This is a genomic window from Kineococcus endophyticus (assembly GCF_040796495.1).
Taxonomy (GTDB): Bacteria; Actinomycetota; Actinomycetes; order Actinomycetales; family Kineococcaceae; genus Kineococcus; species Kineococcus endophyticus.
In genome coordinates, this window is the sequence record NZ_JBFNQN010000009.1 from 114,191 (window position 1) to 229,533 (window position 115,343).

At 74.4% G+C, this 115,343-nt stretch carries 98 protein-coding genes, 4 tRNA genes, 1 pseudogene and 2 riboswitches (1 of these 105 cut by a window edge); of the genes and pseudogenes, 47 read left to right on the top strand and 56 right to left on the bottom strand.

All coding sequences use genetic code 11. The annotated features are described in order from the left end of the window. Both rsmI and AB1207_RS14135 read right to left on the bottom strand, forming a co-directional pair. On the bottom strand, nucleotides 1-258 hold the 5' portion of the coding sequence (rsmI, locus tag AB1207_RS14130) for a 16S rRNA (cytidine(1402)-2'-O)-methyltransferase (RefSeq protein WP_437178943.1). The gene continues 606 nt to the left of window position 1, outside the view; the window shows 258 of its 864 coding nt (coding positions 1-258); it begins with the start codon at nucleotides 256-258; its stop codon lies beyond the left edge, outside the window. Nucleotides 259-287: 29 nt separating this feature from the next. Further along, complete coding sequence (locus AB1207_RS14135) at nucleotides 288-2,474, bottom strand: acyltransferase family protein (RefSeq protein WP_367639022.1); 2,187 nt, start codon at nucleotides 2,472-2,474, stop codon at nucleotides 288-290. 317 nt (nucleotides 2,475-2,791) lie between these two features. Here AB1207_RS14135 and AB1207_RS14140 point away from each other — a divergent pair, with 317 nt between their 5' ends. Next, on the top strand, nucleotides 2,792-4,342 hold the full coding sequence (locus AB1207_RS14140; protein WP_367639023.1) for an NPCBM/NEW2 domain-containing protein: 1,551 nt from the start codon (nucleotides 2,792-2,794) through the stop codon (nucleotides 4,340-4,342). Nucleotides 4,343-4,358: 16 nt separating this feature from the next. Here the strand turns inward: AB1207_RS14140 and AB1207_RS14145 are convergent, their stop codons facing one another. After that, a complete protein-coding gene (locus AB1207_RS14145; protein WP_367639024.1) occupies nucleotides 4,359-5,456 on the bottom strand; it encodes an acyltransferase family protein in 1,098 nt (365 codons plus the stop codon). 162 nt (nucleotides 5,457-5,618) lie between these two features. Between AB1207_RS14145 and AB1207_RS14150 the strand changes: the two genes are divergently transcribed. Next, nucleotides 5,619-7,076 (top strand): asparagine synthetase B family protein, encoded by a 1,458-nt coding sequence (locus AB1207_RS14150; RefSeq protein ID WP_367639025.1) that lies wholly within the window; start codon nucleotides 5,619-5,621, stop codon nucleotides 7,074-7,076. 16 nt (nucleotides 7,077-7,092) lie between these two features. On the opposite strand, the gene AB1207_RS14155 is transcribed toward AB1207_RS14150, so the two are convergent. Next, nucleotides 7,093-8,379, bottom strand: coding sequence for a hypothetical protein (locus AB1207_RS14155; protein ID WP_367639026.1), 1,287 nt, complete (start codon nucleotides 8,377-8,379; stop codon nucleotides 7,093-7,095). Nucleotides 8,380-8,612: 233 nt separating this feature from the next. On the opposite strand from AB1207_RS14155, the gene AB1207_RS14160 reads away from it, so the two are divergent. From AB1207_RS14160 to AB1207_RS14170, 3 genes are all read left to right on the top strand, one after another. Beyond that, nucleotides 8,613-9,713, top strand: a complete 1,101-nt coding sequence (locus tag AB1207_RS14160; RefSeq protein WP_367639027.1) for a DUF4124 domain-containing protein — start codon at nucleotides 8,613-8,615, stop codon at nucleotides 9,711-9,713. 93 nt (nucleotides 9,714-9,806) lie between these two features. After that, a complete protein-coding gene (locus tag AB1207_RS14165) occupies nucleotides 9,807-10,346 on the top strand; it encodes a serine acetyltransferase (RefSeq protein WP_367639028.1) in 540 nt (179 codons plus the stop codon). Nucleotides 10,347-10,444: 98 nt separating this feature from the next. Next, nucleotides 10,445-11,512: an acyltransferase family protein gene (locus AB1207_RS14170; protein ID WP_367639029.1), complete on the top strand. Its 1,068-nt coding sequence runs from the start codon at nucleotides 10,445-10,447 to the stop codon at nucleotides 11,510-11,512. A 591-nt stretch (nucleotides 11,513-12,103) separates the two neighbouring features. Here AB1207_RS14170 and AB1207_RS14175 read toward each other — a convergent pair. Further along, nucleotides 12,104-13,666, bottom strand: coding sequence for an MOP flippase family protein (locus AB1207_RS14175; protein WP_367639030.1), 1,563 nt, complete (start codon nucleotides 13,664-13,666; stop codon nucleotides 12,104-12,106). 226 nt (nucleotides 13,667-13,892) lie between these two features. On the opposite strand from AB1207_RS14175, the gene AB1207_RS14180 reads away from it, so the two are divergent. From AB1207_RS14180 to AB1207_RS14205, 6 genes are all read left to right on the top strand, one after another. Continuing rightward, nucleotides 13,893-15,527, top strand: a complete 1,635-nt coding sequence (locus AB1207_RS14180) for a dolichyl-phosphate-mannose--protein mannosyltransferase (protein ID WP_367639031.1) — start codon at nucleotides 13,893-13,895, stop codon at nucleotides 15,525-15,527. A 55-nt stretch (nucleotides 15,528-15,582) separates the two neighbouring features. Further along, the gene (locus AB1207_RS14185) at nucleotides 15,583-16,443 is read left to right on the top strand and encodes a beta-1,6-N-acetylglucosaminyltransferase (RefSeq protein WP_367639032.1); all 861 of its coding nucleotides are present in this window, start codon (nucleotides 15,583-15,585) and stop codon (nucleotides 16,441-16,443) included. 271 nt (nucleotides 16,444-16,714) lie between these two features. Then, entirely contained in the window at nucleotides 16,715-19,438 is a 2,724-nt protein-coding gene (locus AB1207_RS14190; RefSeq protein WP_367639033.1) for an NPCBM/NEW2 domain-containing protein, read from the top strand. Between the two features lie 237 nt (nucleotides 19,439-19,675). After that, the gene (locus AB1207_RS14195) at nucleotides 19,676-20,596 is read left to right on the top strand and encodes a YveK family protein (RefSeq protein WP_367639034.1); all 921 of its coding nucleotides are present in this window, start codon (nucleotides 19,676-19,678) and stop codon (nucleotides 20,594-20,596) included. Nucleotides 20,597-20,608: 12 nt separating this feature from the next. Beyond that, nucleotides 20,609-21,949: an O-antigen ligase family protein gene (locus tag AB1207_RS14200; protein ID WP_367639035.1), complete on the top strand. Its 1,341-nt coding sequence runs from the start codon at nucleotides 20,609-20,611 to the stop codon at nucleotides 21,947-21,949. A 26-nt stretch (nucleotides 21,950-21,975) separates the two neighbouring features. Beyond that, the gene (locus AB1207_RS14205) at nucleotides 21,976-22,647 is read left to right on the top strand and encodes an acyltransferase (protein ID WP_367639036.1); all 672 of its coding nucleotides are present in this window, start codon (nucleotides 21,976-21,978) and stop codon (nucleotides 22,645-22,647) included. A 22-nt stretch (nucleotides 22,648-22,669) separates the two neighbouring features. Here AB1207_RS14205 and AB1207_RS14210 read toward each other — a convergent pair whose 3' ends face one another. Together AB1207_RS14210 and AB1207_RS14215 are read right to left on the bottom strand one after the other, a co-directional pair. Further along, on the bottom strand, nucleotides 22,670-23,608 hold the full coding sequence (locus tag AB1207_RS14210; protein ID WP_367639037.1) for a glycosyltransferase: 939 nt from the start codon (nucleotides 23,606-23,608) through the stop codon (nucleotides 22,670-22,672). Beyond that, complete coding sequence (locus tag AB1207_RS14215; protein ID WP_367639038.1) at nucleotides 23,601-24,479, bottom strand: glycosyltransferase family 2 protein; 879 nt, start codon at nucleotides 24,477-24,479, stop codon at nucleotides 23,601-23,603. Before AB1207_RS14215 ends, AB1207_RS14210 begins: the two co-directional genes overlap by 8 nt. Nucleotides 24,480-24,604: 125 nt before the next feature. On the opposite strand from AB1207_RS14215, the gene AB1207_RS14220 reads away from it, so the two are divergent. Then, nucleotides 24,605-25,879, top strand: a complete 1,275-nt coding sequence (locus tag AB1207_RS14220) for a glycosyltransferase (RefSeq protein WP_367639039.1) — start codon at nucleotides 24,605-24,607, stop codon at nucleotides 25,877-25,879. A 54-nt stretch (nucleotides 25,880-25,933) separates the two neighbouring features. Here AB1207_RS14220 and AB1207_RS14225 read toward each other — a convergent pair whose 3' ends face one another. The 13 genes from AB1207_RS14225 to galU all read right to left on the bottom strand — a co-directional run bounded on the left by AB1207_RS14225 (nucleotide 25,934) and on the right by galU (nucleotide 37,666). Further along, complete coding sequence (locus AB1207_RS14225) at nucleotides 25,934-27,088, bottom strand: glycosyltransferase (protein ID WP_367639134.1); 1,155 nt, start codon at nucleotides 27,086-27,088, stop codon at nucleotides 25,934-25,936. Further along, nucleotides 27,085-28,017, bottom strand: a complete 933-nt coding sequence (locus AB1207_RS14230; RefSeq protein ID WP_367639040.1) for a glycosyltransferase — start codon at nucleotides 28,015-28,017, stop codon at nucleotides 27,085-27,087. Before AB1207_RS14230 ends, AB1207_RS14225 begins: the two co-directional genes overlap by 4 nt. Nucleotides 28,018-28,031: 14 nt before the next feature. Further along, nucleotides 28,032-28,979, bottom strand: coding sequence for a glycosyltransferase family 2 protein (locus tag AB1207_RS14235; RefSeq protein WP_367639041.1), 948 nt, complete (start codon nucleotides 28,977-28,979; stop codon nucleotides 28,032-28,034). Continuing rightward, the gene (locus tag AB1207_RS14240) at nucleotides 28,976-29,797 is read right to left on the bottom strand and encodes a WecB/TagA/CpsF family glycosyltransferase (RefSeq protein ID WP_367639042.1); all 822 of its coding nucleotides are present in this window, start codon (nucleotides 29,795-29,797) and stop codon (nucleotides 28,976-28,978) included. The genes AB1207_RS14235 and AB1207_RS14240 overlap by 4 nt, the downstream gene beginning before the upstream one ends. A 68-nt stretch (nucleotides 29,798-29,865) precedes the next feature. Beyond that, nucleotides 29,866-30,831: a glycosyltransferase family 2 protein gene (locus AB1207_RS14245; RefSeq protein ID WP_367639043.1), complete on the bottom strand. Its 966-nt coding sequence runs from the start codon at nucleotides 30,829-30,831 to the stop codon at nucleotides 29,866-29,868. Nucleotides 30,832-31,021: 190 nt separating this feature from the next. Then, the gene (locus tag AB1207_RS14250; RefSeq protein WP_367639044.1) at nucleotides 31,022-32,575 is read right to left on the bottom strand and encodes a sugar transferase; all 1,554 of its coding nucleotides are present in this window, start codon (nucleotides 32,573-32,575) and stop codon (nucleotides 31,022-31,024) included. A 242-nt stretch (nucleotides 32,576-32,817) separates the two neighbouring features. Next, nucleotides 32,818-32,890 (bottom strand) — tRNA-Ala (locus tag AB1207_RS14255). A gap of 84 nt (nucleotides 32,891-32,974) precedes the next feature. Next, nucleotides 32,975-33,754 (bottom strand): SepX/GlpR family protein, encoded by a 780-nt coding sequence (locus tag AB1207_RS14260; protein ID WP_367639045.1) that lies wholly within the window; start codon nucleotides 33,752-33,754, stop codon nucleotides 32,975-32,977. Nucleotides 33,755-33,832: 78 nt separating this feature from the next. Then, entirely contained in the window at nucleotides 33,833-34,432 is a 600-nt protein-coding gene (locus tag AB1207_RS14265; protein WP_367639046.1) for a GNAT family N-acetyltransferase, read from the bottom strand. Then, nucleotides 34,429-34,938: a MogA/MoaB family molybdenum cofactor biosynthesis protein gene (locus AB1207_RS14270; RefSeq protein ID WP_367639047.1), complete on the bottom strand. Its 510-nt coding sequence runs from the start codon at nucleotides 34,936-34,938 to the stop codon at nucleotides 34,429-34,431. The genes AB1207_RS14265 and AB1207_RS14270 overlap by 4 nt, the downstream gene beginning before the upstream one ends. Next, a complete protein-coding gene (moaC, locus tag AB1207_RS14275) occupies nucleotides 34,931-35,374 on the bottom strand; it encodes a cyclic pyranopterin monophosphate synthase MoaC (protein ID WP_367639135.1) in 444 nt (147 codons plus the stop codon). The genes AB1207_RS14270 and moaC overlap by 8 nt, the downstream gene beginning before the upstream one ends. 59 nt (nucleotides 35,375-35,433) lie before the next feature. Continuing rightward, complete coding sequence (gene glp / locus AB1207_RS14280) at nucleotides 35,434-36,720, bottom strand: molybdotransferase-like divisome protein Glp (RefSeq protein ID WP_367639048.1); 1,287 nt, start codon at nucleotides 36,718-36,720, stop codon at nucleotides 35,434-35,436. Nucleotides 36,721-36,739: 19 nt separating this feature from the next. Next, nucleotides 36,740-37,666 carry a UTP--glucose-1-phosphate uridylyltransferase GalU gene (galU, locus tag AB1207_RS14285; RefSeq protein ID WP_367639049.1) on the bottom strand — a complete coding sequence of 309 codons (927 nt, stop codon included), beginning with the start codon at nucleotides 37,664-37,666 and terminating at the stop codon, nucleotides 36,740-36,742. Nucleotides 37,667-37,832: 166 nt separating this feature from the next. Between galU and AB1207_RS14290 the strand changes: the two genes are divergently transcribed. Continuing rightward, nucleotides 37,833-38,495, top strand: a complete 663-nt coding sequence (locus AB1207_RS14290; RefSeq protein ID WP_367639050.1) for a 5-formyltetrahydrofolate cyclo-ligase — start codon at nucleotides 37,833-37,835, stop codon at nucleotides 38,493-38,495. Between the two features lie 48 nt (nucleotides 38,496-38,543). On the opposite strand, the gene AB1207_RS14295 is transcribed toward AB1207_RS14290, so the two are convergent. Next, complete coding sequence (locus tag AB1207_RS14295; RefSeq protein WP_367639051.1) at nucleotides 38,544-40,028, bottom strand: phytoene desaturase family protein; 1,485 nt, start codon at nucleotides 40,026-40,028, stop codon at nucleotides 38,544-38,546. A gap of 44 nt (nucleotides 40,029-40,072) precedes the next feature. On the opposite strand from AB1207_RS14295, the gene AB1207_RS14300 reads away from it, so the two are divergent. From AB1207_RS14300 to AB1207_RS14310, 3 genes and pseudogenes are all read left to right on the top strand, one after another. After that, complete coding sequence (locus AB1207_RS14300; protein ID WP_367639052.1) at nucleotides 40,073-41,596, top strand: potassium/proton antiporter; 1,524 nt, start codon at nucleotides 40,073-40,075, stop codon at nucleotides 41,594-41,596. A gap of 23 nt (nucleotides 41,597-41,619) precedes the next feature. After that, nucleotides 41,620-43,803: a phosphodiester glycosidase family protein gene (locus tag AB1207_RS14305; protein WP_367639053.1), complete on the top strand. Its 2,184-nt coding sequence runs from the start codon at nucleotides 41,620-41,622 to the stop codon at nucleotides 43,801-43,803. Nucleotides 43,804-43,887: 84 nt separating this feature from the next. Beyond that, a pseudogene (locus AB1207_RS14310) lies at nucleotides 43,888-44,028 on the top strand (FmdB family zinc ribbon protein); the annotation flags it as partial. Between the two features lie 14 nt (nucleotides 44,029-44,042). Here the strand turns inward: AB1207_RS14310 and AB1207_RS14315 are convergent. Continuing rightward, nucleotides 44,043-44,231, bottom strand: a complete 189-nt coding sequence (locus AB1207_RS14315) for a hypothetical protein (RefSeq protein ID WP_367639141.1) — start codon at nucleotides 44,229-44,231, stop codon at nucleotides 44,043-44,045. Between the two features lie 111 nt (nucleotides 44,232-44,342). Here AB1207_RS14315 and AB1207_RS14320 point away from each other — a divergent pair, with 111 nt between their 5' ends. Further along, complete coding sequence (locus AB1207_RS14320) at nucleotides 44,343-45,050, top strand: SAF domain-containing protein (protein WP_367639054.1); 708 nt, start codon at nucleotides 44,343-44,345, stop codon at nucleotides 45,048-45,050. A 2-nt stretch (nucleotides 45,051-45,052) separates the two neighbouring features. Here AB1207_RS14320 and AB1207_RS14325 read toward each other — a convergent pair whose 3' ends face one another. The 4 genes from AB1207_RS14325 to AB1207_RS14340 all read right to left on the bottom strand — a co-directional run bounded on the left by AB1207_RS14325 (nucleotide 45,053) and on the right by AB1207_RS14340 (nucleotide 53,005). Then, nucleotides 45,053-47,110: a putative bifunctional diguanylate cyclase/phosphodiesterase gene (locus AB1207_RS14325; RefSeq protein WP_367639055.1), complete on the bottom strand. Its 2,058-nt coding sequence runs from the start codon at nucleotides 47,108-47,110 to the stop codon at nucleotides 45,053-45,055. 262 nt (nucleotides 47,111-47,372) lie between these two features. Further along, nucleotides 47,373-47,531 (bottom strand): hypothetical protein, encoded by a 159-nt coding sequence (locus AB1207_RS14330; RefSeq protein ID WP_367639056.1) that lies wholly within the window; start codon nucleotides 47,529-47,531, stop codon nucleotides 47,373-47,375. Next, entirely contained in the window at nucleotides 47,528-51,316 is a 3,789-nt protein-coding gene (locus tag AB1207_RS14335) for a hypothetical protein (RefSeq protein WP_367639057.1), read from the bottom strand. Before AB1207_RS14335 ends, AB1207_RS14330 begins: the two co-directional genes overlap by 4 nt. Before the next feature lie 36 nt (nucleotides 51,317-51,352). After that, nucleotides 51,353-53,005, bottom strand: coding sequence for a PP2C family protein-serine/threonine phosphatase (locus AB1207_RS14340; RefSeq protein ID WP_367639058.1), 1,653 nt, complete (start codon nucleotides 53,003-53,005; stop codon nucleotides 51,353-51,355). Between the two features lie 207 nt (nucleotides 53,006-53,212). Between AB1207_RS14340 and AB1207_RS14345 the strand changes: the two genes are divergently transcribed. Both AB1207_RS14345 and AB1207_RS14350 read left to right on the top strand, forming a co-directional pair. Next, on the top strand, nucleotides 53,213-53,980 hold the full coding sequence (locus AB1207_RS14345) for a histidine phosphatase family protein (protein WP_367639059.1): 768 nt from the start codon (nucleotides 53,213-53,215) through the stop codon (nucleotides 53,978-53,980). Between the two features lie 9 nt (nucleotides 53,981-53,989). After that, nucleotides 53,990-54,904: an NAD(P)H-hydrate dehydratase gene (locus tag AB1207_RS14350; protein ID WP_367639060.1), complete on the top strand. Its 915-nt coding sequence runs from the start codon at nucleotides 53,990-53,992 to the stop codon at nucleotides 54,902-54,904. A 13-nt stretch (nucleotides 54,905-54,917) separates the two neighbouring features. Here the strand turns inward: AB1207_RS14350 and AB1207_RS14355 are convergent, their stop codons facing one another. After that, nucleotides 54,918-55,331: a hypothetical protein gene (locus AB1207_RS14355; protein ID WP_367639061.1), complete on the bottom strand. Its 414-nt coding sequence runs from the start codon at nucleotides 55,329-55,331 to the stop codon at nucleotides 54,918-54,920. Between the two features lie 262 nt (nucleotides 55,332-55,593). On the opposite strand from AB1207_RS14355, the gene AB1207_RS14360 reads away from it, so the two are divergent. After that, nucleotides 55,594-55,666 (top strand) — tRNA-Arg (locus AB1207_RS14360). 45 nt (nucleotides 55,667-55,711) lie between these two features. Here the strand turns inward: AB1207_RS14360 and AB1207_RS14365 are convergent. Then, nucleotides 55,712-56,176, bottom strand: coding sequence for a hypothetical protein (locus AB1207_RS14365; protein WP_367639062.1), 465 nt, complete (start codon nucleotides 56,174-56,176; stop codon nucleotides 55,712-55,714). Nucleotides 56,177-56,430: 254 nt separating this feature from the next. On the opposite strand from AB1207_RS14365, the gene AB1207_RS14370 reads away from it, so the two are divergent. From AB1207_RS14370 to AB1207_RS14380, 3 genes are all read left to right on the top strand, one after another. After that, nucleotides 56,431-57,129 (top strand): response regulator, encoded by a 699-nt coding sequence (locus tag AB1207_RS14370; protein WP_367639063.1) that lies wholly within the window; start codon nucleotides 56,431-56,433, stop codon nucleotides 57,127-57,129. Further along, the gene (locus AB1207_RS14375) at nucleotides 57,126-58,376 is read left to right on the top strand and encodes a sensor histidine kinase (RefSeq protein ID WP_367639064.1); all 1,251 of its coding nucleotides are present in this window, start codon (nucleotides 57,126-57,128) and stop codon (nucleotides 58,374-58,376) included. Before AB1207_RS14370 ends, AB1207_RS14375 begins: the two co-directional genes overlap by 4 nt. A 144-nt stretch (nucleotides 58,377-58,520) precedes the next feature. After that, the gene (locus tag AB1207_RS14380) at nucleotides 58,521-58,838 is read left to right on the top strand and encodes a hypothetical protein (RefSeq protein ID WP_367639065.1); all 318 of its coding nucleotides are present in this window, start codon (nucleotides 58,521-58,523) and stop codon (nucleotides 58,836-58,838) included. A gap of 24 nt (nucleotides 58,839-58,862) precedes the next feature. On the opposite strand, the gene AB1207_RS14385 is transcribed toward AB1207_RS14380, so the two are convergent. The 5 genes from AB1207_RS14385 to AB1207_RS14405 form a co-directional block, all read right to left on the bottom strand. Further along, complete coding sequence (locus AB1207_RS14385) at nucleotides 58,863-59,792, bottom strand: sugar-binding transcriptional regulator (protein ID WP_367639066.1); 930 nt, start codon at nucleotides 59,790-59,792, stop codon at nucleotides 58,863-58,865. A 28-nt stretch (nucleotides 59,793-59,820) separates the two neighbouring features. Next, entirely contained in the window at nucleotides 59,821-60,603 is a 783-nt protein-coding gene (locus AB1207_RS14390) for a GolD/DthD family dehydrogenase (protein WP_367639067.1), read from the bottom strand. A 1-nt stretch (nucleotide 60,604) separates the two neighbouring features. Further along, on the bottom strand, nucleotides 60,605-61,684 hold the full coding sequence (locus AB1207_RS14395) for a substrate-binding domain-containing protein (protein WP_367639136.1): 1,080 nt from the start codon (nucleotides 61,682-61,684) through the stop codon (nucleotides 60,605-60,607). Nucleotides 61,685-61,774: 90 nt separating this feature from the next. Continuing rightward, a complete protein-coding gene (locus AB1207_RS14400) occupies nucleotides 61,775-62,773 on the bottom strand; it encodes an ABC transporter permease (protein ID WP_367639068.1) in 999 nt (332 codons plus the stop codon). After that, the gene (locus tag AB1207_RS14405; RefSeq protein ID WP_367639069.1) at nucleotides 62,773-64,320 is read right to left on the bottom strand and encodes a sugar ABC transporter ATP-binding protein; all 1,548 of its coding nucleotides are present in this window, start codon (nucleotides 64,318-64,320) and stop codon (nucleotides 62,773-62,775) included. Before AB1207_RS14405 ends, AB1207_RS14400 begins: the two co-directional genes overlap by 1 nt. 181 nt (nucleotides 64,321-64,501) lie before the next feature. Between AB1207_RS14405 and AB1207_RS14410 the strand changes: the two genes are divergently transcribed. Together AB1207_RS14410 and AB1207_RS14415 are read left to right on the top strand one after the other, a co-directional pair. After that, nucleotides 64,502-66,211, top strand: coding sequence for a dihydroxyacetone kinase family protein (locus AB1207_RS14410; RefSeq protein ID WP_367639070.1), 1,710 nt, complete (start codon nucleotides 64,502-64,504; stop codon nucleotides 66,209-66,211). Nucleotides 66,212-66,423: 212 nt separating this feature from the next. Then, nucleotides 66,424-67,455, top strand: coding sequence for a cell wall-binding repeat-containing protein (locus tag AB1207_RS14415; protein WP_367639071.1), 1,032 nt, complete (start codon nucleotides 66,424-66,426; stop codon nucleotides 67,453-67,455). A gap of 84 nt (nucleotides 67,456-67,539) precedes the next feature. Here AB1207_RS14415 and AB1207_RS14420 read toward each other — a convergent pair whose 3' ends face one another. Then, a complete protein-coding gene (locus AB1207_RS14420) occupies nucleotides 67,540-67,737 on the bottom strand; it encodes a hypothetical protein (RefSeq protein WP_367639072.1) in 198 nt (65 codons plus the stop codon). A gap of 131 nt (nucleotides 67,738-67,868) precedes the next feature. Between AB1207_RS14420 and AB1207_RS14425 the strand changes: the two genes are divergently transcribed. From AB1207_RS14425 to AB1207_RS14455, 7 genes are all read left to right on the top strand, one after another. Beyond that, a complete protein-coding gene (locus AB1207_RS14425) occupies nucleotides 67,869-69,083 on the top strand; it encodes a sensor histidine kinase (RefSeq protein WP_367639073.1) in 1,215 nt (404 codons plus the stop codon). Next, nucleotides 69,071-69,718 carry a response regulator gene (locus AB1207_RS14430; protein WP_367639074.1) on the top strand — a complete coding sequence of 216 codons (648 nt, stop codon included), beginning with the start codon at nucleotides 69,071-69,073 and terminating at the stop codon, nucleotides 69,716-69,718. Before AB1207_RS14425 ends, AB1207_RS14430 begins: the two co-directional genes overlap by 13 nt. Nucleotides 69,719-69,741: 23 nt before the next feature. Further along, nucleotides 69,742-72,054: a hypothetical protein gene (locus AB1207_RS14435; protein WP_367639075.1), complete on the top strand. Its 2,313-nt coding sequence runs from the start codon at nucleotides 69,742-69,744 to the stop codon at nucleotides 72,052-72,054. Nucleotides 72,055-72,257: 203 nt separating this feature from the next. Continuing rightward, complete coding sequence (locus AB1207_RS14440) at nucleotides 72,258-73,802, top strand: glucoamylase family protein (RefSeq protein WP_367639076.1); 1,545 nt, start codon at nucleotides 72,258-72,260, stop codon at nucleotides 73,800-73,802. A gap of 298 nt (nucleotides 73,803-74,100) precedes the next feature. Then, the gene (locus tag AB1207_RS14445) at nucleotides 74,101-75,414 is read left to right on the top strand and encodes a methyl-accepting chemotaxis protein (RefSeq protein WP_367639077.1); all 1,314 of its coding nucleotides are present in this window, start codon (nucleotides 74,101-74,103) and stop codon (nucleotides 75,412-75,414) included. A gap of 134 nt (nucleotides 75,415-75,548) precedes the next feature. Then, complete coding sequence (locus AB1207_RS14450) at nucleotides 75,549-75,848, top strand: hypothetical protein (RefSeq protein WP_367639078.1); 300 nt, start codon at nucleotides 75,549-75,551, stop codon at nucleotides 75,846-75,848. Next, a complete protein-coding gene (locus tag AB1207_RS14455; protein WP_367639079.1) occupies nucleotides 75,845-77,542 on the top strand; it encodes a sodium:solute symporter family protein in 1,698 nt (565 codons plus the stop codon). Before AB1207_RS14450 ends, AB1207_RS14455 begins: the two co-directional genes overlap by 4 nt. 58 nt (nucleotides 77,543-77,600) lie before the next feature. Here the strand turns inward: AB1207_RS14455 and AB1207_RS14460 are convergent, their stop codons facing one another. After that, the gene (locus AB1207_RS14460) at nucleotides 77,601-79,847 is read right to left on the bottom strand and encodes a peptidase M6 (RefSeq protein WP_367639080.1); all 2,247 of its coding nucleotides are present in this window, start codon (nucleotides 79,845-79,847) and stop codon (nucleotides 77,601-77,603) included. A 143-nt stretch (nucleotides 79,848-79,990) separates the two neighbouring features. Here AB1207_RS14460 and AB1207_RS14465 point away from each other — a divergent pair, with 143 nt between their 5' ends. Then, nucleotides 79,991-80,479, top strand: a complete 489-nt coding sequence (locus tag AB1207_RS14465; RefSeq protein ID WP_367639137.1) for a low molecular weight protein-tyrosine-phosphatase — start codon at nucleotides 79,991-79,993, stop codon at nucleotides 80,477-80,479. A gap of 5 nt (nucleotides 80,480-80,484) precedes the next feature. On the opposite strand, the gene AB1207_RS14470 is transcribed toward AB1207_RS14465, so the two are convergent. From AB1207_RS14470 to AB1207_RS14480, 3 genes are read right to left on the bottom strand one after another with little or no spacing between them, the layout of a single operon-like run. After that, nucleotides 80,485-81,483 carry a GNAT family N-acetyltransferase gene (locus AB1207_RS14470; RefSeq protein WP_367639081.1) on the bottom strand — a complete coding sequence of 333 codons (999 nt, stop codon included), beginning with the start codon at nucleotides 81,481-81,483 and terminating at the stop codon, nucleotides 80,485-80,487. Between the two features lie 25 nt (nucleotides 81,484-81,508). Continuing rightward, nucleotides 81,509-81,997 carry a methylated-DNA--[protein]-cysteine S-methyltransferase gene (locus AB1207_RS14475; protein WP_367639082.1) on the bottom strand — a complete coding sequence of 163 codons (489 nt, stop codon included), beginning with the start codon at nucleotides 81,995-81,997 and terminating at the stop codon, nucleotides 81,509-81,511. An 11-nt stretch (nucleotides 81,998-82,008) separates the two neighbouring features. Next, nucleotides 82,009-82,446 carry a YdeI/OmpD-associated family protein gene (locus AB1207_RS14480; RefSeq protein WP_367639083.1) on the bottom strand — a complete coding sequence of 146 codons (438 nt, stop codon included), beginning with the start codon at nucleotides 82,444-82,446 and terminating at the stop codon, nucleotides 82,009-82,011. A 113-nt stretch (nucleotides 82,447-82,559) separates the two neighbouring features. On the opposite strand from AB1207_RS14480, the gene AB1207_RS14485 reads away from it, so the two are divergent. Beyond that, the gene (locus AB1207_RS14485) at nucleotides 82,560-83,465 is read left to right on the top strand and encodes a hypothetical protein (protein WP_367639084.1); all 906 of its coding nucleotides are present in this window, start codon (nucleotides 82,560-82,562) and stop codon (nucleotides 83,463-83,465) included. On the opposite strand, the gene AB1207_RS14490 is transcribed toward AB1207_RS14485, so the two are convergent. From AB1207_RS14490 to AB1207_RS14500, 3 genes are all read right to left on the bottom strand, one after another. Beyond that, nucleotides 83,449-84,921, bottom strand: a complete 1,473-nt coding sequence (locus AB1207_RS14490) for a malate:quinone oxidoreductase (protein ID WP_437178944.1) — start codon at nucleotides 84,919-84,921, stop codon at nucleotides 83,449-83,451. The two genes, AB1207_RS14485 and AB1207_RS14490, sit on opposite strands and share 17 nt — an antisense overlap. A gap of 115 nt (nucleotides 84,922-85,036) precedes the next feature. Then, nucleotides 85,037-87,151 (bottom strand): ArnT family glycosyltransferase, encoded by a 2,115-nt coding sequence (locus AB1207_RS14495; protein ID WP_367639086.1) that lies wholly within the window; start codon nucleotides 87,149-87,151, stop codon nucleotides 85,037-85,039. A 160-nt stretch (nucleotides 87,152-87,311) separates the two neighbouring features. Then, nucleotides 87,312-88,406 carry a PrsW family intramembrane metalloprotease gene (locus AB1207_RS14500; RefSeq protein WP_367639087.1) on the bottom strand — a complete coding sequence of 365 codons (1,095 nt, stop codon included), beginning with the start codon at nucleotides 88,404-88,406 and terminating at the stop codon, nucleotides 87,312-87,314. A gap of 91 nt (nucleotides 88,407-88,497) precedes the next feature. On the opposite strand from AB1207_RS14500, the gene orn reads away from it, so the two are divergent. Continuing rightward, nucleotides 88,498-89,151, top strand: a complete 654-nt coding sequence (gene orn / locus AB1207_RS14505; RefSeq protein ID WP_367639088.1) for an oligoribonuclease — start codon at nucleotides 88,498-88,500, stop codon at nucleotides 89,149-89,151. 100 nt (nucleotides 89,152-89,251) lie between these two features. Beyond that, a tRNA-His gene (locus AB1207_RS14510) sits at nucleotides 89,252-89,327 on the top strand. Nucleotides 89,328-89,375: 48 nt separating this feature from the next. On the opposite strand, the gene AB1207_RS14515 is transcribed toward AB1207_RS14510, so the two are convergent. Continuing rightward, the gene (locus AB1207_RS14515; protein ID WP_367639089.1) at nucleotides 89,376-89,996 is read right to left on the bottom strand and encodes a hypothetical protein; all 621 of its coding nucleotides are present in this window, start codon (nucleotides 89,994-89,996) and stop codon (nucleotides 89,376-89,378) included. 141 nt (nucleotides 89,997-90,137) lie between these two features. Here AB1207_RS14515 and AB1207_RS14520 point away from each other — a divergent pair, with 141 nt between their 5' ends. From AB1207_RS14520 to AB1207_RS14535, 4 genes are all read left to right on the top strand, one after another. After that, nucleotides 90,138-90,320 carry a hypothetical protein gene (locus AB1207_RS14520; protein WP_367639090.1) on the top strand — a complete coding sequence of 61 codons (183 nt, stop codon included), beginning with the start codon at nucleotides 90,138-90,140 and terminating at the stop codon, nucleotides 90,318-90,320. Between the two features lie 127 nt (nucleotides 90,321-90,447). After that, nucleotides 90,448-90,624 carry a hypothetical protein gene (locus AB1207_RS14525; protein WP_367639091.1) on the top strand — a complete coding sequence of 59 codons (177 nt, stop codon included), beginning with the start codon at nucleotides 90,448-90,450 and terminating at the stop codon, nucleotides 90,622-90,624. Between the two features lie 117 nt (nucleotides 90,625-90,741). Beyond that, a tRNA-Lys gene (locus AB1207_RS14530) sits at nucleotides 90,742-90,814 on the top strand. Between the two features lie 113 nt (nucleotides 90,815-90,927). Then, on the top strand, nucleotides 90,928-91,512 hold the full coding sequence (locus AB1207_RS14535) for a phosphatase PAP2 family protein (protein ID WP_367639092.1): 585 nt from the start codon (nucleotides 90,928-90,930) through the stop codon (nucleotides 91,510-91,512). An 18-nt stretch (nucleotides 91,513-91,530) separates the two neighbouring features. Here AB1207_RS14535 and AB1207_RS14540 read toward each other — a convergent pair whose 3' ends face one another. The 3 genes from AB1207_RS14540 to AB1207_RS14550 form a co-directional block, all read right to left on the bottom strand. After that, on the bottom strand, nucleotides 91,531-94,212 hold the full coding sequence (locus AB1207_RS14540; protein WP_367639093.1) for a SpoIIE family protein phosphatase: 2,682 nt from the start codon (nucleotides 94,210-94,212) through the stop codon (nucleotides 91,531-91,533). A 202-nt stretch (nucleotides 94,213-94,414) separates the two neighbouring features. Next, entirely contained in the window at nucleotides 94,415-94,645 is a 231-nt protein-coding gene (locus tag AB1207_RS14545) for a hypothetical protein (protein ID WP_367639094.1), read from the bottom strand. A 29-nt stretch (nucleotides 94,646-94,674) separates the two neighbouring features. Next, nucleotides 94,675-95,097 (bottom strand): hypothetical protein, encoded by a 423-nt coding sequence (locus AB1207_RS14550; RefSeq protein WP_367639095.1) that lies wholly within the window; start codon nucleotides 95,095-95,097, stop codon nucleotides 94,675-94,677. 206 nt (nucleotides 95,098-95,303) lie between these two features. Here AB1207_RS14550 and AB1207_RS14555 point away from each other — a divergent pair, with 206 nt between their 5' ends. Then, complete coding sequence (locus AB1207_RS14555) at nucleotides 95,304-95,768, top strand: hypothetical protein (protein WP_367639096.1); 465 nt, start codon at nucleotides 95,304-95,306, stop codon at nucleotides 95,766-95,768. A 17-nt stretch (nucleotides 95,769-95,785) separates the two neighbouring features. On the opposite strand, the gene AB1207_RS14560 is transcribed toward AB1207_RS14555, so the two are convergent. Beyond that, nucleotides 95,786-95,962 carry a hypothetical protein gene (locus tag AB1207_RS14560; RefSeq protein WP_367639097.1) on the bottom strand — a complete coding sequence of 59 codons (177 nt, stop codon included), beginning with the start codon at nucleotides 95,960-95,962 and terminating at the stop codon, nucleotides 95,786-95,788. A 261-nt stretch (nucleotides 95,963-96,223) separates the two neighbouring features. Between AB1207_RS14560 and AB1207_RS14565 the strand changes: the two genes are divergently transcribed. Further along, nucleotides 96,224-96,700 carry a hypothetical protein gene (locus AB1207_RS14565; protein WP_367639098.1) on the top strand — a complete coding sequence of 159 codons (477 nt, stop codon included), beginning with the start codon at nucleotides 96,224-96,226 and terminating at the stop codon, nucleotides 96,698-96,700. Nucleotides 96,701-96,801: 101 nt separating this feature from the next. After that, complete coding sequence (locus tag AB1207_RS14570) at nucleotides 96,802-98,079, top strand: APC family permease (RefSeq protein WP_367639099.1); 1,278 nt, start codon at nucleotides 96,802-96,804, stop codon at nucleotides 98,077-98,079. On the opposite strand, the gene AB1207_RS14575 is transcribed toward AB1207_RS14570, so the two are convergent. After that, nucleotides 98,024-98,218: a hypothetical protein gene (locus AB1207_RS14575; protein ID WP_367639100.1), complete on the bottom strand. Its 195-nt coding sequence runs from the start codon at nucleotides 98,216-98,218 to the stop codon at nucleotides 98,024-98,026. The genes AB1207_RS14570 and AB1207_RS14575 overlap by 56 nt on opposite strands. A gap of 165 nt (nucleotides 98,219-98,383) precedes the next feature. Between AB1207_RS14575 and AB1207_RS14580 the strand changes: the two genes are divergently transcribed. Then, the gene (locus AB1207_RS14580) at nucleotides 98,384-99,370 is read left to right on the top strand and encodes a glycoside hydrolase family 43 protein (RefSeq protein ID WP_367639101.1); all 987 of its coding nucleotides are present in this window, start codon (nucleotides 98,384-98,386) and stop codon (nucleotides 99,368-99,370) included. Between the two features lie 6 nt (nucleotides 99,371-99,376). On the opposite strand, the gene AB1207_RS14585 is transcribed toward AB1207_RS14580, so the two are convergent. Beyond that, nucleotides 99,377-101,188, bottom strand: a complete 1,812-nt coding sequence (locus AB1207_RS14585; protein ID WP_367639102.1) for a glycoside hydrolase family 35 protein — start codon at nucleotides 101,186-101,188, stop codon at nucleotides 99,377-99,379. A 63-nt stretch (nucleotides 101,189-101,251) separates the two neighbouring features. After that, nucleotides 101,252-102,292: a LacI family DNA-binding transcriptional regulator gene (locus AB1207_RS14590; protein ID WP_367639103.1), complete on the bottom strand. Its 1,041-nt coding sequence runs from the start codon at nucleotides 102,290-102,292 to the stop codon at nucleotides 101,252-101,254. 247 nt (nucleotides 102,293-102,539) lie between these two features. Here AB1207_RS14590 and AB1207_RS14595 point away from each other — a divergent pair, with 247 nt between their 5' ends. Genes AB1207_RS14595 through AB1207_RS14605 form a run of 3 tightly spaced genes read left to right on the top strand, consistent with a single transcriptional unit; the run spans nucleotide 102,540 to nucleotide 105,711 of the window. Continuing rightward, nucleotides 102,540-103,817 (top strand): ABC transporter substrate-binding protein, encoded by a 1,278-nt coding sequence (locus AB1207_RS14595; RefSeq protein ID WP_367639104.1) that lies wholly within the window; start codon nucleotides 102,540-102,542, stop codon nucleotides 103,815-103,817. Beyond that, the gene (locus AB1207_RS14600) at nucleotides 103,814-104,827 is read left to right on the top strand and encodes a carbohydrate ABC transporter permease (protein WP_367639105.1); all 1,014 of its coding nucleotides are present in this window, start codon (nucleotides 103,814-103,816) and stop codon (nucleotides 104,825-104,827) included. Before AB1207_RS14595 ends, AB1207_RS14600 begins: the two co-directional genes overlap by 4 nt. Then, nucleotides 104,824-105,711 carry a carbohydrate ABC transporter permease gene (locus tag AB1207_RS14605; RefSeq protein WP_367639106.1) on the top strand — a complete coding sequence of 296 codons (888 nt, stop codon included), beginning with the start codon at nucleotides 104,824-104,826 and terminating at the stop codon, nucleotides 105,709-105,711. Before AB1207_RS14600 ends, AB1207_RS14605 begins: the two co-directional genes overlap by 4 nt. A 16-nt stretch (nucleotides 105,712-105,727) precedes the next feature. On the opposite strand, the gene AB1207_RS14610 is transcribed toward AB1207_RS14605, so the two are convergent. From AB1207_RS14610 to AB1207_RS14640, 7 genes are all read right to left on the bottom strand, one after another. Continuing rightward, on the bottom strand, nucleotides 105,728-106,228 hold the full coding sequence (locus AB1207_RS14610; RefSeq protein ID WP_367639107.1) for a GNAT family N-acetyltransferase: 501 nt from the start codon (nucleotides 106,226-106,228) through the stop codon (nucleotides 105,728-105,730). Then, on the bottom strand, nucleotides 106,225-107,871 hold the full coding sequence (locus AB1207_RS14615) for a dipeptide ABC transporter ATP-binding protein (protein WP_367639108.1): 1,647 nt from the start codon (nucleotides 107,869-107,871) through the stop codon (nucleotides 106,225-106,227). Before AB1207_RS14615 ends, AB1207_RS14610 begins: the two co-directional genes overlap by 4 nt. Next, on the bottom strand, nucleotides 107,868-108,767 hold the full coding sequence (locus AB1207_RS14620; protein ID WP_437178945.1) for an ABC transporter permease: 900 nt from the start codon (nucleotides 108,765-108,767) through the stop codon (nucleotides 107,868-107,870). The genes AB1207_RS14615 and AB1207_RS14620 overlap by 4 nt, the downstream gene beginning before the upstream one ends. Continuing rightward, nucleotides 108,764-109,792: an ABC transporter permease gene (locus AB1207_RS14625; protein ID WP_367639109.1), complete on the bottom strand. Its 1,029-nt coding sequence runs from the start codon at nucleotides 109,790-109,792 to the stop codon at nucleotides 108,764-108,766. The genes AB1207_RS14620 and AB1207_RS14625 overlap by 4 nt, the downstream gene beginning before the upstream one ends. Then, nucleotides 109,789-111,384, bottom strand: coding sequence for an ABC transporter substrate-binding protein (locus tag AB1207_RS14630; protein ID WP_367639110.1), 1,596 nt, complete (start codon nucleotides 111,382-111,384; stop codon nucleotides 109,789-109,791). Before AB1207_RS14630 ends, AB1207_RS14625 begins: the two co-directional genes overlap by 4 nt. Nucleotides 111,385-111,546: 162 nt before the next feature. Next, nucleotides 111,547-111,639: riboswitch (SAM riboswitch) on the bottom strand. Nucleotides 111,640-111,791: 152 nt separating this feature from the next. Next, a complete protein-coding gene (gene metE / locus AB1207_RS14635; RefSeq protein ID WP_367639111.1) occupies nucleotides 111,792-114,140 on the bottom strand; it encodes a 5-methyltetrahydropteroyltriglutamate--homocysteine S-methyltransferase in 2,349 nt (782 codons plus the stop codon). Beyond that, nucleotides 114,137-115,099, bottom strand: coding sequence for a methylenetetrahydrofolate reductase (locus AB1207_RS14640; RefSeq protein WP_367639112.1), 963 nt, complete (start codon nucleotides 115,097-115,099; stop codon nucleotides 114,137-114,139). Before AB1207_RS14640 ends, metE begins: the two co-directional genes overlap by 4 nt. Nucleotides 115,100-115,157: 58 nt before the next feature. Then, a riboswitch (SAM riboswitch) is annotated at nucleotides 115,158-115,249 on the bottom strand. Between the last annotated feature and the right edge of the window lie 94 nt (nucleotides 115,250-115,343).

Genomic DNA, 115,343 nt, shown 5'->3' on the forward strand with positions numbered 1-115,343 from the left:
CGCCCCCGAGCGCACGAGGTCCACCAGCTCCGGGGTCCGCTCGACCTCGTTGTGCTCGTGGTAGCTCAGGACCTTGCCCTGCGGGGCGATCCCGAGCGTCGATGCGAGCCGGCGCAGGCGGCGGGTGTCCTCGGCCGCGACGACGTCGGCGGTGGTCAGCAGGTCCACCAGGCGCGTCGTCGCGTCGCCGGCGTTGCCGATGGGCGTCCCCGCGAGCACGAGACGACCCGGGGTCCGCTGCGCATCCACCCGCGCCATCGTGCCGCACGGGGTCGCCCCCGCCCGCCTCAGGTCCGCGGCAGGTAGGGCACGAAGGCGTCGGCGAGGCGCCGCGCCGCGGTCGCGCTGAGGTGGCTGTGGTCGCGGTAGACGAGTGTGTCCCCCAGGACGACGGGGCAGCTCCCCTCGCTGCACAGCCAGCTCGTGGAGTCGGCGTAGGCCGCCCCGAGGTCGGCTGCGGCGCGTTCCACCGCCTCCCGGCGACGCGGGTGGTTGAGCGCACGGGCCTCCTCGACGGCGCAGGCCGAGGCGTCGTCGAGGTGCCGTGCGACGCAGCGCGGCACGTCGTCACCGGGGTAGGGGGTGTCGCCCAGGACGAGGACGGCGCTGCCGCTCGAGCGCAGGTCCTCCACCGTGCTGCGGACACCGCGGTCCCAGGCCGCCACCGCCGCGTCCTCGTCGCCGGTCGCGTCCGAGGAGACGATGCCGGACGTGACGACGAGGTCGGGACGGAGGACGCCCACCTCGGCCACGACGGCGTCCCGCCAGGCGTAGCACTCGTGGTAGTCGCGGCCGAGGCTGGACTGCACGACGTCGAGGTCGTAGACGGGGCACCCCGACTTGGTGAAGCTCAGGACCCGGTACCCCTGCGAACGGCCGACCTCGTCGAGGGCCGGCAGCCACTGGTAGGCGTGGGAGTCGCCGACGAGGACGAGGGTGCGCGAGGCGGTGACGTCGCCGAAGGCGCAGGCCGCCCCCGGCGTCGGCCGCGGTGCGGTCTCCTCGAACCCGACGTGGCAGCTGACGCCGTCGACGGGACTGGCAGACGGCTTGTCCTCCGACGCACCGTCGAGACCGGGGGCGAGGTTGGCCGGGACGGCGCGTGCGACGAGCCCGGCGTTCAGGGTGGCGACGCTCCCGTCACCCGCCAGGACAGGGGCCGCCGCGGCCGGTCCGTCACCACGGGTGGTGGTGGACGTGGCCGAGGCCAGACCCGTGACGGCCAGCAGGAGGACCGAGGCGACGGCGGCCGCAGCCAGGGGGCGCACCCGCCCGCGCAACCGGGGGCTGCGCCGGGACGGGTCCTCCACCAGCACGAGGGTCGCCTGCGCCAGGGCGAGCGTGGCGGCCGCGACGACCAGCCCGACGACGAGGGAGGGCTCGAGGTCCAGGACCGCGGGGACCAGCAGCAGCGCCGGCCAGTGCCAGAGGTACCAGCCGTAGGAGACCCGGCCGATGCGCTGCGCTGCAGGGCGTCCGAGGAGGTGCCGCTCGACCGGGGTGGCCCCGGGACTCCCGGCGAGGATCACCAGCGCCGTCCCGAGCACGGGCAGCAGCGCCGTGGGACCGGGGAAGCGGGTGCCGTCGTCGTAGAGGACCGCGGAGGCCACGACGCAGGCGAGGCCGACGGCCGCGGCCCCGGAGAGGACGAGGCCCACCACCGGCAGGTCCCGGACGGCGCGGACGCGACGGACGAGCGCCGGGCCGGCGAAGGCGACGACGGCGCCCGCCCCCAGTTCCCAGGCGCGAGCGGGCAGCAGGAAGTACGCGTAGGGCTGGGCGACGTCGAGGAGCCAGGCGCTGCAGAGGAAGGAGAGCAGGCTCAGGACGCCGGTGGCGACGGCCGCCACGAGTCGGGGCCGCGCGGTCCCGCGCGCCACCGAGCGTGTCACGCGTGCCCCGAGCCACCACACCAGCAGCAGGACCACCGGCCACAGGGCGTAGAACTGCTCCTCCACGCCGAGCGACCAGTAGTGCTGCAGCACGGACGGTTCCGCGTTGGCCTGGTAGTCCACCCCCTGGAGGGCGAGCCGGACGTTCATGGCGAAGAGGGCCGTCCACCGGGCGTCGGCGAAGGTCGCGCGCGTCTCCACGGGCGGCAGCAGCAGCCAGCTCACCACGACGGTGACCAGCAGCACGAGCAGTGAGAGCGGCAGGAGGCGCCGGACACGACGGCCGTAGAAGGCGGCCAGGGACAGCCGCCCGGTCCGTTCCAGCTCCGACACCAGGTGGGTCGTGATGAGGAAGCCCGAGATGACGAAGAAGACGTCGACGCCGACGAAACCGCCGGTCAGCCCGGGGACGCCTGCGTGGTACAAGACGACCAGGAGCACGGCGACGGCACGCAGGCCCTCGATGTCGGGCCGGAACTTCCGCCCCGCGGCGGCCTCGGGGACGCCGCCCACGGTCACGCCCAGTCCCGACGTCGACGTCGCCTGGGCGGTCCCGCCAGGTCGGCGCACCAGGTCAGCCACGGGCCGGCCCCTGCTGTGCGGGCACCCGGACGCCACTGGACGCGGGCAGCAGGCAACCCCTCAAGACCATCCGCATGGGACGCAGAGTAGCGACTTCTAGACGCCCCGTGGCGCCGTGTGAGCTACCGCACCTCCCCGGGGCCGCCGGGCGTCGCGGCGACACGGCAGGGCGCCGTCGTGTCCCGTCACCTGGCGTCACGGGGGCAGGCGCGCCTGGTGCACACGAGTGCTCTGCGCGGAGGGCGACTGAAGGTCCGGCCCGGGTGTCCCGATGGGTTCAGTGCTGCCCGAACCCTGTCGTCACTGGAGGCCTGCTCATGCTCCGCCGTCTGCCCGTCGCGCTCACGCTCGCCACGTCCGCCGTCGTCGCCCTCTCCGCGAGCGCCGCCACCAGTGCCATCGCCGCCCCCGCCGCATCCGTTACAAGCACCACGGAGAGCGCGGTCCTGGCCCGCACGATGCCGGCCGGCGGGGTGTTCTCGCAGGGCACCGCGTGGCGTCTGGACGTCAGCAAGGCCCCCAAGAACGCCAACTCCGCCGCCATGGTCAAGAACGTGGCGGCGCAGACCGCGGCGCAGTACGGCGGCGTCGCGGCCTTCAACGCCTACCAGTACTCCACGAGCGTGTACACGGTCTCGTCGAGCACCCCCAAGGTGGACGTCAAGTGGAACAACTGCCAGGGCAAGTCGTGGACCCCGGCTGGACTGCTGGGTCCCGGTGGGCAGTTCACGCAGGTGCCGATCCCGGTCGACGCCGTGCCCGCCAAGGGCAGCGACAGCCAGCTGACCATCTACTCCCCCAGCACCGACCAGCTGTGGGAGTTCTGGGTGACCAAGAAGGTCGACGGTGTCTGGAGCGCCTGCTGGGGCGGGCGCATCGACGGGGTCTCCTACAGCCAGGGGTACTTCCAGGACGGATTCGGGGCCAGCGCGAGCGGGCTCGCCGTGGCGGGCGGGACCGTCGGCATCAAGGACGTGCAGTCCGGCGCGATCGACCACGCCCTCGCGCTGCACATCCCCACCCCCGGGACGTGGAAGGAGTTCAGCTACCCCGCGCAGCGCAGTGACGGCTACGACACGTCGGCGGCGCGCGTCCCGGAGGGAACGCGTCTGCGTCTCGACCCGAGCATCGACGTCGACTCCCTCGCCCTGCACCCCGTCGCGAAGATGATCGCCAAGGCGGCGCAGAAGTACGGCTTCATCGTGACCGACAAGGCCGGCTGCACCGCTGTCGTCGCCGAGAGCCCTGCCGCGGCGATCGCGGCGACCGGCGTGGACCCGTGGAAGGCCCTGCTGGGCAGCACCCCCAGCTACTCGGTGATGAAGAACTTCCCCTGGGACAAGCTCCAGGCGCTGCCGAAGGACTACGGCAAGCCGTCTGCGCCCACCGGTGCCGGTGACGGCGCCACGCCCACCCCGACGACCACCGTCGGCCCGATCAGCAAGTACGCCTCGGACACCGCCTACCGCGTGCTGCGCAACGGGTGGGGGCCGGTCGAGAAGGACCGCAGCAACGGCGAGCAGGCCGCCGGGGACGGCAAGGCGCTGAAGGTCGGCGGGACCACCTACGCCAAGGGTTTCGGGGTCCACGCCTCCTCCGAGATCGTCGTGCCGGTCAACGGCGCCAAGACCTTCTCCTCGAAGGTCGGGCTCGACGCCGAGGTCGGGACGCGCGGCAGCGTGCAGTTCCAGGTGTGGAACGGCGGCAAGAAGCTCGCGGACAGCGGACTCGTCCGCGGCGGAGAGGCCGCTCGCACGATCGTGGCCGACGTGAGCGGGGTGTCCGAGATCCGCCTCGTGGTCACCGACGGCGGCAACGGCGTCTCGGGCGACCACGCCGACTGGGCGAACGCGGGCTTCTCGTCCTGAGCTGGAGCGGGTGGGGTCAGGCGGGCGAGGAGGCGGTGTCCCCGTCCCCGGGTGACCGCAGCCGCGGCCAGCGCGCGCCGAGCACGAGGGCTCGCCCCCAGGCCGACCGGCGCGCGAGCAGTTCCACGAGGATCCCCACGGCGATGCCCGCGCACAGGCCGAGCAGCACGTTCACCGTGACGCTCGTGATGCCGAGGCGCTCGAGGACCATCCGCGCGGCGGACGTCCCGAAGACGTGGCAGGTGTAGATGGAGAACGAGAACCCACCGATGACCGCGAGGGGTTTGACGGTCCGCCGCACGAGGAGCAGCGACAGGCAGGCGGTCACCCCGAGGGCGGAACTCAGGAGCGCGTGCCGTTCAGGCAGGCGGTCGACCCAGCCCTGCAGCCCGAACTGCGACCAGACGCCGAGTGCGACGGCGAGCGCGACGACACCGCCGCGCACGGGCAGCGGCGCACTGCGGAAGGAGAAACGCCGCGCCGCGACGCCGGCCAGCACGAAGGGCAGGAGGAACAGGGCGTCGCGCAGTCCGAGGAGGTTCGTCGGCGTGGGCACCACGGCATCGGCGACCACCGCCGCGACCACCGCGGCCACCATCGGCAGACGCCTGTCGAGGAGGCCGAAGCGGTCCGCGAGGCCGAGCAGGACGAAGACCCAGAAGATCGCCTCGAGGAACCAGAAGTGGGCCACGGGCAGGACGTGCCAGAGGTACCAGGGAGTTTGGCCGACGCCGTTCACCCCGCCGTCGGTCGCCTCCCCGGCCGAACCGCGCACGAGGGCGAAGACGGTTCCGACGACCAGCATGGGCACGAGGAGACGGCGGGCCTTGCCCTGGACGAACTGCGGCCAGCCGTCCCGCAGGGGTCGCATGGCGTAGACGTAGCCCGACAGGAAGCTGAACAGGGGCATGCGCACGTACACGACCGAGTCGACCAGGTAGGACCATGGGTTGTCCGGCGGGAGGCGGAGTCCGTCCCCCGGCCCGCCACCACGGACGTGGTAGAGGACGACGAGGAGGCAGGCGAGGCCGCGCAGGGTGTCGACGGACGCGTCGCGCCCCGGCGGGACGACGAGCAGGCGCCCGGTGGCGCGCATCTTCTCGGCAACGGTCACGGGGGCCTCCGGGTCGGGTCGATGTCGACGTCATTCCGGGCACCGTCGCCTCCGGGCGCGAAGCTACACCACCCTGACGGCGCACAACCAGCGCCGAGAGTGACGACGCATCACGGACCGCTTCGCCCGACACGCCGTGAAACACGCTGTTAACGTGCGCCCATGGAGCTCAACGACCAGTTCCTCGTCTCGGCAGGTGCACGGCCGCACCCCGACGGGTGGCTGGTGGCGCAGGCCGGCCGGTGGACCCTCGCGAGCAGCCCCACCCTCCCGGTCACCCCCCTCCTCGACGAGCACGGGGCGACGGCGGGCTGGCTGCTGGGGTGGGTCGTGGCGCCGGACGGGGAGTTCCTGCACCAGCGCCCCACCCTCCCCCTGGGCGAGGTCGTGGCCCCCGACGGTGACGTCGAGGAACGTCTGTACCGCTTCGCGGGTCGCTGGGCGTGCGTGCTGCTGTCGGGCCGCCCGCGGGTCCACCTGGACCCGGCCGGGTCGCTGGCTGCGGTGTACTCCGAGCAGGAGGAAGCGGTCGCGTCCACCACGACGGTCCTCCACCACGGCGACCGCGCACTCGGCGAGCGGTTCGGGCGTCGGACGTTGCCGCCGGGCCAGTTCTTCCCCGCCGGCCTGACCAACGAGCCCAAGGTGCACCGGGTCCTGCCGAACCACCTGCTCGACCTCGAGACCTGGCAGACGCGGCGGCACTGGCCGCCGGCCCCCGTCGAGCGGGTCGACGACCGCGACACCGAGGCGGTGGCCGACCGGCAGCGCGCCATCGCCGACGGCGTGCGGCTCACCATCGAGTCGATCGCCGCGCACCACCGCGTCCTGCTCCCGCTCACGGCCGGTCGCGACAGCCGACTGCTCGCCGCTGCGGCTCACCGCGTGCTGGACCGGTGCACCTTCGTCGTGTTCGCCTACGACGACCAGCGCGCCTCGGACCTGGCCTTCGCGCGCGGGGCCGCGCGCAGGTTCGACCTCGACCTGCGGGTCCTGCCGCCCGAACCCGTCGACGAGCGGGCGGCGCGCACCTACCTCGACCGGGTCGGGTACGACGCCAACGAGGGGAAGGCCGGCGACTTCATGCTCGCCGCCGGACGACTCCCCCTCGACCACGCGTGGCTGACCGGTTTCGCCGCAGAGGTGGGTCGCGGCGAGTACTGGAAGGCGAGCGACCTGCCGCGCAACCCCTCGGCGGACGAACTCGTGCAGCTGGTGCGGTTGCGCCCCGAGCCCGCGTACCGCGACGCGCTGGAGACGTGGCGAGCCGGGACCCCGCACCAGGACGTCGAGGAGCTGCTCGACCTCGCCTACCTCGAGATGCGGGTGGGGTGCTGGGCCAGCCCGCAGCTGTACGGCGCCGCGCCCTTCACCCTGAGCACGATCCCGGTCAACCGACGGGACGTCTTCAGCGCGATGCTGCAGCTGCCGACCGCCCTGCGCGCCGCCCAGCGGACGGCGCCGGCTGCGACGGCTCTGAACTGGCCCGAGCTCGCGCGGCTGCCGTACGGCCGGGCTCCGGGCCTGCGCGGTGCGCCGGACGCCCTGGCCCGCGGAGCCCAGCGGGTGCGCGACGGGGCCGCGCTGGGCACCCGGCTGCGCAGGGCGCTGCGGCGCTGACCGGTGCCCTGGGCTCTCAGCCGGCGGTGGCGCTGGAGCCGCTCGGCGACGGGCTCGGACGGGGTTTGCCCCAGTCCTGCGGCAGGACTTCGAGCTGGTCCCACGGGAACCCCTTGAGCACCTCGTAGGGCGGTACCCCCCGCATGGTCCGCTGCCAGAAGTCCGGGTCGTCCGCCACGGGCTGACCGATCTGGCCGCCGACGTTCACCGCCCCGGCCTGGTCGGTGACGATGAACCCGTACTGCTGGGCGGCGCGGGCGACCATCTCGCCCAGGGGCGTCAGGCCGAGCGAGTCGACGTCCACGTCCGCCGGCAGCCGCAGTCGGATGCCCTCCGGGAGGGCGTGCTCGGCGTCGTTGTGCCCGTCGCTGCGCTGCGCCGGCCAGCTCACGTCGTCCCACTTCGCGGGGGACACGATGGCGAGGCCGAGCGCGTGGTCGATGCGGCCGCGCCGCACGTCGTCGACCCACACCGTGCCGGCCGACATGGCCAGCCCACTGCCGCTGGCTCCGAACCCGTTGCGGAAGTAGCCCCGGCTCTTGGACACGTCGTCGATGCGTCCGCCCCAGCACGCGGCCCACCCCGTGTCGGTCTTCTTGACGCGCCACAGCTCCCACAACTGGTCGGTGCTGGGCGAGTAGATCGTGAGCTGCCCGTCGCTGCCGGGGGACGGGCGGGCGTCCGGGGGGATGGGCACGTCGGTGAACTGGCCGTCCTCGCCGAGCAGCCCGTCGGGGGTCCACGTCTTCTTCTGGCAGTTGTCCCACGTGACGTCCACCGTCGGCTGGCCGGCCGGGACGGTGTACCAGGAGGCCGTGAAGCGGTCCACGTTGAAGGCCGCCACGCCGCCCCAGTGCGCGTCGACCTGCTCGACCAGGCCCCGGACCATGGCTGCGGAGTCACGGTTGACGGGCGCGTCGGTCACCGGGGTGCGCCACACGCTGCGCGGACCGAACGGGTAGTCCGCCGCGACCTGCGGTGTCCCGGTCGGGGGCGCTCCCCCCTCGTCGCGGCTGCCGCGCTGCACCCAGGCGAGCACGGCCAGCACCAGCACCAGGGCCGCGGCGACGAGGACGAGCCATGCGCGTCGGCGTCGGTTCCACCGGGAGGCCGGACGCGGGGCGTCGGGCGCTTGGGCGTCCAGGGCGATCTCCTCGTCTCGGCGGCGGTGAGGGTCCCGGTGGCGGTCGGGCCCGCAGCGGTGGCCGGGTCCCGCCTCGGCACCGAGGGTCTCGTCGTCACGTGACGTGCCGACACTGGGCCGACCGGGCACCGGACGGACCAGCGAGCGCCAGTACACCACGCTCGGTGAAGGTCACCCGCTGGTCGAGGTGGGTGCCCCCGTCCGCGCCGGCTGCGGGCGCTGTGTCACGCAGGGTCGCGACAGCCGGTCCAGGGCCCTTCCGACCGGGTGAAGGCGCCGCCCGATCAGGCGCCGACCTCTTGCAGGGCAGCACGGGACGACCGATGCCTGGTGTGCGGTCCAGACGAACGGGACCGCGTCCCGCAGTCCCGTCGACGCTCCGAGGAGTCCCGATGACCCGCACGCCCCGCCGCCTGGCCGCGGCGATCGCCGCCACGGCCGTCCTGGCCGGAGGCGTCGTCACCGCGACGAGCGCGAGCGCCGCCGACGGCCGCGTCTCCCTCGGCCGTCGCGCGCTGTCGCCCAACGCTGCCCAGAACCTGCTCGCGGACTTCCGCGGTCCCGTGGGTACTCCGTTCGGCGCCACGAGCGCCTGGAAGCAGGACGTCACCGGCGCTCCGCTGCACCAGAACTCGGCGGCGATGGTGGCGAACGTGGCCGACCAGGCCGCGAAGTACTACGGCGGGGTCGCGGCGTTCAACGCCTACCGCTACAGCACGAGCGTCTACACGGTTCCCGCCGGAACCCCCAAGGTGGACGTCCGCTGGCACAACTGCCAGAAGAAGAACTACACCCCTGGCGGCCTGACGGGAGCGGGCGGGCAGTTCACCCAGGTCCCCATCCCGGCGGACGCCGTGCCGGCTCCCGGCACCGACGGCGAACTGACCGTCTACTCCCCCGGGACCGACCAGCTGTGGGAGTTCTGGCAGGCGAAGAAGGTGGACGGCACCTGGCAGGCGTGCTGGGGCGGACGCATCGACAAGGTCTCCAGCGACCCGGGCTACTTCTCGGGCGGCTTCGGCGCCAGTGCCAGCGGGATGGCCATCGTCGGCGGGACCATCGGCATCAAGGAGGCGCAGGCCGGCAGCATCGAGCACGCCCTCGCCCTGGCGATCCCCGCACCGGGCAACTGGAACGAGACCAGCTGGCCCGCTCAGCGCAGCGACGGGTACGACAAGTCCGCCGGACGCGTCCCCGAGGGCACGCGCCTGCGGTTGGACCCCAGCATCGACGTCGACAAGCTCAAGCTGACGCCGATCGCGAAGATGGTCGCCAAGGCCGCCCAGAAGTACGGGTTCATCGTCACCGACAAGGCCGGCTGCGTCGCCGTCACCGCCGAGAGCCCCGCCGCCACCATCGCCGCCACGGGGGTCGACCCGTGGAAGGCCCTGATGCAGGGGAAGCCGGACTACCTGATCATGAAGGACTTCCCCTGGGACAAGTTGCAGGCCCTGCCCAAGGACTACGGCAAGCCCGCCAACCCCAAGCGGTGACCGCGCCGGTCACCGACGATCTGTGACCCTCTGACGTACTCGCGGTAGCCTCCCGCTCGGAACGAAGCACGACCCCGAGCGGGAGGACCCCCGGTGAGCAGATCGTGGTGGCGCGAGTGGCTCGACCTGACCCGCAGCGACCTGCCCCTGAACCGGCCCTCCCGTGAGTCGATCGCCACGATGGCCATCTGGCGCTTCGGGCAGGTCCTGCACGACCGCCCCGGCGCGGCCGCCTTCGCCCTGCGCCGCGTGCACGGCGTGGTCGACCAGCTGTGGACGCGGAACACCATCGGGGCCGAACTGCCGCGCAGCGTCGTCGTCGGTCCCGGGATGAAGCTCCCCCACGCGGGACGGGGCGTCATCGTGCACCCCGACGCCCGCATCGGCGCGAACGTCACGCTCCACCACCGCGTGACGATCGGCGTGCGGAACAACGCGCGACCGCCCCACATCGGAGACGGCGTCTACCTCGGTGCCGGCGCTGCGGTCCTCGGCCCCGTCGACCTCGGGCCCGGCTGCAAGGTGGGGGCCAACGCGGTCGTCGTCAAGGACGTCGAGGCCGGGGCGACGGTCGTCGCCCCTCCGGTGCGGGTCCTGTCCGGGGCGCAGAGCACCCCCTCCCGACCCGCCTGACGACGCGCGCCCGGTCGGGCGTGACGACAGTCACTCGTTGTTGTTCACCCGTGAGCCGACTGTGTACCTTCTCAGCAGCCTCACGACAAGGAGAACCGGTGACCCGTCACGCCCAGCAGGTTAGGTACGACTGGGTCGACACCGCCCGCGGAGCGAGCATCCTGCTCGTCATCACCTACCACGCGGCACTCTTCGCCGCCTCGGTCGGCTTGGAGTCGAACGCCTGGAACGTCGTCAACGGCGCTACGCGGGTGATCCGGATGCCGCTCTTCTTCTTCATCAGCGGCCTCCTCGCGAGCAGCGCACTGGCCCGCCCCTGGATGCCGACCCTTCGGCGCAGGGTGGCAGGCAACCTGTACCTGTACGTCCTGTGGGCCACACTGGCGTTCGTCCTCTTCAGCCTCGTGCCCTACGAACGGCAGGGCGCCCCGCGGGGGGCCTGGCACTGGGTGGAGTCCACCTTCACCCAGCCGCAAAACGGCCTGTGGTACCTCCTGGCCCTGGCTCTCTTCACCCTGGCGGCAAAGGCGCTCAATCGGTTCTCGACCTTGGCGGTGCTCGTGCCGGCCGCGCTGTTGTCCGCGGTGGCCGGGACCGACCTGGTCCCCAGCAGCTTCGTGTGGAACAACTGCCTCGTCCTCTTCGTGTTCTTCCTGGCGGGCAGCAGGCTCAGGTCCCAGACGCTGGGCCGGATTCCCCGCCTTGGGCGACTCTCGATCGCCCTCCCCCTCGCTTCGGTGGTGGGTGTCGTCGCACTCGTCGCGGCAAAGCTCGACGTTCTGGACGTGGCCGGGGTTCGGTTCGCCCTGGGCGCAGCGGCAGTTCTTGCGGGACTGAGTTTCTCAGCGTCGATCGCTTCGAGCCGCTTCGGCCGGTTCCTCGCGACGGTGGGCCGCGACACGCTCGGTGTCTACGTAACCCACGAGATGTTGCTCGCGTTGTTGGTGCTCCCCATGGCGGGCCTCGCCAGCAGCCCTTGGGTCGACGCGGCTCGATGGTTCGCTCCTCCCGTCCTCGTGGTGGTGGGAACTGCCGCCGCCCTGGCCCTGCGCAAGCCGTTGTCCAAGGTGCCAGGTCTTCTGGCCGCGCCGACCTTCCTGACGGGACCTCAGCGTCCCGGCGGAGAGACGGTGGGACGGAAGACGGACCTGCAGCCGGTGCGTTGACGAGGACACCCGCCCCGAAGGCGAGCCGCCCGTCTCGGGTCGTCGATTGCGTGTGCACTGACCTCGACATCGTCTGCCAACACCTGACGACGGTGCCGGCTCTGGATTGATTGCAAGACCGCTGTCCCAGGGGCGGCTCCGGGCATGCTGGTGACGACGCCACGTTCGCAGGAACAGCCGAGACGATCGCGGTCGTCGGAGGTGCGCCACCACTCAGGTCGACCGGTGACGACCGGCATGAGAGCTCGCGTCCGGCACCGACGGCCACCGGGGCGAGCAGGTGGCCAGTCGCTGCGTCCATGGTCATCAGCAGTGCGCGGACGGGTCGGGACCGGACGGTGTGGCAGCCAGATCGGTCGCCACCGGGGACGTGTCGGGCAGTGGATTGTCGGCGGGGTACCCACGAAAGTTCTTGGGCAACAGTTCAAAGGCTGATGCCCCAGCACGGAAACGCGGGCCACCTCGTCCGTCGAGCTCTCGTCGTGCTGGACGGAGCGTTCCGGGTGAGGCTCAACCGTCTGCTCCCGTGGAGCACCCTTCGTCGACTCGGATGGCGTGAGGGGGCCTTGGAGACCCAACCCCCCTACCGCTTCAGCTGCGTCTGAACCGTGCTGGAAGGCGCCGGAGAAGCCTCGACGGCATCAGCGAAACGATCTCGCCGAGCACCCGCCGGCCGAATAAGGCGAGGCACCCAACGTAGAGCCCCGCCCCGACAGCCACTCGGACGAGCAGCCAGAAGACGTCTTGGCGCGGGACGTCCAACGCCCAGGGGATGGCCCAAGCGACTCCGCCCATGACGGCGCTTGCCGCCAGCGGCGGGACGATGTCGAGGAACACGCGTCGAGCTTTCAGCCCGATCGTGGAGCAGGCGATGTGAAAGCCCACGGGTTGCCACAACCAGAATTTCGCGAGCAGTGCGACTGCCACACCAAGAGCACCCCACCGCAACCCGATGACGATGGCGATGACCGTGAGGAGGGTGCTGACGAGCCCCACCCTGAACATCGTCTGGGTACGTCCTTGCGACTGGTAAAGCCAGCCCTCACTGTTGCTGAGGCACTGCGGGAGACCCGCGAGGCAGAGGACCTGGAGCAGCGGGATGGCGAGCAGCCACTGGTCACCCCACAGCAGGGGGACGAGACCGTCCGCGACGGCCGCCATGCCGACGAGAACAGGCATGATGACCGCCGTCATCACCAGGATGACCCGGCGGTAGGCGCCCTGCAGTCGTTCACGATCTCCCTGCATGGCTGCCAGCGCGGGGAACATCACTCGACCTAGCACCTGGCTGATCTGCTGCAAAGGCAGCAACATGAGGGTGTAGGCCCGGTTGTAGTACCCCAAAGCCGTGGCGCCCAAGAGACGTCCGATCAGCAAGTTGTCGCTGTTGCGACCGGCGTAGTTCACGACACTGAAGCCGAGCATGCCGCCGGAGAAGGACCACAGACGCCGAACCGATGGGCGCGAGATGAAGCCCCGCGGCCGCCACCTGACGAGAGTCCAGGTGATGATGGTCCCGGCCAGCCCCTGAACAGCGGGGCCCAGGACCAGGGCGAACGCCCCCATCCCCGACAGTGCGCCGATCAGCGTCGCCGCGTTCGCCAACACCGCGCACGACAGCTCGATCGCGGCGACCTTCTTGAACTGCATCGACCTCTGCAAGAGAGCCGCGTGGCTGACGTTGAGGGCCAGCGCGAACCCCAGCCCGGCCAGCGGGGTGATCCACGTGAGCCTGTCGTCGCCGTAGAAATCGGCGACGAAGGGGCCGAGCGCGGCGAGCACCCCGATGAACACCAGGCCACCGAGCGCGTTGAGCCAGAAGGCCGTGTCGTAGTCGGCCTGCCGTACCTCGCGCTGGTGGACGAGTGCGGCGCTGAGACCCATGTCGAAGAGCAGCACGGTGAAACCGGTGATCACGTAGACGCTCGCCAACAGGCCGAAGTCGGCCGGGGCGAGGATGCGTGCGAGCGCCAGCCCAGCAAGGAACTGCAGGGCCTGTGCGCCTGTCCTGCCCATGGCCGACCACCCAGCGCTGGCGACCACCGTCTTGCGCGATACAGCCACCGACTCGCGGCCGGCCTCCGCGATGGGTGGAGTGGAGACTCCGGCGTCGTCCAGTTCTCCTGCCGCCCCTCGGTGGTCAGGCACAGTCATCCGGACTCCCAATCGTCTGCCGAGCTCGTCAGGGCTCTACTTCGCGTGGTCGTGCTTGCGCAGGCGTCATCGGCTCGACGGCCGGACACGCAAGGTACCTTGCGCGTCTCGGAGCGTGACTCAGGAGCGTAGCCCCTCGCACGGGCGGCCCGCGACGACGAGCACTCGAAGGACGATCCTTCCCAACTAGAGTGACCGACATGATCGCGAGGCTCGAGGACCGCCCATGAGCGCTGGAGCCGTCGCCGGATCCTCCCGCCACCAACGCAGGAGCCAAGAGCCCCTGGCTGAGAAGCTTCTCGGGGGCCCCTCCGAGATCGACGGGGAGTCCTGGAAGCGCGCCTGGCTGCCCCTGTTGGCGGTGACGGCGGTCGCCGGCTTCCTGCGCTTCTTCCAGCTCGGGCGGCCGCACCAGCTCGTCTTCGACGAGACGTACTACGTCAAGCAGGCTTACTCCCTCCTGAAGTACGGCGTGGAGCTGCGCAACGACGGCAGCATCGCCAAGCCGGACGAGCTCTTCACGGCCGGGACGCCGGACGTCTTCGGGACCACGGGCGACTTCGTTGTCCACCCACCGGTCGGCAAGTGGATGATCGCCGTCGGCGAGTGGATCTTCGGGATCGACTCCTCGTTCGGCTGGCGCTTCTCAGCCGCCCTCGTCGGGACGCTGTCGATCCTCCTCATCGGCCGCATCGCTCGCCGCCTCTTCCGCTCGACCCTGCTCGGCGTCACGGCGGCCGTGCTCCTCACCTTCGAGGGGGAGCACTTCGTCGAGAGCCGCACCAGCCTGCTCGACATCTTCCTCATGTGGTGGGTGCTGGTCGCCTTCGCGCTCCTGCTGGTCGACCGCGACCACGCACGCGAGCGGCTGGCCCGCGCCGTGGCGGAGCACGGGGCCGACGGTCTGGGGCCACGGATCGGCTTCCGCGGGTACCGCCTCGCGGCCGGGGTGAGCCTCGGCCTGGCCTGCGGGGTCAAGTGGTCCGGCATCTACGTCCTGGCCGTCTTCGGGCTGATGACCGTCCTGTGGGACGCGGGCGCCCGGCGGGCCGTGGGCGTGCGGCCGTGGTTCGCGGCCGCGGTGTGGCGCGACGGCCTCGGCGCCTTCCTCGTGCTGGTGCCGGTGGCCGTCCTCACCTACCTCGCGGGGTGGATCGGCTGGTTCCGCAGCGACCTCGGCTGGGACCGCGACTGGGGGGCCACGCACCCCTCCCGCGGCATCGGCGCCGTCGTGCCCGACGCGCTGCGCAGCCTGTGGCACTACCACCAGCAGGCGTACACGTTCCACGTCGGCCTGGACAGCCCGCACCCCTACTCGGCGAACCCGTGGTCCTGGCTCGTGCAGGGCCGGCCGACGTCCTTCTTCTACGAGAGCAAGGCGAACGGCGTCGAGGGCTGCACCGTCGACAACTGCTCCAAGGCGATCACGAGCCTGGGCACCCCGGTCCTGTGGTGGGTGGGGCTCGTCGCCCTCGCCGTCCTGCTGTTCCGGTGGGCCTTCGCCCGCGACTGGCGTGCGGGCGCGATCCTCGCCGGGTACGCCGGGGCGTACCTGCCCTGGTTCCAGTACCAGCACCGGACGATCTTCACCTTCTACGCGGTCGTCTTCGTCCCGTTCGTCGTGCTGGCGGTGGTCTACCTCCTGGGGCTGGTCCTGGGACCCGATCCGAGCACGGCGGTGCTGCGCAAGGGCGTCAGCGTCGAGTCCGCCCTGCTGCGGCGCAGGGTGGGCGCCGCGGTCGCCGGCACGGTGGTGGTGCTGTGCGTGGCCTGCTTCGCGTTCTTCTGGCCGGTCTACACCGCCCAGGTCATCCCCTACGAGAGCTGGGCGCGACGGATGTGGTTGCCCAGCTGGATCTGACCGCCGTCGCGGCGCCCTCCGGAGGTGGTGCGGCCGCTCGTGCCAGGATCACCGCATGCAGCTGACGTACCTGGTCCTGGCCCACCAGAACCCGCAGCAGCTCTCGAGCCAGCTCGACCTCCTGCTCGACGGAGGCGCGCGAGCGGTCGTGCACGTGGACGCGAAGGTCGACGCCGCCCCCTTCCACGACGCGCTCCGGTCGCACGGACCCGCGGTCCGCGAGACCGGCCGACGCCACGAGGTGCGGTGGGGCGGGTTCGGCGTGGTCGCCGCCACGGTGACGGCTCTGCGGGACGCCCTGCAGCACGCGCCCGCCGACCACTACGTGCTGCTCAGCGGAGCGGACCTCCCCGTGCGCCCCCTCGCCGACCTCCGCGCCGAACTGCGACCGGGGCACGTGCGCATGAACAGCTGGCCCATGCCGGACGAGGCGCGCGGCAAACCGATGTCGCGGATCGACCGCTGGCACCACGCGCCGAAGGACCGTCACGACCCCTGGGCCTCACGGGTCGGCCGACTGCTGGCCCGGCTGCCCGCACGCAGCCTGGCTCCCCTCGGCGGCGCGGCTCCGCACGCGGGATCACAGTGGTGGACCATGCCCCACGAGTGCGCCCGTGACGTCGTCGAGTTCGTCGACTCCTCACCGCGGTTCGTCAAGTTCTTCCGGCACGTCCAGGTCCCGGACGAGATGTTCTTCCAGACAGTGGTCCACGCGCTGCCCAGGAGCTACGAGGTCCGCCCCAACCTCACGTACACGCGCTGGACGAGCTCGGACCGCCTCAGCCCCGACGTCCTGTCCAGGACCGACCTCCCGGCGGCGGCCTCGTCCGGCGCGTTCTTCGCCCGGAAGTTCGACCTGCGGCGCGATCCTGACGTCCTCGACGGAGTGCGCGAACTCCTGGCGGGGCGGGCCTGAACCGCACCTCACCGATCGCCCCGGTGACGGTGAGCGAACACCGACGGGGCCCGCCGGGAACTTCGGGCCAACCGGTCACGGAGCGCGACGAACACGGCTGACCCGAACGAGCGACACGGGTTCCCAGAACTTCGGCACCCGGTGGACGACTCCCGGTGACGACGTCGAGCAGCCCGCTGCACAGGGGTGAAACTCCGCCAGCCGAGTGAAGTCCGGTGCCGGGTGGGCCCGATCAGCAGGTGTCGATGAACACTCGCCACCTGGAGCCCACGTGAACCGCTCGCGCCTCGCGGCCGCCGTCCTGCTCGCCACCGCCCTCGTCGTTCCCAACGCCACCGTCGCCGTGGCCACCACCTCGGGGTCCACGGGTGTGGTCGCCCCGACCTCCGTGGAACCCGGGATGCCCAGCGGCGGCGTCTTCAGCGCGGGCACGGCGTGGAAGCTCGACGTGACCGGGGCACCCCTCGGCCCGAACAGTGCAGGGATGGTGCAGAACGTCGCAGCGCAGACCGCGCAGTTCTACGGCGGGGTGGCGGCGTTCAATGCCTACCAGTACAGCACCAGCTTCTACACCGTCCCCGCGACCCAGCCCCGCGTCGACGTCCAGTGGAACAACTGCCAGGGCAAGGCCTCCACGCCCCCGGGCCTCCTCGGCGAGGGTGGGCAGTTCTCGCAGGTCCCGATCCCGGCCGACGCGGTCCCGGCCAAGGGCAGCGACAGCCAGCTCACCGTCTACTCCCCCAGCACCGACCAGTTGTGGGAGTTCTGGGTCGCGAAGAAGGTCGACGGCACCTGGAGCGCGTGCTGGGGCGGCCGCATCGACGACGTGTCCAAGAGCCACGGGTACTTCCCGGCGAGTTTCGGAGCCAGCGCGAGCGGCCTCGCCGTCGCCGGCGGGACGATCGGCATCGCCGACATCGAGTCCGGCAGCATCGACCACGCGCTCGCCCTGCACCTGCCGGCGCCCGGCCAGTCCAGTGAGTTCAGCTACCCCGCCCAGCGCAGCGACGGCACCGACACCTCGGTCGACCGCGTCCCCGAGGGAACCCGCCTGCGTCTCGACCCCAGCATCGACGTGGATGCCCTGAAGATCCACCCCATCGCGAAGATGGTGGCCAAGGCCGCGCAGAAGTACGGGTTCATCGTCACCGACAAGGCCGGTTGCACCGCCGTCGTCGCCGAGAGCCCCGCAGCGGCCATCGCCGCCACGGGTGTCGACCCGTGGAAGGCGCTCATGGGCAGCACGCCGAGCTACAACATCATGAAGAACTTCCCCTGGGCGTCCTTGCAGGCGCTGCCCAAGGACTACGGCAAGCCCGACGTCCTCGAGGGCACCGACGGCGGGGTCTGGACCGACCACGACCCCGACGGCATGGACGTCAGCTACGTCTCCGACACGGCGTTCCGCACCGTCAAGAACGGGTGGGGACCCGTGGAGAAGGACCGCAGCAACGGTGACATCGCGGCCGGCGACGGCCGCCGGCTGAAGATCGGCGCGATCACGTACGCCAAGGGCCTCGGGGTCCACGCCGGCTCCGAGGTCGTCGTCCCGACGCACGGCGCCACCACCTTCACCGCCAAGGTCGGTGTCGACAGCGAGGTGGGCACCAGCGGCTCGGTCGTGTTCCAGGTGTGGAACGGCACCACGAAGCTGGCCGACAGCGGCGTCCTGCGGGGCGGGCAGGCGGCCAAGGCGTTGTCCGTCGACGTGCGCGGCGCCACCGAACTGCGCCTTGTCGTGACCAACGCCGGGAACGGCAACTCCGGCGACCACGCCGACTGGGCCGACGCCCGCCTGCTGCGACCCACGGGTACGAACCCGACCCCCACCCCGACCCCCACCCCGACCAGCCCGGCGGCGAGCACCGTCTTCGCCTCGGACACGGCGTACCGGGTGGTGCGCAACGGGTGGGGCCCCGCCGAAGCCGACCGCAGCAACGGTGAGCTCAGCGGCACCGACGGCGGGACGCTGACGGTGGCGGGGCAGGCGTTCGCCAAGGGCTTCGGGGTGCACGCCGACTCCGAGATCGTCGTGCCGACCGGGGGCGCGACGACGTTCGTCGCCGACGTCGGCATCGACGACGAGGTGCTGCCGAGGGGGACCGCCGCTTTCCAGGTGTGGAACGGCGACACCCTCCTGGCCGAGACCTCCGTGCTGCGGGCCGGATCGACCGCCCGGCGCCTGTCGGTCGACGTCTCAGGCGCCTCGGAGATCCGGCTGGTCGTGACCGACGGCGGCGACGGGACCCCCGGCGACCACGCCGACTGGGGTGACGCGCGTCTCCTCGGCGCTGCTGCCGCCTCGCCCACCACCGCACCCACCAGCACCGCCACCCCTGAGCCCACCACCGCAGCCAGCAGCACTCCCACCAGCACCCCCACCACCGCACCCGGCAACACCGCCACACCTGAGCCCACCACCGCACCCAGCACCGCCCCCACCAGCACCCCCACGAGCACTGCTCCGACCACGGCCCCCACGCCGAGCAGCGCACCGACCACGGCGCCGACGAGCCCGGCGCCGACAAGCCCGGCGCCGACGAGCCCCGCGCCCACGACGAGCCGGGCGGCGGTCCCCGTCTCCACCACGGCGTTCCGCACCGTGCGCAACGGGTGGGGGCCGGTGGAGAAGGACCGCAGCAACGGCGAGCTGAAGGCCGGCGACGGGCGGACGCTGAAGATCGGGGGCCGCTCCTACGCGACCGGGCTGGGGGTCCACGCGGCGTCCGAGGTCGTCGTCCCGGTCGCGGGCTTCTCGACCTTCTCGGCGGAGGTGGGCGTTGATTCCGAGGTCGGGGCCGGCGGCTCGGTCGTCTTCCAGGTCTGGAACGGCACCACGAAGCTCGCCGACAGCGGCGTGCTGCGCGGCGGGCAGGCGGCGAAGAGCCTGGTCGTGGACGTCACCGGCGCTTCCGAGATCCGGCTCGTGGTGACGAACGCGGGCGACACGACCACGGGTGACCACGCCGACTGGGCGGCGGCGTACCTGTCCTGACGCGACCCGGTCGTGACGCGGTGCGGCATGACGGGGTGGGGCTGCCGACGTGGTTCGTCGGCGGCCCCCTCTCACTCTCGGTCGCTGTTGATCTTCTGGGACCCACTGGATGTGACGGAAAGTCACAGAGGACCGCGCTCGGTTGCGATGGAACCTCGCCGCTCAGCGGATGTGGGTACTCTCTGCCTCGGTCCGACTACCCGAAGCGAGCCCGCCCGACCAGATGGAGCAGCATCCGTGGCCCAGGTGACCGACACCCCCGTGAGTCCGCTCAGCGCCCTCGCCCGCCGGTGGAAGCTCGCCGCCCTCTTGATCGTCGTCGGCGCCGGGGCCGGCGCCGGTTCCGCCTACCTCACGCCCACGACGTACACGGGAGAGGCCCGGGTGGCCGTCGGGAGCCAGAGCCTGGACGCCCGCATCGTGGCCGGGTACACGACGGCCTCGCAGCAGCTGGCCTCGGACATCTCGCGGTACGTGAACGACCGTCAGGCGCAGAGCGACCTGGCTCCCGTGCTGGGCGACCGGGCGAGCTCGGTCGACCGGATCTCGGCCTCCCCGATCGCCGGGTCGAGCGTCGTCATGGTCGAGGTCGACGCCAAGGACCGTGCGGCCGCCACCCAGGCCGCGGAGGCCGTCGCGCAGCAGCTGGTGGACCAGGTCAACGCGAGCTACACCAACCCGCAGGAGCTCCTGCAGCGCTACACGGACATCAGCGGGCAGGTGCAGGCGACCCAGCAGGCGGTCGTGGGGGCCCAGTCGGCCATCGCCGCGGCGCAGGCCGGGCGCGGCAACGCCGAGGCCCTCGCCGCAGCGCAGGCCACCCTGCAGCAGCAGTCGACCCAGCTCGACGTCCTCAAGGTCCAGCAGGAGGCGCTCGCCTCCCAGTACCGCAGCGCCACGACGCAGACGTCCGCCGTGGGCGGTCTCAGCATCGTCCGCCAGGCGGAGATCTCGCGGACCGACTTCTCGAGCACCCTGCAGCGCAACGGCTTGGCCGGAGCCGGCCTGGGGGGCGTGGTCGCGCTGGTCCTGGCGACGTTCCTGGAGCGCCGCAAGCTGCGGTCCCAGCAGCAGGCCGGCGGGGACTCCTCCATCGACCTCGACGACGACACGGCGCAGCAGCGCTCCCCGCTGTCGAACTCGCCGCACCGGGTCTGAGGCCGGACGGTCATGGCGACGCCCGCGGTGTCCTCGCGACCGACCACGGACGGGACGGGTGGGAACTCGTCGTGGCGGTCGACCCCGGCCTACGTGTGGTGCTTCCTCGCCACCATCGTCTTCAACATCTTCTCCGCCCACTGGGACCGCCTGGGCGTCCCGCTCGGGCTGGACCGCATCTCCTTCTTCGGCGGCGTGCTGCTGCTGGCCCTGGACCCCTGGGCGTGGAAGCGCCGGAGCCTGGTGCTCCGTCCGGTGCACGGTGCGATGTTCGGCCTGCTCGCCCTCGCGACGATCTCCGCGGCGGGGCACGGAACCCTGCTCAACAGCTACGGCCTGTTCGCGCTCCTGGACCGGCTCTTCGTCCCGTTCGTGATGTTCTGCCTCGCGCCCATCGTCTTCGCCAAGGCCGAGCACCGGGCGCTGCTGCTCAAGACGCTGGTGCTGCTCGGTCTGTACCTCGGGGTGACGGCGATCCTCGAGACGCTGAAGCTGTGGGCCCTGGTGTTCCCCAGCTACATCGGTGACCCGAGCGTCGGCATCCAGTTCGGCCGGGCCCGCGGCCCGTTCGCGGCGTCCGAAGCCATGGGCATGGCCTGCGCCGCCTGCTTCTTCGCCGCGTCCCTGGCGGTGTCCCGCTTCCGGGGTGCCTGGCGTTGGCTGTCCGCCCTCGTCGTCGCCCTCAGCGCCGGTGGGGTCCTCATGTCCCTCACGCGGTCGGTGTGGGTGGGTCTGGTCCTGGGCTCGGTCCTCGCCATGGTCATCACGCCGGCCCTGCGCCGCTACATCCCCGTGGCCCTGGTCGGCGGGGCGGCCGCCGTCGCGATCGCCCTGGCGGTCGTTCCCGGCCTGCAGGAGAGCGTGACCGAACGCGCCGGAACCTCCCGGTCCGTCTACGACCGCTACAACACCAACGGGGCCGCGCTGCGCATCGTCGAGCAGGAACCCCTCACCGGCGTCGGCTGGGTGAAGTTCCTCGACGTGTCCTCGGACTGGGTGCGGCAGGCCGACACCTACGGCATCACGAACGTCAAGATCGAAGTCCACAACGTGTTCCTGAGCCGTGCCGCGGAACTGGGCCTGCCCGGCGCCGCCCTGTTCGTGGCGTGCATCCTGCTCGGTCCTGCGCGGGTCCTGCTCCCCCAGCGGTACCGCGAGAAGGAACTCGTGGGGTGGCGTGCGGTCTCCCTCGGCATGACGGCGGTCTGGGGCGTGACGTTGATGCTCAGCCCGGTCCCCTACCCGCTGCCGAACACGCTCACCTGGTTGTTGGCTGGGATCGCCCTGATCCCCTACGTTTCTTCTTCTAGAGAAGACGACAGGTCGACCGACGTCGTCGCCCTCCAGAGGTAGTCGGCCAGGACGAGGAGGAGTACCCGGTGAGCGACGACGGTGCCGCGCGGCGAGCAGCCGACCCTGCGACCCCCGTGGGGGGCAGGAGGAAGGCGCAACGCATGGCCGCCGCGGCCGCCTACCTCGGTGTGGGACGCCACCTGCCGTGGAGCCCCCGACCCGGTGGCGGACTGGCACGACGGGCCCGCGCCCTGAGCGCGCGGTGGATGCTGGACGAGTGCGGTGCCGACGTGAACATCGAGCACGGCGCCTGGTTCGGTTCCGGGAAGGGTGTCCGGGTCGGTGACCGCTCCGACATCGGCATGGACGCCCTCGTGATCGGCCCCGTGCACATCGGCGCCGACGTCATGATGGGGCCCCGGTGCGTCCTGCTAGCGTCCGCGCACGAGACCCGCAGCGTCGACGTCCCCATGAACCAGCAGGGTTTCCGCGAGGACCGGCCCATCGTCATCGAGGACGACGTCTGGATCGGCGCGGGGTGCATCATCCTGCCCGGCCGCCGCATCGGGACGGGCAGCATCGTCGGGGCGGGATCGGTCGTGGTCTCCGACGTCCCGCCGTGGACCGTCGTGGCGGGGAACCCGGCCCGCATCGTCAAGAAGCGGCGCACGGGTGACCAGCTCCCCGAGGCCGTGCAGGCGTCGGTCCCGCCGCCGGTGCTCGACGCGGCCGAACTCGACGCGCACGCCCGCAGCTGAACGCCGCGGCCCACCGCCGGGGTCAGCCGGGACGAACCGGCTGGTCCCGGTGGTGGGCCGTCCAGTAACCCCAGTCGAAGCAGGCCCCGGCGAGCGCGACGAAGCGTTCGGCCCGGGCCGACCCGCCACGGGGCAGGGCAGCGCCGAACCGCAGCACGGCCTTCCCGGTCCTGGCCGCGAGGCGCCAGGCCGGCAGCGGAGGGACGACCTCCAGGCCCTCGGAGGCCCACTCCCTGCGGAGGCCGTGGTGGCTCTTGCCGTACCGGTAGTTCTGCTCCAGCAACTGCCGGGCCTCGTTGCGCGGGACCCACTCCATGAGGACCTCCTGCACGACGTCGAGGCGGTGCCCCGTCGTCACCTGCAGGCGCCAGCACAGGTCCGCGTCCCCGCCGCTGCGCACGCCGGAGAAACCCCCCACCGCGTCGAAGTCGCTGCGCCGCACCGCGAGGTTGCACGTCGGCAGGTACGGCAGGAAGAACGGGTCCGCGACGTACTTGTCGAGACGGCTGAACTGCTGGAACTCGCTGGCCCGCTCCGCCAGGGACGGGCCCCCGAGGACCAGGGTGTCGGAACCCACGAGACCCACCTCGGGTTCCTCGAAACTCGCCAGTGTCCGCTCCACCCACTGCGGGCGCGGCCTGCTGCGCGCGTCGAGGAACAGCACGACCTCGGCGTCCGCGGCGGCGGCCACCCCGGTGTTGCGCGCCCCGTAGGGGCCCAGACCGCCGCTGTGGACGACGGTGACGGGCGCAGCGAGGTCCAGCACCGGCTCGGGTGAGTCGTCCACGACGACGATCTGGTCAGGGGCGACGGTCTGCGCGGAGAGGGCGGCGAGGGCCCCGTCCAGGAGGGCCGCGTGTCCCCGCACCGGGATCACGGCCACCGACCGGGGCCGAGGCTGCGAGGCCCCCTCCGCAGGCACGGCCGAGGCGTCGGCCACGGGCCGGTCCTGGTCAGACATCGGCACGGACCTCCCCGTTCCCGGAGGACGCCCGGTGCCGCGTCCGCGGCTGGGGCACCTTCCCGTGGCGCTGCTGCCGGCCGGCGTCCCAGCGCGCCGCGATGTCCAGCAGGCGGGTCCTCCCGAACGGGCGGACCCGGGACACGAACGGGTCCACCGGTTCGCTCCGCACCCAGTCCGCGACGCCCTGCCAGAGGGGGTAGTGCGCCAGCGGTCGCAGGTGCTCGAGCGCGCGGATCTCGCGGACCATGCGCTGGTGGTAGGCCTTCAGGCCCGCCGTCCGGCGGTGGCTGCCGCTCACGGTCAGCCGAGGGTCCACGACCAGGACCCCACCGTCCGCGACGACCCGCCAGGACCACTCCTGGTCCTCCGACGCCACGAGCGTCTCGTCGAAGGGGTGCGCCGAGCGGACGTCCGCGCGCCACAGGCTCGCCGTGTTGGTGAACCCCCAGTAGCGGTGGCGGGACAGGTACTCCGCGTCTGCGCTCAGGGGCGCCCGGAGCGGCCGGCCGCCGCCGTCGACGTCTCCCCCGCAGACGGCCACCGCCCCGGCGTCGAGGTGGGACAGGGCGATCTCGACCCAGTCCGGCCGCGGGAGGACGGTGTGGCTCGACAGCGACCCCTGGACGGGACCGGGAGCGGCCTCGGCGCCGGTGTTCAGCGCGCCGCCGTAGGAGAAGGACTCCCCCGGGACCTGCACGAGCTGGTCCGCGTCGTCCCGGGCGATGGACACGGTCGCGTCGGTCGACCCCGAGTCGACGACCACCACCCGGACGGGGACGGTCTGGGAGCGCAGGGACGAGAGGGTGGCGGGGAGCGTGGCGGCGGAGTTCCTGGTGCGGACGATGACGCTGACGTTCGGGCTCACCACGGTCGTCGGCTCCTCCTCAGGTGTGGGGCAGTCGGCACACGACCACGAGTCGGCGCATCCTAGCGCGACGTCCTGTGACGCCCACGGTGCGATGGGTCATCGGAGGAGCCCGTTAGGGTGCGGCCATGGCCTCGCCCACGGGACCGAACCCCCTTCCCGACGACACCTCCGAGGCGGGCCCCGCCGTCGCCTACCTCGTCAGCGAGTACCCGACGCTCTCGCACGCCTTCATCGAGAACGAGGTCGAGGCGCTGCGGGCGGCCGGTGTCCGGGTCCACACCTTCTCGGTGCGGCCGACGTCGCCCGCGCAGCACCGGTCCGACCGCAGCCGCGACGAGGCGGCCACGACGACCGTGCTGCTGGACAGGGCCCGGGTCCGCGAGGCGGCCGGGGCGGGCCTGGCGGCGGCGCGTCGCCCCCGCGGCCTCGTGGCGGGCCTCGCGCTCGCCGCGCGCTCGGGACCGGCTGCGGTGAAGGGTCGTGTCTGGCAGGGGTTCTACCTCGCCGAGGCCGCCGTCCTGCTGGAGGAGATGCGACGGCTCGGTCTGCGGCACCTGCACGTCCACTTCGCCAACAACGGCGCGGACGTGGCCCGGCTGGTCGTGGCGATGGGCCGCGCGCAGGACGGACCGGACAGCGGCTGGCGGTGGACCATGTCCATGCACGGGCCGACCGAGTTCGAGGCGGTCGACGCCTTCGACCTCCCCGCCAAGGTGCGGTCGGCCGACGCCGTCGCCTGCATCAGCGACTTCTGCCGCGGGCAGCTCATGCGGCACACGTCCCCGGAGCACTGGCGCAAGCTGGGTCTGGTGCGGATGGCGGTCGACGTCGACCGCTTCGGCGACCGGACGTCCGACCGCGCCGGGCGCCCGGCGGGTCCGCTGCGGATCCTGTTCGTCGGACGGCTCGTGCCGGAGAAGGGGCCCTCCGTCCTGCTCGACGCCGTGGCGCACCTGCGGTCGGCACCCGACCCCCTCGACGTCGAGGTGCGGATCGTGGGTGCGGGCCCTCTCGCCGACGAGCTGCGCCGCCAGAGCGTCGACCAGGGCACCGCGGACCGCGTGACCCTCGTCGGCCCCCTCGGGAACGAGGAGCTCCCGGACCAGTACGCCTGGGCCGACGTGTTCTGCCTCCCCAGCTTCGCCGAGGGGGTTCCCGTGGTCCTCATGGAGGCGATGGCCACGGGGTTGCCCGTCGTGACCACGGCCATCGCCGGGATCCCCGAGCTCGTCCGCGACGGGGTCACGGGCCGGCTGGTGCCGCCCGGCCGCGTCGACCAGCTGGCGTCGACCAGCTGGCGTCGGCCCTGCGCGACCTGGCGGACGACACCGCCGACGGCCGGAGCGCACTCGGTCAGGCCGCCCGCGCCCGGGTGCGCGAGGAGTTCGGGGCGGCGTTGAACGTCCGCCGCCTGCGGGACGTCATCGGCGTCTGAGGACGGTCGGGAGGGGCGTCTACGACCGCGCGCGGTCGTAGACGGCCTCGATGCGGGCCGTCGTCACCCGGATGTCGAAGGACCGCACGACGTGGTCGCGTCCGGCGCGGCCCAGGGCCTCCCGCAGGTCCGCGTCCTGCGACACCTTCTCGATGGCCGTCGCCAGTCCGGCGACGTCGCCCTCCTGCGCCAGCAGACCCGTGGTGCCGTCCAGGACGGACTCCACGAGGCCCGAGTGCGCGTAGGCCACGACCGGGCGCGCGCAGGCCCCGGCCTCGAGGCTGACCACGGGCAGGCCCTCGCAGTCGCCGTTGGTCGCGCGGCGGGAGGGGATGACCACGGCCTGCGCGGCACGCATCTGCTCGCGCACCTCGTCGCTGCCGCGGACGCCGAGGAACCTCACGTCGAGACCCGCCGCCTGCGCCCTGCTCTCCATCCGGGCACGAAGGGGTCCGTCCCCGATCACGGTGAGCGGTGGCGGAGCGGCCAGTCCCGACAGTGCGTCGAGCAGGTCTCCCAGACCCTTCTTCTCGACCAGTCGCCCGACGAAGAGCAGGCCACCGTCCGGCGGAGGCGGGGTTCCGGCGACCGCCTGTGTGTCGACCCCGCACGCGATGACGTCGATGGACCCCGGGGTGGCCCCGTGCCGTTCCAGTTCCCGCGCGATCGGTCCGCTCACCGCGATTGTGCCCGCTGCGTCCCGCAGGAGCTCCTCCCGCCGGGCCAGCAGCGTCCGGCCCGATTCCGACTGCGCCAGGACCTCGTCGTGGACCGTCGCGTCGTACCCGTGCCAGGTGATGACGAACGGGATGCCGAGTTCCCGGGCGACCGGTGCCACCACGGCCGCGTCCGTGCCGAAGTGCGCGTGGACGACGTCCGGCCGCAGCCGTCGCAGTGCCGACCGGAGACGTCGCTCCTGCCGGCCGTCGTGGGTTCCGGCGATCCGTTGCGGCAACCGGTCGAGGACCTTGCGCCGGACGTCACCCTCCCGGGCCTCCACGACGGGGACGCCGGGGACCTCCAGACCGTCGGCCTGGCGCCACGACGTCAGGGCCGTGGGGCGCCACCGGTCCAGGAAGACGAGGTGGTCGCGGACGAAGGTCTCCGACCGGTTGAGGAACTGCCGCCGGTAGACGGCGACGTCGCCGTCGACCCGGCCGGCCGGTGCGTTCAGAGGTACACCACGCGGAACGAGACGCTGCCGACCACGCGGCCGGCGCGGTAGGCCGCCTCGCGCGCGACCTGGTACCGCACGTCCCGGCTGCGCAGCGCCCTGGGGGCCGTGGTCACGAGCCACTTGGTGCGCCGCAGGCTCTCCCGCCGGTCCCAGCGCATCCCCTGCTCGCGGAAGTCGCGGTAGAGCATGGGCGCCTGACGGCCCCAGATGTACATCTGGCGCACCCCGGCCTTGAAGCTGGACCGCATCCGGTAGTGGACGAGCGCGTCCGGGACCTCGACGAGGGAGAAACCCTCCAGCTGCAGGCGCCAGAAGAACTCGGTCTCCGTCCCCCCGCGCACGTAGGTCTCGTCGAAACCCCCCAGCCGTTCCCACACGGTCTTGCGGAGACCGGCGTTCGCCCCGATCGGCCGGGGCAGGAACCCGAGCTGGGCGACGACCCCGTTGTGACCGTGCGGGGTTCCCCACTTCTCGATGTAGGCGTCGTTCAGCTTGACCCGGTCCAGGCGACCGCCGACCCCGTCCGCGGTCTCCAGCGCCACCGCCATCGCCTCGAGCCAGTGGGGGTCCACCTCGTCGTCGGCGTCGCACAGCAGGACGAGGTCCGACCGCGCCGCGGCGATGCCGGTGTTGCGGGCCACGTTCGACCCCGTCCGGGCGCTCGCGTCGATCCAGCGGACGCCGGGCAACCGGTCGCGGTAACCCTCCACGAGGTCGCGCGTACCGTCCGTGGAACCGTTGTCGGCGACGAGCACCTCGAAGGACCGGCCGGTCACCTGCGCTGCGAGAGCGTCGAGCTGGACGCCCAGGGTGTGCGCCGCGTTGAGGGCGGGGATGACGACGGAGACGTCCGGCGCCGACAGGTCCTGCTCTGCGGTGGCGAGCGAGGGCGCAGCGTCCGCCCCGTGCTCCACGACGGTTCCCACGGTCTGCTCCTCGGTCACTTCTGTCGGCCGGCCCGGCTGGTGCGCAGGACGTGCGCGAGCTTCGAGCCGAAGGTGTAGTAGCGCATCCACAGCGCCACAGCGACGTACCTGCCGCGGTTGGCGGGGGTGGGGTGCGCGAGGGCCGCCGATCGGCGGACCGTCGAGCGGGGGCTCGGGTTCACGCTCGCCGCGATGACCCCCGGGTCGAACATCGGGGCACCCTGGCGACGTCGCGACTCGACGTCGCCCCGCGAGACCCGCCGGGCCTTGCGGTGCAGTTCCGACATCTGGGCCCGCGCCGGGTGCCGGACGACGGCCTCGGGGCAGTAGACCGCGGCGACCCCGGTGCGGACGGCTCGTTCGCCCCACTCGCGGTCGCCCCCGCTGCGGAGGCGGGCGTCGAAGGACCCGACGACGTCGAAGGTCGACCTCAGGGTCATCATGTTCGCCGTGGCGGCCCACCCCTGCTCGCGGACGTAGGCCTCCTGCCGCAGGAAGTTCAGGCTGTCCCACATCTCGGCGAGGGAGGGACGGGTCTGGTCTCGGGCGAACAGCTCGACCGCGCCGCCGACGAAGCACGGCCCCTCGTGGGCACGCAGGGCGCTCACGCCGGCGCGCAACCAGCCCGGGTCCGGCAGGCAGTCCCCGTCGGTGAAGGCGAGCACCTCACCGCGGGCGGTGGCGAGGGCGGCGTTGCGGGCCGCGTACGACCCCGGGGTCTGTTCCCGCACCACGTCGGCCCCGGGCAGGGTCGACAGGCTGGAGTCCAGGTCGCGGTTGTCGCCGTTGTCGACCACCACGACCTGCACGGAGCCCGGGTAGTCCTGGGCAGCGAGCGCGGCCGTGGTCAGACGCAACTCGCCCCGGTCCCCGTGGACGGGGACCACGACGGTGACGCTGGGCCAGGCCTCGTCGACGACCACCGGGCTCGGCTGCGGCTGCGTCGTCCCGGTGGGGTTCACGCCGCTCGCCGCGTCGTGCGCCGGGCCGCCGCCCGCGCGAACAACCCCGCCGCGTACGGCAGGTCGTGAACGAGGTACCGCTTCGCCATCCGCCGCGGTTCCATGGCGAGGCGGTGCACCCACTCCAGACCGCTGCGCTGGATCCACAGCGGTGCGCGCGAGACCTCGCCGGCCACCATCGTCAGGGTGCCCCCGCACCCGACGAACCACGTGTTCGGGAGGTGCCGGCGCAGGTGCTGCATGAGGCGTTCCTGCTTGGGGAACCCCAGGGCGACGAAGACGATGTCGGGCTTGGCCTCGACGACGGCGCTGACGGTCTCCTCGAGCGTGTCGGCGCGCTTCTCGAAACCGAACGGCGGGCAGTGCACCCCCGCGACCTCGAGGCCCTCGTACTCCTCGGTCAACCGGTCCGCTGCACGCTCGGCGATCCCCTCCGCGCCACCGAGCAGGTACAGCGACCGGTCCGACCGGGCAGCCGCTTCCGACAGCGACCAGATGAGGGAGGAACCGGTCACGCGTTCGGGCAGTTCCTCGCCCTGGATCCTGCTCGCCCAGACGATCGGCATGCCGTCGGGGACGACGAGTTCGGCCTGCTCGGCCAGTTCCCGCAGCTGCGGGCGGCGCAGCTGGCGCAGGATGTCGACGTTGGGGGTGATGAGGTTCCCGCCGCGGCCCTCGTCGAGGGCGACCATGACGTGCTCGACGACCTCGGTCTCGCGCAGGGCGTCGAACTCGACGTCGTCGACCGTCACCTGCTGCCGGGGCCGAGGGTCGCTGACCTCGAGGTCGTCGATCGCCGTCAGGTCCAAAGACGTCACGGAGCGTAGCGAGGCCAAGGATCGCGAAGGGCCAGAGAAGAGAACCATGTGATCTCCCAGGGAGCCGGTCAGCGAGTGGACGTGTCCCGCTGCCAGGCAGTGGTCTGCCTGCGGCGAGCGGAGATCCGGGACGCGATGGTGACGGCGGTGTAGACGGCGGCGGACGGAAGCAGTCGTGGACGGGACAGTGCGAGCTTCGCGAGGGCGCTCGTCGTTCCCGACGTCGACCTCTCGAAGGTTGGTGCGTTCCCCGTGGCGCTCCCGCCGGCAGCGGCCGTCGCGTCGTCCGACGCGTCGACGGTCACCGGGCGCCCCCCGGCGCCTCGTTCGTCGTGGTGCTCGGTCCTGCTGAGCTCCGCGTTCCCCGACGCGGTCCTCGTGCGCACCTTGAGGAGGTTGCGCAGGTTCCTGGGTGCGGCCACGACGAACTCCCCGCCGCTCGTGCCGCGCTCGTGCTCGGCGAAGAGCCGCTGCACGAAGAGGTCGTCGCTCGTGACGTCGGGGAACTGCGCGAACCGCGAACGGCCCGCCTCCGACATCCCGTACACGCCGAGCCCGACGAGGCCGGACCGGACGTAGGGCAGTTCGGCGTACGCGCGGTAGAACGCGCGGACGGGCCACGAGGACCCCCGCAGGTCGAACCGGATGCTCGGGGACGCGGCGTGCACGTCCCCGCGACGCAGGCGCTCGGCCAGGTGCCCGAGCGTCCCGGGCGTCAGCACGATGTCGGCGTCGAGGTAGATGCGGGGGAAGGCGGTGGCCGCCTCGTCCCCGGCGCGCAGGGCGGCGGCCTTGGACGCCTGCCCGAGCTCCACGACGCGGGCGCCGGCCGCGCGGGCCACCTCGGCGGTGTCGTCGCTGCAGCCGTTGGCCACGACGACGACCTCCGGGGTCTCCCCACCGGCGGCGGACGTCAGGGCGGCCAGCGTGCGCCCCAGCGTGCGGGCCTCGTCGTGGGCCGGGACGACGACCGACAGAGTGGGACGCGAGGACGGGGTCGACTCGACGGGCCGCTGGTCCGTGCTGGTCGTCACGCGTCCTCCTCCTCGGATCGTTGCTCTGTTTGGCGCCTCGTTCGGCGCAAGTCAGTCACTTCTGGTCACCTGGCCGTGCGCATAGTAGCCAGCCCGTCGGGGACGAACGCAAGACGTGAACAGCGGCTCACGGTGCGACACGAATCACACACGACTCCACCGCGTGACGGTCGAACGACGTCCGTCACGCTCAGTACGCGCCACGCCCGCCGAAGACGGCCTGGGCCGTCTTGGCAAGGATCATGACGTCGAACGCGGGCGACCAGTTCTCGACGTACTGCAGGTCCAGCCGCGTCGACTCCTCGAGGTCGAGGTCGGACCGGCCGGACACCTGCCACAGGCCCGTCAGGCCGGGCTTGACCAGCAGCCGCCGGCGCAGGTCGGTGCCGTACTCGGCGACCTCGCGGGGCAGCGGGGGCCGCGGACCGACGAGCGACATGCTGCCGCCGACCACGTTGAACAGCTGCGGGAGCTCGTCGAGGGAGTAGCGGCGCAGCAGCGTCCCGACGCGCGTCACCCGGGGGTCGCGACGCATCTTGAACAGCAGGCCGTTGCCCTCGGACTGCTCGCGCAGGTCGATGAGCAGCTTCTCGGCGTCGGTGACCATGGAGCGGAACTTGACCATGGAGAACTCGCGGCCGTCGCGGCCCACGCGGGTCTGCCGGAAGAACACCGGGCCCGGGTCGTCGACCTTGATGGCGATCGCGACGAGGAGGAACAGCGGGGACAGCAGGAGCAGGCCGAGGGCCGCGCTGCCGCGGTCGAACAGGGCCTTTCCGGCGTGCCGGATGCCGCGCAGCTCGGGCCGGTCCACGTGCAGCAGCGGCAGGCCGGAGACGGGGCGGATGACGACGCGCGGGCCGACGACGTCGGTGAGCGCCGGCGCCACGACGAGGTCGGCGCGGGTGTCCTCGAGCTCCCACCCGAGGCGCCGCAGGACGGGGCCGTCGAGTTCGGGGCACGTCAGGGTCGCGACGACGTCGACGTCGACGTCGCGCGCGACGTCCGCGATGTCGTCCAGGGACCCCAGGACGGGGACGCCGAGCGCGTCCAGTTCGGGGGTGCTGCGCCCGTCGGGCGTGCAGGCCCCGTCGACGCGCAGGCCGTGGTCGGTGTTGCGCTGCACCTGCCGCACGAGCGAGGCGACGGCACCGGGGTGCCCGGCCACGACGGTGGACTGCATGCACTCCCCCGCGGCGCGGCGGTGGTGCAGGTAGCGCCGAACGGCCAGCCGGGCGGCGACGGTGAGCACGCCCGCGACCGGCAGCGCGATGACGACGAAGCCGCGGGCCACGTCGAGCGCGAAGGCCCAGGAGACGGTCCCGACGAGGGCGACCACCGTCGTGCCGGCGAGCAGCACGCGCTGGAACTCCTCGGACCCGACCCCGTGGAACCGCGGTTCGTAGGCGCGGAAGAGGAGCATCGAGACGACCCACACCGGCGGGAGCAGCGCCATCGTCCACGCGACGGACGGGCCGACGGCGTGGGGGGCGTCGCCGAAGCGGAGCAGGTAGCCCAGGACGGCGCCGACGAGCGCCGCGAGGGCGTCCGTGACGGCGATGGTCCGGCTGTACTGCCGCTGCCACACAGGCTGCCGGTGCGGCCCGGGGGCCGAGGACCGCCGCAGCGAGGTCGGCAGCGCGACGGGCAGGAACGGCTGATGGTTCTCCGGCAGCGGGACGGTCGGTGCATCGATCACGCGTCGTCGCTGGCTCGGCAGCAGACGCAGTTCCTCGGCAGCCATGGACCCTCCCCCGTCGTGGCCTGGTGGACACCCACGGCGGCGTGGGGCGCCAGTACCCGTCCAGGTGACCTCGGCGAGCCGAAATCGTTACGGAAGGGTGAGCTGGCGCGACCCATGGTAGCCAGACATCACCCGTTCGCCGCAAGTCCCTCACGGAGCGCACATGGGGTCGGACGCGTCGGCGGGTCAAGGCACCGGCAACGACGAAGGCCCCCACCGTTGCCGGTGAGGGCCTTCCTGGGTGGAGCTGAGGGGATTCGAACCCCTGACCCCCTCGTTGCGAACGAGGTGCGCTACCAGCTGCGCCACAGCCCCAGACCGTCGTCCCCGATCACTCGCGGCGACGAGAAGAGGTTACCAGCCCCCCAGGAGGTCGGTGACCACCGCTCACCGGTCGACTCACTGGTTGACGACGCGCGCCGTCTCGCGCAGGTCGATGACCTGGGTCTCCTCGACGGCGGCGCGCCGGGCGGCCACCTCCGCCGCCTCCGCGGCTGCGACCGCGGGCGAGACCGGGTCCCACGTGCGGGCGCGGTCCTTCAGCAGGTACGTCGGGAGCGGGACCGGGACGGGCGCCCAGCCGCGGTCGTCGGCCAGCGGCGAGGGACGCTCGTCGCGGGGGGCCGGGACGCCGGTGCGCAGACCGGCCGACCGCGTCACGGGGATCGCGACGGTGGGGGTCGCGAGCCGCGCCGCGGGCCGGGCGGGAGCGGAGGCGCCGTGACGCGTCAGCGCCGCCACGACGAGCAGGAGGCCCACCGTCGGCAGGGCGCCGGACCACCACGGCGCGGTCCCGGCCACGACGAGGACCCAGCCGAGGACGGTCAGGGCCGCGGCGGTCGCGAGGAGGCGACGGCGACGGGCCACGACGCGAGACGTGCTGCGCGGCAGCGTCTTCCGCGGAGACGTCGACGAGACCGACTGCGCCGCAGCCGGAACGGCGGAGGACCCGAGGACGGGACGGCTGGAGGCCCCCACCGCGGCCGCGGACACGGCCGCCGCCGCCAGCGCCTGCCCCACCGGGGCGGACCCGCGGCGCACGACGACGCGCATGGCCTCCGAATCCCGGTCGGCCTGGCGCGCCTCGGCCGTCCGCCGGTGCTTCCGGATGGCGTTCGGGACGAGGTAGGCAGCCCACAAGGCGATGATGGTGAGGAAGATCAGGCTGCTGGCGGGCACGGGACGCAACGCTATGGCACGTGCGGGCGAGATCCCGCAACTCGGCGGTGTGTCGCGCTGCGGGAGTGCTGGGAACGCTCAGCGCGCGCGCTGGGTGGCCCGGTACCGGGCCAGCAACCCCTCGGGGACCTCTCCCGCCGTGAGCGCGAACGTCCGGTGGTCGCGCCACGCGCCGTCGATGTGCAGGTAGGCCTTGCGCAACCCCTCGTCGCGCATGCCGAGCTTCTCCGCGACCCGCAGCGACGCCGCGTTCTCCGGCCGGATGTTCACCTCGACCCGGTGCAGCCGAAGGGTTCCGAAGCAGTGGTCGGCCACGAGGGCCAGGGCGACGGGGATCGTCCCGCGGCCGGCGACGCGGCGGTCGATCCAGTACCCGACGTGCGCGGAGCGCAGCGAACCCCACGTGATGCCCGAGACGGTGATCTGCCCGACGAGCGCACCGTCGAGTTCCACGACGAACGGCAGCATGCGCCCGGCGCGGGCCTCGCGGGAGAAACCCCGGACCATCTGCGGGAAACTCGGCGCCGGCCCGCTCCCCTCCGGCGAGGTGGCCTCCCACGGACGCAGCCAGGACGCGTTCGCGGCGCGCACCGAACGCCACACCGCGGCGTCGCGGCGTCGCAGGGGACGCAACCGGACGGACCCCTCGCGCAGTTCGACGGGCCAGCCGGGGGTCACCGTCCGGCTCCGGCGGGCGGCACGCGCGGGTGGTCGCCGCCGTGCACCTGTTCGACGGCGTGCGGCAGGAACCCCGCGAGCACGGCGACCCCGTCGCGGACCCCGCCGACGGACCCCGGCAGGTTGACGACGACGGTGCGGCCCGCGACGCCCGCGACCCCGCGCGACAGCACGGCCGTCGGGACGCCCGCGGCGGCGCCGGCGGCCCGGATCGCCTCGGGCACACCGGGGACGAGGTAGTCGAGCACGCGCAGGGTGCGTTCGGGGGTGAGGTCCAGGGGGCTGAGCCCCGTGCCGCCGTTGGTCACGACGACGTCGTACCCGGCGGCGACGGCGTCGCGCAACGCCTCCTCGACGGGGTCGCCGTCGGGGACGACGACGGGGCCGTCGACGCTGAACCCCATGTCCCGCAGCCCCTCGACGGCCACGGGGCCGGAGGTGTCGGTGTAGACGCCGGCGGACGCCCGGTTCGAGACCGTCACGACGAGTGCTGTGCGCTCAGCCATCGACGGTCCAGTCCCCCGACCGGCCGCCGCTCTTGGCCGTGACCCGCACGCCGTCCAGGACGGTCCGCTTGTCGACGGCCTTGACCATGTCGACGAACGTCAGACCGGCGACGGCGACGCAGGTCAGCGCCTCCATCTCGATGCCCGTGCGGTCCGCCGTGCGCACGGCGGCCGTGATGTGCACGCCGGTCAGCCCGGGCGTGCTCACGGGGACGATGTCGACCTCGACGGCGTGCACCGCCACAGGATGCGCCAGCGGGACGAGGTCCGGGGTGCGTTTGGCCGCTTGCAGGCCCGCGATGCGCGCCACGGCGAGGGCGTCGCCCTTGGGCAGGCCGCCGTCGGCGAGCAGGTCCAGCACGGCCTGCGTGCAGCGGACGTACCCCTCGGCGCGCGCCTCCCGCACGGTGACCGGCTTGGCGGAGACGTCCACCATCCGCGCGTGGCCGGCGTCGTCGAGGTGGGTCAGCCGCGGGCGCACGGCGTCACTCTGGCTCACGGGTGCCCCACCGGCACGTCCAGCGCCGCCTCCTGCGGCAGCGGGCCCAGCAGGACGCACTCCACCTCGTCGCCGGGGGCCACCTCGGCGACCCCGACGGGGACGACGGCCAGGCAGGTGGCGCGGGCGAGGGCGGTCACGAGGTGGGACCCGTGCCCGGAGACGGGTTCGACGACGAAGCGGCCGTCGGCACCGCGCGTCCAGGCCGCGCGGACGTACTGCTCCTTGGCGGGCGGTGACGTCCAGCCGGTGCCGGCGACGGCCCGCACCCGGGGCCGCTGGGGGTCCGGCCCCTCGTCGCCGAGCATGCGGCGCAGCGCCGGGCGCACGAACACCTCGAAGGAGACGAAGGAGCTGACGGGGTTGCCGGGCAGCGTGAAGACGGGGACGCCCTGCTCCCCCAGCGTCCCCAGCCCCTGCGGCATGCCGGGCTGGACGGCGACGCGGTCGAAGCGGACGGCGTGCGCGCCGGGGGCCGACAGCACCTCCTTGACGGTGTCGTACGCCCCCTCGCTGACCCCGCCGGAGGTGATGACGACGTCGGCCCGCACGAGCTGGTCGTCCAGGACGGCGGCGAGCTCGCGGCCATCGTCGGCGACGACGCCGACGCGGTAGCCGAGGGCCCCGACGTCCTCGACGGCCGCGGTCAGGAGGTAGCCGTTGGCGTCGTGCAGCTGGCCGCGGGCCAGGGTCACGCCGGGTTCGACGACCTCGGTGCCCGTGGAGACGACGACGACGCGCGGCCGGGGCCGCACGCGGACCCGGGCGCGACCGAGCGCGGCGAGGACGCCGATGTGACGGGGTTCCAGGCGGGTGCCCGCCTCCAGCACGAGGGTGCCGGCCGGGGCGTCCTCACCGGCGAGGCGGATGTGCTGACCGGGGGCCGGCGCGCGGCGGATCGTGACGTGCGAGACGCCGCGGTCGGTCCACTCGACGGGGACGACGGCCTCGGTGCCCTGCGGGACGGGGGCTCCGGTCATGATCCGCGCGGTCGTCCCGCCGACCAGGCGCAGGGTGTCGGCCCGCCCGGCGGCGATGTCGCCGACGACGGGCAGACCGACGGGGTTCTCCTCGCTCGCCGCCTCGACGTCGCGCACCCGGACCGCGTAGCCGTCCATCGCGGAGTTGTCGAAGGCGGGCAGCGGCCGGGGGCTCACGACGTCCTCGGCCAGGACGCAGCCGAGGGCGTCGCGCAGGGCGAGGTCGAGCGGCGGCAGCGGCCGCACCAGGTCCAGGCAGGACTGCCGGTGCGCCGCCACCGAGGTCAGGGGTGCAGCACTCACACCCCGAAGGTTGTCACGCTCAGTCCTGCACTCCTGCACCGGACGCGACGAACTCGCCGAGCCACTCGCGCAGGTCCGAGCCGATGTCGGCGCGCTCGCTGGCGAGGCGCACGACGGCCTTGATGTAGTCGAGCTTGTCGCCGGTGTCGTACCGGCGGCCGCGGAACACGACGCCGTGGACGCCGTACCCGGGGCCGTCGCCCTGGGCGAGGACCTGCAGGGCGTCGGTCAGCTGGATCTCCCCGCCCTTGCCGGGCGGGGTGTCGCGCAGCACGGCGAAGACGGCCGGGTCGAGCAGGTAGCGGCCGATGATGGCGAGGTTGCTCGGGGCCTCCTCGCGCTTGGGCTTCTCCACCAGGCCCGAGACCTTGACGACGTCGGTCGTGCCGGTCGGCTCGGCCACGGCGCAGCCGTAGAGGTGGATCTGGTCCTCGGGGACCTCCATGAAGGCCACGACGCTGCCGCCGTGCTCCTCGCGCACCTTGATCATGACGTCGAGCAGGGGGTCGCGGGAGTCGACGATGTCGTCGCCGAGCAGGACGACGAACGGTTCGTCGCCGACGTGCTGCTCGGCCACGGCCACGGCGTGCCCGAGGCCCTTGGGGTCGCCCTGGCGGACGTAGTGCACCTGGGCGAGGTCGGTGGACTCCTGGACGCGGGCCAGCTTGGCCGAGTCGCCCTTCTTCTCCAGCCCGACCTCGAGCTCGACGTTGCGGTCGAAGTGGTCCTCGAGGGAGCGCTTGTTGCGCCCGGTGATCATCAGGACGTCGGTGAGCCCGGCGCGGACGGCCTCCTCGACGATGTACTGGATGGCCGGGGTGTCCACCACCGGCAGCATCTCCTTGGGCATCGCCTTCGTGGCCGGCAGGAAGCGGGTTCCCTGACCGGCGGCGGGGATCACGGCCTTGCGCACCGTGCGGCCGGGACGCTCGTCGCGTTCAGTCATGGGCGGAGGCTACCGCCCGTCGAGGGGCGGCCACTGCCTGCAGCCACGATGCGCCGACGGGGTGGCCCGGTCGACCCCTTCCGGAACCCCGTCGCAGGAGGCAGACTCGACGGGAGCGGACCGGGACCGGAACCCCCGAGCGCGTCCGCCCGAACCAGGAGCGGCCGTGCCCACACCCGACACCGTCCTCGACGCCGGCTCGCCGTCCGACCCGGCATCCGCCACGGGGGACCTCTCCGTCCGGCGGGACCTGTCCGTGGAACCGGACGTCCTCGCCGTCGACGCCCGCAAACGTGCTCTGCGGCACGACATCAGGGCGGCCCGTCGCGCAGTGCCACCCGAGGACGCCGCCGCGGTCGACGCCGCCGTCGCCCGGGTCCTGCTCGACTGCCCGCTGCTGGGGGGCGCCAGCCGCGTGGCCGCCTACACGTCCCTGCCCGGGGAGCCCGGCACCCGCGCGTCGCTGGCCGAGCTGCGCCGCCGCGACGTCGAGGTGCTGCTGCCCGTGCTCCTGCCCGACGGCGACCTGGACTGGGAGCTGCGACCGGCCGGCGCCACCCCGGGGCACCTGGGCGTGCACGCGATCGCGAGCGCCGACCTGGTCGTCGTGCCCGCCCTGGCCGTCGACACCGCCGGCCGCCGGCTGGGCCAGGGCGGCGGCAGCTACGACCGCGCGCTGCGCCGGGTCCCCGCGCGGGTCCCCGTCGTCGCCGTCGTGCACGACGAGGAGCTGCTCGACGCAGCGGTCAGCCCGCTGCCCGCCCTCCCCCACGACCAGCTCGTCCAGGCCGTCGTGACGCCGACGCGCTGGCTCTGGCTCGCGACCTGACGCGCCCTCCGCTGCCCTCCCGGGGGTGGGCTCGTCGTCACGACCGACTCACTCGTCGAGCCGGGTGCTGGAGCCGGCGCGCAGCGCCGGACAACGAGCCACCCGGCGGGACCGGGCGAGGTCGCGCAGCGCGACGTTGGCGGCGTGGAACCCGCACATCCCGTGCACCCCGCCGCCGGGCGGCGTGGCGGCCGAGCACAGGTACGTCCCGGGCAGCGGGACGCGGTAGGGCGAGAGCCCGACGACGGGCCGGAAGAGCTGCTGCCGCAACGTGAGCGCTCCCCCGCCGACGTCCCCGCCGACGAGGTTGGCGTCCCACTCCTCCAGCTGCGCCGGGCTCGTCTCGACGCGTCCGACGATCCGGTCGCGGAACCCCGGCGCGAACCGCTCGACCTGACGGTCCACCCGTTCCCCGACGTGGGGGTCGGCCGAGCCCTGGGGGGTGTGGGCGTAGGCCCAGACGACGCGCTGCCCGCCGGGTGCGCGGCCGGGGTCGGCGGCGTCCTGCTGGGCGAGGAGGACGAACGGGCGGTCCGGGTGGCGACCGGCGACGACGTCGGCCTCGGCGGTGGCGACCTCGCGGGCCGTCCCCCCGAGGTGCACGGTGACGGCGTCGGCCAGCCGCGGGTCGCGCCACGGGACGGGCCCGTCGAGGAGGTAGTCGACCTTGTGCGCGCCGGGGCCGTAGCTCCAGCGCCGCAGCCCCTCGGCGTAGCGCGCGGGCAGCCGGTCGGCGCCGAGCGCGAGGAGCTGGCGGGGCGTGACGTCGAGCAGGGTGACGTCGGCGGGAGGCAGGTCGGCGAGCGAGCGGACGGTGTGACCCGTCTCGACGCGACCGCCGTTCTCGGTCAGGACCCCGTGCAGCGCACGGGTGATGGCGCCGGAGCCGCCCTCGGGGACGGGCCACCCCGTGGCGTGGGCGGCGGCGCCGAACAGCGCACCGAACGCGGACGTGAGCACCTGCGTGTGCGGCTGCAGGGCGTGGGCGGCCATGCCCGCGAACAGCGCCCGCGCGGGTTCCTCGCGGAACACCGTCCGCACGAAGGCGGCCGCCGGCCAGGCCGCCCGCGCCCCGAAGAGGCCGAGGGCCAGCGGGGAGGACGGCACCCGCAGCAACGGGCCCAGGACGTCGGGGACGAGCTCCTCCCACCGTGCCACGGGCCCGGCGAAGAGCGCGTGCCAGGCCCGGCCGTCCCGCCCGAGCCCCTCGGCGGCCTCCTCGAGGTCGTGCGGGAGCACGGCGGCCGGTCCGTCGTCGAGGGGGTGGCCGACGGGGTAGCGCCCGTGCCGCCAGCGCAGCCCGTGCCGTTCCAGCGGGAGGTCGCGGAAGAAGGGGCTCGCGACCGCGAACGGGTGGACCGCCGACCCCAGGTCGGTCACGACCCCCGGGCCGAGGAGTTCGGCGTCGGTGCAGGCCCCGCCCACCCGGTCGCGGGCCTCCAGGACGGTGACCTCGAGACCGGCACGGGCCAGGACGACGGCGGCGGACAACCCGTTGGGGCCCGAGCCGACGACGGTCGCGGTGCCCCTCACGAGCGGGGGCCGGAGGCGGACGGGCGCGGTTCTCCCAGGAGCACGTGAGCACCGTAGTCCGCGCGTTACGGTTCGGCATGACCCTGGAGGAGTTCAGCCGCGTGCTGCTGCTGGCCTCCGGAGTCCTGCTGCTCGCGGTGCTCGCCGTGCGCCTGTCGGCCCGGACCGGACTGCCCTCCCTGCTGCTCTACCTGGCCCTCGGTCTCGTCCTGGGCGAGGACGGGCTGGGCATCCCCTTCGGGGACGCGGAGATCGCGCAGGTCCTCGGGTACGGGGCGCTCGTCCTCATCCTGGCCGAGGGCGGTCTGACGACCCGGTGGGACGCGATCAAGGGCGTGCTGGCCCCGGCCTCCGTCCTGGCCACCGTCGGCACGACCGTCTCGATCGGCGTCGTGGGCGTCGGCGCGCACCTGCTGCTGCAGACGAGCTGGCCGGTGTCCTTCCTCCTGGGCGCGGTCGTCTCCTCCACCGACGCGGCCGCGGTGTTCTCGGTGCTGCGCTCGGTGCCGCTGCCGCAGCGGTTGTCCGGGGTGCTGGAGGCCGAGTCGGGCCTCAACGACGCCCCCGTGGTCATCGCGGTCATCGCACTCACGGAGGTCGCCGCCGGGCACTCCGACCACGCGTGGTGGTTCTACCTGGCCGAGGCGGTGTTCGAACTCGGGCTCGGCACGGTCGTCGGGGTCGGCGTCGGGGCCGCAGGGGCCTTCCTGCTGCGCCGCAGCGCGTTGCCGAGTTCCGGGCTCTACCCGGTCGCGGTGCTGGCGCTGGCCGTGGGGGCCTTCGCGGTGGCCGACGTCCTGCACGCCTCGGGGTTCCTCGCGACGTACCTGTGCGGGCTCGTCCTCGGGAACGCGCGGTTGCCGCACCGGCACGCGACGCGGGGTTTCGCCGAGGCGTTCGGCTGGCTCGCCCAGATCGGCCTGTTCGTCATGCTCGGGCTGCTGGCGAACCCCTCCCGGCTGCCGTCGGCGGTCTTCGACGCGCTGCTGCTCGGTCTCGTGCTCACCCTCCTGGCCCGGCCGGTCTCGGTCGTCCTCTCCCTCGCGGGGTTCCGGCTGCCGCGGCCGGACCTGGCGTTCCTGTCGTGGGCGGGATTGCGCGGCGCCGTGCCGGTCGTGCTGGCCACGGTGCCGGTGGTGGCGGGGATCGACGGCTCGGAGCGGCTCTTCGACATCGTGCTCGTCCTAGTCGTCGTCTTCACGCTCGTGCAGGCGCCGACCCTGGCCCCGCTGGCCCGCACGCTGGGGCTCGTGACGGCAGCGCCGACGACCGACCTGGACGTCGAGGTGTCCCCGCTGGGCACGCTGTCGGCGGACGTCGTGCAGGTGCGGGTGGGTCCGCGGTCCCGGCTGCACGGGGTGGAGGTGTTCGAGCTGCGGCTGCCGCGCGGGGCCAACGTGAGCCTCGTGGCGCGCGACGGGGCGACGTTCGTGCCGCAGCCGCGGACGGTCCTGCGCCACGGCGACGACCTGCTCGTCGTGACGGGCACGGCCGAGCGCCGGCAGGTCGAGGAGCGGCTGCAGGCCGTCAGCCGGGACGGCAAGCTCGCGGGCTGGCGCCAGGCCTGACCCCAAGCACCTACGGTGAGTCCATGCGCCGTCGCACCGTGTTGTCGTTCGCCGCGGTGTCGGTGGCGGGGCTCGTGCCCCTGCGGACCGCGGCGCGGGCGGAGGCGGCGGAGGCGGCGCGGGCCCTCGCCCCTGGCGTCACCCTCGAACGCTCCACCTCGGCCGGACCCGTCCGCCAGGTGCTCGTGCGCCTGGCCGCCGGGGCGTCCACGCGGCCGGTCCTGCTCCAGCAGACGCTGAGCTCGCCGCGGACACCGGCCGAGCTGGCCTCCGCGGCCGGTGCGGTCGCGGCCGTCAACGGCGACTTCTTCGACATCGACCGCACGGGGACCCCCGACGGCCCGGTCGTCCTGGACGGCCGGGCGGTCAAGGCGTCCGCCGACCCGCAGTGGGCCGTGGGGCTCGAGGGCGACGGGACGGGCTGGCGGGGCCGGGTGGGACGGGTCGTCCTGCAGGGTTCCGCCGCGGTCGGCGGACGGTCCTTCCCCCTCGCCGCGCTCTGCACCCGCACCGTGCCGGCGGACGCCCTCGTCCTGTTCGGGCCGGCGTGGGGCGCCGGGGACCGCTCGCTGACGACGGTCGGCGGGGTGGAGCTCGAGGTGCGCGGCGGCGCGGTGACGGCCGTGCGCGCGCCGGGACCGGTGCCGGTCCCCGCCGACGGCGGGGTCCTCGTCGCCTCCGGAACCGTCGCGGCGGCTCTCGCGAGCACGCCGCTCGGCACCCCCGTCACCACGGACGTGCGGGTCCTCGACGACGCGCTGCCGCCGGGTGCGGGCGGGTTCGCCGTCGGCGCCCGCCTGGAACTCGTGCGCGACGGCGCCCTGGCCCCGATCGACGGGGCGGACCCGACGTGGGCCGCGCTGCGCGCCCGGAGCGCGGTGGGCTGGACGGCGGCCGGGGACCTGCTGCTCCTCACGGTCGAGGGCGGGACGGCCCGGTCGGTCGGGGTGACGGCCGTCGAGACGGCGCGGCGGATGCTCGACGCCGGCGCCCTCGGGGCGGTCATGCTCGACGGCGGCGGATCCGCGCAGCTGGTGGCCCGGGTCTCCGGCGACGCCACGGTGACCGAGGCCGTGGTGCCCTCCGACGGCGCCGCGCGGCCCGTGGCCCACGTCCTGGCCCTCGTGCCCGCCGCCGCGGGGCCCGAACCGCGCTCGGTGGTGCTGCGCCCGCTCACCCCCACGGGGGAGGCCGTCGCCGTGTTCCCCGGACTGGGCGCGCTCCTGCGGGTGGTCCCCCTCAGCGCCTCGGGGGCACCGGCGGCCGGCGTCCCCCTCGTGCAGGTCGCCTCGGGTGCTGTCGCGGTGCAGGACCGCGGCGCCGACGAGGCCGGCGGTCTCCGCGTCGCCGTCCGGGGCCTCGCACCGGGTCCGGCGACGCTGCGGGCCGTCCTGGGCGCCGCCTCCGGGTCCCTCGACGTCCAGGTGCTCGACCCGGTGGCGCGGCTCGGCACCGACCGACCGCTCGTCCTCCCCGCGGCGGGGTCGACGGTCGACGTCGTGGTCACCGGCCGCGACGCGGGCGGCCGGACGGCGGCCGTCGACGCCGCCGACGTCCTCGTCGGGACCGACCGGTCGGTGCTCACGGCCCAGGTGCTGCCCGACGGCCGGCTGCGGCTGACCGCCGTGGCGGGCGGTCCCTCCTCGTCCTGGGTGCGGCTCGCGGCCGACGGGGTCGTCGCCGACGTCCCGGCGGCGGTCGGGACCCGTGCCGTCACGGTGGACCCGCTCGCGGACCCGTCCCGCTGGACCGTGGCGGGCGTGCGCGCCGACGCCTCGGTGCGTTCCGTCGACGGACCGGCCCTGCGGCTGGCCTTCGACTTCACCGTGCGGCCGACCGAGCCGGGGACGGCGACCGCGGCCCTCGTGGCGCGCGTCCCCCTGCCGGTCCCGCGCGGTGCGACGGGTCTGGCGGTGAGCGTGCGCGGCGACGGGGCCGGCGGGTGGTTGCGCGGGGTCGTCCGGGTCGACGGGGCGAGTCGTCCGCTGACCTTCGCCTCGCGGGTCGGTGCGACGGGCTGGCAGCGGTTCGTCGCCGACCTGCCGCCGTCGGCGCGGGAGGTCCTCGTCGAGCGGCTGTACCTGGCGCAGACGTCGGTGGCGGCGCGGGGCGCCGGTGCGCTGGACCTCGCGGGACTGGAGGCGCAGGTGCCGCCCCTGCCGTCCGGCGCCGGGGACGTGTCCCGGCGGTCCCGGCCCCGTCGCTGAGCACCCGCGGGGGCTCGACGGCGAGTACCATTGGCACTCGAACGACCCGAGTGCCAGCGGGTCCTGGACTTCCACGGAGATCGCGTGCCCACCTACGCCTACGCCTGCCAGTCCTGCGGACACTCCTTCGAGGTCCGCCAGTCCTTCAGCGACGACGCCCTGACGGACTGCCCGGAGTGCTCGGGATCCCTGCGCAAGCTGTTCAACAACGTCGGCATCGTCTTCAAGGGATCCGGCTTCTACCGCAACGACTCCCGCTCCTCCAACGGTTCGTCGGGCAGCTCCTCCGCGAGCTCGGACAAGGCCTCGGAGAGCAAACCCGCCTCCTCCGACGCGAAGCCGTCGGCCTCGTCGTCCTCCTCGACGTCGTCCTCCTCGTCCTCGTCGTCGGCCGGCTCCTCGAGCTCCTCGTCCACAGGCGGGGCCACCTCGGCCGCCTGAGGTCGCACCGGTCTCCACAGGCCGCCTGGGACGCCCGCCGTCCACAGGCGGCCTGTCGCGTTCGGCGGCTCAGCGTCCGGCGCACCTAGCGTCGCGCCGTGCCCGCCACCCCTCGCGACCACCTCGACCGCCACCTCGACGACCTCGACCTCCCGTTGCCCGCTCCCCCGCCCCGCGGTCCGCTGGCCCGGCGTCGCCGCCGCCTGACCCGGCGCTGGCTGTCGGCCGGGCTGGTCGCGGCCGCCGGCGGCGTCGCCGTGGCCACGCTGGCGCCACCCGCCCCGGTGCAGGCGCGGGTCCTCGTCGCCGCGCGTGACCTGCCGACCGGCGCGGTCCTCACCGCCGCCGACGTCACACCCCAGGAACGGGACGACGCCACCGTGCCCGACGGGACCCTGGGGGCCGCCGCCGTCCTGGGGGCGGTCCTGGCCGCGCCCGTCCGGCGCGGCGAGGTGCTGACCGACGCGCGCACGACGACGGGCCCCCTGTTGGCGGGGCAGCCGGCGGGGACGGTCGCGACGGGGGTCGAGGTGGGCGACACCGCGCTGCTGCAGAGCCTGGCACCGGGCGCCCGGGTGGACGTCCTGGCCCGGACGCAGGACCCGGTGTCGGGGGCCGCGACCGGGGCCGAGCGGATCGCCGCCGGGGTCGTGGTGCTGCGGGTCCCGGCGCCGCCGACCTCCGGCGGGCTGCTCGGCCCGTCCGGGTCGCAGGGTCCTGCGTCGGTGCTGCTCGCCGTCGACCCCGCCACGGCGGCGCGGTTGGCCGCGGCGGCGGGCCGGACCGTGGTGACGGTGCGGTCGTGACGTCAGTCCAGGCGCGGGGTGGCGCCGGCGTGACGGACGCGCAGCAGGTCCAGGACGGCGTCGGCCGTCATGGGTCCGCCGACGTGCTCGCCCTGGGCCGTGTGGCACCCGAGCGCGGCCAGCGCCCGCTGCGTGGGCGCGTCGGTGACGCCCTCGGCCACGACCCGCAGCCCCAGTTCGCGGGCCATCTGCACGGTGGAGCGCACGATGACCGCCCGGGCCCGGTCGCTGGTCATGCCCGTGACGAAGCTGCGGTCGATCTTCAGCTCGTCCACCTCGAGGTCCATGAGGTAGGCCAGCGACGCCTGGCCGGTGCCGTAGTCGTCCACGGCGACCGAGCAGCCGAGCGCCCGCAGCCGGCGCACCACGGCCCGGGCCCGCGCCGGGTCGGACACGATGCCGGTCTCGGTGATCTCCAGGACGAGGGCGCAGGCGGCGACCGAGTGCCGCCGCAGACCGTCGGCGACGAGGGCCGGCAGGTCGTGGTCGGTGAGCAGCCGCGCCGAGAGGTTCACCGAGACGCTCGGGGTGAACCCGGCGGCGCTCCAGCGGGCGGCGTCGGCGAGGGCCTGGTCGAGGACGACCGCGGTCACGCCGGCGATGAGCCCGGACTGCTCGGCGAGCGGGATGAAGCGGTCGGGACCGACGGGGCCGAGCTCGGGGTGGCGCCAGCGGACGAGGGCCTCGGCCCCCACGACGACGCCGGTGTGCGCGTCCACCTGCGGCTGGTAGCGGACGAACAGCTCGCCGCGCTCGACGGCCCGGCCCAGGTCACCGAGGAGCCGCAGGCGTTCGATGCTGTTGACGTCGCGGCGTCCGGCGTACGTGCACGCCCGGCCGCGCACCTCCTTGGCCTGGTAGAGGGCGACGTCCGCGCTGCGCAGCAGCGAGGTGGCGCTGGTGCCGTGCTCCGGGGCGAGCGCCACACCGACGCTGGCGGGCAGCAGCACCTGCAGCTCCCCGACGCGCATCGGCCGGGACATCTCCTCCACGACCGCGAGCGCCAGTCCCTCGGCCTCGAGGCGGTCGGAGACGAGGAGCCCGAACTCGTCCCCGCCGAGCCGCGCCACGACGGCGTCGGCCGGGGCCTGCGCGGTGAGCCGGCCCGCGACCTCGCGCAGCAGCGCGTCCCCGACGGGGTGCCCGAGGGTGTCGTTGACGTCCTTGAAGTGGTCGAGGTCGACGACGAGCAGGCCCGGACCGAGGTCGGCCCCCTCCCCTCCCCGCAGGGAACGCGCGGTCGCGGCGAGGAACGCGTCGCGGTTCGGAAGCCCGGTGAGGTCGTCCACGAGCGCCCGCCGCTCGTGCCGGCGGGCGACGGCGGCGCTGACGAGCATCACGGACAGGGGCACGCAGACGAGCACCAGCAGCCAGGGGCCACCCTCGGCGCTGACGACGACCACGGGCGCCGAGGCGAGGACGGCGAGGGTGAGCAGGAGACCGGAGGCCGAACCGGCCCGGACCAGGCGCCGTGGGGACCGGACGACGATCCGCCGGGAGGCGTACCGGGCGAGGCCCTGCGCCAGCAGTCCGGCCGCGCCCGCCGCCAGGACCGAGGGCCAGTCGGTGGGGTCGCGCAACGCGGGCCCGTCGGTGGCGGAGGCCCCCACGAGGAGGTCGAGCACGACGCCGCAGACGAGGACCCCCACGACGGAGGTCGCGACCGCGACGACAACGGCCTGGGGGCCGGCGCCGCGGCGCACCTGGCGCACCAGTGTGGGGACGGCCCGCACGAGGAGGGCCAGCGCGAGGGGGCCGAGGGCGACGAGCGCCACGAGGAAGCCCCACGCGAGGGGTGGCGGCTCGCCCCGCCCGCCGGTGCGGCGGGTCACGGGCCGGGACTCGGCCACGAGGACGACGGCAGCCAGGACGAGGGCGAAGCGCGAGGCGTGCCACGGCGCGGGGGCGGCGAGGGCGGCCAGCACCGCGACGGACAGGACCGCGACCGCGACGACCACGGCCAGGAGGTCGAGCGCGAAGGGGACGTCAGGACGCGGCCGAGCCGGGCGACGCGTCGGGGAGATGCGGGGTGCGGCGAGGGCAGCCGTCGTGCGCTGCACGTCCCACCTCCCGCCACCGGACCCGGACCCCTCGGACGGACCGGGCCGGCGCCCCCCGTTCGGGGGAGGACAGGCGGCGGTCCGCGCCCATCATGGGGGTCGAGACGGCGCGGCAGAAGCTCTGAGTGGGCAGGAGACAGGACTTTCGACCGAGAGTCAGTGTGGTTGAACGTTCAGTCAGCAACGTGTGTCTCTGTGCACATCACGGATGACGGAGCGTGTTCCCGTCGCCACCGATGCGGTACTCGGCCCTGCTCCGCGCTCAGTCCCAGTGCGGCGGGCGCTGGGACAGGTACCAGTCGTCGTCCAGCCCGGTCCCCGAGCGCTCGCCCCACCCCTCGTCGCGGTCGTCGGCGGAGCGCTCGTCCTCCAGCGGGACCTCCCGGTCCTCGTCCCCCGGCCCGGCCGGTGCCGGGCTCACGGCGCCTGCACCCCGCTGCGGTCGAGGTCGACGGCCGGTGTCGCGGACGTGCGGCCCCCCTGGGGCAGGACGTGACCCTTCGGTCCGTCGGAGCCCGCCAGGTCGACCATCCACGGCAGGTCGTGGCCGGTGTCGGCCAGGGCGTCCCGCCACAGGCCCGCGACGCGGTCCGCCTCGGCGTCGGCGTCGGCGAAGACGTCCGCGGTGAGGACCCGCACGTACCGCCAGCCGCGGCGCTCCAGCTCGGTGGGGCCGTCGACCTCGCGGTCGACGACGTCCCCGCTCGCCCACGTCGCGTCGTCCAGCTCGACGACCAGGGCCGGGCCGGCGCCCGCCCGGGCCCGGGCGTCCCGGACGACGAGGGCCAGGACGCGGGAGGTGCCGACCTGGCACTCGACCGGCAACCCGATCCGCCGGCACGCGCTCGCGAGGCGACGCACCACCGCGTCGGCCCCGGGCTGCTCGGGGCGTCCCGACTCGGCCAGGACCTCCTCGCGCTCCCAGGCGCGCGCGGCGCGGTCCAGCAGCGCGCGTCCGTCCTCCTGGTCCTCGGCGTCCGCGCCGGAGCTCCAGCCGGAGTCGTCGAGGACGAGGGTGGTGCGCAGCCGGCTGCGGGTCAGGGCCATCCACGCCTCCGCGCGGGCGGTGGCACGGCCCTCGGCGGCCCCGGCCTCTGTTCCGTCGTCGTGGGCGGCCCCCAGCGCGGGCCCGTTGAGGACGGCGTCGGTGACGACGAGCACGTGGTCGCGGCGCTCCCCGGTCCAGCGGACCGGCGTGCCGACCAGCAGGGGCTCACGCCCGACGGACAGCGGCAGGCCCCGGTCGAGCGCCTGCCGCCGCACGGTGTCGGCGAGCAGCTCGGCACCCGCGGCGTCGGGCACGACGACGCCGAGGGACTCCTCGGGGTGGGCGCTCAGCGCCGCCAGCGCCGTCTCCAGCACGAGGTCGACGAGCGCGTCGGGGCCCCGCCGCGCCCCCGGCGGGCGGTCCGACGTCCGGGCGGTGGCCCGCCCGTCGTGCCCGGGGCCGGGCAGGGAGACCTGCGCCGCCGGGGCGGGGACACCGGACAGCAGGGTGTCGTCCAGCAGGGCGTGCTGGCGGTCCAGCCGCAGCGTGGGCAGCACGCCCTCCACGTCGGCGAAGAGGCTGTCCCGCACCGGTCCGGGCACGGTGTGCTCGTCGCGAGCGGTCGGCAGGTCGGCCGGACCGGGCAGCTGCGGGTCCCCCACGACGAGGACGCGCGCGGCGCGGGACAGCGCCGGCAGCGCCGCCGCCGTCGTCGTGGACTGGGCCCCGAGCAGCACGAGCAGGTCGGCGTCGTGGACCTCGTCCGCCAGCCGGGCGACCCCCGCCGCCGACAGCGCGGTCACGGGCAGCAGGTCACCGGGGCGCCCCGACGCCTGGGCCCTCGCGTCGAGGGCGGCACGCACCCGCGCCGCCTGGCGGCCGCGACGGGCCGCGACGGCGAGCTGCAGCTCGTACCGGGCGGTGCGCAGCGCGGCGGCCTCCCCCGTGCCGACCAGCGGGTCGACCATCGAGACGGCGTCCAGGACACCCGCCCACCAGGCGCGTTCCACCTCCGAGGGCAGGTGCAGGCTGCCCGGTCCGCCCCAGCGGGCGCGCAGGTCCTCCAGGAGCCCGCCCCAGCCGGCCCCCTCCAGCTCGTCCAGCAGGACCGTCCGGCGGGGCAGCGGGCCGAGCGCCTCCGCGTCGGCCGCGAGCGCGCGCAGGAGGGCCGACAGCTCCGGCAGCTGGACGTCCTGCAGGGACGTGGCCCCCAGGTCCGTCCACGAGCGGGGCGGCAGCACGCGAGCGAGGTCGTCGAGCTCGCGCCGCACGGCGGCCACCGCGGCGATGAGCGCGTCGAGGTCGTCGGGGACGACGGGTGCGTTGTCCCGCACGGAGACCCGCTGCCACCGCAGGCGCTCGGACCGGGCCTGCTGCAGCCACTCGTGCAGGGTGGCCCAGTCCCCGGCGGAGACGTCCGGGCGCAGCAGCGCCCGGGCCTCCCGGCGCAGGCGCCAGCGGCGCATCCAGCCCTGCCGCACCTCGTGCTCGCGCCGCCACTGGGGCGTGGCGGTCGCAGCCGCGACGTCGCCGAGGGACTGCCCGAAGACCTCGGCGCCGAAGCGCCCGATGGTCGTGCGGACCCCGTCGAGGAGCTCGGTGCGCTCGGCGGCCTCCGCGACCGACGCGGCGCCGCGCAGACCCGCTGCGTCGCAGACGGTCGCGAGCAGCGCGCGCAACGCCGGCAGCCGCTGGCCGATGAGGTTCTCGACCCGCTCCAGGGCCTGCTCGGCGGCCTCGGGCGTGCGCAGGTCCGCACCGGCCCAGGGCGTCGTGCCGGGGCCGACGTCGAAGGCCCCGAGGTCGACGGCCTCGACGAGGCGGTCGGCCCAGCCGGCGACGTCCTCGCGCGCGCAGGACGACAGGTCCGCACCGCGCAGCCGACGGCTCGTCGTCGGCGGCTCGGGGCGCTCGGCCAGGTCCAGCAGGGCGCGCATGGCCTCGGCCGCGCTCACACCCCACGGCTCGCGGAGGCGGTGCAGCGCGGTCGCGTGCTCCTCGAGGGCGCGGGCGGGGCCGGCCACGTCGGGGTCGGCGCCGGGGGCGCCGCCGGACGGGGCGGCGGCGTCCAGACGCGCGCGCACCTCCCGGCGGGCCGCGTCGAGCTGGACGGAGGCGTCGTCGGCCGAGGAGTCCAGGTCGGCCACGAGGTGCAGCAGCAGGCGGCCGAACCCGTTGTCCCGCAGGCGCTCGTCCACGGCGCGACGGTCGGCGGCGGAGTCGGCGACGAGGAGGACGCGACGGCCCGCGGCGACCTCGGAGGCGATGACGGCCGCGGCGACCTGCGTCGCCCCGGTGCCGGTGGGGGCGTCCAGCCGGACGTCCTGCCCGGACAGCACGGTCTCCACGACGCGGCGCTGGGCCGGGTCGAGGGCGAGGCCCTCGACCAGGTCCGGACCGGTGTCCGGGGTGCTCGCGTCCTCGTCCACCGGCCCGGCCGCGGCCAGGGGCTCGACCGGGCGGCGGCCCGCGACGGCGGCGACGACGCGGTGGTCGCGCACGAGCCCGCCCCGGCGACGCAGGTCCGCCAGCAGGTCCGCGCCCGGGTCGGCGAAGGTCGCCAGCAGCAGCCGGCGCTCGACCCGCAGCCCGCGCACCCCCGCGAGCTGGCGGCGCAGCTCGTCCATGGCGGGGTTGGGGTCGAAGCCCCAGTGGGCGCCCACGGCGGCCGCGATGCGGCGCGTGTCGAGGTCGACGCCGAGCTCGGCGCGCGCGACGCGGACGAGGACGGGGTTCACGATCACCTCGGGGGCCAGCTGGACGACGAAGTCGTCGAGCGCCTCGGTCGCCGGGCTGAGCGTGCAGCGGCGCAGCAGGACGGGCGTGCGGCGCGGGGCCCGCAGCGCGGCCGGGGCGGCGCCCTCGGCGAGCGTCGCGGCGTCGGGTTCGTCGGCCATGGACCAGCCGGCGATGCCGACGGCGACGGCGAGCGACCGGGTCCCGCGCTGGGCCAGGAGGGCTCCGGCGAGGCGGTGGGTGGTGCGGGCCCGGCGGCGGGCCTCGGCGAAGGCCCCCGCCTCGCGCACGAGGCTGGTCAGGGGCGCGGGACCGCCCGCGAGGAGCTGGGCGAGGCCGGAGGGGTGCGCGGTGGTCAGGTCGAGCACGGCGTCGGTCCCCACCGGGCAGTCGAGCAGCGCCGACGTGCCCCCGAGGACCTCCGCCTCCGCCCACCAGCGCCGACGCGTCGAGTCGGGACCGGTCGCGGGAGAAGACGTCACGCGGTCAAGGTTAGGCGTCGCCCGACGTGGATCGGGTCAGGTGCGCGGCTCCTGCGTGCCGCCGCGCGCGAGCGGCACCGCGGGTACGGGAGCGGCCCCTCGCGACAGGGCCACGAGGGTGACGTCGTCGCGGGCCCGGCCGCCGCTGAAGCGCCGGGCGACGTCGAGGGCCTCGTCGACGAGGGCCTGCGGCGTCAGTTCCGGCAGCCGCCCGAGGGCGTGCAGGACGCCGGCGATCCCCAGCTCGTCCGTGCTGCCCGTCGGCCGAGCCTCGGTCAGCCCGTCGGTGTAGACGACGAGGACCGAGCCCGGGGCCAGCGACGTCGTGCGGGTCTGCCAGGCGCCGGGCACGTCGAGGTGCAGCCAGGACAGCAGCGGACCGGTGGCGTCCAGCTCGGTCACGACGCGCACCCCGCCGGACTCCTCGTCCGTCCGCAGCACGACGGGGGCGGGGTGGCCGGCGTTGGCGTAGGAGACGGTCCCGGAGTCGGGGTCGACGACCACGACGACGCAGCTGGCGAACCGCTCGGCCTCGTCGGCGAAGACGCGGGCCGCCATGGCCAGGGCCAGGTCGGGTTCGGGCGCCAGGTGCAGGGCCGCCTCGAGCAGCCGCTTGAGCTGGATGGCGACGATGCCCGCGCGCGCCCCGTGGCCCGAGACGTCGGCGACGACGACGGCGAACCGGCCGTCCGCCAGCGGCAGCACGTCGTACCAGTCCCCCGCGAGCAGCCCCTCGGCCGGGCGCAGGGCGGCGGCCGAGGACCAGCCCGGGACCACGGGCAGGTCGTGCGCCGTCAGCTGGTCGCGGACCTCCGCGACCAGGGGCTGCCCCTGCTGCAGGGCCTCGCGCGCCGAGACCGCGTCGGCCAGCTCGTCGAGGATGCGGCGCCGCATCGTCTCGGCCGAGGCCGCCACGGCCGCGAGCTCGGGCGGGCCGGGGAGGGTGATGGGCTTCTGCAGCTCCCCGCCCGCCGCCTCGAGCAGCTGCGCCGAGAGCGACCCGAGGGGATGCAGGACCCACCGGCGGACGAGGTAGAGGACGGCCGGGACGACGAGGAGCGTCATGGCGGCGACGGCCAGCTGGACACTGCGGATCCGGTTCCGCTCGGCCTCCAGGCTCAAACGGGACGTCCGCTCGAGCTCCCGGACGCTGTCGTTGAGCGCACCCAGGTCCCGGTAAGTGCTCTGGAGGGCTTGCACCGAGGGGTCGTCGAGGATCGACCGGCTCAGGCCGGCTGCGTCCAGGTTCGCCTTGAAGGACGCCTGACGGTCTATGACGCTGCGCCAGTAGGCGGCGTCGTCGAGCACCCGGGTCAGGTCCTGGCGGACCGAGACGTCCAGAGCCTCGTCCCGCGACTGTCCGACGAGCGGAGTGCGGGCGTCCTCGTACTGCTGCAGCGCCTTCGTCCGGTTGGCCTGCTCGGCCGTCTGCCGCGCCGCGGTCGACGACGTGATGTAGAGCTGGTGGGCTGATTGGGCTTGAACGATGCTGCGGGAGAACGTGTCGACCTCGCGGGAGAGCTGCGTGCCGGACTCCTCGGGGTCTCGCGCCGAGGTGGTCAGCCAGAGGCTGCTGAGGAGCATGAAGACCGTGAGGACCAGCACGATCGCGAGGAAAGACACCCCCATGACCGACACGCGGCGCTGGAGGGTCGTGCGCGTCATGAGCCGGTGCCAGGCGCTCGCCACCCCGCTCAGCTGCCCCACCCCCTCGCGCGCATCCGCCGGCGTGGATCACCGGTCGGTCGGCACACACCTTGTCATCCCCGGTCCCGCCGGGTCACCCACCCGTCCCACGCGCACGCCGCGCAGATCGTTCCCGGCAGGCGCATCGGCAGGTCGGTCGGCGGCTGCCTCGGCGGGCGGCACCGCGGGTGACGCGGTAGGGGTGGTCGGGTGAACGCCGCCCTCCCCCAGCCCGCCGGACTCGTCCTCGTCCGGCACGGGCAGTCGACGGGGAACCTCGCCGACGCCCACGCCCGCTCGACGCACGCGGAGGTGGTCGACGTCGCCGAACGCGACGCCGACGTGCCGCTGTCCCCCCTCGGCCGCGCCCAGGCCGAGGCGGTCGCGCGCTGGCTGTCGCAGGACCCCGCAGCGCCGCCCGTCCCGGAGGTGCTGGTCTCCTCGCCGTACCTGCGCGCCCACGACACGGCCCGCGCGATCGCCCACGAGCTGCGGGCCGCCGGTCACGACGTGGAGCTGCGCACCGACGAACGCCTCCGCGAACGCGACCTCGGCTGGTGGGACGGGCTGACGGGCCTCGGCGTGCGCGCCCGCTTCCCCGAGGAGGCCGAGCGGCGGCGGCGGATCGGCAAGTTCTACTACCGGCCCCCGGGTGGGGAGAGCTGGTGCGACGTCGCCCTGCGCGTGCGCAGCCTGCTGTCGAGCCTGCGCGAGGAGCACGCCGGCCGGCAGGTGCTGCTCGCCTCCCACCAGGCCGTCGTCATGAACTTCCGGCTCGTCCTGGAGGACCTCGACGAGGAGTCGGTGCTGCGGCTGGACGCCGAGGAGCCGCTGGCCAACTGCTCGGTCACGGCCTACCGGGGCGAGGCGGGGCGGCTCGTGCTCGACCGGGCCGGGGACACGACCGCCGTGCGCGACGTCCGCGTGACCGACGACGCGGTCGACGACGAACCGCGTGACGTGCAGCCGCGGGGGTAGGAGATCGACGTGACCACCGCTCCCCCCTCACCCGACGCCAGCGCCGACGCGACCACCGTCACCTCCGCCGTCCTGCGCGCGTGGCCGCTCCCCCCGCCCGGCGTCGGGAAGGAGTCGCGCGGGCGCACGGTCGTCCTCGGCGGCAGCGTCAAGACGCCGGGAGCGGTCCTGCTGGCCGCGGAGTCGGCGCTGCGCTCGGGGGCGGGCAAGCTGCAGGTCGCCACGACGGCCGGCACCGCCGTGGCCCTCGGCGTCGCGTTGCCGGAGGCGCTCGTCCTGGGGCTGCCCGAGACGGGCGAGGGCGGGATCGACCCGGTGTGCGCGGACGACGGGGAGCTGACCGAGCTCGTCGGCGGGGCGCACGCGGCCCTGCTCGGGGTGGGGGCCGTCGGCGAGCGGGACACCCGGGCCCTGCTGGAGGCGGTCGTGCCGGCCCTCGACACGACGGTGGTGCTCGACGCGCTCGGCCTCGCGCCGGTGACGGCCGACGTGTCGTTCCTGCACCACCTCGACGGGCGGGCGGTGCTGACGCCGAACCTGGCGGAGCTGGCGATCGTGCTGGACGCCGACCCCGAGGAGGTCGAGGGCGACGTGGGCGCCGCGGCGCGGGAGCTCGCGCGGCGCAGCCGGTGCACGGTGGCCGCCGGCGGGGGCGAGTCCTGGGTCGCCGCGCCCGACGGCCGGTGCTGGCGGGACGCCTCCGGCGGGGCCGGGCTGGGCGTCTCGGGATCGGGTGACGTGCTGGCCGGGATCGTCACGGGCCTGTGCGCCCGGGGCGCGGACCCCACCCAGGCCGCCGTGTGGGGCGTCCACCTCCACGGTCGGGCGGGTGACCGCCTGGCCAGCGCGGTGGGGCGGCTGGGGTTCCTGGCGCGCGAGCTGCCGGGGCAGGTGCCGGCCGTGCTCGCCGAGATCGAGGTCTGAGGGGACCCGCGGGTCAGGCGAGCAGCGCGGCCGCGGTCGGGACGACGTCGGCGGCCGGGACCGCGAGGCGCCAGCTGGTGGAGGACCGGTTGGCGCACGCGTCGGGGTCGCCCTCGGCGCCGGACCACGTCTGCGGCTGTGCGGTGACCTTCCACGCGTCGCCACCCTGCTGGCGGGCGCGGGCGGCCAGCGCGGAGTCGCCGGCGCGCAGGGCCGCGGAGACGATGACGTCCACGGCGCGACCCAGGGAGCGCACGTCGTAGAACGGCACGGTGCACCCGCCGTCGGCGACCTCGGTGGAGACGAGGATGCAGCCGGACTCCACGAGGGCGGCGTGCAGGGCCGCGACGGCTGCCTGCTCGCGCGGGGCGCGGCGCGGGGCCGGGACGCGGGCGTGGTCGACCGGGCGAGCGGTGGTGACGGACATGCGGGGCTGCTCCTCGAATGACGGCGACGGCCGGGTGTCGGCGTCCCCGTCGACGTGGTCCGACACCCGAGAAGGCCATCGGTCGGTGTTCTGTACGGCTTGAGTGTAGGCACCCGTTCGGCCCGTCGCCGACCACGCCCCCTGCCCGTTCGCCTGCAGCGCAGCGCAATCACCACGACACTGCGTCGTAGTTCGGCGATGTCGAACGACATCGGGCGGCCGGCGACGGGGTCGTGCACCATCCCGGTAGGCTGCCTCGCGGGCCCCCATAGCTCAGGGGATAGAGCATCGGTTTCCTAAACCGTGTGTCGCAGGTTCGAATCCTGCTGGGGGCACTCCCACGGGCCGCCGCAGCCGCGCAGCGACTCCTCGAGTGCGGGTCAGGTGCGGAAGTCGACGGTGGCCCGGCCACCGAGTTCCTCGACGTAGCGGCGGGCGCGGTCGTGCTGGCGCGGGCTGAGCAACGGCTGCAACGTCCCGGTCTCGTCCTGCACGCTGAACCCCGCCAGCAACCGCACGTAGGCGATGTCGATGGGGCAGCCCTGGGGCAGCAGACCGCTGTCGCGGTCGGCCGCGACGTGCGCGGCGAGGGGGGAGGCGCCGATCTCGGTCAGCGTGGCGCTGTCGGTCAGGTCCGTCCCGGGGCCCAGCACGACACCGAGGAACGAACGGTCGCTGACGGTCAGGGACGCGAGGATGCGCGCCTGACGGGCCCGGGCCTCGCGGGCGAGCGTCGTGCCGAAGGCGGAGGCGTTCGCGGTCTGCGCGACGGCCAGTCCGCCCTGGTCGCGGGCCGCGGGGGCCACACCCGGATCGGCGGCGGTCGCCGACGAGGAGACGTTCACCAGGCGGTGCTCCTCTCTCGGGTTCGACGTTGCGGCGGGCGTGCGCCCACCCGTCCCCCTTCGGCACCTCACCGTGCGTCCTTGAGGTACACCGGCGGCCGCACCGTCCGCATCCCGGGTGCGGGGACGAGGTGACCGAGCGTGGTGGAGGGACGGCGCGCATCGCCGGACCCCGCCGTCCGCGACCGGCCGAACCCGCACCACCCTGCCTCCGGAGGGGCCGGGCAGGGGACCCCGCCTGCGATGCTGGACGGGTGGACGAGATCCCCGACCCGACGTCCGCCTCCTCGCCGGAGCCCGCCGACGGCGTGCGGGTCCTCGTCGTCGACGACGAACCCCTGGTCCGCTCCGGCCTGACGGCCATCCTCTCCTCCGCCCCCGACCTGCACGTCGTGGCCGCGGTCGAGGGCGGCGCGGCGCTGGACACGCTGCGCCGCTTCCGGGTCGACGTGCTGCTGCTGGACATCCGGATGCCGGACGTCGACGGCCTGACCGTCCTGGCCGGTCTGGCGGCCCTCCCCCGTCGGCCGGCCGTCGCGATGCTGACGACGTTCCACGCCGACGAGAAGGTGGCGGCCGCGCTGGCCGCGGGCGCGGACGGCTACCTGCTGAAGGACACCGACCCCGACCAGCTCGTCCAGCACGTCCGGGCCCTGGCGCGCGGGGCGTCGGTCCTGTCCGCCGGGGTCACCGCCACGGTGGTCGAGGGGTTCCTGCGTTCGCGCGGGTCCGCGTCGGCGCGGCAGTCGCTGCGCCGCCTCACCCCCCGCGAGCACGAGGTGCTCGTGCTGCTCACCGAGGGCGCGCAGAACGCCGAGATCGCCGAACGCCTCTTCGTGTCCCTGCCGACCGTCAAGGAGCACGTCGGCGCCGTCCTCACCAAGCTCGGGGTGAGCAACCGGGTGCAGGCCGCCGTCCTGGCCGTGCGCGCCGGCCTGGTGGAGGAGCGGTGACCTCCGCGGGGACGGTCCCGGCCCGCCGGGACCGTGCCCGCACGGCGCTCCGCGCCAGGACGCTCGACGTCGCCGTCGACGTGGGGCTGGTGGTGGCGTGCTGGTTCGAGGGGTTCACGAACCAGACCGCCGGGTGGAACCGCCCCTTCGTCCTGTCCGTGCTCGCGCTGCTCGCGGTGCTGGTCCGGCGCAGGGTGCCGCTCGTGGCCTTCCTCGTGGGCGTGCCCGCGCTGGGCTGGGCGCAGGCGACGCTGGCCCCCGCCGTCCTGGCCTTCACGCTCGCCCACCGCGAGCGCCGCGGCCGGGTGGTCGTGGGGGCGGTGGTCGTGGGCGTCGGCGTCTCGGCGGCCGCCGTGCTGGACCCGCGCCCGGACCTGTGGCGCAGCGACGTGGCGGTCCTCCTGCAGGTCACCGCCCTCCTCGGGGGTGCGGCCGGGCTCGGCGCCTACCGGGCGGCCCGGGGCGACCTGCGGGAGCGGCTCGACGACCTCGTCCGCGCCCGCACCCGCGAGCACGAGCTCGTCGACGCCGCCGCGCGGTCGGAGGAACGCACCCGGCTCGCCCGCGAGATGCACGACGTCGTCTCCCACCAGGTGTCCCTCATCGCGATCGTCGCCGGGGCGCTGCGCGTCGGGGAGCACCCGCCGGCCGTCCGTGCGGCCGCCGAGCAGATCCGGGAGCTGGCGGTCCGCACGACGGACGAGCTGCGGCAGATGCTGACGGCCCTGCGCTCGGACGGCCACCAGCCGCTCGAGGCGCCGGGACGCCTCGCGGACCTGCCCGCGCTGTGGGCGGGCAGCGGCCTCACCGGCACGTTCACCCTGGACCCGGCCCTGCTGGCCCCCGAGGCGACCGGTCCGGTCGGGACGGTCCCGGACAGCCTGCAGCGCACGGTCTTCCGCATCGCGCAGGAGGGTCTGACGAACGCCCGCCGGCACGCCCCGGGGGCCGCGGCGCACCTGCGGGTCGAACGCGGCCGGCGCAGGCTCGTGGTCGCCGTCGGCAACGCGGCGCCCCGTCCGGGCACCGGCCAAGCCGCCCCCGGCACCGGCCACGGGCTGCTCGGGGTCGAGGAGCGCGTCGCGGCGGCGCACGGCCGGCTCACCGTCGGCCCCACGCCCGACGGGGGGTTCGCGCTCGAGGCGGTCCTCCCCCTGCCCGCCGCGCAGGGCCTGCAGTCCTCCGCCCCCGGGCGCGGACCCGAGCCCGCGGCCGCCGAACTGCGCACCCCGGCCCACGACGGCTGACCCGCCACCCGACGGAGCCCACCCCTCCGGAAGGAGGGAGCGCGCGGGACCGCCCGGTGGCGACCATTCCGGCATGGACGACCGCATGGACGTGGGACCCACGACGCCCGCCCCCCGACGCCCCGCACGAGCGCAGGTGCGGCGGTGACCCGCACGGCCGACTGGGCCCGCGACCACCTCGTCGTCCTCGTGCAGCCGGACGGTGACCTGGCCCTGTGGTCGACGGGCGGGCGCACCCTGGTGCTGCGCGACGCGACCGAGGAGCAGGTGACCGAGCACCTCGTCGCCCGCACCCTCTCCGCCCCCGCGGGCGAGGCCGCAGCCGGAGGGTCCGAGGACCCGAAGGCCGAACGCCGTGCGCTGCAGGCGGCGCGCTGGGCCGTGAAGCGGGCGCGGCAGGGGCTGCAGCCGCGCGTGCACCTGCCCCGCTGGGAGGACGTGGCCGTTCCCGGCCGGGCCTGACGCCGTCCGGGGTCAGGCCCGGGGTCAGTCGATGAGCAGCGCCCGCGCGCAGTGCACGTCGGTGATGAGCGTGGACACGGTCCCGGAGGCCAGGACGGCGCGCACGGCCCGGGCCTTCTGCGGCCCGCCCGCGACGACGACCACCTCCGGGATCCGGCGCAGGTCCGCCATCCCCACCGTCAGCAGCTGGTCGCTGAGGCTCGACAGCTCCTGGCCGTCCTCGCGCAGCAGGTTCCCGGCCACCTCGGCGCACACGCCCTCGGCCAGCAGCTTGCGGCGCAACCCGGCGGGCATGAGGTCCATCAGCTGGGAGTCGTCGGGCCAGGCGCCGACGGCCAGCAGCGCGACCGTCAGCCGCGCGTGCTGCTGCAGGGTCCGCGCGACCGCGGTCTGCCGCCGCACCCCGGCCAGCGTCGCGGCGTCCGGCAGCAGCAGCGGCGCGAAGATCGGGTGCGACCCCCCGCCGGAGACGGCCGCGACGCGGCGGACGAGGTCGATGCAGTTGTCGTTGGCCGACCCGGCCGCCCCCGTGAGCTGGGTGACGGTGACGCGCGGCAGGGTGCGCTCCTCCAGGTGCGCGACCACCGAGCGCAGCGTGCGGCCCCAGGCGATCCCGAGCCGGTCGTCCTCGGTGAGCAGGTCCCCGAGGACGCCGGCGGCGACCGCGCCGAGACCGTCGCGCAGCTCCCCCGGGTCCGGTGAGGTCTGCACGACGATCGCCCGCCGCAGGTCGTGCCGCCGCCGCAGCTCCTCGGACAGGTCCGGTTCGATCTGGAACGGGACCTGCACCGAGATCTGCACGATCCCCTGCTCGAGCGCGGCGTCGAGCAGGCGGGCCACGCGGAACCGGGACACCCCCAGCACGTCCGCGATGTCGGACTTGCTCGTGCCCTCGAGGTAGAACTTCCGCGCCGCGACGGCGGACTGCACCTGTTCCTCGATGGTCAGCTTCACGGGTGTCCCGGTTCCTCCGTCGGTCCTGTCAGGCGATCGTGAAACCGCCGTCGATGCGGTAGTCCGCACCGTTCACCATGGCAGCCGCGGGGGACGCCAGGTACACGGCCAGCCCCGCGACCTCCTCGGGGACGGCGAACCGGCCCGTGGGGATGGCCTCCTTGGCGCGTTCGCCCTTCTCCCCGGCCCAGACCGCGCGGCCGAGGTCGGTGAGGACGACGGTCGGGGAGATCGCGTTGGCGGTCACGCCGCGCCCGCCCCACTCCAGCGCCAGCACCCGGGTGAGCCCGAGGACGCCGGCCTTGGAGGCGCAGTAGGCGACGTGCTCGGGCAGCGCCACGCTCGCCGCCTGGGAGGCCAGGTTGAGGATGCGCCCGTACCCGGCGGCCAGCATGTGCTCCCCGGCCGCCTGGCACATGAGGAACGTCCCGGTGAGGTTCACCGACAGCGTCGTCTGCCACGTCTGGAACGGCAGCGACTCCGCCGTCCCCAGCAGCGCCAGGCCCGCGCAGTTGACGAGGACGTCGAGACGGCCGGTCCGCTCGACCACGGCGTCCGTCGCGGCCCGGGTCGAGGCGGGGTCGGTGACGTCGCACTCGAGCGCGAACGCGCTCTCCCCCAGCGACTGCGCCCGCTCCTGGGCGGCCGGCAGGTTGCGGTCGACGACGGCGACGGTGGCGCCGCGCTCGACGAACGCCGTCGCGATGGCGGCGCCGATCCCCGACGCCCCGCCGGTCACGAGCGCGGTGCGCCCCTGCAGGGAGAAGCTGAGGTCGCTGCCCGGCGCGGCCGGTGCGAGGTCGGCCGTCACGTCAGGCACCTTCCTGTCCGGGGATGCCCTCGAACGCGATGTCGCCGGACTTCAGGTTCTTCTCCGTCAGGTCCGGCAGCGCCGCGAGGAAGGCCGCGCGGTCGGAGACGACGTGCTGGATCGCGACGTCGACGTTCTCCTGGGTGATCTTCGGCATCTTGTAGACGGGCTCGGTGTTCACGTCCGTCTTCGACGCGATCGCCGCCGCCACCGCCAGGCCGGCCGACAGTTCGACGGTGCCGTTCTGCAGCATCGTCCCGATGAAGTCGCCGCTCTTGACGGCGTTCAGGCCGTCCTCGATGCCGTCGATGCCGACGATCGGGACGGTGACCCCGGCCTCCTTGAACGCCTGCAGCGCACCGAGGCCCATGTCGTCGTTCTCGGCGACGACACCGGTGATCTGGCTGCCGAACGCCGAGATCCAGTTCTTGACCTTGTTGACGGCCTCGTCGCGCTTCCAGTTCGCGGTGTCCATCGCCAGGACCTTGATGCCCGGGTAGTTCGTGAGGACCTGCTTGATGCCCTTGGTGCGGTCGAGCTCCCCGGACTGCCCCAGCGGGCCCTGCAGCACGACGATGCCGCCCTGGCCGCCCAGCTTGTCGGCCATCATCTGCATCTCCGCCGCACCGGCCGCGACGTCGTCGGGCTGGACGTTGCCGGCGATGTCGGTGGAGTTCAGCGCCGCGTTCACGGCGACGAGCGGGATGCCCGCGGACTTGGCCGCGGCCACCTGCGGCTGGAGGGAGTCGGCCTGGACGGGGACGACGATGATGGCGTCGACGCCGGCGTTGACGTACTGGTCGACCTGCGAGGCCTGCGTGTTGACGTCGAGGTTGGCGGAGTTCCAGAGCAGCTGGATGCCCTTGGCCTTGGCGTAGGCGTCCATGCCCTCCTTGCCGGCGGTGATGAAGGAGCTCATGTCGTAGACGCTGACGCCGACGCGGACCTGCTGCGACCCGCCGGAGGCGTCGCTGCCCGACCCCTCCTTCTGGGCGTTCGGGTCGCCGGCGCCGCAGGCGGCCAGGGCGAGGGACAGGGCGCCGAGGCCGAACGACCCGGCGAACAGGGTGCGGCGGGACAGCGGGTTCTGGGCGGAGCTGGTGGGGTTGGTTCCGTGGGACACGGGTCTTCTCCTTCGAAGAGGGTGGCGCGGGTGGTGTGCGGGGTGGGGTCAGGCCCGTCGCTTGACGGACCAGACGTCGACGGCGACGGCGGCCACGATGAGGACGCCCTTGATGACGTCCTGCCAGTAGGCCGGGACGAGGAGCAGGTCCAGACCGTTGTTGAGGGTCTGGATGAGCAGCAGGCCCAGGGCGGTGCCCCAGACGGTGCCGCGCCCACCCATGAGCGAGGCGCCGCCGATGACGACGGCGGCGATGGCGTCGAGCTCGTAGCCCTGCCCGAGGTTCGGGGGGCCGGAGATGACGCGGGAGGCGAGCATCACGCCGGACAGGCCGGCGAGCAGGCCCGACAGGGCGTAGACGCTGAACAGGGTGCGGCGGGCGTTGACGCCGGCGATCTCGGCGGCCACGCGGTTGCCGCCCACGGCGTAGACGCGCATGCCGTACGCGGTGCGGCGCATGACGATCCCCAGCACCACGATCCCGACGATCATGACGATGACCGGGATCTGCAAGCCGAGCACCTTCGTGTTGGCGATCGACCCGAACTCGGCGGGCAGGCCGTTGATGGGCGCACCCCCGCCGATGACGTAGGCGATCCCCGACCCGGCGGTCAGCATGCCGAGGGTGGCGATGAACGGTGGTACGTCGACGCGGGAGACGAGGATCCCGTTGACCGTGCCCGCCAGCAGGCCCACGGCCATCGCCGACAGCACCGTCAGCCACACCTGGCCGGGGTTCGCCTTCGCGACGGCCGCCGACGTCATGGCCGCCACGGCGATGACGGAGCCGACGGACAGGTCGATGCCGCCGGTGAGGATGACGAGCGTCTGCCCCAGGGCGATGAGCGCGAACGGCGCCGCGGCGATGAGGATGTTCTGGAGGTTCTCCGGGGAGGAGAACCGCAGCGACCGGTAGGAGAAGAACGCGATCACCAGCAGCATCACGATGAGCATCGCCCGCCGGATGAGCTGGGCGACGATCCACTCGCGGGAGAACCGCCGACGCGGCGCGGGGACCGCGGTGTTCTCGGTCGTCGTCGTGGACATCACACGTCCTTCGTGTCGGAGCGGGCCTCGGAACGGGAGCTGAGCCCGGAGCTGAGCCGGAAGATGGTGTCCTGGACGTCGGGGGCGTCCAGCTGGGTGCGGTCGAGTTCGGCGACGACGGCGCCGTCGCGCAGGACGAGGGCGCGGTGGGACAGGCCCAGGACCTCGGTCATGTCCGAGGAGGCCATGACGACGGCCATCCCGGCCGCGGCGAGCTCGGCGATGATGCGGTAGATCTCCGACCGGGCGCCGACGTCGACGCCGCGGGTGGGTTCGTCGAGCAGGAGGACGTCGACGTGCTCGGTGAGCCACCGCGCCAGCACGACCTTCTGCTGGTTCCCGCCGGACAGGGTCCCGACGTCCTGGGACAACCCGCGACTGCGCAGGCGGACGGAGTCCATGGCCTCCCCGACGGCGGCGCGGCGCGAGGCGCCCTTGAGCCAGCCGGCGACGGAGAACTTCGCCAGCCGCGGCAGGGTCCCGTTGTCCAGCACGGACAGGCCCATGACGGCCCCGGCGTGCTTGCGGTCCTCGGGGACGAGCGCCATGCCGGCGGTGATGGCGGCCGCGGGGTTCTTGCGCTTCACGTCGCGACCGGCGACGGTGATCCGTCCGGCCGTCGTGCCGCGCACGCCGAAGATCCCCTCGAGCAGTTCGGTGCGACCGGCCCCGACGAGCCCGGCCAGGCCGAGGATCTCGCCCCGGCGCACCTGCAGGTCGACCGTCCCGGCCTGCCCCGCGACCTCGAGGTCCTGTACCTGCAGGACGACGTCGGCGTCGGCGGGGACCGTGCGGACGGGCGGGAACAGGTCCTCCAGTTCCCGGCCGATCATCGCGGTGACGATGTCGTCGTCGGAGACGTCGGCCATGGCCTCGTCGAGGACGAGACCGCCGTCCCGCAGCACGACGACCCGGTCGGCCAGGTCGCGGATCTCGGCCATCTTGTGGGTGGTGAACATGATGGCGACGCCGGAGTCGCGCAACTGCCGGACGACCCGGTACAGACCCTCGACCTCGCGCTCGGAGATCGCGGAACTGGGTTCGTCGAGCAGGACGACCTTCGCCCCGCGCGAGGAGTTCTTGACGATCTCGACGATCTGCTGCAGACCGACCGGGAGGGTGCCCATCCGGGCCCCGGGATCGATCTCGACGCCGAACACCTCGAGCATCGTGACGGCCTGCGCGGCCATCGCCCGGCGGTCCAGCGTGCCGAGCCTCGTCTTCAGCTCGCGGCCGACGAAGAGGTTCTCGTAGACGGTCATGTGCGCGATGGAGGCGAGCTCCTGCGGCACGATCGCGACCCCGAGGCGGTGGGAGTCGCGGATGCTGCCGGCGGCGAGTTCCTCCCCGCGCACCAGCACGGTCCCCTCGTCCGCGCGGTACTGCCCTGCGGCGATCTTCATCATGGTGGACTTGCCGGCGCCGTTCTCGCCCGCCAGGGCCGTCACCGTGCCGAGTTCCAGCCCCAGGGACACGCCCTTGAGGACCGGGACCCCACCGAAGGACTTCCGCAGTTCCCGGCACTGGAGAACTGGTTCGACAACCATGTCGGTTTCCTCTCGTTCGACGGGGCCGGGTGCTTCTCCACCGGTGCCCTGCCTGCGCCGAGTATGTGGAGCGTCCCGCGGGGCCCACAACCGACGTGCTCATGTGAGCGCGAGGTGGTGGTCGACTGAGCAGATGGGTCATCCTGTGCGCGCTCACCGCCGCGCAGCAGCAGGAGGACCCATGACCAAGATCTTCGGCGACCCGGCAGCGTTCGTCGACGAGTCCGTCGCCGGTTTCGTGGACCTGTACTCCCACTACGTCCAGCCCGTCCCGCACGGGGTGATCCGCTCCACCGCCACCCCCGAGGGCAAGGTCGCCGTCATCGCCGGCGGCGGCTCGGGCCACTACCCCGCCTTCGCCGGCTACGTCGGCCCGGGACTTGCCGACGGCGCCGTGTGCGGCAACGTCTTCGCCTCCCCCTCCACCCGCTGGGTCTACGACGTCGCCAAGGCCGCCCACCGCGGCGGCGGCGTCGTCCTGGGGTTCGGCAACTACGCCGGGGACATCCTCAACTTCGGCCTGGCCGCCGAACGCCTGCGCGCCGAAGGCATCCGCGCCGAACTGCTCGTCGTCACCGACGACGTCGCCAGTGAGGGCCAGGGAGCCAACGGCCAGCGCCGCGGCATCGCCGGCGACGTCATCGCCTTCAAGATCGCCGGCGCCGCCGCCGAAGCCGGGTACGACTTCGACGACGTCGTGCGCGCCGCCCGCCACGCCAACGACCTCACCCGCTCCATGGGCATCGCCTTCGCCGGCTGCACCCTGCCCGGGGAGAGCGAACCCCTGTTCACCGTCACCCCCGGCCACATGGGCGTCGGTCTGGGCATCCACGGCGAGCCCGGCATCTCCGAGGAACCCATCGGCACCCCCACCGAGATCGCCGACCTGCTGGTGGACAAGGTCCTGGCCGGCAAGCCCGACGGTGCCCCCGAGGGCGGGAAGATCGCGGTCCTGGTCAACGGTCTGGGCTCGACGAAGTACGAGGAGCTGTTCCTGCTCTACGTGCCGATCGCCACGCGCCTGCGCGCGGCCGGGTACGAGATCGTCGCCCCCCAGGTCGGGGAGCTGGTCACCTCCCTGGACATGGCCGGCTGCTCCCTGACCGTCACCTGGCTGGACTCCGAGCTGGAGACGTTGTGGACGGCGCCGGCCCAGTGCCCGGCCCTGTCCGTGGGCGCCACGATCGAGACGACCCCGGCCCCCACCTACGAGGCTCCGCAGGACGAGGTCGCCGACTACTCCGGCACCCCGGCCGAGGCCGCGCAGGCCGGGCAGCAGATCGCCGGACTCATCGAGGCCGTCCGCGACGTGCTCAAGGACGCCGAGGCCGAACTGGGCCGCATCGACGCGATCGCCGGGGACGGTGACCACGGCACCGGGATGGTCAACGGGTCCGTGGCCGCCGCTCAGGCCGCCCGTCAGGCCGCCGACGCCGGCGCCGGGGCGGGCTCGACGTTGTCGGCGGCCGGGGGCGCGTGGGCCGACCGGGCCGGTGGGACGTCGGGGGTGATCTGGGGGGTGCTGCTGCACGCCTTCGCCGAGCAGCTGGGCGATGAGGGCAAGCCCACGCCTGAGCAGGTCGCCGCTGGGGCGAGCGCGTCGGTGGAGGCCGTCCAGCGCCTGGCCGGGGCGCGGGTGGGGAACAAGACGATGCTGGACGCGCAGGTCCCCGTCGCGCAGACCCTCGCGGAGCGGATCGGGGCCGGGGAGGACCTGAAGAGCGCGTTCACCACCGCCGCGCAGGCCGCGACGCAGGCCGCTGAGGCGACCAAGGACCTGCGTCCGCAGATCGGGCGGGCCCGGCCGCTGGCCGAACGATCCCTGGGCCACCCCGACGCCGGCGCCGTGTCGCTGGCGCTGGTGACCCGCACCGTCGCCGACGAGCTCTGAGCCAGGTCGGGATCGTCGTGACGGAGGGCCGGACCTACCGGCCCTCCGTCACGACGGTCCCCCACCGGGGTGACCGCAGGACTGCGCGCGGGTGACGGGTGTGGGCCGGGCGGGTGAGTCCGCGATCTCGAAGGGCGCCGCGGGCAACCATGTCCTAGTTTCACGACCGCGGCGGCGACGACGCCCCGTCACCTGCGACAAGAGGATCCACGATGCGCCTGGTCCGCCGCTCGACCCTGTCCGCCCTCGCCGCCACCGCCCTGCTCTCGACCGTCTGCGCCGGAGCCGCTCAGGCGGCCACCCCCGTCCCGAAGGTCGGCACTCCCTTCCCCTACGTCGGCCTCGTCCGTGCGGCCGGCGCCGACCGCTACGAGACGGCCGCCGTCATCGCCCAGGGTTCCTTCCAGCCCTCCAGCGGCAGCACGGTGTTCATCGCCAGCGGCGAGGCGCCCGCCGACGCCCTGACGGCCGGGCCCGCCGCGGCCTCGCTCGACGCCCCGCTGCTCCTGACCCGCGCCGGGGACCTGCCCGCGGCGACGGCCACGGAACTGGCCCGCCTCAAGCCGGCCACCGTCTACGTCGTGGGCGGCACCGACCGCGTCTCGGACACCGTGCTCACCGCGATCGGCACGGCCGCACCGGGTTCGACGGTCACGCGCATCGCCGGGTCGTCCCGCTACGAGACGGCCGTCGACGTGGCGGAGAAGTTCTTCCCGAACCCCGAGGGCGTCGTCGTCACCCGCGGGGACACGTTCCCCGACGCCCTCTCCGGTGGTGCCGCCGCCGCGTCGGCCGGGGTTCCTGTGATGATCACCGAACCGACCTCGATCCCGGCGCCCGTCGCGCAGTGGATGTCCCAGCACACGTTCGCCTCGAGCCTCGTCGTGGGCAGCTCGACGTCCGTCAGCGACGCCATCGCCGCGACCGTCGCGAGCCGCACGAGCGACCCGGCCGACGCCACCCGGGTCGGCGGGGCGGACCGCTACGAGACGTCGGCCGCCGTCGCGACCGCGGTGTTCCCCGACGCCTCGACCGTCGTCATCGCGACGGGCGACAACTTCCCCGACGCCCTCGCCGGTGTCCCCGCCGCCGCCGTCAACGCGGCCCCGATGCTGCTGCTGCCCAAGGACTGCACCCCGGCCTCCCTGGCGACCTACGTGCAGGGCAACACGAACATCTCCGGGGAGATCATCCTCGGCGGTCCCACCTCGGTGACGGCGGAGGCGCTCACCACGAACTGCTGACGTCCGCCCACCGGAGGGCAGGACGACGACGCGCGGGGCGGCCGGAGCACCGGTCGCCCCGCCGTCGCGTCAGGACCTCGTCCGTCACCTCGTCCGGCGCCGGAACCGGACCAGCCCGGCCACCGCCACGGCGACCGCGACCCCGCCGGCGACTCCGACCGCCAGGGGTGCGAACCCCAGCGATCCCGCCACGTTCACCACCAGCCCGACGACCAGCAGGACCCAACTGCCGGCCCGGAGGGTGCTGCGCTGCTGCGCTCGAAGGTGATGACGGTCGTCCACGGTTCCTCCTGGGTTCGGTGAGCCACCACCGTCGCCCGCCGGACGGTGGCGGGGACATCCCGCGTCCTGCCGTCCTGGAGTGGTGCTGGCTGTACCGACGCCGGGCACCGCACCTGGGTACGGTCGAGGCGATGACCACGGCAGCAGCGGGACGCGCACGGCTGGTCCGGGCGCGGGCGGGTTTCCTCGACCTCGGTCGTGGGCTCGGCACCGCGCTGACCGCGGCGCTCCTGGTCCTCTGGCTCCTCATCGTCGTGGCCCTGCTGCCGGTGGGGATCGGGCTGCTGCTCGTCCCGTCCGCGGCGCGCGGGGTCCGTCGCCTCGCCGACGCCGAACGCACCCGGACGGGATCGCCGACGTGGGGTCCCGGCCCCCAGCGGTTGCGGGCTGCGCTCGCGGACCCGTTGTGGCGCAGGGACGTCCGGTGGCTGCCACCGCACGCCGTGGTCGGTGTGCTGCTGGGTCTGGTCGGCGTCCTGCTGCCCGTGTACGCGGTCCGCGACCTGTCCTTCCCCCTCTGGTGGTGGCTCGTCCCGGCCGGTGAGGACCCCTCGCCGTGGTGGTGGACCGTCGACGCGTGGCCCGACGCGCTGGCCGTCGCGGGTCTCGGGGCGGTGTGGGCGCTGCTGTCCCTGGTCGGCCTGCCGGTCCTCGCGCGGGCGCAGTCCGCGCGCAGCCGCGCGCTGCTGCGTCCGCCCGCCGACGTCGACCTGTCCCTGCGGGTCGCAGAACTCACCGCCACCCGCGCCGCGGCGCTGGACGCCCACGCCGCGGAACTGCGGCGCATCGAACGGTCGCTGCACGACGGGGCGCAGAACCGTCTCGTCGGGGTGACCGTCCTGCTGGGTGCGGCCCGCCGGGCGGTGGCCCGGGACCCCGCGGTGGCCGACGACCTGCTCGCCCGCGCCCAGGCCGCCGCCGAGGAGGCCCTGGCCGAGCTCCGCGCCGTCGTGCGCGGGATCCTGCCGCCCGTCCTCGACCGCGGACTGGCCGCCGCCGTCACCGGCCTCGCGGCGGACTGCCGGGTCCCGTGCCGGGTCGAGGTGGCCGTCGAACCGCGGTGCCCGGTGTCGGTGGAGGCGACGGCGTACTTCGTCGTCGCCGAGGCCCTGACCAACGTGTCCCGGCACTCGGGTGCGCGGACGGCGTCGGTCGACGTGCGGCGGCTCGGTGAGCACCTGCACGTCGTCGTCACCGACGACGGCCGCGGTGGCGCGGACCCCGGTGCGGGGTCGGGGTTGACGGGGGTGCTCCGCCGGGTGGAGGCGCTCGACGGGACGCTGGAGCTGACCAGCCCGCCGGGCGGGCCGACGAGGGTGGAGGTGCGGTTGCCGTGCGGATCGTGATCGGGGAGGACGACGCCCTGCTGCGCGAGGGCCTGGCCCTGCTGCTGGCCGCGGAGGGCCTGGACGTCGTCGCGACCGCCGCCGACGCGGACGCCCTCCTCGCCGCCGTCGACGAGCACCGGCCCGATGTGGCGATCGTCGACGTCCGGATGCCCCCGACCCACACCGACGAGGGGATCCGCGCCGCCGTGCAGGCGCGCCGGACCCACCCCGACCTCGCCGTCCTCGTCCTGTCGGCCTACGTCGAGCAGGCGTTCGCCACCGACCTGCTGGCCGGGGGTGCCGGCCGCGTCGGCTACCTGCTCAAGGAGCGGGTGGGCCGCGTGGAGGAGTTCCTCGAGGCCCTGCACCGGGTCGCGGCCGGCGGCACCGCAGTGGACCCCGAGGTGGTCGCGCAGCTGCTCACCCGCACCCGCACCGACGCCGGTCTCGACCGGCTCTCGGCCCGCGAGCGCGAGGTGCTGGGCCTCATGGCCGAGGGTCTGGGGAACTCCGCGATCGCGGCCCGGCTGGTCGTCTCGGACGGCGCCGTGCACAAGCACATCCGGAGCATCTTCGCCAAGCTCGACCTCGCCCCCACGGACGAGGCGGACCGCCGCGTCAGCGCCGTCCTGCGCTACCTGCGGGCGGGCTGAGCCGCACCGGGTAGCTTCGCCGCGTGAGCACCGCACCCTTGGAACCCGCCGGCGCCGGCCACCAGGACGTCCTCGCCGTCCTGCGCGGAGCGCCGTCCCCGGTCTCCCCGGTGCCCGTGCCGCCCGCTCCCGCGAGCGTGTCGCTGCTGCCCGAGACGGCGTCCTCGCGGCACCAACTGGTCGCCGACCTGGCCCTGGCCGGGGGCCCGGTGGTCGTGGACGTGGGTGCGGAGGGGCCGGTGCTGCTGGCCGGGCTGCTCGCCGCGCTGGCGGCCACGGGCCGCTCGGTGCGGCTCGTGCCGGGTGCGTCGACGGACGGGGCGCGCGCGGAACTCGCCCGGCTGGGCCTGGGGCACCTCCTCGCCGACGTCCCGGAGGACCCCAGCCGCCGCGGTGCCGACCTCCCGCCGGCGGACCCGAACCGCTGGCTGACGCTCCTGCGCGACCTCGACGCCCGGCACCGCGCGTGGTTCTCGGCCGGGGGCGGGACCGACGGCAGCGCCGGGGCGAGCCGGTCCGAGCAGGTGGCGGGCCTCGCCGCGCTGCGCGCCGAGCACCTGCACCCGCCGCTGCTGCCGGCCGCCGCGACGTGGTCCGCGGACGAGCGGGCACGCGTCGTGGCCCTCCTCGACCGGGCCCGCACCGCGGGCGAGGACCCGCTGCGGGGGGTGCCCGACGACCGCCTGGCCGCCGTCGCGGCCGACCTCGAGCGGCTCCCCGACCAACTGGACCGGCTGGCCGGCCTCGTGCAGCGGTTGACGTCCGAGACCGGGTGGCGACCGCGGACGACCGCCGACGTGGCGGCCGCGCTGCCGCTCCTGGGCCGCGTGGACGACGCGCTGCGCACCTACGTCCCGGCCGCCCTGCGCACCGACCTCGACCAGGCCGCGGCCGTCCTCGCGCGGCAGCCGCGGTCGCTGCTGTCCGCCGAGGAGCGCGAGCGTCGACGTGAGCTCAAGCGGCTCGCGGCGCTGCGCCACGACGGGGCGTCCTTCGGCCCCGGCGACGTCGAGACGCTCGGGGCGCTGCAGCGGGACTGGGCCGCCCTGCTGGGCGGCGCCCCGGCCCCCGCCCCGTCGCGCGGCGAACTCAGTGAACTGCTGGAGCCGTTGCGCCGCAGCCTGGCCGCCGTCGCCGAGGTGCTGCCGGACGTCCCGACCGATCCCGAGCTGGAGCGGCTCGGGACCGTCGGGGACCGGGTGCGCAGCGCGGTCGGGGCGGTGCGGTCGCGGCAGGACCGTGCGGCCGTCGACGCCGAGGGGCTGGCCTACCTCGCCGCGGCCGTGCCCGCGGGGTCGGGCACGGCCGACGTCGCCCGGCTCGTCGACGGGACGCACTGGCGGGCGGCCCTCGAGGCGTCCACCCCCGGCGGGGCTCCCGTCGGCCGCGTCGCGGAGGAGTTCCGCCGCCTCGACGAGCAGCGCCGCGCGCGCTCGGCCCGGGAGCTGCAGCTCGCCCTGTCCGGCGCCCGGGCCCGGCCCGTCGTCGTCGCCCCGGCCGACGACGCCCCGGCACCGGAGGTGGAGGTGCTGGTCGTGGACGAGGCCCACCGCCTCGACGCCGCGCGCGTCGCCGACCTCGCGGGTGCCGCCCGCCAGCTCGTCCTGCTGGGGACGCCCGGCGACGGGACCTCGGCGTGGGACCGGGCCGCCCGCGCCGTGACGCCGGTGCCGCTCGCGCTGAGCCCGCAACCGTCCACGCTGGCCGACGCGGTCACGGCCGCCCTGGTGTCCGCGGGCGTCGACGTCGTCCCCGCCGCGCCGGACCTGCCCGCGGAACGGGAACTGCGCGACGGCGGTGCCCGGCTGCTGCTGGGTCTGGAGGACGCGCTGGCCTCCTGGCGCGTCCAGGACCGCGAGGTCGTCCGCCCGGCGCGGGCCCGGGCGAGCGGCCTGAGCTACCGCCTCGTGCGGATGGCGGACTGGTCGGCCGACCCGCGCGCGGAGGCGCGTGCGCTGGCCGAGGAGGTGCGCGCCCTCGCGCCCGTCGTCGAGGAGGCCACGGTGCCCCCCGTCCTCGCCGCCCCCCTGCCGGTCGAGTCGTTCCCGAAGGGCCTGGGGTCCGCCGAGGACGCGCAGCGCGCGGTCACCGACTTCGTGACCGCCCTCGACGGCGGGAACCCGAACATCGACCAGACCCCGCCGGCCGCCGTCGACGCCGCGGTCGCGCTCGCCTACGCCGACCTCGGTGTCACCGCGGCCGACGCCGCCGTCCTCGACGCGGCGATGGACCTGCTGGGCTACCGCCGCCGCGGCACCAAGGTGCTGCGCGCGTTCAAGGAGTCGGTGCAGCGCACCAAGAAGAAGATGCGCGGCGCCGGCGTCCGCCTCCCCTGAGCCCCCCGACCCCGCGTGGAAAACACTCTTTCCGCCCCCGGCAATCGCTTCCCCGGGGCGGAAAGTGTGTTTTCCGCCCCGAGTCGGGGTCGGGTCGGGGCCGGGTCGGGGTTGACGCGAGGGGACGGCAGGGGCAGGCTGGGCGGCGCAGTAAGCGCATACATCGCTGCGACGTCACCGCCGACGACCTCACGGGAGCTTCGATGCCCACCCCGCTGACCAGCCCGATGCACCGCCGCACGTTCCTCACCGGGAGCCTCGCCGCCGGGGCGCTGGCCACCGCCGCCCCTGGCGCCGGCGCCGCCCCCCGGCGACCGGCCCCCGAGCTGCGCACCTGGGCCCAGCAGACCTGGCGCTGCCTCGACGCGCTGACCGTCCCCGCGACCGGTCTGGCCGCCGACGACATCGGCGCCGACCTGTCCACCGCCTCGCGCGGGCACCAGACGTCCCCGACGAACATCGGCTGCGGCCTGTGGTCGACCGTCGCGGCCCGCGAACTCGGCCTGCTGGCCCGCGGCGAGGCCAAGCGCCGCCTCGCCCGCACGCTGCAGTCCATCGCCGGCCTGGAACGGCACGAGCAGAGCGGCATGTACTACAACTGGTACGACCCCGCCGACGGCCGGAAGCTCACCGAGTTCCCGACCTCGGGCGAGGTCGTCAAACCCTTCCTGTCCTCCGTCGACAACGGCTGGCTCGCCGCCGCACTCCTCGTCGTCGAGCGCGCCGAGCCGTCGCTGCGCCGGCAGGCCCGGGACCTGCGCTGCCGCATGGACTTCGGGTTCTACTGGGACGCGGCGGAGAACGCCCCCGGCGGGCAGCTGCGCGGGGGTTTCTGGGACGTCGACCCCGACGAGGACGCGGCCGTCGTCGGGAACTACCGCGGCGGCGACCCGGTCTGGTACACCGGCCACCACTACGGCGCCTTCAACACCGAACCCCGCGTCGCCTCCTACCTCGGGATCGCCGCCGGGCAGATCCCGCCGGAGCACTACTGGGGGCCCGTCCGGACGTTCCCGGACGACTCCTGCGACTACTCCTGGACCGAGACGAAGCCGCAGGGTTCCTGGCGCACCTACGGCGGCGTCCGCGTGTTCGAGGGGGCACTCCCCTACCGCGGCAAGCTCGTCGTCCCCACCTGGGGCGGTTCGATGTTCGAGGCGCTCATGGTCCCGCTGCTCGTCCCCGAGGACGAGTGGGGTCCGCGGTCGTGGCGGCGGAACCACCCGCTCTACGTGCAGTGCCAGATCGAGCACGGGATGCAGGAGGCGGGGTACGGGTACTGGGGTTTCTCGCCGTCGAACGACCCCGCCGGCGGGTACCGGGAGTACGGCGTGGACCAGCTCGGCCTCGACGGCCCCGGGTACACCTCCGACGAGGAACGCACGACCGTGGACCAGGCCTTCGAGGGCTGCCGTCCCGGCTCCCCCGCCCCCACCTCCTACGGGGACGGCGTCGTCACCCCGCACGCCTCGTTCCTCGCGCTGCGGTACGCGCCGGACCAGGCCGTGCAGAACCTGCGCAACCTCGCCGCCGACTTCGACTGCACGACCGACGGCGGTTTCCTCGACGCGATCGCCGTCCGCAGCGGCCGCGTCTCCGACCGGTTCCTCGCCCTCGACCAGGGCATGGTCATGGCCTCCCTCGGCAACGCTCTCGGCGGGGACGTCCTGCGGCGCCACGTCGGGGCGGAGTTCTCCCGCACCTTGCGACCCCTCATGCAGCAGGAGGTCTTCGCCACCCGCGGCTGACACCGGGCCCCAGTTCCTCCGAAGCCCGGCGGCCCCGCGCCGCCGGGCAAGGACGCTTGCGGGACCGACGCCGACGTGGGGACGCGCACCGCCCTGGAGGAACGCTCGCCCCGATGCGGTCGGCCGCCTTGGCGGGAGCCGGCCTGGCCGAGCTGGCCCACCGCGTCTGCCATGCCCTGCTGCAGGACCGGTCCGACCGACTGCCCTGAGACGTTCAATCCGGGCCCCGCACCGGCCGATGGTTCTCCAGGACGATCGGCGACCGCCGGTCGCACGGGGCCGTGACGGGAGGGGTGGCATGACGTCGCAGGAGACGCCGACCACGTCCCCGTCCCCCGCGCCCGCCGTGCTGCGCCCGTTCCTCGCCGTCGCCGGCGGCCACGGGCCCGGCGGCCGCGCGGTCGCCGCCCTGGCCCCGGCCGCCGTGCTCACGGGCGGGCACCTGCTCACCGACGGCGGGGGGTCCACCGCGCTCGCGGCCGCCGCCGGGCTCACGGTCCTGCCCGCGACGTGCGCCCTGGCCTGGTCCGCCGTCCGCGCCGAACGCGCCGAGGTGGCTCTGCGCGCCGCGCACGCCGAGCTGACGGCCACGGCGACGCAGGCCGAGGAGGCGGCCACCGACCGCCTCGAGGAGCAGGTCCGCGGCGCCTTCGTGCAGCTGCAGTTCACCGAGCGGCAGTCCCGCGTCCGCGCCCAGGGAGTCGTGGACGACTCCAGCTCGGCCATCGTCGAGCGCCTCGCGGAGGTCGAGGGCCAGGTCGCGAGCGTCCAGTCCTCGACCGACGTGATCGACGACAAGGCACTCGCCGCGACGACCGCCACGCGGGAGATCCTCGAGCGCGCCGCGCAGGCCGACCGCGACGTCGCCGCGCTGGAGGACTCGCTGCGCTCGGTCGGGTCGATGGCCACCGTCATCGCCGAGGTCGCCGGCCAGACGAAGCTGCTCGCCCTCAACGCGACGATCGAGGCGGCCCGGGCCGGGGCGGCCGGGGACGGTTTCCGCGTCGTCGCGGGTGAGGTCAAGGACCTCGCGGCGACGACGGCGGGGTCGACGCACGAGATCACCGAGACGGTGGCGGCCGTGCAGGCCAACGCCCACGCGGTGCTGCGCAGCCTGCGTGCCGTGCAGGACCGCATCGCCGGCATCGACGAGGCGGCCGAGGGCCTGCGGTCGGTCGCCGACACCCAGCGCGGCGCGCTCGTCGCGCTGCAGGGGTCGGTCGCCGCGGCCGTCGAGGGCGCCCGCAGCATGAGCGACCTCGCCGCCACCATGGAACGGCGCCGGGTCGACCGGTTCCCGTGCCGCCAGGCCGTCGTCCTGCGTGTGGACGGACGCGACAACCCCGCGACCGTCCTCGACCTCGGGCTCGGGGGCGCGCGCGTGGCGACGCAGACGCCCCAGCGCATCGGCGTCGGGACCCGCGTCGTCGTGCACTGGCCCGACGGCGGCCGGACCCTCGACCTCGCCGGCGCCGTCGCGCGGGCGACCGGGTCCGCCGGCGCCTGGGAGCTCGGCGTCGTGTTCGACACGACGAGCTCGGCGGCCCCGCCCGCCCTCGTCGCGGTCGTCGACCGGCTGCGCTCGGCCATCCCGGCGGCCCCGGCCCGCTGAGGCCCCTTCGCACGGCCCCCCGGAGGACGCGCGGCGGGACGTGGGGTCACCCGTCCGAGGTACCCGCGTTCGCCCAGGTGGTTGCCTCATGCAAGAGTGCTCGGGCACAACCATCGCCCGTCACTGGAGATCCCGTGTCAGCACGACACCCCGACACCCCCACGTCCGGCCGCAAGGCCGACGTCCTCTTCGACATCCGCACCGTCATCGGAGGCCTGTTCGCCGTCTACGGCGTCGTCTGCCTCGTCTGGGGACTCGTCTCCTTCACCGACGCCGACCGTGCCAAGACCGGCGGCGTCAACCTCAACCTCTGGACCGGCATCGGCATGCTGCTGCTCGCCGCGGTGTTCGTCGGCTGGACGCTGCTGCGCCCGCTGCACCCGGCCGAACCCGCGGCGGACGCGGACCAGGCACCGGCGGGTGAGGACGCGTGAGCGCCACCTTCGCCGGTGCGGTGTCCGCCGCGACGGGGACGTTGCGCATCGACGCCCACCTCGTCGACTACCTGCTCGTCGCGTTCTACTTCCTCATCGTCCTGGGCATCGGCCTCATCGCGCGGCGCAGCGTCTCCTCGAGCCTGGACTTCCTGCTCTCGGGCCGCAGCCTGCCCGCGTGGGTCACGGGTCTGGCGTTCGTCTCGGCCAACCTCGGCGCGACGGAACTGCTGGGCCAGGCCGCCAACGGCGCGCAGTTCGGCGAGCAGGCGTTCCACTACTACTGGATCGGCGCGATCCCGGCGATGGTGTTCCTCGCCCTGGTGATGATGCCGTTCTACTACGGGTCCAAGGTCCGTTCCGTGCCGGAGTTCCTCGGCCGCCGGTTCGACGCCAAGACCCAGCGCCTGCAGGGCCTGCTGTTCGCGATCGCCTCGATCCTCCTCGCGGGCGTGAACCTCTACGCGATGGCGATCGTCGTCAACGCGCTGCTGGGGTGGCCGACGTGGCTGGCCATCGTCGTCGCCGGCGTCATCGTCCTGGCCTACACGTTCCTCGGCGGCCTGTCCGCCGCGATCTACAACGAGGTCCTGCAGTTCTTCGTCATCGTGGTGACGATGGTGCCCATCACGCTCGTCGGCCTGCACCGCGTCGGCGGCTGGGACGGCCTGGTGGACAAGCTCACCGCGAACGGTGACGGGAACATGCTGCAGGCGTTCCCGGGTCAGGACCTCACCGGCATCGGCTCCTCCATCGGGTCCACCTTCGGTGTCGTCCTGGGGCTCGGGTTCGTCACGAGCTTCGGCTACTGGACGACGAACTTCACCGAGGTGCAGCGCGCGTTCTCGGCCCGCAACGCCTCCGCCGCGCAGCGCACGCCGCTCATCGCCGCGATCCCCAAGGTGCTCATCGCGCTCGTCATCATCATCCCGGGCATGGTCGCCGCGGTGCTCATCCCGGGCATCGAGAGCCTCAAGCGGGGGCTGCCGAGCGACGCCACGTACAACGACGCCGTGCCGCTGCTGCTGCGCGAACTGCTGCCGAGCGGTTTCCTCGGGGTCGCCCTGGCCGGTCTGCTCGCCGCGTTCATGGCCGGCATGGCGGCCAACGTCAGCTCCTTCAACACGGTCTTCACCTACGACCTGTGGCAGGACTGGCTGCGGCCCGGACGCGACGACGCGCACTACCTCAAGGTCGGCCGGCTCGTGACGGTGGTCGGGACGGCGCTGGCCATCGGCACGGCGTTCATCGCCGCCGGCTTCACGAACATCATGGACTACATCCAGACGTTGTTCTCCTTCTTCAACGTCCCGTTGTTCGCGGTGTTCGCGTTCGGGTTGTTCTGGAAGAAGCTCACCGGGAACGGCGGGTTCTGGGGTCTGCTGTCGGGCACGGTGTCCGCCGTGTTCGTCTTCGTCCTCAACCAGGTCGGCGTCCTCTCGCTGTCCGGTCAGGGCTCCAGCTTCCTCGGCGGCGGTGTCGCCACCGTCGTGGCCGTGCTCGTGGGCTGGCTGATCTCCCGTGGCGGCACCCCGCGTCCGGAGGCTGACCTGCGCGGCCTGGTGTGGAGCCTGACGCCCGCCGAGGTCCGCGCGGTCCCGCGCGAGGCCGGCTGGTACCGCAACCCGACCGTGCTGTCCGTCGTCGTCCTGACGCTGGCCGTCGCCGGTTACGTGCTGTTCGCGGTCGTCTGACCCGCACGCACGAGGGCCCCGGGACCGTGACGGTTCCGGGGCCCTCGTGCTGCCGGCGTCAGGCGCCCGAGCCACCACCGGGCTGGAGCACGCCGTTGGCGAACAACTGGTACGGCGCGTAGCCCGGTGCCGTCTCGGTCGGGTCGTCCGCGGTGACGAGGACGGCCGCGACGTCGGGCGTGAACCCGAGGGCGAGCTTCACGGGAGCCACGGTCTTCCAGCCCCACGGCGTGGAGACCGTCGGCAGCTTGACCACGGAGACGTGCTTCTCGTCGTACCCCACGAGCTGGACGGTCCAGCCCGCCACCGGGACGGGGCGGGCCTGCGTCAGCGACTTCCACGTCGACAGGTCCCCGGCGTCGGCCACCGGGTTCCCGCCCACGCTCACCGAGGTCACCGTGACACCCGGGTTCGAGACGCCTCCGTCGGTGACGTAGCGCAGGGCCACGTCGACGGTCTGGCCCGCGAACCGGGAGGCGTCGAAGGTCTTCTCACCCTGGAAGGTGCCGGACAGGCCGCCGGTCGTCTCGTCGGCCCCGTCGGTCGGCAGGTTGACCCACGTGCCCGTGGCGGTGTCGTAGACCTGGACGTAGAAGTAGTCGTAGCCCTCCTCGGTGTCCAGGTCGAGGCCCAGCGTCACCGTCGGGGCCGCGGCCGGGATCTCGAACGTCCGCACCACGGCGCGGTCGAGGTTGTCCCCGCTGCCGGAGACGAGGTTCCCGTCCTCCGCGGTCCACTCCACGGGCGACACGGGGTAGTTCTTCGCCCCCGTGAAGTCGACGAGACCGTCGGTCAGCCAGCCGTCGAGGGTGCGCAGCCGGACGTAGTCGGCGCCGTTGACCGGCGCGCCGGGCGAGTCGTACGCCTGCGGCGTGTCCCAGTTGACCTTCGCCGACAGCGAGGACGTGGTGAGCCGACCGGTGTTGCCGCGCTTGACCTTCGCCCCGTCGTCGATCGCGGCGTCGACCGCGTTCATGGCGAGGAAGTCGTGGACGACGTCGGTCGCCTTCACGCGGTGACCCGTCTGGTCCAGGACCGTCTGCAGCCCCACGAGCCCGTTGTCCGGTTCGTTGTGCAGGGCCTTCATGAACTCCTCCCCACCGAAGTGGTCGTAGAGGTAGAACATGAACGCGTACGTGGCCCCGTAGTCGGCGAGGGTCTCCGGGTCACCCTGGTCGCCCCACTGCGTGAGGGACTGCTCCGGCCCGCCGAAGCTCTCCTGCGGGTTCCAGCCGTAGAACGTCGCGAGGTGGTTGTCGGCCGCGGGGTCGTCCAGCGGGATGCTCGGGTCGACGTAGCCGACAAGGGTCTGCGCCCAGTCGGACAGGCCCTCGTTGACCCAGTTCACCTCGTCGGGGTCGGCGTAGTACTCCAGCAGGTGCTGGTACTCGTGGGCGAAGGTGCCCTCGTAGGTGCGGGGGCTCGCCTCGCCGAGGCCGGGCCGGCCCAGGTACTCCGCGCACGCCAGGTAGTCGGGGTCGGCGGAGTCGTCCGGCGGGTTGGTGCCGGTGCGGTGCAGCCAGTCGAACCCGTCGATCGTCATGACGTTGCGGTCGAGGAGCTCGTTGAACGTCGAGAAGAAGAACCCGGCGATGTACGTGCGGCCGTTGACGTTCGTCGGGTCGTAGTAGTTCTGGTCGCGCACGTTGTCGATGAGCGCGACGGTGCGGTCGCCCTTGCCGACCCAGTAGTCCTCGGGGTAGCCGGCGTCGGGGAACACCTCGTCCATGACGCCCTTGGTGCCGTCGCGGTCCGGGGCGACGGAGAAGGCCTCGGACTCCTTCGGCAGCACGTTCTCGTCGAACTCGTCGGCGAAGGTCTGCGCCTGCTCGTCGGTGACCTGCGTCAGGGCACCGTCGTCGAGGACGTTGCGGCAGTCGCCGTCGGGGAAGCTCAGGTCGTCGGCGACCCAGACCTCGATGTGGTCGCCCAGACCGCGCAGCGTGTAGCCGCGGACGTCGATGCCGCCCGTGACCTCCTCGCCGTCGGGGGTGACGCCGCCGTCGATGAGGGAGAGCCAGTCCTTCTGCTCCCCGACCTGCAGGTCGGAGCCGTCGGACCCGCCCTGCGGGCTGGACAGCGTGCTGCGCCCCTGCGCGTCCAGCGTCGCGGCCGCGGTGGCCGTGAACGGCAGCGGCGCACCGCCCTTGTAGTCGCCGTCGACGAGCCGGACGTCCGTCGGCACGTTCTGCCGGGCCGGGGTGGGGGCGGGCGCGGCGGACGCCGCGGTGGCCGGGACGGCGAGCGCCGTCGCCGAGAGCGCGGCGAGGGCGAACAGCCCTCCGCGCCGTGGGTTCATCCCCATGCGAGGTTCCTCCGTGGTCGAACGGTGCGTGCTCAGCGTGAGCTTCCACCACTCACAGCCGCCCCACAAGAGTCGGCGGCCCCCGAGTTCGACAGACTGTCGAGGTGAGCACCGACCCCGGGAACACCGAACCGCTGCGCGTGATGACCGTCTGCACGGGCAACATCTGCCGCTCCCCCATGGCCGAGGTCGTCCTGCGCGACCGCTTCCGCGCGGCCGGGCTCGACGAGCGCGTCGTCGTGGACTCCTCGGGCATCTCCGACGAGGAGCACGGCAACCCCGTCGACCCGCGGGCGGCGAGCGTCCTGCGCGAGCACGGCTACGAGGTGCCCCGGCACCGGGCCCACCAGGTCACGCGCGAGGAGATCGCGCACCGGGACCTGCTGCTGGCCATGACGTCGCGGCACGCTCGGTGGTTGCGGACGCAGGCGCCGGACGAGGACGCGGCGGCGCGGGTCCGGATGTACCGGTCCTTCGACCCCTCCGCCCCCGGCCTGGACACGGTGGACGAGGCCGACCTCGACATCGACGACCCCTGGTACGGCGGCCGGGAGGACTTCGAGCGCACGCTGGCGCAGGTGGAGGCCGCGGCGGACGCGGTCGTCGAGCACGTCCGCCGCCTGCTCGGGTAGCCGGCTCAGAGCGCCTTGGTGCGCAGCACGTCGCCGTGCACCCGCACGTACCCGGCGCGTTCGTACAGACCGACCGCGCCGGAGGGGTTCTCGCTGTCGACGTCGAGGCTGACGGCGGCCGTGCCGACCTCGCGCGCCCGCCGCGCCACGGCCGCGAGCAGCACCTGGGCCAGGCCGCGGCCGCGGTGCTCGCGCCGCACGCCGAGGTTGCCGAGGTCGGCCTGGGCGAACCCCAGAGCCGGCCAGTCGGACTCGTGCGCGTAGACGTTCGCGTACGCGACGAGGTCCCCGTCCCCCTCGGAGGCGGCGTCGAGGAGGCCGAAGCTCCACGCGGGCCGGAAGTCGGGGTTGCCGACGACGAACCGCTCCCAGTCGGCCTCGGTGAGCGGCTGCGAGCCCCAGTGGTCGGCGAACACCGCGTTGTGCAGGTCGCGCAGCCCGGCCGTCCCGTGCTCGTCGAAGCGGACGAGACGGAACCCCTCGGGCACCTGCGGCGCAGGCGGTTCCGCCCCCTCGGGCAGCGCGCGCCGCATGGTGCTGAAGTACCGCAGAGGGCTCAGCCCGGCGCGGGCGCACAGCCGGGCGACGTCGTCGCGGTGGTCGGGGGCCCACACCTGCAGGTCGGCGGTGACCTCCCGGCCGAGTTCCCGGCGCCGCCGGGCGACGCGGTCGCGCGCCGCCGACTCCCCCCAGGCCAGCAGGGCCCGCCCGACGCCCCGACCCCGCCAGCCGGGGTCGACGACGCCGTCGCACGGCAGGCGCAGGTGCTCGAGGTCACCCAGCCGCAGTTCCACCACGGCGACCGCGCGCAGGACACCGTCGGCGTCGACACCCCCCAGGCTCTGGGTCGAAGCGTCGAAGCCGTCCGCGGTCAGGCTGCGCCGCAACCACTCCGCGGAGTCGCGCACGTGCGGGCGGTCGACGGCGGCGGCGCGGTCGAGCAGGTCGACCCAGGCGGGGACGTCGTCGGGCGTCAGCGGGCGGCAGGTCAGTCCGGGCAGCACGCCGCCCAGCGTCCCAGACCCGGGCTCAGAACAGCCGCTCGTCGGCCGACTGCTCGAGGTCGAGGAGGAACCGCTTGCGCCACAGACCACCCGCGTAACCGACGAGGTCCCCGTCGCGCCCCACGACGCGGTGGCACGGGACGACGATCGACAGCGGGTTGCGGCCGTTGGCCAGGCCCACGGCCTGGGAGTGGCCGACCCCGCCGAGGGTGCGGGCGATCTCGCCGTAGGTCGTCGTGGTGCCGTGCGGGATCCGGGTCAGGGCCTCCCAGACGCGCCGGCTGAAGGCGTCGCCGGGCGGGTCCAGCGGCAGGTCGAACGCGGTGCGCGCGCCCGCGAAGTACTCCGCCAGCTGTCCCGCCACGTCCCCGAAGGCCGCGTCGTCGCGCTCGTCCTCGGCGTCGACGCGGGCCCCGCCGCGGTGGTCGGCGAACCAGACGCCCGCCAGGCCCCGGTCCGTCCGGGCGACCGTGAGGTCCCCCAGCGGCGACGGGACCACCCCCCAGGTGCGCACCGTCCCGCCCCTCAGCCCGCCAGCCCCGCGACGACCTTCTCCACCCGGCGGGCCCGTGTCGCCTCGGCCTTGGCGCCCTCGACCGACGTCACGTGCGCCTTGCGCTGCGACGGGGAGAGGGCGTCGAAGGCGGCGCGGACCCCGGCGTCCTCCAGGGCGCGGGCGAGGTCGTCGGGCACCTCGACGGTGCTCGGGGCGGTGTCGAGCTCGAGGACCACCTCCAGGACGTCACCGGCGGCGACGCCCGCGGCGGCCCGTTCCTGCGCGCTCACCGGGACGAGCGCACGACCGCCCATGACGCCGACGGTCGTGCGGTAGGTGTGTCCGCCCAGCGTCACGACGACCGCGGGACGGCGGCCCCCGCCGAGCTCCTCGAGGACCTCCGGCGGCACTTCGAGCCCGGTCGCCGTCTTGCCGTGCAGGCCGAGCGTGGTGGTGAAGACCGGCACATCAACCTCCCGTCACGTCACAGTGACCCCGTGTTGCACGAGGCGCATTCCGCGGTGCATCGTGTCGCAGTTCGTCCCCGATGGTGGGGACTTCCGGGGAAGGTCACGCTCGCATGGGTGGCGTCGCGTACGTCGTCATGGCCCACACCGGTCCGGCCGAGGTCGCGGCCCGCGTGCGCCGCGTCCGGCAGCTGTCGCCGCTGGCGCACGTCCTCGTCCGGTCGGCGGGGACGCTCCTGTCCGACCAGGACGCGGCCGATCTCGGGATCGCCCTGCTGCGCAGCGAGATCCGGGTGCGGTGGGGGGACTGGTCGCTCACCGCCGCGGCCGTGGAGGCCCTCACCACGGCCCAGCGCCTGTGGGACCCCGACCACGTCGTGCTCGTCTCCGGTCAGGACCACCCGGTGACCGACCTCGCGGCGTGGGAGTCCGGGCTCGTGGGCGTCGACGCCGTCCTGCGCCGCGACCCCCGGGACCACTCCCGCCGGTGGCGGTCGTGCTGGCACGTCCTGCCGGCCCAGGACGCCCTCGGCCCGGTCTGGGCGGGGCTGGCCGGCGCGACGCGACGCCTCCCCCTGCCCACCGGGGTGAGCCGCGCGGGCGAGCGCACGTGGGTCGCCCACCACCCGCGCCCGGAGCCCCCGCCGCTGCCCTACGTCAAGGGGTCGTTCTGGTGCGTGCTGTCCCGCGCCGCGCTCTGCGCCGTCGCCGAGGCCGCGTCCGACCCCGACGTCGGCGGCTGGTTCGCCACGACGCTCCTGCCGGACGAGGCGTTCGTGCACTCCGTGCTGGCCGCGCGGCCGGACCTGCGGACGGTCGCGGGCGCCACGTCGTTCACGGTCTTCCCGACGGTGGGGTCCGCCCACCCCCGAGGCCTGGGCGCCGACGACGCCGACGCGGCGCTGGCCAGCGGAGCGCCGTTCGCCCGCAAGGTCGCCGTCGTGCAGGACGAGTTCACGCGGCGCGTCGACGCGGCGGTCGACGCGCTCGCGCGCGCGTCCCTCAGGCCGCCAGCTTGAGGACGTCGGCCGTGCGGGCCAGCGTCTTCGTCAGCAGGTCGTGGTCGTCGGACAGCTTCGTGCCGTAGGAGGGCACCATCGTCCGCAGCCGGTCGCGCCAGGCGTCCTGGTGGGCCGGGAAGCACTGCGCGAGCAGGCGGAGCATGACGTCGACCGCCGTGGAGGCCCCCGGGGAGGCGCCGAGCAGGGCCGCCACCGAGCCGTCGGCGGCGTGGACGAGTTCGGTGCCGAACTGCAGGACGCCGCCGCGCGGGCCCTTCTTGATGACCTGCACGCGCTGACCGGCGGTCAGCAGTTCCCAGTCCTCCGCACGTGCGTCGGGGTAGAACACCCGCAACGCGTCGAGGCGCTGGTCCATCGACTGCACGATCTGCTTGCCCAGGTAGGTCATGAGCGAGACGTTGTCGCGCGCCACCGCCAGCATCGGCAGCAGGTTGTGCGGCCGGACCGACAGCGGCAGGTCGAGGAACGACCCCTGCTTGAGGAACTTCGGCGAGAACCCGGCGTAGGGCCCGAACATGAGGGCCTTCTCGCCGTGGGAGTACCGGGTGTCCAAGTGCGGCACCGACATCGGCGGAGCCCCGACCTCGGCCTGGCCGTAGACCTTGGCGCCGTGCCGGGCGATCACCTCGGGGTTGGTGCAGCGCAGCCACTGCCCGCTGACGGGGAACCCGCCGAAACCCTCGCCCTCAGGGATCCCGCTGCGCTGCAGCAGGTGCAGGGCGCCGCCTCCGGACCCGACGAAGACGAACGGCGTGGCGACGGCGAAGCTGCCCTCGGAACTCTCCCCCACGACCGTCCACCCCGACCCGCGACGGCGCAGGTCCTTCACGGTGTGCCCGGTGAGGAGTTCGACACCCTCCTTCGCCGCCCCCGCGAACAACTGCTTCGTCAGGGCGCCGAAGTCGACGTCGGTGCCGTTGCGCGAGCGGGTCGCGGCGACGCGTTCGGAGGTGCCGCGGCCCTCCTCCAGCAGGGGCGCCCACTCGGCGATGCGCGCGTGGTCGTCGGCCCACTCCATCTCCGCGAAGAGCGGGTGCTTGGACAGGGCCTCGAACCGGGCGTGCAGGAAGTCGACGTCCCCGCCCCGCACGAAGCTCATGTGCGGGACCGCGTTGATGAAGTCGCCGGGCGAGGCGAGGACGCCCTTCTCGACGAGGTGGGACCAGAACTGCCGGCTGGACTGGAACTGCTCGTTGATCGTGACGGCCTTGGCGATGTCGACGGTGCCGTCCGCCTTGGCCGGGGTGTAGTTCAGCTCGCACAGGGCCGAGTGGCCCGTGCCGGCGTTGTTCCACATGTCCGAGCTCTCGGCCCCGACGGTGTCGAGCTTCTCCAGGACCAGGACCGACCAGTCCGGCTCCAGCTCCGCGATCATCGTCGCGAGGGTGGCGCTCATGACCCCGCCCCCGATGAGAACTGCGTCGTAGCGGTTCGCTGCGGGCACCGGGCTCACCCTCGTTCATCGTCGACCTGTGGACCACCAGAGGCTACGACCTGCGGGGGGTGGGGCGCCGCCCGGGCGGTGCGACGGTGCCCCACCTCACACGTGAGGTGCGTCTCAGCGTCGGTCAGCTCGCGGACGTCCCCGCGGTGCCCGAGGTGCTGCCGGCGACCGGCTGCGTCAGGTCGTAGACGGTGGTGCCGCCGACCGTGGTGGCCGTGAAGTTCTCCTCCACCCAGGCCTGGACCTGGCTGACGGTCGAGTCACCGCCCCGTCCGCCCGCCCCGCCGCCACCGGCGACGAGGTAGTGCACCTCACCCTCGGCGACGTACTGCTGGAACTGCGCCAGCGTCGGCGTCGGGTCGTTGCTCCAGCCGCCCATCGCCATGACGGCCGTCCCGCTGGCCAGCTCGTACGAGGCCGCGGTCTGGGAGCCGGAGACGGCCGCGGACCACGTCGTGCCCGCCGAGCGCAGGAGCGCCACGAGCTCGGCGTTGGCGGCGGTGCCCTCGCCGCCGCCCATCCCGCTCCCCGTCCGAGCGTCCGCCGCCTGGCCGTCGGGCATCCCCTGGGCGTCGCTCGGCGGCTGACCACCGCCGGGCTGACCGGTCGTGCCGGTCGTGCCGGTGGCCCCGTCGGTCCCCGGCCGCATCCCGCCGAAGCCGCCGCCCATCCCCCCACCCATGCCCACGCCCATGCCCATGCCCATGCCCATGCCACTGCCCATGCCACTGCCCGCCGACGCGCCGGCCGGGCCGACGGTCGGGATCGAGCCGGTGTGCGGGGTCGCGGCCGTCGCGACGGCGTAGGAGGCCGTACCGCCGAGACCGACGACGGTGGCCGACAGGACGAGGACCACCGCGAGCCGCCGCAGCCGGGCCGGGGTGACGACGAAGGCGACCGCGAGCGCCGCGCTCAGGACCATCAGCACGGCCCCCGCCCAGACCCACGTCCCGTTGCGCTGCAGCAGGACCAAGGCCCAGACACCCGCCGAGGCGAGCACGAGCGCCAGGCCGACGCGGGCCAGCAGCCGTTCGCGCCGCGCCCAGAGCAGCTGCCCGCCACCCGCGGCGAGCGCCGCGACCGCGGGGGCCAGCGCCACCGTGTAGTAGGGGTGGACGGTGCCCTCCATGTAGGCGAACGTCAGCCCCGACACGAGCAGCCAGCCGCCCCACAGCAGGAGCGAGGCGCGGCCGCGGTCGGTGCGGGGCGCGCGGCCGCGGGCGACGAGCCCGAGCACCAGCGCGAGGAGCGCCGCCGGCAGCAGCCAGGAGATCTCGTTGCCCATCTCGGAGGAGAACAGGCGCTGCCAGGTCGCCGCGCCGCCGAAGCTCGACCCGGGCTCGCCCCCGCTCATGCCCCCGCCGCCCCCGCCGCCGCTCCCGCCGAGGATGCGGCCCAGGCCGTTGTAGCCGAGGACGAGGTCCATGACGGTGCCGTCGGTGGAGCCGCCGATGTAGGGCTTCTCCCCCGGCCAGAACGTGACGGCGAGCACCCACCAGCCGGCCGAGACGACGACCGCCGCGGCGGCGCCGAGCAGGTGCAGGAGGCGCTTGGCCAGGCCCGTCGGGGCGGCCCACAGGTACACGAGCGCGAGACCCGGCAGGACGAGGAAGCCCTGCAGCATCTTCGTCAGGAACGCGAACCCGATGGCGACGCCGGCGAGCGCCAGCCAGCGCCAGGACGCCTTCTCCGTCGCCCGCACGGTGCCGTACGCACCGCCGGTCATGAGCAGGACGAGCAGGGCGTCGGGGTTGTCGAAGCGGAAGATCAGCGCGGCCGCCGGGGTGAGGGCCAGCGCGGCTCCCGCGACGAGCCCCGCGACGGGGCCGTGCCAGCGGCGGACCGCGGCCGTCAGCAGCCAGACGGCGCCGACGCCCTCGAGCGCCTGCGGGACCAGGAGCGTCCAGCTGCTGAACCCGAACGCGCGGGCCGCGAGCCCGGCCACCCACAGGGACGCGGGCGGCTTGTCGACGGTGATGAAGTTCTGGGCGTCCAGGGAGCCGAAGAACCAGGCCTTCCAGCTCTGCGACCCGGCCTGGACGGCGGCGGCGTAGAAGCTGTTCGCGTAGCCGGAGGCGGACAGGTCGACGACGTACAGGACGCCGGTCGCCAGCAGCAGGGCGGCGGTGGCCCACCGCACCCAGCGCCGACGGGGCCACGCCCCGCCCGCGGACCCGCCGCCGGAGTCGCCCGTGTCCTGGCTGCCGCCCGTGCGCGCGGGGGTGGTCGTGGTGGTCATGACCTCACCGTCGGCCCCCACCCCCGCCCCCGGCCCTGAACGGCCTGTGAGCCACCCATGACCCTCCGCTCGTCCAGTGCTCGCCGGGGTGGTGGCTCGTCGACGCGTCGGGCCGGTGGGTCCGGCCCTCCGCGTCGACGGTCCGGACAGGGGCGGGCGCTCAGGGCAGGAGGGCCAGCACCTCGCGCCGCTGCCGGGCGAGCTGCTCGAGCAGGTCGAGCTCCTCCTGCGGCGTCGACTCCACCGTCCCGCGGCGCAGCCGGTCGCGGCGGAAGGCCAGCTCGGTGGCCGTCTCCTGGAACTCGCGGACGGCCTGCGCCGCACCGCGTCCCCCGCCATCCGCAGCGGCCGAGCGCGCCCGGCGCCGGGCGCGGGAGGACGCCAGCATCGACACCTCCGACTCCCCCAGCCAGCCCGTCCGGGCGTAGACCTGCAGGTGCCGGGCGATGAGCCGGGCCTCGCGCACCCGGGCGACGACGGCGACCGCGACCGCGGCGGCGAACACCGGTACCTGCAGCAGCAGGAACAGCTCCACGAACGAGGCGACCCCCGAGCTGGCCGAGGCGTTCCACAGCGCGTGCAGGACGACGGCGACGACGAGACCGAGCACGGGCGCCCCGACCCGGCGCCCCGGCGACCGGTGGCGGGCGGCGATGCCCAGGCCCACCCCGACGGCCATCGTGAACAGCGGGTGGGCGAACGGGGAGACGAGGCAGCGCAGGACGAACACGACGACGAGGGAGTCCGGCTGGTCGTCGCCGAGCGCGCGGCCGAGGTAGAGGACGTTCTCGAGGTAGGCGAACCCGACGCCGACGAAGGCCGCGTACACGATGCCGTCGACGACGCCGTCGAACTGCCGCCGCTGCCGCAGGAGCAGCAGCAGGACGCCCAGCCCCTTGAGCACCTCCTCCACGACCGGCGCCACCACGACGGACGTGTTCGTCACGTCACCGACGGAGCCGTCCAGCAGCCGCGACGCCCCGGTGTTCAGGACGAGCGCGCCCAGGCTCGCGACGCAGGCGCCCCAGCCGAACGCGAAGGCGAGCAGGTGCGGCGGTTCGGCCTCGTGGCGGTCCAGCCACAGGACGGTCGCCAGCACGGGGCCGACGGGCACGGCCGCGAGTGCGAGCCCCGGCAGGAGGCCGCGCCACCCCACCTCCGCCGTCACGGCGCCCAGGCTCAGCAGGCCGCACACGACGAGGACGAGGACCGTCAGGGGGGCCAGCGCGGACGCGCGGACTCGCGGCGCCGGCATGGCTCCGAGGGTACGGGCTGCCCCGACCGCCGCCCCTCCTCCGCCGCTGCCGCAGCACCGTCCCGCCACGCCGCCCCACTACGCTGCGACGGTGAGCAACGACAAGGCCACCGGCAAGGCCACGGACAAGGTCACGGACCGGATCGTCTGGATCGACTGCGAGATGACGGGCCTGAGCCTGACCGACGACGCGCTCGTCGAGGTCGCGGTGCTCGTGACCGACGCCGACCTCAACGTGCTCGGGGAGGGGGTCGACGTCGTCATCAAGCCCCCGGCCGAGTCGCTCGAGCACATGGACCCGGTGGTCGTCGACATGCACACGTCGTCGGGGTTGCTCACCGAGATCCCGTCGGGGCGCACGCTGGCCGAGGCCGAGCAGATCGTCCTGGACTACGTGAAGCAGTGGGTCCCCGAACCCCGCAAGGCCCCGTTGGCGGGCAGCTCCGTGCACACCGACCGCGCGTTCCTGGCCCGCGACATGCTGCAGCTCACCGAGCACCTGCACTACCGGCTCATCGACGTCTCCTCGCTGAAGGAGCTGGCGCGCCGCTGGTTCCCGCGCGTGTACTTCCACACCCCGCGCAAGCACGGCGGGCACCGCGCCCTGGCCGACATCCGCGAGAGCATCCAGGAGCTGAAGTACTACCGCGAGGTCCTGTTCGTGCCCGAGCCCGGTCCGGACTCCGACACCGCCAAGGCCGCCGGCGCGAAGTTCGAGCTGAAGCCGGACGCCCCCGCGTCCTGACGCTGGGCCGGGCGGGTCACGCGGTGGGCTCGGTGTCCCGGGGCAGGCCCGTGCGCGTGTATCCTCGACCCGTCACGTGCGCTGCTGTGCGCGTGTCGTGGTGGGTGTAGCTCAGCTGGTAGAGCACCTGGTTGTGGTCCAGGAAGTCGCGGGTTCAAGTCCCGTCACTCACCCCACGCAGGACGAGAGGGCGGTCCCGGGTCACCGGGCCGCCCTTCGTCGTCCTACGTGTTCTGCCCCTCGCTGCGCGCGATCCGCAGCCTCCCGATCGCGACGAGCTGCTCGCGCAACCACGCGAGGTAGGCGTCCCGGTCGGCGCGCAGGCCCAGGGAGATGACGGGCTGCCCGACGACGTCCCACGCGTGGGCGCCCGCGACGGGCAGGACGAGGATCCGCAGGTCGAACGGCCGGATGCGCCAGCCCAGCTCGCGCTCCACACCGCTGACGAGGTTCGTCTCGAAGAGGGCGCTGGGCGAGCGGGCGATGACGCGCTTCTCGATCTCGCGGACGCGGGCGCACCAGGCGACGGCGTCGTCCATCCCGAGCTCGGCGATGCCCCGCAGCTCGGTGCGCCCCCGCAGCCCCGGGTAGCGCGGCGGCAGGATGGACGTCAGCGCGTCCGCGCCGCCGGGGAAGCGCTCGACCCACCAGTCCGCCCACTGCCGCGACGCGGCCTCCAGGCCGGCCTCGACGTGCAGGCGCCGCACGGGCGGGTCGAGCGGGGGCAGGTCGGGCAGCACGGGGGACGTCGGGGGCGCGAGGCCGGCGGCGTCCCGCAGGTGCAGGGCCAGCAGCAACGACTGCGGCATGGTGAGGTCGATCCCCCAGGCTCCGACGTCCTGCATCGCACCACTGTGCGCGGTGGTGCACCCCGCGTCCACCCTGAACGGGTGGTGGACGCCGGCTCGGTGTCACCCCTGGGGGTGATGCCCGGGTCCCGCCCGGGGCCGATGTGCCCGACCCGGGCCCGCACCTACGGTCGGGCCATGACCGCCCCGGTGCTGACCCGCTACCCGCTCGACGCCTCGGCCGCCCGCCGCCGGCGACGGCGGATCGCGGTCGTCGTGGCGGTGCGGCGCGAGGCCGTCGAGCGGCTCGGGGTCCCCGCGGTCACCCCGGGGGCGACCCCCGTGGCCGGTCGTCGGGCGGAGGTCGTGCGCGGTCGGTGACGACCCGGGCCCGCCGCTGCGCCGGACGGGCCCTGTCGCCGGGCCCGTCTCAAGGAACACCCCACGGCGGACGACGTTCTGTGCATCCCCTGCACGTGAGGGGGTGGTCCAGTCCTCGGGAGGATGCATGACGCAGGAGAAGACGCCGTCCGCCGACAGCGCCACCGAACCGGTGATGGAGATGCTCTCGGAGCACATCCCGCTGTCCCTGATCATGGACATGGCCTCGCCGGACGGTCCGCACTCCGCGGAGCTGCTGGCCGCCGAGGGCCTGCCCGACGACGAGTGGTGGAACCAGGGCTGACCCGGGCCCACCCCTCGAGTGCACGGTCCGGTCCCGCGGGGGGCACGCCCCCTCTCGTTCCCCCCGGGGGCCGGATTTCGTCGCTCCGGTGCAGGTCTGCTAACGTTCTTCTCGTACGCGCTACTAGCTCAATTGGCAGAGCAGCTGACTCTTAATCAGCGGGTTCATGGTTCGAGTCCATGGTGGCGCACTTCTGAAAGACCTGCGGCGCAGTCACTCCGGTGACTGCGCCGCTGGTGTTTCCGCAGGAACCTCCGAACTCCGCCCGGCCGACGTGACGCACCTCACCCCTCTGGAGCACCCGTGGGCCCCGACGGTTCCCCGCGCTGGGCGCACGTGACGAGCGAGGTGCTCGCCCCCTGGTGGCTGGCCGCCGTGATGCCCGTCCTGGTCTCGACGCTCACGACGACGCCGGCCTGGCGCGGCGCCCTCTCCGGCCTGCTCGTCACCGTCCTGTGCGCGGTCGTCCCCGTCGCCGTGGTCCTCGCCGGGGTCCGCCGCGGCCGGTACGCCTCCCTCCACGTGCCCCGGCGCGAGGACCGTCCGCCGCTGCTGGCGATGGTCGCGGGGCTGACGGCGCTGACGGCCGTCCTCCTCGTCCTGCTCGACGGGGCGACGTCGTCCCTGGTCTTCCTCGGCCTCATGGCGGCGTGCGCCGTCGTCGGGGTCGTCGTCTCGCGGTCCTGGAAGATCTCGCTGCACGCGATGGTCGTCGCGGCGTCCGCCGTCGTCCTCGTGGGCCTGGTCCCCCCGACGGCACCCGCGCTGCTGGCCGTCCCCCTCGTCGCCGCGGCCCGCGTCCGGCTCGGCGTGCACACGCTCGCGCAGGTCGTGGTCGGGGCGGCCGTGGGCGTCGTCCTCGCGGCGGGGTCGCTGGCCCTGTCCTGACGGGGGTCCCGGCGGGCCTCAGCCCCGCGGGCGCAGCCGGACCGCGAGGACGGCGACGTCGTCGGCCGCCTCGGCGGGCAGCGTCCTGGCCAGCACCCCGTCGACGAGGGCGTCGAGGTCCGCGGGGTGCTCGGCGGCGACCGCGACCACGGCGGCCGCGAGCGCCGCGAACCCCTCGTCCAGGGACGCGTCGCGCCGTTCGACGAGGCCGTCGGTGTGGAGGAGGACGGTGGCGCCCGCGGGCAGGTCCACGACGTGGTCCCGCCGGGGCGCGGCCGGGTCGACCCCGAGCAGCAGGTCGGCGTCGGGGGCCTCGAGGGCCGTGACCGAGCCCTCGGGCCCCAGGACGAGCGCCGGCGGGTGCCCGGCCGAGGACCAGCGCAGTCGCGTGCCGCCGCCCCCACCGGGGACGTCCTCCAGCCGCACGGCGAGGACGCTGGCGGTGACGTCCGGCTGGGAGGAGACGACGACCCGGTCGGCGCGGGCCAGCACCTCGGCGGGCGGGTCGTCGCCGACGGCCGTCAGGGTCCGCACGACCGTCCGCACCTGGGCCATGACGGTCGCGGCCCGGGTGTCGTGGCCGACGACGTCCCCGATGACGAGGACCGTGCCGCCGGGCTGCTCCACGGCGTCGTACCAGTCGCCCCCGACCTGCGCCGTCCGCGCCGACGGCACGTACCGCACGACGACGTCGGCGTGGGGCGGCGCCGGCGGGTCGGTGAGCAGGGACCGCTGCAGCGCCTCGGCGAAGCGCCGTTGGAGTCGGTGCAGGCGCGCGGACTCCAGGGCGAGCCCGGCCCGGCCCGCGAGCTCGACGACGGTCTGCACGTCCTCGTCGTCCAGGGGCGCGCGGTCCGGGCCCGAGAGCAGCGTCAGCAGGCCGACCGTCCGCCCGCGACCCCGCAGCGGGAGCACCAGCGCCGAGGAGGGGGCGAGCTCGGCCAGCACGCGGCGCGCGGTCCCGTCCGGGCTGAGCACGGCCGAGACGGCCGCGGTGGCGTCGGCGACCCGCAGGGGCCGGCCCTCCCGCAGCGCCCGCCAGAGGAAGGCGTGCTCGGTGAGGTCGGGCAGGCGGTGCTCGGCGTAGCGGACGACGAGCGGGACCCGGTCGGGGTCGCGGTGCCAGCGGCCCACGTCGCGCAGGCCGCGTCGCAGGTCGTCGGGGTGCGGGACGGAGCGGACGGGGGTGTTCACCGCGTGCTCCTCCTCTTCGGCCCCGTCGTCGACGAGGGTGACGACGGACCAGTCCGCGAGGGCCGGGACGACGAGCTCGGCCAGCCGCTGGGCGGCGTCGTCGGCGTCGTCGGGGTCGTCGGGGTCGTCGGTGGCGTCGGGTCCGGTGAAGACCGCGGTGACCTCGGCCAGGAGGGCCGCCCGCGTGCCGAGGCGCTCGACCGCCCGCGCCGCCGCACGACGGGCCGTGGTGTCGACGAGGTAGACGGCCAGCCCCTCCCCCTCGGCCACGGCGCGCACCTCGACCCACCGCTCCGGCGGTCCCGGACGGGTGACGTCCGCGACCGCCTCACCCTCCCGCTGGGCCTGCCGGACGAGGTCCTCGAGGACGTCGGTCGCGGTGGGGTCGCCGGCGAAGAGGTCGACGACCGTGCGTCCCACCAGGTCCGCGCGCGGGGTGCCGGACAACGCCTCCGCGGCCGCGTTGACGTGCACGACCCGCCAGTCGCGGTCGACCGCGACGTAGCCGACCGCCATGCCCTCCAGCGCACCGGCGATGCGCTCGACGACACGGTGCTGGGCCGTGACGTCCAGGACCGTCCCGACGAGCCGCTCGGACCCCCCGGCCCCGTCGCGCAGGACGCGGCCGCGCGCTTCCATCCAGCGGGTCGTCCCGTCGGGCAGCACGACCCGGTAGGAGGAGGTGTACGCGCCGGTCGCGACGGCGACGGCGAGGTCGGCGCGCACGGTGCCGCGGTCGTCGGGGTGGATCCGGTCGATCGCGAAGTCCACCTCGTCGGTGAACTCCTCGCGGGTCAGGCCGAACAGGGCCAGCGTCTGCTCGTCCCACACGACCCGGCCGGTGGCCACCTCCAGATCGAAGGTCCCGACGCCCGCGGAGGCGACGGCCGCCTCCAGCACGGACGAGCCCGACGCGACCTCGCCCACGACGGCGAGCTCGAGCTCCGCGGTCGCGGCGTCCGCGAGGTGCTGCAGCAGGGAGGCGTCCCCGGCCTCCCAGTCGCGGGCGCCGGGGTCGAAGACGCACAGGGCACCGACGACCCGTCCGTCCCGCGTGGCCAGGGGCGCTCCGAGGTAGGAGCCGACGCGCCCGTCGCGGACGGCCGGGAGCTCGGCGACGCGCACGTCGAGGTGGGTGTCGGGGATGACGAGCGGTCGCGCCGCCGCGGCGGTCTGCGAGCAGACGGTCAGGGCCAGCGCCTCCCCCGGGGTCCGCCCGGGGTCGACGGGCTGGGGGCCGCTGACGCCGACGACCGTCGGCCCGTCGGCCAGCAGGGAGATGCGGCCCGAGGACACCCCGAACAGCCGTGCCGCCACGGACGCCAGGCCGTCGAGGTCGGGACGAGCGGTCGCCGCCTGCAGCTTCCGCGCGGTCGCCGTGCGGGTCGCGTCGGCCGTCAGCTGCTCCGCTGCGCGCGCCGCGTCGTCGCGGGGTGGGCGGGCCGGTCGCGGCAGGGACGGACGGACGGGCACGACGGGAGGAGCGGGGACACGGGCGTCGTCCACGCTGCCCCCTCTCGGTCGGGCGGTCACCGGGTGGGGCCGCCGCTGCGGCGGGCAGTGCCCGCCGGACCCCCATTCTGTTCTAGATAGTGACGCTCTGTCGCCGTTTTGGCGATCTTTGCGGGGGGCCGGCACACCCAGGGTGACGCCCGGGGCGGTTGGGGCGGTCGGGGTGCCCTGGCACCGCGTCCTGTCGGTCCGGGGCTCACTCCGGGCCGGGGGTTCCACGACGTGGACCGTCGGGGAGCACGTCCAGGAGCCGACGGGTGCTCGTGACGCCCCAGCGGTCGCGCAGCCCCCGCAACCGCGTCGCGACCTCGCGGGCGCTGAGCCCCAGGTGCACCGCCGCCTCGCTCCCGCTGGCCCCGGCGCGCAGGAGGTCGACCAGCCGCTGGTCGGCCGCGTCGAGGGGTGCGCCGTGCCCGTCCCGTCCCACGTCCGTCCCTCCGTCCCGCCCTCGGATCCTCACCACACCCCGTCCCGCCACGCCCTCGTCGGTGCACCCGGGCCCGCCTGACGACCGCCGCCGACGTCGTCGACGTGGACGAGGACGGGCGTGCGGACGGCCCGGCCCGCGAGCTCCCGGGCGACGACGTCGTGCACCTCGCGCGCCGTCCGCGGCACGGCGAAGCCGGGGGCGACGACCACGTGCACCTCGACCGGGCCGGTGGGGACACCGCCGTCGTGCGGGACGCGCACCCCGGCGACGCGTCGACCGGGCAGGTAGGTGCCGATCTCCTCCAGCGCCCCCGCGTTGAGGTGCGAGACCCCGGGGACGGCGCGCACGGCGAGGGACAGGGCGTCGGCGAGGTCGGCCACGTCGAGACCCCGCTCCGTCCCCCGCACGCTGCGTGAGGGCGGTCGCCGGTCGCCGGTCGGTGCGTCCACGTCTCCTCCTCCGGTGGTCCGGCCACCACGTGGAGGCCGGGACGGATGCCTGCAGAGGAGGTGGAGTGCCGTGCCCCGGAAAGCTCACGGCCCGGCGGCAGTGACGTGCGTCACACAACCCGCCCAGGAGGTCCGTCCAGCCGGGCGGGCCCTGGGAGGACCCTGCGACACTTGCTCCAGGACCCGACGAGGAGCGGAGGTGGACGGTGGCCGGACGACGACGCGAGGACGGCCTCGACGTCCTCGCCGCCGCGACCGCGGCCCTGCGCCGCCACACCCCCGACGGCTGGACGGCGGTCCGGGGCGACCTGCTGGCGCTGGCCCGCCGCGCCCACCGTCCCTCCGCCCCCGTGCGCGGCCGGCACGAGCTCGGGGACTTCCTCGTCGCGACGGACGTCCTCGTCGTCGACCTGCGCCGGGCCGTGGCCACCGTCCACGACGTCGCGGCGACGGCGGTGCACTGCGCGACCGACGAGGACGCCGTGCTGAGCGGTGTCACCGTCGAGGTGACGGCGCTGTTCGGGACCCACCTGCCGACGGCCGGTCAGGCCACCCACGCGGCCATCGCGACGGCGCTGGTCGAGGTCCTGGGCACGCTGAGCCCGCCGGCTGAGCAGGTCGTCGTCCACGTGCACGTCGGCGACGTGGTCGCGAGCCGCACCGAGCTCTGAGGGACCCGGGGACGCGTTCAGTCCTCCGGAGGCGTGCGCGGGGTCGGGCGTGCGGTCGTCGGCCGCGGCACCAGCGGGAGCCGGCGCGGCTGGAACCCGCGCGCCCGCCGCCGCACCCACGCCGCGTGACGAGCCGCCAGCAGAGCGGCCCGGCGCACCGCACGGTCGTCGTCGGGGACCCGCGGCGCGCTCACGACCGTCCTCCTGCGCGGGCCCACGTCGGACCTGTCCGCACCACCACTGCCGTTGTCCCTCCTGGACGGTCGACCTCCTGGCCCGGACCCGACCAGTGGCCGGACCCGTGCGCCGGTGCACACGGTCCCGCCCCGCACGCCGCCGCGCATCCGGAGCGCCCCGCACGTCCCCCGGACGGACGCCGCGCGCACCGCCGGGCGCGGCGGTAGCTTCCGGACAGGTCGAAGCGCGGCTGCCCCCGCCCGCTCCAGGAGCACACCGTGGTCACCCCTCCCCCGCGACCCTCACGGCTCGACGCCCTCAGCCGGGCCCTCGTCCAGCACCTGCGCGAGTGCTTCGCCGGGTGCGGCGAGGTCGAGTTCACCGGCGGACCCGCCGCCGCCGGCCGACGCACCGCTGCGGCCGGCCCGCGCCTGCTCGTCGAGGTCCAGGGCGAGGGCGACGGCCAGGTCGACGGCCAGGGCGACGGCGGGGGCGGCCACGAGACGTGGGCCGGGGAGGGGCGCGTCCTCGTCCTGTGCACGTGCAACGGCGAGGTCACCGCGGGACCCCCGACGAGGACGCGGTCCGGGCGGCCCGTCGACGTCGTCGAGGTCCGCCGCGCCTCCGAGATCGCCGGCGCCGTGGCCGAGGCGACCGCCGGGGACCTGCCGCTCGTGGTCGACGTGCGGCTCTCGCGCGCCGACGCGGAGGCGCTCCTGCGCACCCCGGGCGACCCGGCCCCGCGGGGCCGCTAGCGTCCTGCCGCACGCGGTCCGTCCCGGTCCGCCCCCACTCGGTCCCACCCCGCTCCACCCCGTCCCGCCCCACCCGTCGCACCCCACCGGAGGACCCGCCCGTGGCCCCGCCGCCCGCCCTCGCCCGCCGCCTCGGTCTCGGCGACGCCGTCGGGCTGGGCCTGGGCTCGATGCTCGGCGCGGGCGTCTTCGCCGCCTTCGGGCCGGCGACGGCGGCGGCCGGCCCCTGGGTGCTCCTCTCCCTCCTCCTCGCGGCGGTCGTCGCCTGGTGCAACGCGACGTCGACCGCGCAACTCGCTGCGGCGCACCCGCTCTCGGGCGGCGTCTACCTCTACGGACGGGAGGAGCTGGGGCCCTGGTGGGGCTTCGTCGCCGGATGGGGCTTCGTCGTGGGCAAGACGGCGAGCTGCGCGGCGGTGGCGACGACGTTCGCCGCCTACGCCGCCCCAGCCGGCGGCGAACGCCCGACGGCCGCGGCCGCCGTGGTGGCCCTGACGGCCGTGAACCTGGGCGGGATCACGCGCACGGCCCGGCTGACGCGCGTGCTGCTCGTGGTGACGCTGCTGGCGCTGACGGTCGTCGTCGTCGCGGCGGTCTCCGGCCCCCCGGCCGCCCCCGCGGAGCCCGCCACCGCGCCGGACCTCCTCGGCGTGCTGCAGGGGGCCGGCCTGCTCTTCTTCGCCTTCGCCGGCTACGCCCGGGTGGCCACGCTCGGCGAGGAGGTGCGCGACCCCGAGCGGACGATCCCGCGGGCCGTCACCACCGCCCTGGTCGCCGCCGTCGTCGTGTACGCCGTCGTCGGCGCGGCCGCGCTGACCGCGCTCGGCCCGGCGGCGCTCGCGGACCGGTCGGCGCCGCTCGCCGCGGCCGCGGCGACCGCCGGCTGGCCGTGGACCGGCGCCGTCGTGCGCGTCGGGGCCGCGGCCGCCGCCCTCGGGGTGCTCCTGGCCCTCGTCGCCGGGGTCGGCCGCACCGCGCTGGCCATGGCCCGCCACGGCGACCTGCCCCGCTCGCTCGCCGCGGTGCACCCCCGCTCCGCCGTGCCGCACCGGGCCGAGCTGGCCGTCGGCGCCGTCGTCCTGGCGCTCGTGCTGACCGTCGACCTGCGGACGGCGATCGGGTTCTCCTCGTGCGGAGTGCTCGTCTACTACCTCGTGGCGAACGTCGCGGCGTGGCGGCAGGCTCCCGACCGCCGGCGGTACCCCCGGGCGCTGCCGGTGGCCGGGGCGGTGGGGTGCGTGGCGCTCGTCCTGACCCTGCCGGCGCGCGCGGTCGTCACCGGACTGCTCGTGCTGCTCCTCGGCGTCGCGGGACGGGCGCTGCTCACCCGTCGCGCCACCCCTCCTCCCACACCCGGGCGGCCGCGAGGAACGCGCTGAGGGCCGGGGGCTGCGCGTGGACGCAGTAGGTGCGCCCGTGCAGCTCGAGGGCCACCGCGACGTCGGCGACCTCGACGCCGAAGGAGCGCAGGTCGTCGGTGAGCTGGCCCGGGAGGAGGTCACCCGGACCGAGGGTCACGAGCTCCTCGCGGAGCGCGGGGCTGACCTGACGCCACCACGACGCGATGGCTCGACTCTGTTGCTGCACACCACAGGTGTCGAACCGTCCGGCCCGCGCCTCCAGCCCACCTCACCCGCACGGCGGCAACGGACCACCCGCTCGGCCCCGGGCTAGGGTCGGCGGATGGCCGACGACGACCTGCGGGTGCCCCTCGACGCGCTGCCCGTGCACGACCCGTTCGTCCTGCCCGTCGCGCACGACGGCACCTACCGCCTGTACCAGGGCGTCGCGGGTGACCCGGCCGGCGTCGAGGTGCGGCACAGCCGCGACCTGCGCACCTGGTCGGCGCCGCGGCGCGTGTTCTCGGTCCCGGACGGCGCGTGGGCGGATCCCACGTGCTCACCGTGGGCGCCGGAGGTGCACGAGTGGCGCGGCCGCTACCACCTCATGACGACGCTGCACCAGCCCGCGACCGCGCTCCCCCTCGTGCGGCAGGGCGGGACGGAGTTCCGCCTGCAGTCCGCCGACGCCCGCTGGCGGCTCGACCCGGCCGCCCGGGGCACGGTGGTCGCCGTCGCCGACGACCCCGACGGCCCGTTCGCGCTCGTCGACCCCACCGGCCCCGTGCCGCCCGCGGACTTCATGACGCTCGACGGGACGCTCGTCACCGACCGGGACGGTGACCCGTGGATGGTCTACGCCCACGAGTGGGTGCAGCTGCTCGACGGGACGGTGGAAGCCGTTCCGCTGCAGCCGGACCTGTCCAGGGCGGCCGGCGCGCCCGTCCACCTGTTCCGCGGGTCCGAGGCGTCCTGGCAGAGCGAGCGGACCCCCGGCGCGACGGCCCTCGCGCCCTACGTCACCGACGGGCCCCAACTGCGGCGGCTCCCCGGCGGTGCGCTGGCCTGCCTCTGGTCGTCCTACCGCGCGCAGGGTGCGGAGTACGTCCAGACGTGGGCGCTGTCCCGGTCCGGCGACCTCACCGGCCCCTGGGAGCAGCGCGAGGTGCTCGTCGGCGGCGACGCGGGCCACGGCATGCTGTTCGACACCTTCGACGGCCGGACCGCGCTCGTGCTGCACCGCGGGATGGGGTCCCCGACCGTGCGGGCGGAGTTCCACGAGGTCCACCTGACCCCCGAGGAGGTCGCGGTGCGTCCCTGGGAGTGGTGACCCGGTTCACGCCTCCGTGTGGCCGAGGGCGAGGTCGGGCAGGGTCGCGACGACCGCGTCCGGGGCGCCGTCGAACTCCAGCACGGTGACGACGTTCCGGCCGGCGCGGACGACGGGGCCGGGGACGTAGAGGCTGCGCTGCGGACCGTGCCGCCAGTACCGGCCCAGCGCGAAACCGTTGAACCACGCGACGCCGCGACCCCAGGACGCCGTGTCGAGGAAGAGGTCCCCGGGTTCGTCGACCTGGAGTTCCGCGGCGGCCAGGACGGGACCGACGAGCCGCTCCAGCGGTTCGTCGCCGGGGACGACGAGCGCGGGCAGGGCCTCGTGGTCGACGGGACGCACGACGGCGTCGCGCAGGGGTTCCCCCGCGACGAGCAGCGGTCCGACGATGCCCTTCGTCTCCCCCAGCCGGTCGCCGTAGTTCACGCGACCGGCGTCCTCGACGAGCAGGTCGACGCGGGTCCCCGTCGGGTGCGCGGGCAGCACGAGGGCGCGGTCGTGGTGCTCGCGGAACAACGTGCCGAGGCGCACGCCGTCGAGCAGCACGGTCACGCGGTCACGGACCTCCCCGACCTCGAGCAGCGTCGGACCCGCTGAGCCGCAGGAGGTCCCGCTGACCCAGGCGATCCGGACGACCTCACCCGAACCGATCTCGAGGTCGTCCAGGACGGGGGGTTCCGTCCCGGTCCAGGGCAGTTCCGGCCCCGGGGGCAACCCGGTCAACGGCCGGGCGGCGGAGAACCGGGAGCGGAGCACGGGGGCCGGAGCGGCGGGCGCGGTGTCCAGCGCCGGCCGCGGGGCGGGGGTGTAGCGGGACAGCACCTCGCGGAACGCGTGGTACTTCGCCGTCGGCCGGCCCGCCTCGTCGAGCAGGGCGTCGTAGTCGTAGGAGGTGATCGTGGGCTGGTAGGTGCCCTTGTCGTTCGCGCCGTTGGTGAACCCGAAGTTCGTCCCGCCGTGGAACATGTAGACGTTCACCCCGGCACCGCGCGAGAGCATCGCCTCCAGTTCTGCGGTGGCGTCGGCCACGGACGTCGTGCCGTGGTGCGAACCCCAGTGGTCGAACCACCCGATCCAGAACTCCGAGCAGACCAGCGGACCCTCCGGTTGGTGGCGGCGCAGGGTCTCGAGGCGTTCGGCCGCACGGCCGCCGAACGACCCGGTCGTGAGGAGGTCGGGCAGGGTCCCCGCCGCGAGCATCTCGTCGGTCGGCTGGTCGACGGTGGTGAGCGGCACGGTGATGCCCGCCGCCCGCGTCACGTCGACGAGGTGGCGCAGGTGCGCGGCGCGCGCCGCCGCGTCCGTGCCCGTCGGGTAGGCGCCGTACTCGTTCTCGACCTGCACGAGCACGACGGGACCGCCGCGGTCGGCCTGGCGCGGACGGACGACGTCGTAGACCGCGGCGAGGAACTCGTCGACCGCCTCGAGGTACCCGGGGTCGTCGGTGCGGACCCGGACGCCGGAGCGCGTCAGCCAGACCGGCAGCCCGCCGTTGTCCCACTCGGCGCAGATGTACGGCCCGGGCCGGACCACGGCGTCGAGGCCGGCGGCCGCGACGGCGTCGAGGAAACCCCCGAGGTCGCAGGCGCCGTCGGTGCGGAACTCCCCGCGACGCGGCGCGTGCAGGTTCCAGGGCACGTACGTCTCGACCGTGGTGAGACCGAGCGCCGCGGCCTTGGCGAGCCGGTCCGCCCACTGCTGCGGGTGCACGCGGAAGTAGTGCAGGGCACCGGACAGCAGCAGGTGCGGCCGGCCGTCGCGGAGGAAGCCGTCGGGGCCCACCTCGAGCGGGTGGGTGGCGGGAGCGAGCGTCACGTGCGGCACGCTACCGCCTCAGATGTTCGCGCGAACACGGTTCGCGGCACCCGCGCGGCCCCGTCAGGAGCGCGGCGGGGCGGTCGAGGCCCGGACGACGAGCTGCACGGGGACCCGGTGCGTCCGGGTCGAGACGGGCCCGGGGTGCTGGATCTGGTCGAGCAGCAGCGACACGCACAGCTCCCCGACGCCCTCGAAGTCCTGCCGGACCGTCGTCAGCGGAGGCCAGAAGTCCCCCGCCTCGGCGGTGTCGTCGAACCCCACCACCGACACGTCCCCGGGCACGTCCACCCCGGCCTCGTGGAAGGCCCGCAGCACGCCGAGCGCCATCTGGTCGTTGGCGCTGAAGACGGCGCTCACCTCCCCCGGCGGCCGGTGGGCCAGGACCCGTCCGATGCGGTACCCCGACGCCGACGTCCAGTCCCCCGCGTGGGCCGGGGGCACGGGCCGGCCCTGCGCCCGCAGGGTCGTCTCCCACGAGCGCTGCCGCTCCCGGGCCGCCCGGGAGGAGCCGGGGCCGCTCACGTGGTGCACGGTGCGGTGCCCGAGCCGCAGCAGGTGGTCGACGGCGAGGGCGGCGCCCGCCGCCTGGTCGGTGTCGACGTTCGGGTAGCGCTGCGAGGCAACGGCATCGGTGACGACGAGGGGCACGGAGGCGGGGACGGCGAACACGGGCGAGTCGAGCACCTCGGCCTCGATGATGACGAGGCCGTCGACGTCCTGCCCCGTCAGGTGGGCGATGCCGGCGTCCACCCCGGTCCGCGTCGCCTCGCGCAGGCTCAGCAGGCTGATGGAGTACCCCGCCCGGGAGGCCGCCGCCGAGATGCCGGACAGGGACCGGACGTCCCCGAGCCGGGAGACGGAGAACGTCAGGACGCCCAGGGCGCGGGAGCGGCCGGTGGCCAGCGCCCGGGCGGCGGCGTTGGGCCGGTAGCCCACGGACTGCAGGGCCTCCAGCACGCGTTCGCGCGTCGCGGCGACGACGTTGCCGTGCCCGTTGACGACACGGGAGACCGTCTGCGACGAGACCCCGGCGACCTTGGCCACGTCGGCCAGCGACGGGTTGCGACGTGGCGGCGGCGTCGCCAGCACCTCACCGGACATGCCGGCCCCTTCCTCGAACGTCCCCCGGGCTCGAGCGGCCGCTCGCGGGACGGCGCACCGCGGGCCGGGGACGTCGGCAGCGTAGCGGTTCGGTGACGATTCGCGCCGCAGGTTGACGGGGTCCCTGTTCGCGCTAACATCGCCGACAGAGGTTTCCGGCGCAGCTGCCGGGGACCGACGAGGGCGGTCGCCGAGGACCGTCCCGACACCGCGCGTCGCCGGACGCGCCCTCGCGAAGGAGCACGACATGGCGCCCACCTCCTCCCGGTTCTCCCGACGGGCCCTGCTGGCCGGCTTCGGTGCGGGGGCGACGACGCTCGCCCTCAGCGCGTGCGGCAGCAACGACGGCGGCACCGGGGGTGGTGGCGGCGGCGGCGGCACGTCGCTGTCGCAGTGGTACCACCAGTACGGCGAGGAGGGCGTCCAGCAGGCGGTGACCGACTGGGCGAAGAACTACAAGGCCGCTTCCGTCTCGGTCCAGTGGACGCTGGGCGACTACGCCTCGAAGCTGTCCTCCCGCCTGCTGTCCGGCAGCGGTGTCGACGTCTTCGAGAACAACGCGATCGACCCCGCCTCGGCCCGCAAGGGGCTGTACGCCGACCTCAGCGACGTCATGGACCCGGTCAAGGACCAGTTCAGCGAGGTCGCCCTCAAACCCGTCACGATCGACGGCAAGATCTGGGGCATCCCCATGATCACCGACCCGCAGCTGCTCTGGTACCGCCCGAGCATGCTGGAGAAGGCCGGCATCGCCGTCCCCACGACGTTCGACGAGCTGCTGCAGGCCGGCACCGAGCTGACCGGCGGGAACCAGAAGGGCCTGTTCTTCGGCAACGACGGCGGCGCGGGCGTGTTCTCCCAGGCCATCGCCGTCGCGGCCGGCCCCGGTTTCCTCAGCGAGGACAACAAGACGGTCGCGTTCAACACCCCGGAGGTCGTGGCCGGGCTGACCGCGCTGCAGAAGGCCTACAAGGACGGGGCGATGCTCACCGGCTCCCCCACCGACTGGACCGACCCGACGTCCTTCAACGCCGGCCTGGCCGCCATCACCTGGCAGGGCATGTGGGCACTGCCGGCGATGAAGAAGGCCCTGGGCGACGACCTCGGCGTCATGGCGGTGCCGCAGGTCGGCGGGTCGGGCAAGCAGGCCGTCCTGGTCTCGCAGTGGAACGAACAGGTCGCGGCGAAGGCGTCGAACCTCGACGCCGCCAAGGCACTGGCCAAGGCCCAGTGGGTCGACGACGCGGAGTTCCAGAAGAAGTTCGCCGTCGGCTTCGGGTTCCACGTTCCCCCGAAGACGGCCACCGCTGCGGCGACCACGGAACTGCAGGACGGTCTGGCCAAGCAGGTCGTCGACCTCACGGGCCAGTGGGGCTACACCGCCGGGCCGTTCTGGGCCCCCGCCATGGGGACGGCGCTCACCGACGCGGCGACCCGCATGCTCACGAACGGGGCCGACGTGGCCACCGAACTGGCGGCCGCGCAGAAGACCTGCCAGCAGACCCTCGACTCCCTCGCGTCGTGAGCAGCAGCACCGCGTCCGCGCCGGGACGGGGCGGCACGTCGCCGGCCCCGTCCCGTCCCCCGGGGTCGGGCACCCGGCCCCGGGCCACCGCCGTCAAGGGCAGCCGGCTGGCGTTCTGGGTGTTCGTCACCCCCTTCCTCGTCGGGCTCGTCCTGTTCACCGTGGTCCCGATCGTGTGGAGCACGGGCCTGAGCTTCTTCGAGGCGCGCGGGACCCTGACGCCGACGCGCTTCGTCGGGCTGGGCAACTTCGCCCACTTCCTCACCGACGACGCGTTCACCAACAGCCTCGTGACGTTCTTCGTCTACGCGCTGTTCATCGTGCCCGTGACCATGGCCGTGTCCCTCGGGCTCGCCGTGCTCGTCAACGGTCTGCCGCGGTTCCAGGCGTTCTACCGGTCGGCGCTGTTCCTGCCGGTGGCCTGCTCCTACGTCGTCGGGTCGCTGGTCTGGAAGCTGGCCCTGTTCTCGGGTCTGCCGTCCGGGGTGGCGAACAGCGCGCTGGGCGTCTTCGGCATCGCCCCCGTCTCCTGGCTCGGCAGTTCGCCGTACTGGTGGATCGTGCTCGTCACCGTCCGCCTGTGGCTGCAGGTCGGGTTCTACATGGTCCTGTTCCTCGCCGGGCTGCAGCGCATCCCGCCGGTGCTCTACGAGGCGGCCATGCTGGACGGCGTCTCCGCGGGCTTCCGCCGGTTCCGGTACATCACCTGGCCGCAGCTGCGGCCGACGGTGGCGGCCGTCCTGCTCCTCCTGCTCGTCGCCGCCTTCCAGGCCTTCGACGAGTTCATCAACCTCGTGCCGACCAACCCGTCGACGCGACCGCCCCTGGTCTACCTCTACAACGTGGCCCTGGGCGCCCAGCGCGACTTCGGGCTCGGGTCGGCCGGCGCGCTCATCCTCACCGCGATCATGGTGGTGGTGGCGCTGCTGCAGACGAAGTTCTTCGGGTTCTCCGCCGCGGAGGACCGCACCAAGGCGCCCCGCCGGCGCCGGGGAGGGGTGTCCGCGTGAGCACCGCGCAACTGTCCCGACCGGTCCCCCGTGCCGCGGGGACCGGCAAGCGCCAGGCGGCCCGCACGGGGGCGAACGTCGCCCGCTACGCGGCCGTCACCCTGGTGGCGCTGCTGTTCCTGCTGCCCTTCTACATCATGGTCAAGACGGCGGTCTCCCCCGCCGCCGACATCGCGAGCCGGACGTTCGTGCTGTGGCCCTCGGACCCCGACTGGTCCTCGTTCTCCCGGGTGCTGGACGACCCGACGTTCCCGCGGGCCATGCTCAACACGGCCGTCATGGCCGTCGTCCTGACGGGTGGGCAGATCGTCCTGGCCGCGATGGCCGGGTACGCGATGGCCCGCATCCCGAACCGGGCCGCGGGGCCGCTGTTCTCGGCGACCATCGTGGTCCTGCTCATCCCCGCCGCGACGACGTTCCTGCCGAACTTCCTCATCGTGGCGAAGCTGGGCTGGGTGGACTCGCTGCGCGGGCTCGTCGTCCCCGGGCTGTTCAGCGCCTTCAACGTCTTCCTGTTCCGCCAGTTCTTCCTCAACTTCCCCAAGGAGCTGGAGGAGGCCGGGCGCCTGGACGGCCTGGGCTACTTCGGGGTGTTCCGCCGCATCGTCGTCCCGAACACGCTCGCGTTCGCGTCCGCGCTGACCGTCCTGGGCTTCGTCGGGTCCTGGAACGCGTTCCTGTGGCCCCTCGTCGTCGCCGGCGGCGGGTCCGGCGCGGTGACCGTGCAGGTGTACCTGTCGTCGTTCCTCACGGCCCAGACGTTCGACTACTCCGGCTTGTTCGCCGCCGCCCTGCTCTCGCTCGTCCCCGTGCTGCTGGTGTTCCTCGTGCTGCAGCGCTGGCTCGTCCGCGGCGTGGCCGAGACCGGGATGGGCGGCGGCTGAGCCCCGCCCCTCACGGTCACAGGTCCTTCGTGAAGGGCAGCGGCCCGATCGTCTCGGGGTCGGCGGCGAGGTCGAACAGGGGTCGGAACCCCGTCCGCAGGTAGAGCTCGCGGGCCTCCGGCTGCCGCGGACCGGTCGTGAGGAACAGCCGGTGGTACCCCGCCGCGACGGCCCGGCGCTCCAGCTCCTCGAGCACGCGCCGGGCCAGTCCCCGTCGCCGGTGCGCCGGGTGCGTCCAGATGCGCTTCAGCTCGGCCGTGTCCGCGTCGTACCGGCGGTAGGCGCCCCCGGCGACGGCGGCACCGTCCTCCAGCAGCAGCAGGAGGACCCCGCCGGGGGCCGCGAACTCCTCCGCGGGGTGACGCAGCAGCTCCTCGCGGACCTGCTCGGGCGTCCCGCCGTACCGCGTCCCGTACTCCCGGGCGAGGTCGTCGAACAGCGGGCGGGCGAGCGGGTCGTCGACCGCCGCGGTCCGCACGACCAGCCCCGCGGTGCCCGTGCTCGAACCGGTGCTCACCGGACGTCCTCGAGTGCCCGCCGGCCTGGCACGGCCGCGAGGAGTTCGGCGGTGTACGGGTGCCGCGGGTTCGTGAACACCTCCTGCGCGGGCCCGAACTCCACCAGCTCCCCGTTCCGCACGACCCCCACGTCGTCGCTGACCTGGCGCACGACGGCCAGGTCGTGGGAGATGAAGAGGTAGGCCAGCCCGTGGTCGGCCTGGAGCTGCACGAGCAGTTCCAGGATCTGGGCCTGGACCGACACGTCGAGCGCTGAGACCGGTTCGTCGCACACGACGACGTCGGGGTCGAGGGCCAGGGCCCGGGCGATCGCGACGCGCTGGCGCTGTCCCCCGGACAGTTCCGCGGGCCGGCGCTCGGCCACCTCGGCGGGCAGGCGCACCTGGTCCAGCAGCTCCAGGACCCTCCTCCGGCGCGACCGGCGGTCACCGACCGCGAAGGCGCGCAACGGTTCCGCGACCGTCTCCCCCACCGGCACGCGCGGGTCCAGCGACGCGTAGGGGTTCTGGTAGACGAACTGCAGGCGGCGACGCAGGGCGCGCCAGGCGGCGCCGCGCAACCGGCCCGTCTCCTGGCCGTCGAGGAGGACCTGGCCCGACGTCGGGCGCTCCAGGCCGAGGACGAGCCGGGCCGTGGTGGTCTTGCCCGACCCCGACTCCCCCACCAGCCCGAGCGTGCGGCCCCGGTCCAGGTCGAAGCCGACGTCGGACACGGCCCGGTGCACGCGGCCGCGGCCCGGGAGGGGGAACTCCTTGACGAGCGAGCGCACCTGCAGGAGCGGGGTCCCCGCTCGGGGCTCCGGCGTCCTCACCGGGGTGCCCGGACGCGCGGCCGCCCGCAGCCGGGTGGTGGCCAGGCTGGGCGCGGCCGCGAGGAGCGAGGCCGTGTAGGCGTGCCGTGGTCGGGTCAGGACCTGCTGGGCCGTCCCCGTCTCGACGACCTCGCCCTGGGACATCACGACCACGCGCGAGGCCCTGTCCGCCGCCACCGCGAGGTCGTGGGTGATGAACAGGACCGCCGTCCCCGCCTCGCGCGCGAGCAGTTCCAGGTGGTCCAGGACCGTGCGCTGCACGGTGACGTCGAGGGCGCTCGTGGGTTCGTCGGCCACGAGCAACCGGGGGCCTGCGGCCAGACCCACGGCGATGAGCACGCGCTGGCGCATCCCCCCGGACAGCTGCGACGGGTACTGCCGCGCGCGCACCGCGGCGTCCGGCAGTCCCGCCGCCGTGAGGAGTTCCACCGCCCGTGCGCGCGCGGCGGCGCCCCGCGCCAGCCCGTGGACCCGCAACGCCTCGGCCACCTGGTCCCCGACGCGCGTGACGGGGTTCAGGGAGAGCGTCGGGTCCTGCGGGACCAGCCCGATCCGGGCCCCGCGCACGGACCGCCAGGCCCGGTCCCCCAGCCCCACGAGTTCCTCGCCCTCGAAGCGCACCGAGCCGGCGTCGACCGACCCGCCGGCGGGGAGCAGACCCACCACGGCGTGCGCCGTCGTGCTCTTCCCCGACCCGGACTCGCCGACGACCGCGACGACCTCCCCGGGGTGCACGTCGAACGACACCCCGTGCAGGACCTCGCGACGCCCACCGCGGCCGGAGTAGGACACCCGCAGGTCCTCGATGCTCAACAGCGGTTCGGTGCTCACGTCGTTCCCCTCTCCAGCGCCCGGGCGACCCGGTTGGCGGACAGCACGACCGCCACCACCACCAGCCCGGGCAGCGTCGTCAGCCACCAGGCGGTGGCGAGGTAGTCGCGGCCGCCGGAGACCAGCGACCCCCACTCCGGGGCCGGCGGCGGCGCCCCGAACCCCAGGAAGCTCAGGGCCGACACGGCCAGCACCGCGACGCCGAACTCCAGCGCCGACAGTGCCAGGACGGGCCCGGCCGCGTTGGGCAGCACGTGCCGGAACAGCACCCCCGTCGTGCGGACCCCGCTGGCGCGGGCGGCCTCGACGTACGGCGAGGCGCTGACCTTCAGCACCTCCGAGCGCATGACGCGGGCGAAGTTCGCGACCGTGCCGATGCCGACCGCGATCGCCACCTGCACCGTGCCGAACCCGAGCGCCGTGATGAGCGCCATGGACAGCAGCAGCGCCGGGATCGACAGCAGGACGTCGACGACCCGCATGAGGACGTCGTCCACGATCCCCCGCAGGAACCCGGCGACGAGCCCGACGAGGGTTCCCACCACGAGGCCGATGAGGACGGCGAGGACGGTGGCCTGCAGCGTCAACCGGGAACCGTGCACGACGCGCGCGAACAGGTCGCGGCCGAGGTGGTCGGTGCCGAAGAGGTGCGCCGCCGACGGTCCCTGCAGCCGGTCGGCCGTCACCCCCTGCACCGGGTCCTGCCCGGTGAACAGGGACGGCGCCACCGCCCAGGCGAGGACGACGAGCAGCACGAACCCCGCGAGCAGGAGGTCGGGGTGCCGGAGCCAGGACGGCGACGGGCGGCGGGGTGCCCCCGCGGCGCGGTAGCGCGCCCCGATGTCCAGCACGTCGAGCACGTCCTCGGGGTTCCCCCGGTCCAGGGTCCGGCTCACGCGGCACCTCCGACGAGGACGCGGCCCGCACCGCTGCGGGTGCGCCGCCGCGAGGCGCCGGCCCCTCCGACGACGCGCAGGCGCGGGTCGAGGAGTGGGTACAGCAGGTCGACGACGAGGTTCACGGCCACGAAGACGGCCGCCGCGAGCAGCACGAGGCCCTGCACGAGCGGGATGTCCTGCCCGTTCACCGCGGTCACCGTGAGCCGCCCCACGCCCACCCGGGAGAAGACCGTCTCGACGACCACGGCCCCCGCCAGCAGGTTCCCCACGACGACCCCGCCCAGCGTGAGGGTCGGGATCGCGGCGTTCCGCAGCGCGTGCCGCAGGTGCACCCGGGCGCGGGAGGCCCCCTTGGCGCGGGCGGTCTCGACGTACGGTTCGGCCAGGGCCGTCCGCAGGCTGCGCGCCAGCACCTGGGCGATCGACGCCGAGACGGGGACCGCCAGCGTCACCGCCGGCAGGACGAGGCTCGCGAGGCCCTCGTTGCCGAGGGCCGGGAAGACCGGCAGGCGGAACGAGAAGACCTGGACCAGCAGCAACCCGACCCAGAACGTGGGCAGCGAGACCCCCAGCGGGGGCAGGGCCTGCAGCAGCGTCCGCAGCCAGGCCCGGTGGACGGCGGTGGAGGCCAGGGCGGTGCCCACCCCGAGGACGAGGGCGAGCAGGAAGGACGACGCCGCGAGGGCCAGCGTCTGCGGCACCGCGTCGCCGACGAGCGTCGTCACGGGGGCACCGTTCTGGATGGAGTTCCCGAGGTCCAGGTGCAGGGTCCGCCACAGCGCGTGCACGTACTGCACGGGCAGCGGGTCGTCGAGGCCGTACTCGGCCCGCAGGGCCGCGACCTGCGCGGGGTCCGCCGTCGACTGCTCGCCGCCCTGCCCGCCGGCCAGCATGATCGAGACCGGGTCGCTGGGCAGCAGGTAGAGGATGACGAAGGTCACCGTGAACGCGGCCCACAGCACGAGGACGGCCTGCCCGAGGCGACGGGCGACGTACCCCGCGAGACCGCCGCCGGACCTCACGACTGCTTCCAGGCGTCGTGGAACCAGAGCCGCGAGGACCCCTCGAACTGCAGGTCGTGGACGTCGTCGGACGCCGCGATGACCGTCGAGAGTTCGATGAGCGGGATCGAGTGCGCGTCCTGCACGAGCGAGCGCGACGCCTGCCCGACCAGGCGGGCCCGCTGCGCGGCGTCGGTCGTGGACGACTGCTCGGCGAGCAGGTCGTCGACCGCACCGCGGGGCCGCTGGTTCACGTTGCGCGTGTCGGTGGAGAAGATGGTGCGCAGGACGTCCGGGTCGGACCGCGTGAGGTTGTAGAAGAGAACGTCGTAGTCGCCGGAGTTCTGCTGGGCCGTCGTGTCGGCGGTCGTCCCCTGCTTCAGCTGGAGGTCGAAACCCGCCTCGCGCACCTGCTGCTGGAGGAGTTCCAGCACGGCCGACGTGGGCTGCCAGAACAGGACGGTGAAGGTCAGCTTGCGGCCCGCCTTCTCACGGATACCGTCCGCACCCTTGGTCCAGCCGGCCTCGTCGAGCAGGCGCTCCGCGCCGGCCAGGTCGCGGGCGAGCACCGAGGAGTCGTCGGCGGCGTCGGGCGTGGACGCCGAGAGCGCCGACCGCACGGCCTGGTCGCCGGGGTTGAGGATGCTCGCCAGCTGCTCGCGGTCGACGGCCTTCGAGAGCGCCTGCCGGACGCGGACGTCGTCGAACGGCGCCCTCGACTCGTTGGGGAACAGGTTGTACGGGATCCCCGGGTTGGCCCGCCGCTGCGTCCAGAACCCGTTGCCGTCGAACTGCGGCAGGTCCTGGGACGCGATGCCGGTCGTGGCGTCGACCTGGTGCGACTGCAGGGACCCGGTGCGCACGCTCGCCTCGGGGACCACCCGGTACGTGATCGAGTCGAGGTACGCCTCCCCCTGGTGCTCCGCCCCGGTCGGCGCCCAGTCGTACCCGCTGCGACGCTCGAGGACGGTCGTGTCGTCCTTGGTGTAGCTGCCGACGACGAAGGGGCCGGAACCCACGAGCGACGTCCCGGCGCACCGGGTCGCGGGGTCGGCGGTCGTGGTCGGGACGGACAGCAGCCCCAGGCTCATGGTCGAGGTGGCCTGCAGGAACTGCGCGCTGGGCCGGGAGAACGTCACGACGGCCGTCTGCGCGTCGGGGGTCTGCGTCCCGGTGTACCCCTGGAGGTAGGTGGACCCGAGCGAGGCCTTCGCGCCGAGGGCGACGATCCCGTCGAGGTTGGCCTTGACGGCGGCGGCGTCCACCGGCGACCCGTCGGAGAACGTGGCCCCCTGCCGCAGGTGGAACGTGAACGTGGTCGCGTCCGGGCTGACCTGGTAGCTCTGCGCGAGCCACGGCTGGATCCTCCCGTCGAGGTCCTGCACGGTGAGGGAGTCCACGAGCTGGCGGCCGATGTTCAGCGCGTCGTTGTTGCCGACCTGCTGGGGGTCGATGCACCCGGAGTCGACGGAGATGGCGAACGTGAGGTTCCCGCCGCGGACGGGGGTCGCGTCGGCGGCGTCCTGGGCGCTGCTGCGGCCACCGCTGCACGCGGTGAGGCCGGCCAGGACCGCGACGAGGGTGAGGGCGGACAGGGACGTGCTGCTGCGCAAGGGGTCTCCTGGGTGGGGTGGGGCGCGCCGGCGGGACGGCGGCGCGCGGAGCCGGGTCGTACCCGGCGGGAGGACGGTCAGCGACAGCTGGTCGCACCGGTGCGGCAGAGGTCCACGACGCGCCGGAGGACGGCGACGTGGGACGTGCGGTCCACCTGAACCCCTCCATCGTTCCTGGCGGAAGCACCCGCGCCCGTGTCCGGGGGGTTGCTGCGGCGTCGCGGAGCCAGGTCTCTCAGCCGCTCTGGATGGTTGCAGGGGAAACTCTACGGGGAACCGTGCCGGAACTCAACCGCCGAGTTTCGAGGGGAGTTCGGAAGGGAGTTCCCGGGGAGGTTCTGGGGGAACGACGGAACCCCTCCACCCTGCGGGTGGAGGGGTTCCTGGGGTTTCGGGGGGCGGGGAGGTCAGCCCGCGACGGGCGCCCCCACGGGGAGCTCGGCCCGCACCGTGCGCGCCGCCTCGACGAGGTTCCGCAGGGACTCCGTCGTCTCGGCGTACCCCCGCGTCTTGAGCCCGCAGTCGGGGTTCACCCAGACCTGGCGGGCGGGCACCGAGGCGACGGCCGACCGGAGCAGCCCGACGACCTCCTCGACGGACGGGACGCGCGGGGAGTGGATGTCGTAGACGCCGGGACCGATGCCGCGGGCGAAACCCGCCCGGGCGATGTCCTCGAGCACCTCCATCCGCGACCGCGCGGCCTCGATGCTCGTGACGTCCGCGTCGAGCCCGTCGATGGCCTCGATGACCTCCCCGAACTCGGAGTAGCACAGGTGGGTGTGCACCTGCGTCGCGTCCGCGGCCCCCGCGGTGGCCAGCCGGAAGGAGGCCACGGACCAGTCGAGGTACGCCGCCTGGTCGGCCGTCCGCAGCGGCAGCAGTTCCCGCAGCGCGGGCTCGTCCACCTGGACGATCCCGATGCCGGCCGCCTCGAGGTCGGCGACCTCGTCGCGCAGGGCGAGGGCGACCTGGTTCGCGGTGTCCCCCAGCGGCTGGTCGTCGCGGACGAACGACCACGCGAGGATGGTCACCGGGCCCGTCAGCATGCCCTTCACGGGTTTCGCCGTGCGGCTGGCCGTGTACGTGCTCCACGGCACCGTGATGGGCGCGGGGCGCGTCACGTCGCCCCACAGGATCGGCGGCCGGACCCCGCGCGAACCGTACGACTGCACCCAGCCGTGCTCGGTCACCGCGAACCCGTCGAGCTGCTCGGCGAAGTACTGGACCATGTCGTTGCGCTCGGGTTCCCCGTGGACGAGGACGTCGAGGCCGAGCTCCTCCTGCAGCCGCACGACACGGTCGATCTCGGCGCGCAGGAACTCCTCGTACCCCTCCTGCGCGAGCTCGCCCCGGCTCCACGCGGAACGCGCCCGGCGGATCTCCGGCGTCTGCGGGAAGGACCCGATCGTGGTCGTCGGCAGCAGCGGCAGCCCCAGGGCCTCCTCCTGCGCCGCCCGCCGCACGGCGTAGTCGCTGCGCCGGAACGCCTCCGGGGTCAGCGCGGCGAGCCGGTCGCGCACCGCCGGGCGCACCACGCCGGGGGCGCCGAGGCGGTCGGCCCGGGCCGCGGCCGAGGCGGCCAGTTCAGCGGTCACACCGGCGTCGCCGGAGTCGGCCAGGGCCCGGCCGAGCAGGACGACCTCGGCCACCTTCTGGTCGGCGAACGCCAGCCAGCTGCGCAGCCGCTCCGGCAGCGCGCTCTCGCGGGACACGTCGTGCGGCACGTGCAGCAGTGAGGTGGACGTGCCGGGGACGACGCGGGCGGCCGACTCCTCCAGCCGCCGCAGGGTCTCCCGCGCCTGCACGAGGTCCCCGCGCCAGACGTTGTGCCCGTCCACGACGCCCCCGACGACGGTCTTGCCGGCCAGGACGGACGGGTCCGCCGGCACGGAACCCTCGACGAGGTCGAGCGCGATCCCCTCCACCGCGCTCAAGGCCCCGAGGAACTCCTGCGCGTCGCCGTACGGCGTGGCCACCAGCAGCCGAGGGCGGCCGGGGACCGCGGCGAGCCGCTCGTAGGCCCCCCGCACCAGGTCGGCCAGCCCGTCGACACCGGCCGTCGCCGAGTCGCTCACGAGGCCGGGTTCGTCGAGCTGGACCCAGGTGGCCCCGGCCGCGGCGTAGGCGGTCAGCAGACCCTCGTAGGCGCCGAGCAGGTCCTCGAGCCGGCTGATCGGCGCGAAACCCTCCGGGCTGCCGTCGGCGGCCTTCGCCAGCAGGAGGAACGTCACCGGCCCGACGACGACGGGGCGGGTGAGGAACCCGTCGGCGAGCGCCTCGGCAAACTCCCGGACCCCGCGGTCGTCGGCGGACCGGAACGCCGTCGTGGGCCCGATCTCGGGGACGAGGTAGTGGTAGTTCGTGTCGAACCACTTCGTCATCTCCAGCGGGGCCAGCGCTCCGCGCCCCCGGGCGATGGTCGAGTACGCCTCGAGGTCCACCCGGCCGTCGGCCCCGACGAGGTCCGCGAAGCGCTCGGGCACCGCCCCCACGGCGACGGCGGTGTCGAGGACCTGGTCGTAGGCGGAGAACGAGGACGGGATGGACGCGTCGTGCGCGGGCAGGCCCAGCGCGTTCAGCCGCCGGACGGTGCCCGCCCGCACGGCCGCCAGGGCCGTTTCCGTCGCGGCCAGGTCGGCGCGCCCGGACCACAGCGCCTCCAGGGCCTTCTTCGTCTCCCGGTCGGGGCCGATGCGGGGGTAGCCGAGGACGGTCGCGGTCCACGCCGGCTGGTCGGTGGTCGGGTGCTGGCTCATCGGGAGGCTCCTCCTACCGCGCGGACGCGGCGTTCGGCGGGACGCGTCAGGTTCGTGTGATCGCGCAGGTGGTCGAGCAGGTCGAGGACGGGCTCGACCGCGTTGAAGGTGTAGAGGTGCAGACCGGGGGCCCCGGCGGCGAGCAGGTCGCGCGCCAGCCCGGAGGTGAACGCCGTCGCCGCCCGGCGGCGGACCCGGACGTCCTCGGTGTCCAGGGCCGCGAGCAGGGCCCGCGGGGCGGGCACGCCCGTGAGCTCGCCGATCCGTTCCAGCCGCCGCACCTCGTGGGTCACGGCGAGGCCGGGCAGGAGCGGGATGGTGACGCCCGCGGCCCGGGCGCGGGCCACGAACGCCGCGTACTCCCGGGCGGACCAGCCGACCTGGCACACGGCGAACTGCGCGCCGGCGTCCTGCTTGGCGCGCAGGACCGCGAGTTCGTGCCCGTCGCGGTCCCGGGGGAACGCGGCGACGGCGAGGCTGAGCGGGGGGACGTCGACGGGGAGACGCCCGCCCCGCAGCGCGAGGCGCCGCCGGTCGGCGACCTGGAGGAGTTCGACGAGGTCGCGGGCCGTCGCGACGCCGTCGGGGTGGGGACGGAACTGCGCCGCCCCCGTGCCCGCCGGCGGGTCCCCGCGCAGGGCGAGGACGTTGCGGACGCCGGCGTCGAAGAACTCGCAGGCCAGGTCGACGACCTCGCGGCGGGAGGAACCGACGCACGTCAGGTGCGCCATCGCAGGCACGGCCGTGGAACTCAGGACGTGGGCCAGCAGGTCCCGGCTCGGTCCGCGCGTCGCGCCGGCCGCCCCGAACGTGACGGACACGAAGTCCGGCTGCGTGGCCAGCAGGTCGGACAGCCTGCGCCACAGGGCATCCCGACCCTCCGGCGAGCGGGGCGGGAACAGTTCGAAGCTCAGGGTCGGCCGCCCCGCCGCACCGGCGACGAGGGGCGCGAGGGTCATCGGGCCGGTCCTGCGCCGGGACGCGGGGACGGGTCGACAGGGGTGCTGCTCATCACGTGCTCCATCGGCCTGGCGTTAGCACCCTCGCCCGGGCTCGGGGGGTTGCTGCGGCGTCGTCGAGCCAGGACTCTCGGCCGCTCTGGATGGTGTTGATCGACCATAGAGCGGTCCGCGCGACCTCCACAAGTGGCTCCCCGAGATTGCGCCGGTCGTCCCCGGACGACCACCCGGGCGGCCCAGGACG

Coding starts and splice junctions, on each gene's coding strand:
- AB1207_RS14140 (WP_367639023.1), top strand. CDS start 2,792: ATGCTCCGCCGTCTGCCCGTCGCGCTCACGCTCGCCACGTCCGCCGTC.
- AB1207_RS14150 (WP_367639025.1), top strand. CDS start 5,619: ATGGAGCTCAACGACCAGTTCCTCGTCTCGGCAGGTGCACGGCCGCAC.
- AB1207_RS14160 (WP_367639027.1), top strand. CDS start 8,613: ATGACCCGCACGCCCCGCCGCCTGGCCGCGGCGATCGCCGCCACGGCC.
- AB1207_RS14175 (WP_367639030.1), bottom strand. CDS start 13,666: ATGACTGTGCCTGACCACCGAGGGGCGGCAGGAGAACTGGACGACGCC.
- AB1207_RS14180 (WP_367639031.1), top strand. CDS start 13,893: ATGAGCGCTGGAGCCGTCGCCGGATCCTCCCGCCACCAACGCAGGAGC.
- AB1207_RS14185 (WP_367639032.1), top strand. CDS start 15,583: ATGCAGCTGACGTACCTGGTCCTGGCCCACCAGAACCCGCAGCAGCTC.
- AB1207_RS14200 (WP_367639035.1), top strand. CDS start 20,609: ATGGCGACGCCCGCGGTGTCCTCGCGACCGACCACGGACGGGACGGGT.
- AB1207_RS14210 (WP_367639037.1), bottom strand. CDS start 23,608: ATGTCTGACCAGGACCGGCCCGTGGCCGACGCCTCGGCCGTGCCTGCG.
- AB1207_RS14220 (WP_367639039.1), top strand. CDS start 24,605: ATGGCCTCGCCCACGGGACCGAACCCCCTTCCCGACGACACCTCCGAG.
- AB1207_RS14250 (WP_367639044.1), bottom strand. CDS start 32,575: ATGGCTGCCGAGGAACTGCGTCTGCTGCCGAGCCAGCGACGACGCGTG.
- AB1207_RS14270 (WP_367639047.1), bottom strand. CDS start 34,938: ATGGCTGAGCGCACAGCACTCGTCGTGACGGTCTCGAACCGGGCGTCC.
- moaC (WP_367639135.1), bottom strand. CDS start 35,374: ATGGTGGACGTCTCCGCCAAGCCGGTCACCGTGCGGGAGGCGCGCGCC.
- galU (WP_367639049.1), bottom strand. CDS start 37,666: ATGACTGAACGCGACGAGCGTCCCGGCCGCACGGTGCGCAAGGCCGTG.
- AB1207_RS14305 (WP_367639053.1), top strand. CDS start 41,620: ATGCGCCGTCGCACCGTGTTGTCGTTCGCCGCGGTGTCGGTGGCGGGG.
- AB1207_RS14355 (WP_367639061.1), bottom strand. CDS start 55,331: ATGTCCGTCACCACCGCTCGCCCGGTCGACCACGCCCGCGTCCCGGCC.
- AB1207_RS14400 (WP_367639068.1), bottom strand. CDS start 62,773: ATGTCCACGACGACGACCGAGAACACCGCGGTCCCCGCGCCGCGTCGG.
- AB1207_RS14405 (WP_367639069.1), bottom strand. CDS start 64,320: ATGGTTGTCGAACCAGTTCTCCAGTGCCGGGAACTGCGGAAGTCCTTC.
- AB1207_RS14410 (WP_367639070.1), top strand. CDS start 64,502: ATGACCAAGATCTTCGGCGACCCGGCAGCGTTCGTCGACGAGTCCGTC.
- AB1207_RS14415 (WP_367639071.1), top strand. CDS start 66,424: ATGCGCCTGGTCCGCCGCTCGACCCTGTCCGCCCTCGCCGCCACCGCC.
- AB1207_RS14425 (WP_367639073.1), top strand. CDS start 67,869: ATGACCACGGCAGCAGCGGGACGCGCACGGCTGGTCCGGGCGCGGGCG.
- AB1207_RS14440 (WP_367639076.1), top strand. CDS start 72,258: ATGCCCACCCCGCTGACCAGCCCGATGCACCGCCGCACGTTCCTCACC.
- AB1207_RS14445 (WP_367639077.1), top strand. CDS start 74,101: ATGACGTCGCAGGAGACGCCGACCACGTCCCCGTCCCCCGCGCCCGCC.
- AB1207_RS14460 (WP_367639080.1), bottom strand. CDS start 79,847: ATGGGGATGAACCCACGGCGCGGAGGGCTGTTCGCCCTCGCCGCGCTC.
- AB1207_RS14465 (WP_367639137.1), top strand. CDS start 79,991: ATGACCGTCTGCACGGGCAACATCTGCCGCTCCCCCATGGCCGAGGTC.
- AB1207_RS14485 (WP_367639084.1), top strand. CDS start 82,560: ATGGGTGGCGTCGCGTACGTCGTCATGGCCCACACCGGTCCGGCCGAG.
- AB1207_RS14495 (WP_367639086.1), bottom strand. CDS start 87,151: ATGACCACCACGACCACCCCCGCGCGCACGGGCGGCAGCCAGGACACG.
- AB1207_RS14500 (WP_367639087.1), bottom strand. CDS start 88,406: ATGCCGGCGCCGCGAGTCCGCGCGTCCGCGCTGGCCCCCCTGACGGTC.
- AB1207_RS14515 (WP_367639089.1), bottom strand. CDS start 89,996: ATGCAGGACGTCGGAGCCTGGGGGATCGACCTCACCATGCCGCAGTCG.
- AB1207_RS14520 (WP_367639090.1), top strand. CDS start 90,138: ATGACCGCCCCGGTGCTGACCCGCTACCCGCTCGACGCCTCGGCCGCC.
- AB1207_RS14525 (WP_367639091.1), top strand. CDS start 90,448: ATGACGCAGGAGAAGACGCCGTCCGCCGACAGCGCCACCGAACCGGTG.
- AB1207_RS14580 (WP_367639101.1), top strand. CDS start 98,384: ATGGCCGACGACGACCTGCGGGTGCCCCTCGACGCGCTGCCCGTGCAC.
- AB1207_RS14590 (WP_367639103.1), bottom strand. CDS start 102,292: ATGTCCGGTGAGGTGCTGGCGACGCCGCCGCCACGTCGCAACCCGTCG.
- AB1207_RS14595 (WP_367639104.1), top strand. CDS start 102,540: ATGGCGCCCACCTCCTCCCGGTTCTCCCGACGGGCCCTGCTGGCCGGC.
- metE (WP_367639111.1), bottom strand. CDS start 114,140: ATGAGCCAGCACCCGACCACCGACCAGCCGGCGTGGACCGCGACCGTC.
- AB1207_RS14640 (WP_367639112.1), bottom strand. CDS start 115,099: ATGACCCTCGCGCCCCTCGTCGCCGGTGCGGCGGGGCGGCCGACCCTG.